Source organism: Pseudoalteromonas sp. NSLLW218 (genome assembly GCF_015864775.1).
Classification (GTDB): Bacteria; Pseudomonadota; Gammaproteobacteria; order Enterobacterales; family Alteromonadaceae; genus Pseudoalteromonas.
In genome coordinates, this window is the sequence record NZ_JADYWO010000005.1 from 57,672 (window position 1) to 173,014 (window position 115,343).

Consider the following 115,343-nt stretch of genomic DNA (forward strand, 5'->3'; position numbering starts at 1 on the left):
AGGGTTTTCATTAGCTCGTCGAGCCCGCCCATAGCTTTAAGTTGGGCTTTTTCTTCATCGCTTAGGTTTTTTTCAAACTCTTTACGTAGCCAATCTTCAGGTAAGTTGTGCTGTTGCTTTAAACTTTCGAGTAAATCAAGGTCGGCAATACCGCTAAAGTAGTCACTAAAGGCTTTGTCGAAACGGTCAAAGTGCGTTTCGTCTTTTACCATTATGGTGCGCGCTAAATGGTAAAACGCGTCTACGTCGGCAAATATAACGCCTTTTTTTAAGGCGTTAATTAAATCGAGTAACTCACGCAGGCTTACCGGTAAGCGGTATTCACGCAGTTTGAAGAAAAATGCTATCAACATCTTAACGACGGCTCATAAACGCGAGTTTTTCGATTAGGCTTATGTCTTGCTCGTTTTTAAGCAGTGCGCCAAACATGGGCATTAAACCGCCTTTTTTAGCTTTGTCGTGCAGTGTTTTAGCGTCTATGTCTTCAGCCATTAAGAGCTTTAACCAGTCGAGTAATTCGCTGGTGGAAGGTTTCTTTTTAAGGCCGTTAGCTTCGCGCAGGTTAAAAAACACTTCGAGTGCTTGGCGTACTAAATCCTGTTTAACGTTAGGGTAGTGCACGTCAATAATTTGCTGCATTTCATCGCTGCTAGGAAAATCAATGTAATGAAAAAAGCAGCGGCGTAAAAATGCGTCCGGTAATTCTTTTTCATTATTTGATGTGATGATCACAATTGGGCGCTCTTTTGCGACAATACGCTCATTAGTTTCATAAACATGAAACTCCATTTTATCAAGCTCAAGCAGTAAGTCGTTTGGGAACTCGATATCAGCTTTGTCTATTTCATCAATTAATAGTACTGGGCGTTTACCGTTAAGCTCTGCATACGTAAATGCCTGCCACAGCTTACCTTTAACAATGTAGTTACTAATATTATGTACGCGCTCGTCACCTAATTGGCTGTCGCGCAGGCGCGAAACCGCATCGTACTCGTACAAGCCTTGCTGCGCTTTGGTGGTCGATTTTATATGCCACTGAATAAGCGTGGTGTCTAAACTTTTAGCAAGTTCTTCAGCCAGCATAGTTTTACCTGTGCCGGGTTCGCCTTTAATTAAAAGTGGTTTTTCGAGCATAATGGCAGCATTTACAGCTTGTTTAAGCGAGCTGCTAGCTATGTAATTATCGGTTGAATTAAATTGCACGAGTTAGCCTCTATCTGGTCAGAGCAGTATTGAATGTATTCATGATGCCATAGTTAATCTATTTCACCAATATAGGCAAAACGCGGTATTGTGTTGCCGTCTTTTTCTATTGTTTCGTTAAACATACTAAGTGGACGTGCCCAAATACCAAATTCACCGTAAAGAGCCTGATAAATAACAAGCTGTTCCTCGGTTTCGCTATGGGTGGCAACGTGAATAACTTTGTATTGCGGCCCTTTGTAGTGTTGGTATAAGCCTGGTTTGAGGGAAAGTGGTTTTATTGCTGTAGTCATGTTTTGATCTCTTGTATAATTTGGCTTTGCACTTTTAATGTTAACTAATTTGCCGACACTATGAACTATATTTCTTTAGATGATTACAAAAAGGCGTGGGTTTTTCGCCACAAAGATTTACCTGTATCTGATGAAGACGCAGCAAAAATAAAGCCTATGAGCGACGAGCGCGCAGCCGTACTTTGGACAACCATGGTAAGCCGTGAGTTTGATCACCCTGATTTTTTTGAAGACACCGATTGGTGTGGCCAAGAAAAAAGCTTTAGCCAAGAAGTAGATTGGCAAGATGCGTGGGAAAATGGGGATGCGCAACCTCCAGAAGCAATCTTAACGTTTTTAGATTGGGAAGCTAACACCACTGTTTATTTTTGTATGGCACGCGATAATATTATCGAAACAACATTTGATGTATTTAAACGCAATTGGCAAAACTTTATGTTTTTAGCTGATGGCAGTTTATTGATTGGTAAAAAGCGTAATACGGTTGTGCAATTTTTAGAATCAGGTAAAGCAAAATTAGGTGAAAAGCCAAGCGCTTAAATTAGTGCGCTGCGCTTAAAAAATATTCAATACTGTGTTATAAAACATTTACCTAAATATTTTTGAGTACAGCTTTTGGTCGCTAAAAATCAGTCACTTGGTGCTCAGCAGCAAGTTGAAATTTGGCAAACTGATGCACAAAAAGTGTTGTATGCACAATTGTGTAATGCGTTTTATCAGCGTGAGGTTCAGCGATTAGTTGCAGAGCCTAATGCCGATAAACTGCGCCGCCAGTTAAAAAGCCTACCTTATTATATTGAGCGAGCTGCAACGTTAGTTGCCAATGGTGACACGCCTTTTACGCTGGACGCACAAAATGGTACGTGGCTTGAAAAGCAAAAACCAACCCCACCCGATGTGAATGTTCATGCTAATGAACTTTTTTATCAAACGTATGCCAAAGTGGGGCTTATAGTGCCCGTTATATTAAATGGCTACGATCAGGTGCGTCTTAGAATAGACAGTATCGATCAGTTAGGCGAAAATAAGCTGCATTGTAACGAGCTTGGTTGGTTTGATTTTTTAGGAAATGGGCTAGAGCAGCAAAATGCTCAGTTAATAAAGCCAAGTAAAGTGAGTTTAACCGGGGCATGTTGTGGGCACCAGTGGCAATTTTCGAAGCGTTGCATGCCACGGGTTTTATCTCTACGCGAAATGCTTTTAGCGGGTAGTATTAATTGGCGCAATTTAAAGCGCCCCTTAGCGTATTAAAGCTAAGGTATTTGGAATTTAAAATAAGGAGTGTTAAATGCGTATTTTTCAAGTTGGCTTACTGTGCTTAGCACTGTTTGTACAATACAGATTATGGTTTGGTCATAATGGTTTACAAGACTACACACGGCTAAAAGGTGCTGTAGCGTCGCATCAAGTAACTAACGAAAAGCTCATTAAACGTAATAAAGTACTTAAAGCAGATATTGAAGACTTAAAGCTTGGCCAAGAAGGCATTGAAGAGCGTGCACGCAACGAATTGGGAATGATTAAACCGGACGAAACGTTTATTCGTGTTTTACCGGGCAAACAATATGACAAATAAACAGACTATTGCAGCAATTGTACCTGCAGCGGGTGTTGGCAGTAGAATGCAGCACGATGCGCCTAAGCAATATATACAATTAGCCGGTAAAACCATTTTAGAACACACCTTAGCTAAACTTTCCCAATTATCTCAATTACGTACTATTGTTGTAGCTCTTAGCGACAGCGACCCTTATTTTGATGAACTCCCACTGCTTGATAAGCGCATTGTGCGAGCTAGTGGCGGTAAAGAGCGAGCAGATTCTGTACTCAATAGTTTACTTTTTTTAGCGCCTAACCCGCCTACATGGGTATTGGTGCACGATGCTGCCCGTCCGCTAGTTAATATCAGTGATATAGAACGTTTGATTGATGAATGCGTAAGCGCTGATGAAGGCGGTATTTTAGCTAGCAAAGTAAAAGACACCATAAAACGTGGCCACGAGTACAGCGAACAAACTGTGCCACGAGACGACTTATGGCAAGCACTTACCCCACAGTTTTTTAAATATAATGAGCTTAAAAGTGCGCTTCAAAACGCATTAGCAAGTGGGGTAACTATTACCGATGAAGCCAGTGCAATTGAGTGGGCAGGTAAACCGGTAAAGCTTGTAGCAGGTCGCAGCGATAATATTAAAATAACCACGCCAGAGGATTTAGATTTGGCTGGGTTTTTACTACACAAACAACAAAACGAGAGTGCATTATGATACGAATTGGCCATGGTTTTGACGTACATAAATTTGGCGGCGAAGGCCCGTTAACTATTTGTGGTGAAAAAATTGATTACCCACAGGGCTTTTTAGCGCACTCAGATGGTGATGTTGCTATTCATGCATTATGCGATGCTATTTTAGGCTCGCTTGCAATGGGTGATATTGGTAAGCACTTTCCAGATACGGCAAGCGAGTATGAAAATATCGACAGCCGTATTTTACTTCGCCATGTGGTGGGCTTAGCTAAAGAGCAAGGTTATGTACTTGGTAATGGCGATGTGACTATTGTTGCACAGGCGCCAAAAATGCTGCCACATATTCAAGCTATGCGCGCTAATTTAGCTAGCGATTTAAATTGTGACCTTTCGCAAATTAACGTTAAAGCCACTACAACCGAAAAGCTAGGCTTTGAAGGGCGTAAAGAAGGTATATCAAGCCATGCTGTGGTTATTATGAGTAAAGAGCTTACGAGTACAAAAAACGCATGAGCGATTTAAATTATTTATACGGTGCACCGCTTTCTAAAGCAGACTTTAAAACAACTGCTGAAGACTTTATGGTTGATGAAGACCTAGGCATAGAATTTACTGGTAGTGGCGAACACGTGTGTTTGCAGGTGGTTAAAAAAGGCGAAAATACGCAATATGTTGCTAAGCTAATTGCGCAGCATGCGGGTGTTTCACCACGAGACGTAAGTTACGCTGGCATGAAAGATCGCCACGGTGTGTGCTCGCAGTGGTTTAGTGTGAAAGTACCGATTAAAAAGCCTATCGATTTTAGTGATTTAAATAGTGAGAGCATTTTTATTGTGTCGCAACAGCGCCACGACCGTAAATTACGTACGGGCTGCCACAAGGGTAATAAATTCACTATTACGCTTCGTAACGTGACTGAGCCGCTTGATATTTTATGCCGTATTAACGCTGTACGCGCAGGTGTACCTAACTATTTTGGCGAGCAGCGTTTTGGGCATGGCGGCCATAACTTAGTAATGGCTGAAAAAATGTTTGCCGGTGAGCGTATTCGCGATAAAAAACTGCGCGGTATTATTATTTCAGCAGCGCGTTCTCATGTATTTAATCAAATAGTAAATTTACGTGTAGCCGAACATGGTTTAGCTAAAACAATGCACCGTGAAGTATTTATGCTCAGCGGCAGTAATGCATTTTTTGAAGATGCAATTAACGACGAAAACATAGAGCGATTAGCCACTGGCGATATTATGATGTCGGCACCTATGGTGGGTAAAAGTGAAAAAGGCCTAACCGAGCAAGAAAAAGTATGGCTCGAACCATATCAAACATGGTGTGATGGCTTAGGTGAGTTAGGCCTTAAAAATGAGCGCAGGATGCTGCGTTTAATTCCGCAAAACTTAACGGTTGAGACCATAGATGAAACCAGTTTAAAACTGAGTTTTGGTTTGCCAAAAGGATGTTTTGCAACCGCATTATTACGCGAGCTGGTGGATTACACAGATGCAAGTCCACGAGAGCGCAAAGAAAAGGATAATGACATAAATGAAGATACTGTTAAGTAACGATGATGGCGTAAATGCCAAAGGTATTGCGGTTTTATATCAGGCGCTTATACAAATTGCAGATGTAACCCTTGTTGCACCTGATCGCAACTGTAGTGGTGCTAGTAATTCTTTAACATTAATGAACCCGCTACGCGCAACAACGCTTGAAAATGGTTTTATGTCGGTTAATGGCACACCTACAGATTGTGTACATTTAGGTGTAAATCAGTTAGTTGATGAAAAACCCGACCTTGTTGTTGCTGGTATTAACCATGGTGCCAATTTAGGCGACGATACGCTTTATTCAGGCACTGTTGCCGCTGCAACCGAAGGTCGCCACTTAGGCTTACCTGCAATTGCAGTATCGCTTTGCTCACATAAAGGTGAGCATTTTGAAACAGCCGCTGCTGTCACCGTAAATATTATTAAAGGCTTGGCTTCGCACCCGCTTCCAAAAGATCAAATAATAAATATAAATGTGCCAGATATTCCATTAAGTGAATTAAAAGGGGTGCAAGTAACACGTCTAGGCGCTCGTCATAAAGCCGAAACCATGACCAAACAAACCGATCCTTGGGGCCGTGATATTTACTGGTATGGATCGCTGGGCACAGAAAGCGATGCAGGTGAGGGGACCGACTTTTACGCAATCAATAACGGTTATGCCTCTGTTACGCCATTAAGTGTTGATATGACAGCTAAAGATAGCTTAAAAGCAGTAGGAGACTGGTTAGCCGATTTGGAGATTAATCGTGCTCGCTAATTATTCCCGCAGTGCAAAAGCGCTATCTGACTTACTAAAGCGTGAAGGTGTTGAAGATACACAAGTGCTTAGTGCTATAGCTGATGTTCCACGTCATGTGTTTATAGATGATGTGCTCAAACACAAAGCCTATGAAAATACAGCGCTACCGATTGGGCAAGGGCAAACTATTTCTCAGCCTTATATAGTAGCGCGTATGACTGAGTTACTTCGCTTAGCTGGTGTGCGTAATAAAGTGCTGGAAATTGGTACTGGCTCTGGATATCAAACTGCAATATTAGCCAAAACGTTTACAAAGGTTTATTCGGTAGAGCGTATTAAAACGCTTCAGTGGCAGGCAAAACGTCGATTGCAACAACTCGATTTATATAATGTAACCATGAAGCATGGTGATGGTTGGCAAGGCTGGCAATCACAAGCACCTTTTGATGGTATTATAGTGACTGCTGCGGCCTCCAAAGTTCCACAAGACTTACTTGCTCAGTTAGCCGATGGGGGCGTGTTATTAGCGCCCATTGGTGAGAGTGATCAAAAATTAGTAATGGTTATCCGCGAAGGCGATAATTATAAAGAGCATGTTATTGCTCCCGTTAGATTTGTGCCGTTAGTACCTGGCGATATTGAATAGGAATTCATTTTGAAGTTGTTTACCAAGTTATATGATATGGCCCTAGTGTGGGCAAAGCACCGCCATGCGGAACGTTATTTAGCTGCAATGAGCTTTGCAGAGTCAGTTTTTTTTCCAATCCCACCCGATGTAATGCTTGCACCTATGTCGCTTGCACAACCTAAAAAAGCATGGCGTTTTGCAAGTTTTGCCACAATAGCATCGGTTGTTGGTGGAGTCGTTGGTTACTTGCTTGGATTTTGGCTATTTGAACCCGTTGTTGAGCCATTGATTGCACAAATGCACTGGCAAGAAAAGTTTGATATCGCATTAAATTGGTTTAAAGATTACGGTGTTTGGGTTGTGTTTTTAGCTGGTTTTTCGCCTATACCATATAAAGTATTTACCATTGGCGCAGGTGTTTTACAAATGGCATTTTTGCCATTTTTACTCGCATCGGCTATTGGACGTGGTGCGCGATTCTTTTTAGTTTCAGCCTTAATGAAGTGGGGCGGGGCTAAAATGGAAGCAAAATTACGTCAATATATTGAAATACTTGGTTGGGGATTAGTGGTATTAATTGCGCTAGCGTACTTTTTATTGCGTTAAGCGTTAAAAATATCAATTGTCTAATTTGGGAGAAAAATACAATGAATAAACAGTTTTTACTGTATGTGACTATATTTGTTGGTGTTTTTCTCTCTGGTTGCTCTTCTCGCCATATTCCAGCGCCTGTTAGCAGCCTAAATAATAATGTTAATGATTTAGGTCACACCATTAACATAAATGGCGATATTTATAAGGTGCAAAAAGGTGATACGCTCTACTCTATAGCCTTTAGCGCCGGTCAAGATTTTATATTACTTGCAAAAAACAATTCAATTCCATCACCTTACACAATTTTTCCTGGGCAAAACATCTCCTTAATCTCCAAGCCCGAAAAAACAAAAAGGGATGAAAAATATACGAATTCGAGTAAAAAGTCTATAAAAAACACACAAAAAAATAACATAATATTAAAGAAAGAGCTTGATCCTCCAAAACAACGAGAGTATGTTCAGAAACAAGCCAGTAACAAAGTTAGTAATGCTAAACGTTTGTCGAGCAGTAAAGTTAAGTGGTTTTGGCCTGCAAAGGGTAAAATTACCAAACGCTTTTCTAATAAGGAAAACGGTTATAAAGGTTTACAGATTACTAATCGCAAAGGGGCTTCAGTCTTAGCCGCGGCACAAGGAACAGTGGTATACGCGGGTAACGCTCTTCGAGGATACGGTAGTTTAATCATATTGAAACATAATGATGATTACCTAAGTGCTTATGCACATAACTCGAAATTACTTGTTAAAGAAAAGCAGAAGGTTAAGGCAGGACAAAAAATAGCAGAAATTGGTAATTCAGAATCTCCGGTCACCGCGCTTCGTTTTGAAATTCGCTACCGAGGGCAATCTGTCAATCCTGCTAAATACCTACCTTAATTTTTAGGTATTGATAATTGCTCGGGAGAAGGCTTATGGCTAACGCAGCAAAACTTGACAAACATACTACGACTGATGAAAAATTCGATGACATCGATGCTGATGAAAGTACAACGCTACTAGAAAAAGTAGAAGACGATGAAATTTTTGCAAAAGAAGAAGTAACCAAAAACCTTGATGCAACCCAACTTTATTTAGGCGAAATTGGTTTTTCTCCTTTGCTTAGTGCTGAAGAAGAGGTGTTTTTTTCTCGTAAATCACTTCGAGGTTGTGAAGCCTCACGTAAACGTATGATTGAAAGTAACCTACGTTTAGTTGTTAAAATAGCACGCCGTTACAACAACCGTGGCCTTGCTCTACTCGATTTAATTGAAGAAGGTAACTTAGGCTTAATTCGCGCGGTTGAAAAATTTGACCCTGAACGTGGCTTTAGATTTTCTACTTACGCTACCTGGTGGATACGTCAAACAATTGAACGTGCCATTATGAATCAAACTCGCACCATTCGCTTGCCAATACATGTAGTTAAAGAGCTTAATGTTTACTTACGTACAGCACGTGAATTAACTCAAAAACTTGACCATGAACCAACAGCTGACGAAATTGCAGCGTGCCTAGACAGACCCGTTGAAGACGTAACTAAAATGCTACGTTTAAACGAGAGAATAGCATCGGTTGATATGCCGATTGGTGGTGAAAACGACAGTGTACTACTTGATATCATCCCAGATGAAAAAAGTGCAGGCCCTGAAGGCGAAGTACAAAACAATGATATTAATAAGCACATTGTAGATTGGCTAGGTGAATTGAACCCTAAACAACGCGAAGTGTTAGCACGTCGATTTGGATTACTTGGCTACGAGCCATCGACACTTGAAGATGTAGGTCGTGAAATTGGCTTAACACGTGAGCGTGTAAGACAAATTCAGGTAGAAGCATTACGTCGTTTGAAAGACATTTTGCAACAAGAAGGTTTAAGTACGGATAGCTTGTTTAATCAGTTTTCGTAATAGCTTAAACAATTTAAGAGACTATGTGTGTTAAAAAGCCGAAGAATTTATTCTTCGGCTTTTTTTATGCTTGTAAATTAGATGATATAAATTACAACAATGCTTTTAGTTTATATAATAAATCGTGCGCTTGGCGTGGCGATAGATTATCAGGGTCGATAGCGCTTAACTGCTCTTCCACTTCAGAAGGTGTACTTTGTGCAGCTTCGGTATTAAAAGTAAAGGCTTGTTGCTCTGTACTTGGTGCAGTAACGCTTTGATGATTTTCAAGTAACTTAAGTTTTTGCTTTGCTTGTGCTATTACAGCTTTTGGCACACCCGCAAGAGCAGCTACCTGTAAGCCAAAGCTCTTACTTGCTGCGCCATCAAGTACTGTATGCATAAAGGCGATTGTATCGTTATGTTCTATTGCATCAAGGTGCACGTTTACAAGACCTGTTGTTTGTTCAGCAAGTTCTGTTAACTCAAAGTAGTGAGTAGCAAATAATGTTTTAGCTGATATTTTTGACGCTAAATGATCGGCTGTTGCATACGCAAGCGAGAGCCCATCGTAGGTACTTGTACCGCGACCAATTTCATCCATTAACACTAAAGACTGCGCCGTGGCATTATTTAAAATAGTTGCTGTTTCGGTCATTTCTACCATGAAGGTTGAGCGACCTGATGCTAAATCATCGCTAGCACCAATACGTGTAAATATGCGATCGATATTGCCTATTTTAGCGCTGTCTGCAGGTACATAACTGCCAATGTGAGCCATTAATACAATAAGTGCTGTTTGGCGCATATAGGTTGATTTACCGCCCATGTTTGGACCCGTAATAATCAACATTTTACGTTGGCTGTTTAATTCAACAGGGTTGGCAATAAATGGTTCTTTCATTACTTGTTCAACAACAGGGTGACGACCTTGCTTAATGCTTATATTGTCGTTATCGCACAGTTCTGGTTTTGCATAATTGAGTGCAAGTGCACGTTCGGCCAAGTTATTTAACACGTCTAAATCGGCCAGTGCCGCTGCCATCATTTGAAGTTGCTCTATGTGTGGAGCAATAAATCTAAACAACTCTTCGTATAGTTGCTTTTCAAGCGCTAAGGCTTTTGATTGGCTACCAAGTACTTTATCTTCGTGCTCTTTAAGCTCAGGAATAATATAGCGTTCGTTATTTTTAAGTGTTTGACGACGAATGTAGTCGGCTGGCACTAAGTGAGCATTGGCGCGGCTTACTTCAATAAAAAAGCCATGTACGCGGTTATAACCAATTTTAAGCGTACTAATACCCGTGCGTTCGCGTTCACGCAACTCTAGTTGATCAAGTACGTCGGTTGCACCTTTACTTAAGTTACGCCATTCATCTAGTTCGCTGTTGTAACCAGGGGCAATAACACCACCGTCACGAATTAGTACCGGTGGGTTTTCTATCACTGCACGTTCTAATAACTCTTGTAAATCAGGGAGCTCAGGCGAGTGCTTGATAATACCCGCTATACGAGGATCGTTAGCATCACCTAACAAAGAATGCAGTGGTGCAAGTGCTTGTAATGCACTGCGCAGGCGAGTTAAATCGCGCGGGCGAGCTGTGCATAAAGCTAGGCGTGCAATAACACGCTCTACATCACCAATCTCTTTTAATGATTCGTGTAATTCACCGCACAGTTGTACATCTAAAATGGCACTGATTGCATTTAAGCGTGAATTTAGCTCGTCTTTATTACGTACAGGTGTATGAATACGGCGCTTAAGTAAACGAGAACCCATTGGCGTTGCTGTTTTATCAAGTACCTGGGCAAGTGTATTTTCAAACCCGCCTGATAAATTAACGGTAAGTTCTAAATTTTTACGGGTTGCGGCATCTAAAATAACAGCGTGTTCGTTGTGCTCAAGTGTAATTGCACGAATATGTGGCAGTGCAATACGTTGTGTATCTTTTACGTATTGCATTAAACAACCAGCAGCAACAAGTGCGCTGTGAGCTTTATCAACACCAAAGCCAACTAAATCTTTAGTACCAAACTGATCGCATAATAAGTGCTGAGCCGTATCTAAGTCGAACTCCCACTCTGGGCGACGACGAGCACCTTTTATATGCTCAATTAAATGGAAGTTTTCAAAGCTTTCGCTATATAGCAATTCTGCCGGAGCTAAGCGTTGAATAGTTGAGCTAAAAGCTTCATCGGTACTAACCTCTACAACGTTAAAGCGACCAGAGTTAATATCAAGGTACGCAATACCGTATAAACCTTTTTTACTTTGCCAAACGCTGGTAAGTAGGTTGTCTTGTCGTTCTTGTAAAAGCGCTTCGTCAGAAATAGTACCTGGCGTTACAATACGAACAACTTTACGATCGACAGGACCTTTACTAGTTGCAGGGTCACCCACTTGTTCACAAATAGCCACTGATTCGCCCATTTGAACTAGACGTGCTAGGTAGTTTTCTACTGCATGATAAGGTACGCCCGCCATAGGGATAGGATCGCCACCGGCTTTGCCGCGATGAGTTTGCGAAATATCGAGTAATTGAGCGGCGCGTTTAGCGTCATCAAAAAAGAGTTCGTAAAAGTCGCCCATACGATAAAACAATAAAATATCGCGATGCTCTGATTTTATTTTTAGATACTGCTGCATCATAGGGGTTTGTTGTTTTATAGTGTGTGGTGCATAAAGATCAAACGACATGTATTTACCCAAAGGCTGAATATGGAATTACATCAAGAGATTAAAACACTTGCTGCGCAATTAGGCGCTATTTTAACGGATAAATGCTTATGGATCACTAGTGCTGAGTCATGTACTGGTGGCGGAGTGAGTTATGCCCTTACAGATACCCCTGGAAGCTCTGCTTATATTGACCGTGCATTTGTCACTTACAGCAACCAAGCAAAGCAGGATTTGCTAAATGTAAGTGCCAGTACATTAACGCAATTTGGTGCTGTGAGCGAGCAAACCGTGCGCGAAATGGCATTAGGTGCAATTAAGGCTGCGAACGCCAATATAGCTATAGCTATATCGGGTATTGCAGGGCCCGGTGGTGCCACCGAAGATAAACCAGTTGGTTTAGTGTGGTTTGGTATACAAATTAACGACAAGCAACTTGCTTTAAAGCAAGTATTTACCGGTGATAGGGCTCAAGTTAGACTGCAAGCTATTGTATTTTCATTAAAAAGTGTAATTGATGAGATAAAATGAAAAAATTAACTTGATACTGTGATTTCATACAGTATACTTGGTTCCATTAGCTGGATTTGGAGAATAAAATGAACGATAACAAACAAAAGGCGTTGGACGCTGCACTATCACAAATTGAACGTCAATTTGGTAAAGGCTCAATTATGAAATTGGGTGATAACAAAGCGTTAAATATTGAATCTGTATCTACAGGTTCATTAGGCATCGATATTGCCTTAGGCATAGGTGGTTTACCTATGGGACGTATTGTTGAAGTGTATGGTCCTGAATCATCAGGTAAAACAACACTTACTTTACAAGTTATCGCAGAAGCTCAAAAAGAAGGCAAAACATGTGCCTTTATCGATGCTGAGCATGCTCTAGATCCAATTTATGCACAAAAGCTTGGTGTTAATATTGACGAGCTTTTTGTATCGCAGCCAGATACAGGTGAGCAAGCACTAGAAATTTGTGACATGTTAGTACGCTCAAGCGCGGTAGACGTTGTTATTATTGACTCGGTTGCTGCACTTACACCAAAAGCTGAAATTGAAGGCGACATGGGCGACTCGCACATGGGCTTACAAGCACGTTTAATGTCACAAGCATTACGTAAGCTTACTGGTAACATTAAACGCTCTAACACGTTATGTATTTTCATTAACCAAATCCGTATGAAAATTGGTGTTATGTTTGGTAACCCAGAAACAACAACGGGTGGTAATGCACTTAAGTTTTACGCATCGGTACGTATTGATATTCGTCGTATTGGTTCTGTAAAAGAAGGTGACGAGGTTGTTGGTAACGAAACTCGCGTTAAAATTGTTAAAAACAAAGTTGCTCCGCCGTTTAAACAAGCTGAATTTATCATCATGTATGGTGAAGGTATTTCTAAGCAAGGCGAGTTAATTGACTTAGGTGTTAAGCACAAAATTGTTGAAAAAGCAGGTGCTTGGTATAGCTACTGTGGCAACAAAGTTGGCCAAGGTAAATCTAACTCAATTAAGTTTTTGAAAGAAAATCCAGAAATTGCAGATGAGATTGAAGGCAAGTTACGCGAAATGCTTTTACTAAAAGCAACTATTGAACCAGAAGATGGTGAAGATAAGTTAGGCGATGACGCTGACCTTTAACAGCCTAAAAATGAGTTTTTAAGCTTGATTTGACCCGAGCTTTAAAAAGCGCTAATCAGTAATGATTAGTGCTTTTTTGTTTTTAAGCTTTTACTAAGTTGATAATAATTATACCAATCAGCTTAATTAAGTAATCTACTTTAAGAAAAGAAAACCTTGTTGATAACGAGAGGAAAACTTCGTTATTTAGTTGATATCGGCAATTTTTTCTGTACTGCTATGCATTAGTAAATTCGAAACTTTAACGCAATTAGCGTCAGGTTTAACCCTTCTAATTGATAAAGTATTATTGCGGGTTGGTATTACAGCCTTAAAAATAAAAACGACACATAGTATGTGTCGTTTTTTAAATTAATTAAAATGTTTTTAATTAATTTTATAGTTGCCAGTTAACTGATAGCGCGTAGTTACGAGGTGCACCATAGTAGCCTTGAGCCCAGTATAGGCTGTGCAAATATTTTTCACCAGTGGTGTTATTCACATTAAATGTAACGCCTACGTTTTCTGTAATTTTGTAAGTGGCCATTAAATCAAGTAACCCGTAGGCATCTTGATGGGTCGTCACACTTGCAATACCATTAGCATCGCTAACTTGTACTCGGCTAGTTGAATCCTGCCAGCGGTAATTTGCACCAAATGATAAACCATCAATTAAAGGTACTTGGTAAGTTGCTGCTATTTTAAGTTGGTTTTCTGGTGTGTAATCTTTTACTAAATCATCACCATCAATATTTAAATTACTAAAGCTAATACTTGCACTTAAATCATCTGTAAATTTACCGCTTAGCTCTACTTCAAAGCCATCACTATTAATTCCATCTGCGGCGTAGTAGCGAGTATCATCTGGTAATGAGTTAGGTATAGCAATAGCAAGGCCGTCTTGTTTTGCATCAAAATAAGCGAATGTCACAAATAGTTGATCGTCAAGAAGCTGCGCTTTAATCCCTATTTCACTACTTTTCCCTGTAATTGCCGGGAGTTGATTTGCATTTATATCAAGTTCTTTTTGCGGGACAAATGTTTCAGTGTAGCTAGCGTAAGCAGAGAAAGACTCGGTAAAGTCGTATACAGTACCAATGTAAGGTATTAGCTCTGAGTCATTGCGAGTTTGAGCAACACCGTACGCTGTACCTTTTGTTTCCCAATCCGTATAACGCGCGCCAGCAAGTATACTTAGTGGCTCACTTAATCTGATACGAGTTGATATATACGCCGACTTTTGCTCATTCGTTATATCGCTTCCATTTACGCCATCAGCAAGTGTTGCTTGTGGCATTACCCCATCCCACGTTTTAAGTGATGGCATTGCCGGAAAGCCATTGCCTGTGGTGTAATCGTAAAGAGACTGCTCGGTGTAATCCATTTTTGCTTGGCTAACACCAAATGCCAAGTCATGCTCTTGGCCAAATAAATCAAACTTCCCGCTCGCATACAAATCAAATAAGTCGTGCTTATCTTCGTAGTCATAACGGCTTGCATAACCGGTTAAGCCAAGCTCTGTTTCTCTATCTGGTGTACCGTATACGTAAAACAACTCTGAGTCTTGCTCGTTTTCGATGTGAGCATAGCGTGCTCTAGCCACCCATGTTGCTGATAAGTTTTGTTCAAGCGTTACATATACTTGCTCTGCACTGTTATTCCAGTATGACCAATCAGAAGCCGTGCTTGTTGACTCATCGTAGTCAGTTGGTGTGCCGTCAGTATAATAAAGAGGCAGCGCTCCCCAAAGCGGGCTGTCAGCATCTTTTTGCTGATTAACGTAGTTAACACTTAATAGTGTGCTGTCCGTTAATTTACCTTCGTAGGCTAAGTAAATAATTGTTTTATCTGTTTCGTAACGATCTAAGTATGAATCAGCTTTTTGTTTTGTAAATACAGCACGTACGGCGTGTTCTTCATTTATTGGCGTAGATACATCTAAATCTAATCGTTTTTTATTCCACGAACCATATGACACAGACGCATTAGCTTGTGTGTTATATGTTGGTTTCTTTAAAACCATATTTACAGTTGCAGAAGGATTACCCGCGCCGGTCATTAAGCCATTAGCGCCACGAACAATTTCTACACGGTCGTAAATTGAAGTATCAAGACTGCCTTGAATTGACCCTGAGCTTTGTGGAATACCTAAGCCATCAACTTGAAAGTTCGTAATTTCAAAACCACGAGCTTTAAAGTAAGTACGGTCGGTTTCTATTTGCTCTACTGTTACGCCTGGCGTGCTCTCAAGTACTGAGTTTATATCGTCTAATGAAAAGTCGTCCATGAGTGCGCGTGATACTACCGAGATTGACTGTGGTGTTTCTTTAATTGTTAAACCAAGTTTGGTAGCCGATTGTGCCTCTTCTGTTATGTAGTTTTTGTGATGCTGACCATATACCGCAATTTTTTCGAGAGGTTCATTTTTTACAGTTGCTTCATCAGCAAGTGCATAACCAGATAGGATTAAAGAAGTAGCAAAGGTTAGTTTAGATAAACGCAAAACTTGAGGGGACGACATAAGTTTTTCCAGTTAGTTCAAAAAGAAGTGCGTAACTTAATCTAAATGATATCGATTTGCAATTGAGTTGTGTGTTTTTTACCTATTATTATTCTATTTTGTTGGATTTTAGCGTCATATATAGAGATTATGGGTACGAATTGATGAATTATATAGAACTTAATATCGCTTATAAAAAAAGCGGCCAAGGCCGCTTTTTTTTAATTAGTTAGCTTTTTAGTTATTAAAAAGAGTATTTAACAGAGAACTGTAAACGATCTAAATCGCCATCTACGCCGCTTTCAGTTTCACGCTCAGCATGTTTTAGCTCAGCTCCAAATGTTAGGCGTTTAACAGGGGAATATAAAATGTTAGCGCTATAGCTTTGGCTTGATTCTGTCGGATCGCCAGAAATAGCTAATAGATCAGTGTTGTTATCAGCAGAGAAGAATGAGTATAAGAACGTTGAACGCCATTGGCTTGTCCACTTGTGCTGGTAAGCAACAAAACCAGAAGTCGAATCAATGGCATCTAGTTCATCGCCATTAAGTACTGCGCCGTGAGCAACGTTTAAGCCTACGTAACGGCCTAAGCCTTTACCTTGAGTAAGCATAAATTTTAGGTTGTCTTCACCAAGGTTTATTTTACCTGATGCGCTAATACCAAAAGATGTTTCATCTGCATCAACACTGCCTACTTTATAAGTTAGTTGGCGAGCAAGCGCTGCAACAACAATGTTACCCCAATCAGCTTTATGCGTGTAACGAGCTGTAAAGTCAGGTAATGATGCATCATCAGTTACTACCATACCGCTTGTAGTAGAAATTGTACTTTCTGGGTTTTCTAATGAGAAAGACCATGCGCCAGTGGTATATTTAATTTGCGATTGGCGAACAAATATAGTGCCTTCAGCTGGGCCTACAAAATCAAGCGTTTCAGCAAGGGCACCCACGTTTTGAAAGTTAGACCATGTTTGACCAAATAACCAACCGTCGTATGTCACAAACGCATGGCGAATACGTGGAGCATAAGAGTTTGATACACGTTCATTACCGCCAGCAGCTGAGGCTAAAAAATCAATCTCAATTTTAGTGTTAACGGTCTTGCCGTTATCCATAACAGTAGCTGTGCCAAAGTTAAAGCGTGACTCGCGAGCATGCATATCAAACACGGCATCTGAGCTGTTATCGTCGCCAACTGTAAGTGTACTTGGTACGTAAAAGTCACGACCTACGTTTGAGCCTGCAGGCGCACCCGCTGAATAATCACTCCACATAGAGTCGAGCTTAATGTATCCACCGTAAGTAAATTCGGTATCACCAATTTTTGCGGCAGTCGCTGCATAAGCAGTACTTGATAGTGCACATAGTACAGCGCTTGCTGCCAATGTTTTTAATGGGGTAAATTTCATTGTGGTGTCCTTTATAGGCTACTTGTTATTTGTTACTTTTTTTCATGTAAGGTTGTATTACTTGCTACGAGTATTACTTACGAATAAAAAGGGTTGTTAATTTGGCTTTCAATTCACTTTCTATTTTCATTCGTTAAATAAAGCATTTTAGTAAGTACAACAAAATATCTTTATTTAGAGTACGAGAACACTGTTGAATATGTGCAATATTTACTCAATTACCTATTGGTCTATAAGACTAAGGTTTGAGAACAGATTAGTTTGTATTCACTTACATTTAACGCGTTGTATTATTTATGTAAAAAAATTGAAAGCAGAAGGATTATAAACTACAAATGAGGAAATTGAAGGGGTGTACAACTAAGGTCTAATACTTAATGTAGCACTGCTGAGTAATCCTTGATAAAAGCTTAAGGCAAGTAATTTAAATGGAGACTAAGATGTCACAAAGTATCTATCCAGTTCCTGCGCATATTAAAGATGCGACTCTCATTGATAAAAATAAATATAATACGCTTTACAAGCAATCTATTGATGACCCAGAAAGTTTTTGGCGTGAGCATGGCAAACGTCTTGATTGGTCTACTCCTTATACCAAAGTTAAAAATACGTCTTTTGATAAAGGTCACATAAATATTAAATGGTATGAAGATGGCTACCTTAATGCTTCGTACAATTGTATTGACCGCCATCTAAAAACCAAAGCCGATAAGGTTGCGCTTATTTGGGAAGGTGATAGTCCATCTCAAAGCGAGAGTATTACTTATCAGCAGCTGCATGATGAAGTTGCTAAGTTTGCTAATGGCTTAAAAAAATTAGGTGTGCAAAAAGGTGACCGCGTAGCGATTTATATGCCTATGACGCCACAGGCTGTGTATGCAATGCAAGCTTGTGCACGTATTGGTGCTATTCATTCAGTTGTATTTGGTGGCTTTTCACCTTCAGCGATTGCCGATCGTATTAGAGATTCGGGTGCCAAGGTTGTTATTACATCAGATGAAGGGCGCAGAGCAGGTAATTGTGTACCACTAAAAGCAAACGTTGATGAAGCTGTTGCACAAGATACAGTGACTTCAATTGAACACGTTATAGTACATCAATTAACAGGCGGCGAAGTTGATTGGAATGAACATGACATTTGGTGGCATGACTTAGTTGCAGATTTACCAGCGCAGTGCGAGCCAGAGCCAATGAATGCTGAAGATCCATTGTTTATTTTGTATACGTCAGGTTCAACAGGTCAGCCGAAGGGTGTTGTGCATACCACAGGAGGCTACTTAGTTTACTCATCAATGACACATGAATACGTGTTTGATTTAAAAGAAGACGATGTGTATTGGTGTAGTGCCGATGTAGGCTGGATCACAGGACACAGCTACATTGCTTATGGACCACTGGTAAACGGTTGTACGCAAGTTTTATTTGAAGGTGTACCCACATACCCAACAGCCGGGCGTATGGGTGAAATTGTTGATAAACACGGCGTTACTATCTTATATACTGCGCCTACAGCAATTCGTGCATTAATGGCGAAAGGTGATGAGCCAATTGCTTCATCAAACCGTGATAGTTTACGTATTTTAGGTTCGGTAGGTGAGCCAATAAATCCAGAAGCATGGACGTGGTATTATGAGAGTATTGGTAAATCTAATTGTCCGATTGTTGATACGTGGTGGCAAACAGAAACCGGTGGCATTATGATCACGCCATTACCAGGTGCTACTGATACAAAACCTGGTTCTGCGACACATCCATTTTTTGGTATTGCGCCTGCATTATTTGATGCTGAGGGGAATAACCTTGAGGGTGCTGTGGACGGTAATTTAGTTATTTTAGATAGCTGGCCATCGCAAGCGCGAACTGTTTACAACGACCATGAACGTTTTGAACAAACTTATTTTAGCGCCTACCCAGGTGTTTACTTTACAGGTGACGGTTGTCGTCGTGATGAAGACGGGTATTACTGGATCACAGGACGTGTGGACGATGTACTTAACGTATCAGGCCATCGCCTTGGTACTGCCGAAATTGAAAGTGCTTTAGTTGCGCACGAAGCAGTAGCCGAAGCTGCAGTAGTGGGTTACCCGCATGATATTAAAGGCCAAGGTATTTATGTTTATATTACACCTAACGAAGGTGTAACAGTAAGCGATGAGTTAACCAAAGAGGTACGTAACTGGGTTCGTAAAGAGCTTAGCCCAATAGCATCACCAGATATGATTCAATGGTCACCGGGTTTACCTAAAACGCGCTCAGGCAAGATTATGCGTCGTATTTTACGTAAAATCGCTGCAAATGAGCACCAACAACTCGGTGATACGTCAACGCTTGCAGATCCATCTGTAGTTGATGAACTAATCGAGAACAGATTAAATCGTTAAATGTGCGTTAAAAACTTGATTACAAGTTGATTCTAAACGTAGTATATCGGCTGTCAGTAAGGGTTTTATACCTAACTGGCAGCCGAATTTATTAGGAGTGAACCATGAGTCAGTTTTTAATAGCGGACGATCATCCGTTATTTCGTGAAGCACTAAAGGGCGCACTGAGCGCAAAATTTGAAGGTTTAGAGGTTTTTGAATCATCCGATTTTGACAGCACACTGCAAGTGTTAAGCGAGCAAGAGGATCTTGATATATTACTGCTAGACCTTCACATGCCAGGTAATGGTGATTTATATGGTCTTATTCGTATTAGAGAAGAATACCCAAGCTTACCAATTGCCGTTGTTTCGGGTAGTGAAGACGCTAATATAGTTTCAAAAGTAATGGGTTACGGCGCTATGGGTTTTATTCCTAAATCGTCATCGTCTGATGATATTGCCAGTGCAATTAACCAAATACTTGAAGGCGATACATGGCTACCAAAAGAGCTAAAAAACAAAGTAGCTGAAATTGAAGGTGAAGACCGAGAAATAGCAGCGCAAGTTGCCTCATTAACACCTCAACAATACCGAGTACTGCAATATCTGCACGAAGGTTTACTTAATAAGCAAATTGCTTATGAACTGCACATATCAGAAGCGACAGTAAAAGCACACATTACAGCCATATTTAGAAAACTCGGCGTGTACAATCGTACCCAAGCCGTTTTAATTGCCGCTAAATTAAAACTCGAGCCAATAGAGCAGGCATAATTTACATTTAAAAAGTCACTTGCTTATTTATGAGCAAAAATATGCCAGCAACAATGCTGGCATATTTTTATGTGTAAAATAATTAATGCTAAGAAAACACTACGGTTTTATTACCATTAATAAATAACTTATGCTCTGAAGCAAGTTGCAGTGCTTTACAAAACACTGTTTTCTCAACATCTTTACCCATTTTAGCCATCATTTCGGCGGTATTGGCATGTGTAACGCTGGTTACATCCTGCAAAATAATAGGGCCTTCATCAAGCTCGTTGTTCACAAAGTGAGCGGTGGCACCAATAATCTTTACGCCGCGCTCAAATGCTTGATGATAAGGTTTAGCACCAATAAATGCTGGTAAAAATGAGTGATGAATATTAATTATTTTGCCTTCAAAGCGACCCACAAATTCAGGGCTCAAAATACGCATGTATTTGGCAAGGCCAATAATATCAGGGTTGTAGCTGGCAATTAAATCACCTACTTTCTGATCGTGCTCGCTGCGAGTGAGTCCTTCGTGCGATACAACATGAAACGGCACACCAAACCCTTTAGCTAGCGGCTCTAAATCAGCATAGTTAGCAATTACAGCTAATACTTCAATATTAAGAGTTTGTTCAAATTGCTTTAATAACATGCCACCTAAACAATGGGCTTCTTTAGTTGCCAGTAAAACTACTTTAGTTTTTGCGCCGCAATGCAGAGCAAGTTTAGCGCCTTGTGGTAGCAATGCACGCAGTTGGTCTAAAAAGTCGCTTTGTGGCTCACCTGTAAGCTCTGTACGCATGAAAAATCGCTGCGCGTCTTTATCTACAAACTCGTTGTTACGCGTAATGTTTAAATTGTTTTTATGACAAAGCCCTGTGATTTCAGCTATTAAGCCTACGTCGTCAGCACATTGGGTGGTTAATATATAGCTCATTGTCCTCATTCTTACCCCGTGATTAATACCTCATTATTTGTGTTTTGGCATATAAAGCAAGGGCTTTGTGGACTAATCCAATATTAATCATGTTGTTGAGTATAAAAGAGGTAATAAAGTTAAAAAGTATTGAATAGAGGTTAAAAAAATGCCACCTAATTTAACAAGGTGGCATTAATACTACTTATCCAGAGTTTAGGTTAATTAACCCTTAGGTTCAGGAGATAAGTTTTCTTCTTGTCTTAAATACCCAGCAGCTTCTTCGTCATCTTTCGCTATCGCTTGCTGAGTAGGTATCGCGCGCGTTTGTTGGTTTAATTGATGTATTTGTGACGCATTACCTAAATCACGCTCACTGGTGATTGAGGCGATAGATTCACGGTCTTTCAAGAACGCGATAACGTCTTTTTTGATTGCTTGTAATTGACCTTCGTCTTTATGCATTTCCATAATATGGCGAGGATGTTCAAGGTTTTTCATGCCTGTTGCTGCAAACGTAGTAGAAACAACACGAGAAACAATAATCCAAGGCGTTATGCTACTGCGTACTAACGTATTTTCTGAGCGGGTACTATCGTGAATACCCGTACCAGTTGATATTTTAGACTCAGTAAATGTGCCTTCACATTTAAAATATACCAATAGTGATTCAAACTGCATTTCAGCAAAGAACAAATGAGCTGTGTTTGTTAGTAATTGCGCAAATGCTTTAATAAGTATACCTATTAGCAATAAGTGAAAGCTTGTCATTAATAGTTCACTAAATTGAACAACATGTTGGTTATTAAATGCTTGTTTAAAGCTACTAATATTTGCCGCGTCAACGTAATGATAAATATTGATAAACGAATACGCTAAAAATACAGTAAACGCCAACGCTACAATGTAAAGTAAGTTACCGCTCACTAAAGAAATTAGCCTTGCTAACGAGAAGTTTTTACCTAAATCCATTGAGTGCAATTTAGGCTGAATTTCTTGGATCATTTCACCTTTAAAACCGCCTTTACCTTCAATTTGTTCTTGAAGTTTAGGGTCTAATTCTCTGTAAACTCTGTTAGGTACCTCTTTATAACGACGATTAGCCATTACTAAGTTATCAAGGTTTATAAAAATTTCGTCAGGATGAACAGACTCTTGCCAGTTTTCACGTAGTTCTGATACTTCAGCCGAAGGTGTAACTGCATTTAAACGCGCTTTAATCATAATAAAAGCAATTGCGCAGCTCAGAGTAGCTAATACAATAATCGCAACTAAGTACATGCCAGCATGAAGACTAGGTAGTTGCTCAATCCAGCCATCTATTTCTTGTTTGCTAATGTGTTGTTCTTTCATCAGCCATGACATAGAAAGACCAATAGCGATTGGTAGAATAAAAGATAAAGAAATAATTTTAGCGAGTGCACCGGTACCAAGTGCTTCAATATTTTTTTCAGCGTTTCTAGAAATAGGTTTACCCGTAGAGCGCCACGAAAAAAGCACGTAGAACATTAATATGGCACTATAAACAGGAAATGCTAATTCGCCTGCTTCACCGGTAAAACCCGATAAAGATACAAATGCTACAAGGCCATAAGCAATAAGTGCAACAAGGGTACTTACCCATGAGCCAAATAAGCGCTGAGCAACATTACGAATAGGATAAGGTAGGAATAATAACTTAGGGATTAAACTGTGTAGTAAACGCGATAAAAAACCATTAGGCTCTTTAAATGTACTATTTTTACGACCAACCAACATTTCTTCTAGTGATTGCGCTGTATAGGCTACTTCTTTTTGTTCTTCTTGAGCGGTTGATGCTTGTGATTTGCTGTAGTTATAAGCAAGTGAAGTAGGGTGGTTTCTGCCTACAAAATACTTAAGAGTTGCATAAATACCACTTGAAAGTGAGCGAATGCCGAATGCTAAAATAAGCATGCCAAACACCATTAAAATCCATCCAGCAGTTGTATCTTCTTTCACTGAGCCCGCAGCAATAACAAGTAAACTAATACCCGCTATAGACTCAATGAGTCCTCTTAGCGCTGTTACTTTACCTTCCAGTTTGAAGGGGTTTTTTAGTCCAAGATCAATCGATCCATAATCAAAAGCCATTGAATTCTCCATTTAAACAGCACCCCAATTACGGGGGACAAAAGTGTAATTAATCTGAACTTAGGATAATAAATCTATCTCAAGTAGTTATTTTTAGCGCGAAGTGCATTGAGTTTAATCGTAATAGACTTGTTGCTTGCGCGTAAGTGCGTCCTACTTTTACAAAAACCTAAATAGAATTATTAATATATATTAAGTATTTATAGTTGTTGTTAGTTTTTTATTATATATCAATAATCTTGTTCAGTTTAAGGTTATTTTAAAGTGATACATTTTATATTTCGACGCATGCTTAAATATAACTGGAGGGTAAATGAAACTAATTTATGTAGACGATAATTTGCCAGGGATCACTCGTAAACTTAAACACAAAAGTTGGCTTTACTTCGATCCAATAGGAAAGCAAATAAAAGAGCAAAATGTGATTGATCGTTTAAATGGATTGGCATTTCCGCCTGCCTATAAAAACGCCTGGTTTTGCCCAGAAGAAAATGGGCATATTTTAGCGACAGGGTTTGATAGTAAAGGGCGAAAACAATACCGCTATCATCCTGAATTTAGAGCGCAACAAGAGGCTAAAAAATACCAAGCATGTGGAGTATTTGGTAATAAACTTCCTTTGTTAAGAGCACGTTTAGAAACAGACTTACAAGGTGATGAGCTTAATATTGAACGTACTTTAGCGGCAGTTGTAAGGCTTATGGATTTAGGTGCGCTGAGGGTAGGTAACGAACGTAACGTAAAGCAAAATAAAAGTTTTGGTGCTACAACATTACGCACACGCCATGCAAAACTCACGGGTAAAAACATTCAGCTAAAGTATCGTGCTAAATCAGGCAAGGAGCGTGAAGTAAATATAACCGATAGGGTGCTTAGCCATGTAATAAAAGACTTACAAGATTTACCCGGCCAGCATTTGTTTCAGTATATAAATGAGGGTGAGCGCACTAATGTTACATCAAGTGAAATAAATCAATACATTCAGCAAATAATGGGTGAGGAGTTTAGTGCAAAACACTTTAGAACCTGGCGAGCAAGCGTAATTGCATTTAAACAATTAGCTAAAGCGAAAGGAGCACTTACTTTAAAAAATATGCTTGATAGTGTCTCCCAGCAACTGGGTAATACTCCAGCTATAGCACGTAAATCTTATGTGCATCCCGATTTAATTACGCTGTGCAAAGAAGATGAAGATACTCAAACTGCGTGGAGAGAGTCGCTTTCATTACCACGAAAAACGAAGTACTTGAGTCGTTATGAACGTGGTTTTTTAGCTTTTTTAAAAGATTAATTGCCATAGCAACTTTACACACTTAAGCATATTAATTACATATTCACTAATCTAATTTATTAAAGTTCAAAAAACGAGTTTTTAAAAAGTCATTAAATTTCAAACGTTTACTGTTGAAATTTAATTTGGCATTACCGTTGCACCTCCAGTGTACTACTTAGTGGTAAGTACAAAAGCATTTATCAACGATACTTAGCGAGGAGGTACACAGTGAAGGGGTCATTTTCAAATCAAGCGTTTACTAAAGCAAAGCGTTTTACTTTAAAAACTGCATTGTTTATTAGCATGAGCGGCTTATGCTCAGCACCTGCTCTCGCTGCTAATGAGCTTGAGAGTGTAGTGCTCGCTAACTCTTCACTAACTACTTACAACTCACAAAAGTACATGCAAGTTGATGACAGCTACTACTTTGATCAATATTCAGCGCAGTTAATTGAACGTACAGAAAAGGCCATTAATTGGTATCAAGAAATTGTTAATAAAGGAGGCTTTACTCACTTATATAACGATGAATTGCTTGAACTAGGCAGCAATAATAAAGAGGTAAACTTACTTGCACAGCGTTTATACCAAGAGCGTGACTTAAAAAATAATGTGTGTGACGAGTCTATATGTACGTTTGATAAAGATATAGAACAAGCCGTTAAGCAATTTCAAAGCCGCCATGGTTTAACAGTGGATGGCCGAGTGGGTAAGCGCACTTTTGCTTCACTTAATGTGCCCGCAAAGCAAAAACTCGATAAATTAAAACTTAACTTTTATAGAATAACTAACTTTGCAGGCGCAAGTGACGAGCAATATGTCTATGTAAATATTCCTGAATACAGCTTACGGTTTGTAAAAGCGGGTGATGTAAAATTAAAAAATAACGTAATTGTAGGTAAACCAAGTTGGGAAACGCCTGCATTTAGCGACGAAATAGAAAAGTTTGTAGTTAACCCTGAATGGCGTATACCCACCTCAATCGCTACTAAAGAAATTGCTCCAAAGGTAGCCGAGGATCCTGACTACCTTGTAAAAAATAATATTGAAATTAGAAAAAACAGCTACCTAGACTCACAAACTGTTAATCCTAGCAATATTGATTGGGATTCTATTAAGCCATATCAATTTGATCACTTTTTAGTTAAACGTGCTGGTGAAGAAAACCCCCTAGGAGAGGTTAAGTATTTATTTCCTAACGCCGAAGCAATTTACGTTCACGATACACCAGCAAAGCAGCGCTTTAGCCAATCAAATCGTGCTTTATCGCATGGCTGTATAAGAATAGAGCAACCATTTTCGTTAGCGCGTGAAATTATTAAGCACGAAGGAGAGGCACAAACACTCAATCATATAGACAACGCACGTACTCAAAACAGTACTCAAACGTTTCATTTAGATGAGCCTCTTCCTATTCATTTAGTTTATTGGACTGCATGGGTTGATGAAAATAAGCTGGTTAACTTTAGAGATGACATTTATCAACGCGATAATAAAGCATTATTAAAAAATGATGAACAATCGGTGATTGCCGCTTTGTTAAAAAATAAATAATGAGAGGGTTTATGCAATTTATTCATTATATTTCTATCGCCGTATTCACACTTATATTTAGCAATAATGTATTTGCTGCAGCGTCTACAAAAGCTGCGCATCAGGTGGTTGATATAAAAAATAAAGCTAACTTTGAAGATGCAGAATTTAGCTTGAAAATTAACGATATAGTTATGCCATACTCAGTGTTTTCGGTATTTGTAATGCCCCAAGAGCAGGTTGAGTTTGAAGTGCTTTTTGCGCAATCAAAAAAAGCCTACAATTTAATTAATACTCAAGGAAAGTCCGAGCTTACAGACACTAACCGCTGGCAATGGCAAGCACCCAAAGAGCCTGGTTTAACAACGGTAATTATTGAGTCGCCCGATAAAAAACAGCGTATGAAAATTAACGTTTTTGTAAAAGTACCCGCAGACCACGTTGAAGGAGGAAAGCTCAAGTATTATCACATTGGCCACTACCCTAAGCCTTCACAGATTAAAGACACTGCACATTACATAGTGCCTGATGGCTTTGTTGAGGTAACGCCTGAAAATGAAAACGTAAAAATTTCACCTCACTTTTCACTAAAAGAGTTTGTTAGTAAGCAGCGAAGTAAGCACCCAAAGTATTTATTTTTACAAAACAAGTTGCTACTTAAACTAGAAAAAATACGCAAAGAGCTCATTTTAGAAAACATACCTGTCAGTAATATGGTGGTTATGAGCGGTTACCGAACTCCGTACTACAATAAATCAATTGGCAATGTAAAACTTAGCCGACACGTATTTGGTGATGCTGCCGATATATTTATAGATAACGATGGCAACTACCGCATGGATGACATAAATAATGACGGTAACTATTCAATTGGTGACGCTAAAGCTATGGCTGATATAGTGGAGTCGTTAGCTAGACGTGAATCATTTAAAGGTTTGTTAGGTGGTTTAGGTATTTATGGGCCTAAGTCGCACAGGGGCGCATTTATACATGTTGATACGAGAGGTTTTAAAGCGCGTTGGGTGAGTAAGTAGTTACATCAGCTTAACTATTTTTAGTTACACAGGGATTATGCAAGTGCAGACTAATGGATAGTGTTGAGCTTCACTTTATTTAAAAGTATTGAGCACTTGCTAGTGGTCAATACTTTCTCTTTTTGCGATGAGTTTTATCACACGTTGCTCTTTCATTGTTGCACTACTTTCTTCCAGTAATATATCGCTAAAGCTTGGGTCATATAGCCTAGGCCTACTGAAATTACGTAGCACGGACGCGACCCACGTAGAAGATGCATTGGAAGAATTATCTTCTGTCGCTTTAGCCTCAGCATTTTTCAAAAGCTGATCACCCTGATCGCACGCTCTGGGTACGTGTAATCATCAATTGTCATCCAAGCTTCATGTAGCTCTTGCAGTGAATAATTTAAATAGTCTACTTCCATATTATTCTCCGTTAGTCATAAAAGAGCTCTACGCGTGTACCTTTTGGTAAATAATGTGTTTTCTATTGAGTTTTAAATAGTCTATTGCAGCATAAACGTTTCATACTCTAAATCTTCAAATTGCTTTGAAAGCCAGAACAACCCTACTACCGAGGTAATAATGGTTGCTAATGCAAAGCCATATCCATAGAACTGCGGCCCAAAAGCTATTGATAGCAAAGTTAAAACCACATTTATTACCAAAAATAGTCCAGCTAAAAATAGGACTGTTGAGCGTTTATCTAAATAAAACAAAATATTCAAAATAGACAAAAATATAACTTGTACACCTACACCAACTACATCAATAAATAACAGCGTTTTGTAGTTTGGATCAATACCAATAAAGGTAAGTATTTGCTCACCCCATAATAATAAGCAGGCAACGGTAATACCCTGAATTTTAAATATATCGTATAAACCAGCACGCGCAGTTTGGATCATACTGTCTTTTAATATGTAGATCTCTTCAAGAGATGAGCCACCACGAATAGCGGTGTAAAAACGGTCGTACTCTTCTACAAAGTCGGTTTCCATTTTTACTAAAAATACTGCCATACCAGGAATAATAGATAAATAGGCCAAAAATATAGGTAAGTCATAAATTGGGCTGGCTCTTAACGTGCCAATAATTTGGATTGATGTGCTTGGAGAATACCAAAAAATGATTTTATCAGCCCACACGCCAATATTGTAGAACAGACCACAAAAGAACAGGCTGTAATACACTTTTTTATTGCTTAAAAAGTCAAAGCTTATAAGTTTTTCACCCGGGTAGCGGCGAATAATCATAAATAAAAAGCTAAAAAAGAGCAGTGCTTCGCCAGCGAAAAATGCAAAAAACAAGCCGTCTAACTGCCAGTCTCTTAATAAATATGCAAGCAGTACCATAAAGGCATAACCACTTAGCATGGTAATCAAAATCAACCGGTATTCTTTCATACCCGATAGAAAAATAGCGCCAAGCCACTGATTACATAAGCTTACAAAGGCACCTAAAATTATAATCTTAGTAACAACGGGTATAGGGAGCATAGGCCATACAGCCAAGCCCACCAATAATGCGGCTATTGTTGTTATAAGTTGCGCACCAAGTAAATTAGGGAGTACTTTTGCCTCTTCTTTTTGAAAAAACAAATCTGCAATAAATCGAGTTAATAATAACTGCAAGCCACCCGTTAAAATAAGTGAAGCTGCCATCATGTAGGTAACAAGCGTTAAAAACTGAATAATAAGTACTTTGGGTAATACAACGCCTAAACTTAAAATACCAATTAGCATTAACGCTACAATAGAGAGCAGCCAAGGACCTGAGCCTATTAAGCCCGCGTAGCCGTATGCTTCAAAAACTGAGAGCAGGGTATTTTTTTTGAGAATTTTTCGTATCTCAAAACCTATTCCGGCCATGCCATTGTATCCTTATAAAGTTTATCGTAACGGGCAAACATGTGGCTCTCGTCATAAAATTTTTGTACGCGGTCTAAACCACTTTTTTGATACTCAAGCCAAACTTGCTCATTTGTTAGCATGTTTGATATTTGTTGTGCTGTTTCGCTAGGTGAAGCAATTGAGACAACTTCACCGGCTTTACCTAATGCTTTATCTTCATCGGTTCCGCCTTCGATTATTTCGCGGCACGAGCCAACATCGCTAGCAAGTACAGGCACACCGGCCGCCATTGCTTCTAAAAGTACTAAAGGCTGCGCTTCGGAAATCGAGGTTAAAGCTACAATTCCGAGCTTAGGCAAAATTTTGGTAATATCTTGCATACCTAAAAACTTTACACTGCTTTGTAAATCAAGACTGCCTACAAGTAGTTCACACTCTTTGTAATATTGCGGATCTTCTTCATAAGGGCCGATGATCCAGCCTTCTACTTCAGGCAGCATCGATTGCGCTTCTTTAATCGCACGTATAAAGGTTTTAATATCTTTTATAGGCACTACACGTCCAATTAATCCAACAACTGGTGGTATCTGTTTTGGACGCTGCTTAAGCGCTTCAATAAAGCGCACTGTTTTAATTCCATTAGGTACAACAAATGCTTTTTCAGGCGCTGCACCATCCTTTATTTGGCGCTGCCTGTTACCGTCGTATAGCGAAATAACCTTATCTGCTTCTTGGTATGTTGTTCGGCCGATTTGCTCAAAAAAGCTGATCCACATACGGCGAATAAAGCCCATTTCGGTATTTAAGTTTTTACCTAGGCTTTGCTCAGACTCTTTGATCCAACTGGCTTGAATAAGATCTATTTTTCTCTCTTTGGTGTAAATACCATGCTCGGTCAACAAAAAGGGAGTATCGCTTATTACACTGGCACCAGATCCTAAAATACCAGCATACCCGGTAGATATTGAGTGAATAAGTTTAACTTTTGGAAGTCCGCGTGCAATTTCGGCTATTTTAAATAGCGGTTTATATAAATTGCGGTATGACCAAAAAAAGTCAATAAAAGAGGATTCATCACAAAAAGTTGAATAGTAATTGGTGAGTACTTGCCACGATGATTCACTATATAAAAAGTCGGCTTCGTTAATACCGTCTTTTTTAGCCAAAGTCTCAAATGCAAACTTTAATAAATCAGTTGGGATGGGCTCATCACAATCTCTAAAATAATTTTGTAGCTGCTGCCAAAAATCAAAGAGTTCTTTTTTATATTTAACGCCATGCTTGGCTTTTATTTCAGAAGTGTCATTTTCCACTAAATAATGTACATGCAGCTTGGTAACATTTTTAGGCAAAGTATATTGAATCTCGCCATAATGCTCTGGTGCTCCACCTATAAAAACAAGCTCAAAGTTATAATGAGGTAACCCTTCAATTATTTGATGAACCCAGCTAGATACGCCACCACGTACATAAGGGTAAGTGCCTTCTAAAAGCAGTAAAATGTCTGCATTTTTATTACTCATGCCAATACTCCTGCAAATGACGTAATTCACTGCCCTTAGGTTGTTCTGGGAGTTCTTTTAAGTAGCGTTTACAGTCGTCAAACTTGTTCATACAAAAGGCAACTTCGGCTTTATAAGGCAACACATGGCGCCTTGCCATACCAAACTCAGTTGCTTTAAGTAGATACTCATGGGCTATTTCGTATTTGTCTAAGGCTAAAGATATACGCCCTAAAAATATAAAAGTTGCGGGTGTTTTTACGTGCTCAATACTTTGCAATGCAAGTGCTTCTGCTTTTTCTAAAACGTATTTACGCAGTGCGCCTTGGGCTAAGCCTAAATAGCTCAGTTCCCAATAAAGTTCGGCTAGCTGTTTTTGTAAATGACTCAATTTTGGCTGCTTAGTTGTAACTGCTATTTCTTGCTGATACAAACTGATTTTTTCGTTAAGTTTGGTTTCTTTACCATCAAGGGTTGAGTAGGCGAGTAGTCGAATATCATCTTCTAAATCTTTAAGTGCTAGCTTTAAAATAGGAATAGCTTGTGAGTCACTCATGTGACGAGCCGCCATTACAGCACTTAAACGCTTGTTTGGCTCATTAGCGTGCTTCAAAATTGCTTTAAGTCCGCCAATTGAATAGGTTGGATTTGCTGATATTGCTCTGGCTTCAAAAGGAAGCTCAGGTATTTTATGCTCCTCTATTTCTATCTCGTCATTCTTGAGAGGTTTACAAAGAGCAAATGTAAGTGCTAATACAACACCTATAATTCCAAGTACAGGTAATGTAAACAATAATAAAAGCATGAGTAGCAAAGAGCTATAAGGAGTCGTTTTGTATTTTTTAGGTATAAAAACATAACTAACAATAGCAAAAAAGATGCTAGCAATAGCATGCAGTAGTATAGCTAAAAACCAATTAGGTGTTTCCAGTACTTCTATTAGTGCAAAGTACTGACAAATACACCCTAATATAGCCGCTACAATAATTATAATCATGAAAGTGAAACCAATCTCTTTATGTCATCTGAGCTTATAGGTAGTGCAAGTTGCTGCTCAATAACAATATCGAGCTCAGCTAAAGTGCTACCAGTGCGCTCTTTACACCAAGTGTTCATTCGGGCGATAAAACCTGCTTTTTCAAGTTCATCAGCTAATGGCATCAATAGCAGTAATATCTGATTTTTATCATCATATAAATAAATGTCTAAACCACGACGGGCTTCACTTAAATAACTCATAAGTTGAGTCGATTTATCAGTAATATTGTTGGCTTTGATTTTTAGTAGTTGCGATGGAATGTTGTATCGTTTTGCTTCTTTATTTGCGCGCTTAACTTGGCGAATAAAGTATGGAGACTCTTCATACGTCATTACTGGGTTTGTTATTTCATGGCGCAGTAGGTCGCCTATATGCCCAGCCATTACAGCAAGTAATGTTAGAGTTGTATTTTTAAGCGCAAAAAATTGTATTCTTTCAACCAAAATAGCGCCGTAAATAGTATTGTTTACGTCGATAAGTGGGATTGCCATATGGTATTTACTTATACCTGATGCCATTTTTGCGTCTTTTACTGATACTAATTCTTTTTCTTCAATCATCGCTAATATAAGAGGATCGTTTTCAGCTATTTGACTCATTTTGCCAATAGAGGCAAGTGATGGCTCTAAAACAGTGTCATTTTCAACTTTATATAAACCCGCTCTTTCTAATAAACCATATTCAACGAACAGGTCGATTATTTTTTGCGCTGCGCTATCAAGTCTTCTTTCTTTTAATAGCCCGATAGAGGTTCTTACTGCTTGTAGCGATTCACGCAAACTTAACGTATGGCCAGCTAACATTTGCTCTATTCTATCGTGAGATGAATTAATTAAGTGATACTGACGAGTAAATGTTTCAAGGCGGTCGGTTACGTACTCAAGCTGAATACTTTGTTGTTGATTAGTGCGCTCCCACACATCCCTAAATTCACCTGTGATCATAATTACAATAATGTAGCCAATCATGGCGTTAATATTGAAGTCGCTTTGTGGTGATAAAATATTTGCTTGAAGTAAAAAAAGTTGGCCAACAAGCAAACATAAAATACTAATAAAGCCTTTTGAAAAGCCATAACGTAGAGAAACTAAAAGTGGGCCAAGTACAGGCCACGAAAACCCTCCCTCAGTCCAAAATGGGTCCTCTGCGTTAAATAATACAGGCAGCCCTAAAGCAAGCGCGGTAAATATAAATACCTCAGCCCATATTTGTAGCTCAGGAACGTCTCTTGGTCTAAGGAAATGTGTTTTCACTCACTAACCTCTATATAAGAAATTAAATCGGCAATCACATCTTGTGCTGTTGCTGCAATGCTATCGCGGCCCCAACCACTTTTAGCAATAGTACCGGTCCAAATCGGTGTTGTTTGTCCATTTACAGTGAGTGATAATGTAAGTGCAACAACGGGTTCGCCATCAAGGCCAGCTTTGTAGCGCCACTCTTCAATACTGCCTGTTAATACATAGTCAGCTTGTTGAGTGTTTAACCACTGCATAGCATTGTCTAAGCGGTATTGATCGTCCAGTGGTGGAAGCTCTTTGGTGTTAACGCGAGGTGCGCGTATAAGAGTGGGTAATTTATTTTGTTGCCAAATACTGGCTAAAATATCTTCAGCACGCTCACCTGCAAGCGGTGTTTGAGCATGATTAACAAGTGGCATTAATGCCACTGTTTTTAAAGGGCTAAGCTCTACATCATCAGCAACTCTGCTGGTGGTACATGCTGATAATAGTAATACCAAACACGGTATAATTAAACGAAACATACTCTCTCCTAACATTAAAAATGTACGTAATAACCTAATTGTAATTGTGTATCTGAGTTACCCACTTTATTACTACTTTGGTAACCCAGCTGTAATTTAAATAAATCATCGCCTAGTACAGACCAACCTGCGCCACTCGAAACAGATACATCTACTGTATCGTTAAGTGTTTGATAGCCAGTACTTATATCGAATAGCCATGAAGGGTTTGCGCCTAAATAAGGCGGCTCTAACGAACCCGTTGAGGCAAATGAGGTACCTAGTGCAAAGCGCCTAAATGGTTGAAGGTCAACTCTCAGAGGTCTTGTGTCTGTATTTATTAATGCATTTACACGTTCAAAGTCTTGCCATTGTGCACTAAAATAAGCGTTCCAAATTGGGCGATCTTTTAAAATGCTGTACTGGTAACGTGCATTATATTCTTGGCCATTAATGAGTGAGCTGCCATCGTCTCTTCGAGAAAAAGACATCGCTGCTGCTGATAGTTGTACGTTTTGTCTACCATCAATGTTGTAGTTAACATAAGCCGTGGCTTTATCTAGTTGAGCATAACTAAGTAGCGCTTCTGATTGGCGGTTTTCAACATTATATTCAAGCTTTAAACCTATCTGTGTACGTGAATCCCATTGATAACGAGAGTCTAAGCTAAGACCTTGGCGGCTAACTAAGCTGCCTTGGTGAGAATCTATTTTTGCATCAAAATACCAACGACCAAATGTCATTTTATCTTCTATCGCAAACAGTAATCCGTTGTTATCAAGATTTTGCTGATTACTTAAACTTAATTTCCATTGCCCATTAGCATAAGGAAAATAAACGTTTACATCGTACTGGCTACTGTTTAAACCAGCCTCTGGCGATAGGTTAATTTCAAGCGCCCTAAAGTAGGATGCACGTGCATTTCTAAGTAAGCTCAATTGTGATTCGTCAAGCTCACCAGTCAGTTCTTCATACCAACGCTGCATTGTTGCGTATGGCTGCTTTAGATAGAGTAGGGCGTTTAGTTCATCTAATTTGCTTAGTGAGCCTTCTGCTAATAGTTGTTTCGCTTTATTAAATTCGCCGTTGGTCATATAAAGTTGTAGTTTTTGCCATGGCTCTAATTTTTGTGCAGCCCTGCGCGCTAACCACCAGTTTGTTTGGGGCTCACCAATAGTGTCGGGGGCAAGTTCTTCCATTGTGTTTAATTGCATTAAATGAGGAACAGCCATCGCGCCCGCCCAGCGGAACATTAAGCCTCTGTATGCATATTTATCTTTAGGTAAGTGTTGCAGTAAATAGTGATTAAGTTCAGCAGCATTTGCATAATAACCAAGTTGCTTCATTACATCGGCTAAGTTAACCAGTGTTGTTAAATCGCTTGGATCTGCAATGGCTAATTTACGCAAATAAAAGTAAGCACTGTTATATGACTTTTCGTGAATAGATAAGCTTGCTAATAGCTGGGTCCACGCATAGGAAGGGTCGCTTTGAGAATAGTGAGCTAAAATGCGGCTGATCATCACGGTGTCGTGCATTTGCAGCGCTAACCAACCTTGTGCCAGCACAACATCAGAGTCATATTCACTTAATTTAGCGGCGCGGTTTAAAGTTGTATAAGCTGAATTTAAATCACTTTGGTTTTGATACCAATTTGAAAGAATTAACCAAGCAGGGTAGAGAGCTTTATTGTAGCGCTGCTTATCAAGTTCAGCATGAATGCGTGCAACTGATTTAGCATCATTTACTTGTGTGCTTAATAATGCAATTTGAATCAATTGACGGTCAGTTTGCGACTCACTTTTCCATAAATAATCAAGAAGCTCCTGAGGCCGACCTTCAAAGCGCAGTTGTTGGTAGTGCAGCATGTCGCCTACGCTCAAAGGACTTATTTTTTGTAACTTCTCTAATGCATATAGCTCATGAGCTTTGTCCTTAACTCGCATTGCCATGTCAACATTGGCGCTCCAAAACTCATCGTCAGAACTTTCATGTTTGTTTTTTAGTACTTGCAGAGCTGTAGAAAAGTCATCATCTAGCCAAAATGCGCGAGCAATCCAAAGTAAATCTTCTTCATTTTTAGGCCCTTTATATGTAGGCCACAAAGCTCTTAATGCTTTTAAATTACCAGTATCGTGAAGTACTTTTGCTTTCCAATATTGTGATAATGCACTTTTACCATTTATTTGCTCAAAGCGTTCAATATTATTTAACTCTTGCTTTGTGTTACCAATAAATTCGTTAGCTTGCATCCAATTAGCAAAACCATTGCCTTTCAGACTTCTGTTTTGCGCCTTGTATTCGTATATATCATTAGCATCTTGGTATAAATATAAAGCGGTGGCATCGTTAATACTGTCGGTAAGCATCGCAGGAGTTACTGCTTTGTTAGACATTAGCCATTTAAATTCTCGAAGAGCTTCTTTAGGCTTGTTTTGCCAGCGCTTTATCTTCCAATTTAATAAATGTAGCTCTTTGTCACCTGGGCTCTGTAGTAATAACTTTGCGAGTAATTGCTCTGCCCCTTTTGCATTTGCATTTGCTAAACGCAGGTGCATCGCTTGTGTTAAGTACTTGGTGTTATTTGGCTCAGCTTTTAATAAACTTTCAATGGCTTGAGCTGCATCTTCCGTATTGCCTGCTAAGTTAGCCAAATAAAGTGTGCGTTTAATATTGGCTTGGTCGCCATAGGTTTTCCACCATGCATAAGCTTGTGCCGGGTGATTTGCACCAAGTGCAGTTTCAATCGCTTTAGCTGCAATATCAGCATTTATATTTGTTTTATAAATAGCGAATGCTTTGTCTGGTTCGCCTGCGCTTAACCAGTAATCGGCTGCAAGGAGAGGCTGTTTATTTTTTTGATAGTACTGAGCAACTTTTGCATTTAACCCAACTGCTTTTGCAATAGTTAATATTTGTTCGTTCCAGTTTTTATGAGCACCAATTTTTAAAGATAGCTCTTCAAAGCGGTCGTCAACTTTAGCACCGCTTGCTAGCCATAATGAGTAGAGCAGCTTTATTTCAAGTGTTGCTTTGCGCTCACCTCTAGGTAGCTTTTCAAGCTCGTTAGTAGCTTGTGAATACTCACTAAGCCCTATATGTAGCTCAACTAATTTTGCGCGTAGCTTTTCGTTGTCGGGCTCTGTATTGAGCGCTGCATTAAGGTAAGACTTCTCAAAGGTATAGTCTTGTGAAAGTGCATCATCTTCAAAAAATAAGGTATGTGGAAATAATGCATAAAGTGCAAAACAACTTACGGCTAATATCGCTAATATTGTTTTTACTGAAATTAACTGAGGGCGCTTTGTAGTATTCATTATAGTGCGGCTCCGTCGCAGTTAAGGTAACCATAAAAATCACCTGCAGGTATTTTGAAATGTGTTAATTTACCTCGGTTAATACCTTTAAAGCGCTCACCCAAACCAGATACAAACTCACAAGAGCGTGCATTCATTAAATCAAGCGAAGCAGGTACCCATGCTTTAAAACTAACAGGCCCGTTAACTTGCCAGCTATTAATAACAACATTTGCAGACGCTAAATAAGGTTTTTTACTATTTTGGTTATGATCAAAGCTAAGGCGAGCTATGTTATTTATAATATGTATGTAGTCACCTTTTTCAGTTACACCAGATACACCTTCACTTTGAGCTATGTTTGGCACATCAAAATCGGTAGGTATTCGCAAAGTATGAATGTACTTTGAGCTAAATAACCATTCATTATTACTGTTTTTTGCAAGTGCAGAAAAGTAAAAATCCTTTGCTACTTTTGCATAATGGCTTAAATGCACTGGTGTATTTGGTCTTGCTAAAACATAATCTATGTTGTGTTTAAGAGCGTCTAGTCCCGCAAGAACTTCACCTGAATAAAAGTGATAATAAATAGTGTAAGGTTTTAACCTATATGGCTTTTCTGTAATTTCGAAAGTTTCAGTTAAGCGTCTAAAGCCATAATAAGGGCCATGCCATAAGTTAGTGTAAACATTTTCATTTAATATGGGGGCATAAATTTGATACAGCAAATCTCTTTCAGGGCGGCCAATAGGTGATATATGTGTAAGGCTAGGGTTATCGGAATTTACATCAGTGTTGCCACCGTTGACATTTAACACACCTGCGTCACGAGCAAGTTCAAGCGCTTTAGGACCAGGTGTTGCATCGCCTGACCATAACATCATCACTGTTTTTTTATTTTTAGGTGTGAGTTTTTCATCAATATATTTTATCGAATCTGTAATTTCTTTTTTAAGGCTGATGGTGTTGTAGCCAGGTACATCTAGATGAAAACCGTAATCAGTGTCGTCTTCATCTATTTTTTTTCGCCCAGATAGAGCAGTCCAAAAATAGGGGTGGCTATAGGTGTGTGAAGCAACTTCTACGTAAGGCAGCTTAAAAATACTACGCGCAATGTCTTCGAGTTTGGCACTTTGTTTAGAGTGAATACCGCCTTCTTCAATGTCAGCTTGGATCACTGAGGACGTTAACGGTAGTTTGTAGTGTTTAATTATTTCATCTCGAATTACTTCTGCTGAATAAGGCCTACCCGCATAGTGGGCAACACTTGTAAATCCATCTCCATCTATATGCAGCGTAAGCATTCGCCTGCCGCTTTCGGTGGTTGTATCTGGCACTAATATAGGTGGTAGTTCCATAGCCTGAGTTAGTAGTGTACGTGGATCAATAACCCATTTGCTGCCTTCCATCGGAAATGTATCAATTAGCCAAGGAGCAACCACGACTGCGCCATATTTAGTTTTAGCCGCTTGTACAATTATCGTGTTATCAGCTGATTTTATTGTAATTAAAGGAGTCGCTTCAGTTGCTAATTTTAGTAAATATGGTTTAACGATAGGGGGAGGTGTTGTGGATTCTCCTTTGAGCCAAGGTGCAAAGCTATCTTGTTTATATGGACCTTCAGGTAGTGTGTTTAACGACTCAATACCCATGCTAAATAGTAATTTAGTAGACTGTGGTAACTCGCCTAAAATAAGTTCTGGCACAACACCTAAATTAGCTTCAAGCCAATTGGTAAGTGTTGGGGTGTAAAATGCATCGCTTGAGGTCCACGAAATAATACCGGCATGTAAGCTAGGGTCAACCAAAGGTAAGTCGCGTTTTGCCATATCTATGTAGTCAGGTATGTACCCCAAATACTCAATCATGGTCGCAAGCTTTAAGTGTACGGTAGTGTATATGAGTGGCTTTACGTTACTGTTATAAGGGATTAAAATGCGCCTAGGGATCGGCGTAATTGATGATGTGCCCCACGTTTGCAAGTGACCGTCGGTTACCCACGGATTGAAACCTGCGTCTATAATATTTTGTGCCATAGTAAGGCGATTACCGGGCTTTGCATAATCAATAACTTGGACGTTGAGGCCTAAACTTTGTGCTTTTTTTAATTGTGCGCTTAGCCAATTTTGGTCGTTTTTGTTAGTCAGTGTATAGCTATTGTCGTTAGGGTTGAAGTGGCTATACAAACCCTCAGCAACTAAGTCGTTGGCTAAATTAGCTAGTTTAGGCAATAGCTCAAAGCCCCGGTTGAGGATAAGGTGCTTATCAAAAGTCTCAGATAGTGAGCTTATTATGGTGACTAACCCAGCTTGTTGATCGGGTTTACTGTGTGTAGCATCTAATAGCTGATAGCTATCTAAGGTATCTAAAAATAAGCCGCTAAAGCCGCGTGCTTTTAATGCCGCAGCGCTACTTTTAATATGTTGTTGCCAATGTGCTGATGCTAAATCGGCAATATGGCTATTCCAGTTAGGGTTAACTGCGAGTGAAGACTTACTTTCAATAAACGACTCACCAACACTTAAATAAGCATAGACAGCAATATTACGCTGTTTAAACCAATTAAGTTCGTGCTCAGTGACTAATTCGGGCTGGACTACAACGCGAGAATAAAAGGTCATTTCGGCTAATGGCATCGGCGCTGAGTAGTAAAAAGCGATACTATTATTTACAGGAGCTGAAAATGCATGAGCAGACACTAAAAGTGCAAGGTATAAAATATATTTCATTAATAATTCATTTTTATTAGATTATAACTGTGACTCAAAGTGATGCGTTCCGATTTTTCTAGTTGTTTGGTATTAGTAATATAGGGTTATTATATGTTAATGGAAGTTTAATATCTATATATTCATTATTTATATGAACCTAAAATCAATACTAACATGAGTCATGGGTTAACTCATTACATAGATGGTGACTAATCGTCTTAGTACGCTATAAAATTAAGTTTGGATCAATGCAGCTGCTAGAACTTTAAATCTCTAATGAAAGAGTGGCAAATTATATATTAATTAATACGAAGGTCTCAGTGTTTTTAGTGTCCAAATACCTTCCTTGTGACTATAATATCAGCTAATTGAGCATGGTATGAGTTTACTCCCACCAATTTTTTTATTTACTATGCTTTTAAACCCAATAAAACAATGTAAACAGCCGTAATTTAATTTTTGGCTATTGTCGCTATATATGCATTTATATACCCCGGAGAAATAATGAGTAATTTAAGCTTGAAAAACAAACTGTTGTTATTAGCTATATTGCCCTTAATGCTACTTTTGATTAGCTTGATGCTGAGCTCTTATTATTTAGAGAATAAAAATCAGCAACAAAACTTTGATTCATTTCAAACTAAACTAATAAGTGACAAACAAACGTTGCTAAGCACCGAGGTGGAAATTGCCAGTAAAATTGTGCGCTATCAAATAGCAAATGGCTCTGAGCAAGATGCTAAAAACGCTTTAAGAGACTTAACGTTTGGTCAAGGCGGTTACTTTTTTATATACGACACAAATGGCGTTAGTGTTTTTCATGCATTATTAGGTGATGCTATTGAAGGGCAAAATAAAATAGGAATGACTGACCCTAACGGTAAAAAAATCATAGTGGGTTTACTAGAACAGGCTCGAAATGGCGGCGGCGCTTTTAACTATCATTTTCAAAAACCAAATACCACAGGCTTAGTTGAAAAGATGGGCTACGCAGCAATGATCCCAGGAACAAACTGGATGATTGGTACTGGCGCATATATGGATGATATAGACGCTGAACTACTTAAATACCAAACGGCAATGCAAGAGCACATGAATGATAAGGTAATGACCTTGTTGCTAATTGCTTTGTTTTGGGTTGTGTTAACAATTATATGTGCGTTAGTTGCTGCAAATACAATGGTAAAACCAATACAACGCATGGCGCAAAGCCTTGACGACATTGCAAAGGGTGAGGGCGATTTAACCAAACGTTTAGATATTGATACTAACGATGAAATAGGCCAACTTGGCGAAGCATTTAATATGTTTGTAAGTAAGCTTCACGGTATAATTGCCAATGTGGTTGATGTAACACACGATGTAAAAACAGCCTCTAGTGATATAAATACACAAACACGATTAATTGAAGACAAGCTACTTAATCACAATCATGAAACAGACCTAGTTGCGACGGCTATTACCGAAATGTCAGCTACTTCTCATGAGGTGGCTCAAAATACGAATCAAGTGGCAGAGTCAACCCAAACGGCAACGCAAGAAGTTGCTAAAGCTCAAGAGTGTGTTGATATTTCGCTCAGTGAGGTGTCCAATCTAATGGGCGAGATAAACCTAGCCGCTGAACAAGTTGATTCACTCAGTGATCAATCTAAAAAGATTAATAGTGTACTAAGCGTAATTGGTGGAATTGCCGAGCAAACAAACTTACTTGCACTAAATGCTGCGATAGAAGCTGCACGAGCAGGTGAGCAAGGCCGAGGATTTGCTGTTGTTGCCGATGAAGTAAGAAGCCTAGCAAGTCGTACTCAAGTTAGCACACTAGAGATTAGTGAGATGTTAAGTGAGTTACATAATTTAGTATCAGATGCCGTAGCTGCAATGCAAGCAAGCCAAAGTAGTTGTAATCGCTCGGTTGAATCGTCTCGTGCTATTTCAGAAAGTTTAGGTGCGGTAACAACCTCAGTTAGATCAATTAACGACATGAGTACGCAAATTGCAACGGCAGCCCTGGAGCAAAGTAGTGTTACAGAAGAAATAAATCGTAATGTATTTGCCATTCAAGAAATAGTTAATGAGTTAACTATTTCAAGTAAAACCACGTCTACTGTTGGTCAGCATTTAGCGGCGCGTGGTGAAAACTTGGGCCAGCTTGTTGGCCAGTTTAAAATTTAGCAAAATTTTAAACTATATAAAATAAAGCCGCTGATTGCGGCTTTATTTTTGTGGCTTAGTTTTAGCTGCTTAGTTTTTATAAAAATTATTGAATTTTTTGTATGCGTTAAGGTCTATCAGCATGCAAATATACCTATACAGTGGAATAACCATGCAAAACATGCCATCAATTAAACGTTGTACTCGCGAAGAGTTAGCGCCAGAGCAAGACTTGGGGCGTCTAGTGTCTTTTTTACGCTCGCGATTAGCCATTCATGTTGATGCCAAGTTACTTCCTATGGACTTAACTTCAGCGCAATATATTGTGGTAGTACTACTTGCGAGAGAGTCGGTTAATACGCTTGCAGGACTTTGCGAGTATATGGTTTATGATCGTGGTGCTATGAGCCGTTTACTAAACCGACTTGAAGAAAAAGGACTCATTATTAAAACGCAATGCGAGCTTGATAAGCGCTCAACTATTTTGTGTTTAAGTGAAAAGGGTAAAGCTCTTTGTCCAGAAATAATGCCTGTAGTGAACGAAGTCTATGCGCAAGCATTAAATGGTTTTTCAGAGCCAGAAAAAAATCAAATAATCGACTTACTATTCAAAGCTATAAATAATCTAGATATATTACCCGAAATTCCCCCACACAAATAGATTATCAATAAAATAGCGATACTGTTTCAACAGAAAGTTAGCGTGCTAATTAGTTGATCTGATTGTGCGTAGAATCTAACTTTGATAATATAGTTGCCTAGGCAATTAAAGTTATCATCTTGTTAGGTTTGTTATGATTGAAAATAATTTGTTAGTACAATTACAGCAGCAATATCCAGAACATACTTTTATGCAACATCACTTAAGTGTTGTCCATAAGGGGCGTTTTGCTAACGCGATTGTGTATCAATATAAAGATAATGAATTTGATTTAATTGTTAAAGACTTTAGCCAAAGCCCGTGGTTTATCCGCAAAACATTTGCACGACTATCTGTAAATCAAGAGTATAAAGGATTGAGCCGTTTAGCTGAGCTTGATGCCGTCGCTAACCGCTTTTGTAGATTATCGCCGATAGCCGTAGCTTATAACTATATTGAAGGCACGCCACTGCGCGTTTTAATTCATGAAAACAAAAAGCTACCAGTAAGCTTTTTTAGTGAGCTTGAGCGTCAAGTAGCGAAAATGCATCGTAAAGGCATCGTGCATTTAGACTTGCGTAATATGGGTAACATTTTATGTGGCGCAGACGGTAAACCTTATTTTATTGATTTTCAGTCCACTATTAGCTTTTCACGTTTTCCGCGCTGGTTGCAACGCTTTATGCGAGGGTCTGACATGTCAGGTGTATATAAAGCATGGAATAAATTGGGCGAGCAACCTCTGCCTCAAAAAAAGCAAGACTATTTAGAGCGCTTTAATCACGTGCGTAAACGCTGGATTTTTAAAGGTTACCCAATACAGCGTGGCTATGCGTGGGGCGCTGCACTTATCACTCAATTTGTAGATTCTGATTTAGTACGAAATATTACCGATAGACTTTAATTTAAAGCACAAACCGTAATTTAAAAACACCTAATTCATTGTGTGATTTTGCCCATATTAGCCTGGCTAATATGGGATTTTTTTTATTATAAGTAATCCCTTTGGTTTGCTTACTTGTCGTTTAATCTCTTAAAAACAATTCCTTTTACTGTTTTTTTAATTTTTTAAAATAAATATTAGTACTGCATTTAGTTTGCCCATACAATGCGCAAAAATAGCATGCGCATGCTTAATAAGTTCACGTTTTTTCTGCAATTTTTTATTGTTCAAGTAAACTGTGAGTAATGTACGCTTTTAAATTTAAGGTTTTAAGATGATTGAGTATCCGGTAGACCAGCTTCCACAACTCATAAATGATTTATTGCAATGCGATACAACAGAACGTAAAAATAAATTATTAGCAGATGCGCAGTTGACGCTTTCTACAGAGCACCTGTCATTACTTTTTGAGGCGATACCAAAAGAACAGCGACTTGAAATTTGGCAATTACTTGACGAAGACACGCAACACGAAATTTTTGTTAATTTAAGTGAAGACAGTTGTCTGTGGTTACTGCAAACACTAGAAGATACTGAGGCTTTTAAGCTTCTTGATGAAGTGAATGTAGAAGAGTTATTGGAACTTGAAGAAGTTATACCAGAGCGATTTGTTGAGTATGCAAAAAGGCAACTCGATGAAGCGCAAACCAAACAATATGATTTAGCGCAGCAATACCCGCCAGAACAACTTGGTCACTGGTTAGGTTTTGACTTTTTAAAAGTATCAGAGAAGCTAACCGCCGGTGGCGCTAAAAAATTGCTACATAAAGGTTTACCGCAATACAGTGAAGTTATTTATTTAGTAAGCCGTAAGGGCAGCTTAATAGGTGAGGTTGCGGTAAATGATTTAATAAAAGCCAGCGACACCGATAACTTAATGACATTGGCAAATCATGACTTTTCATCGCTCCATGCTGATGATGATTTATATGAAGCAGCAGAAGTGGTGATCCACAGTGAAAAAATGGCATTGCCAGTGGTTAACGCAGATAATAAATTACTCGGGCGATTAACCATTGCCTCAGCGTATGAATTACGCCAAGAAATTGCTGATGAAGCAGCCGCTAAAGCGGGTGGTTTACGTGAAGACGAAGACCTGTTCGCAAGTGTTCGAAAAAGTGCTAAAAACCGTGGTATATGGTTAGGTATTAACTTAGCTACTGCCTTTTTAGCGTCTTGGTTCATCGGTTTATTTGGCGCAACTATAGAGCAGGTTGTAGCACTAGCTGTATTAATGCCAGTTGTTGCTTCTATGGGGGGTATTGCAGGTAGTCAAACATTAACCGTTATTGTGCGTGGTTTAGCGCTTGGACAGGTTACAGACTCAAACCGTAATGCGTTACTAAAAAAAGAGCTACGTGTTGGCGCTGTAAATGGCTTGGTATGGGCGTTTGTAATAGGTCTGCTTACATTCTTATGGTTTAACGATTTAATGCTCAGCATTACAATAACGGTAGCCATTTTATTGAATTTAGTCGCGGCGTCACTAGCAGGTGTTGTTATTCCGTCTATTTTAGACAAAATGAAAATTGATCCTGCGTTATCTGGCTCGGTAATTTTAACTACTGTTACTGATATTGTTGGGTTTGTTACCTTTTTAGGTTTAGGCAGTTTACTGCTTTTATAAGCCTTATACCAATTCGCTTAATTAAGCGGATTGGTATTACTTACAGGAAAATACAATGACCTTTGAAGTCATGATTTGGTGTGCAATTGCTTTGTGTATTTCACAATCGGCAATATTTTCGGGCTTAAACTTAGCGTTTTTTTCGCTAAGCAGACTCCAGCTCGAAATGGAAAGCACAAAAGGGAACGAAGCTGCCATAAAAGTGATGGCACTTCGAAACGACTCTAACTTTTTATTATCGACTATTTTATGGGGTAACGTAGGTATAAACGTACTGCTTACGCTACTTTCTGATTCTGTTTTAATGGGCGCTAGTTCGTTTTTATTCTCAACTATCGCGATTACTATTATTGGTGAAATTACGCCGCAAGCTTATTTTTCGCGTAATGCACTTAAAATGGCGAGCCTACTTTCACCACTCATTAAGTTTTATCAAATTCTGTTTTATATAGTTGCTAAGCCAACTGCTTTAATTCTCGATGCATGGCTAGGTAAAGAAGGGATTACGTACTTTGCTGAAAGTGAGCTCAGAGGTATTATTCGCAAACACATAGAAGCGGAAGAGGCTGATGTTCAGCACGTTGAGGGAATTGGCGCACTTAACTTTTTTAGTTTAGATGAAATAAGCGTAACCAAAGAAGGGGAGATAATTGACCCAGACTCTATTATTTCTTTGCCGACTAAGCTTGATTTACCTATTTTCCCAGACCTTACATTAACGACTGATAATGAGTTTTTACGAAAACTACATAAGTCAGGTTATAACTGGGTGATCATTACCAATGAAGACGGTTGGCCTTTATTAGTGGTAGATGCTGACGGCTTTTTACGTTCAGCCTTGTTTGAACCAGAGTCGTTCGACCCTTATCATTATTGTCATAGACCTATTATTGTAGCTGATGAAGCGATGCGCCTGAGTGAAGTTATTTTAAAAATACGGGCTAGTCATTCTTTAGATAAATCGTTTGATGGGGCCATTGATCACGACGTGGTGTTAGTATGGAGTGATGTGAAGCGCATTATTACCGGCGCTGATATATTTGGTCGGTTACTCAAAGGTATGAGTGCACCAAAACTCGAACTGCATGAAAATACAGAGAATAAAAAGCCGCTATAAAGCGGCTTTTTTGTACTCAATAGAAAGGAGGGTTATGCCCAACCTTCGTAGCGCTTACGACGCGACAACACTATCGTTAATATAATACCTAAAAACAGGCCTAAAAACGCAATAGCACCACCGTAAGTAAGTAGCTGGCGTTTCTCTTTTGAACTCGCTGCTTCTTTTTGAGTGCGCTCTTGTTCTAGCGTTGTTTTAAGCTTAGTAATTTGGGCCGATAACTGCAGGTTTTGATCAGTTAAAGTTTGGTTTTGCTCTTGTAGCTGCGGAAGTTCTATTTGAGCTTGGCGCAGGTTTTCTTGCATAGTGCTCATTTCGCTACTTAGTGTTTTGTACTGTTGGTGTAAGCCTGCCGTTTTGGTAACAAACTTAGTTTCTATCCAACCTTCACGGTCTTTATCATCTTTAATTTTTATAAAGCCGTTTTCTTCAGCAGATAACAAGGTTAATTTTGTTCCAGCATCTACAGAGCCGAGTAGTCGATAATTCTTACTCGCACCAGAGCGCATAAAAGTATATAAATTATCGATAATATAAGCGGTGTTTGCATTAGTTGAATTTGCAGGCTTCGCTTCTTCTGCATAACTCATAAATGTGGTGGCTGTTAAAAGTAGCCCTAATAAACAATGTTTTAGCATTTATCTACCTTGTTGATCTAACTGCGTCCATTATGAACGTGATTTTATTTCACATAAGTAGCTAGATAGTATGGATTATATAGCTCAATAGCAAGACTGATATTGTAACTCGCCCCTGATATGACAAGAGAAATAAGACTAAAAAATTTGCATTGTTAGTGTGCTTTGTTTATTTTGAGCACTTATTTATTTTAAAGGTAATCCGCAAACCGAATGGATACTGAGATAGAACTGAAATTTTTGGTATCAGATGCCGTTATTCCACTGATCCCCTCGTTAATTACTCAATTTGCAAAAACGGTGAAGAATAAACCGTCACGCAGCTTACAAAATGCATACTACGACACGCCAAGTCGAGAGCTAAGAGCGCTTGATATAGGCTTTAGAACGCGTTGTTCTGATAGCGAATGCGAGCAAACTATAAAGCTTGCAGGTGAAGTTGTAGGTGGTTTACACCAACGTCCAGAGTACAATTTACCAATTGAATCAAGCCGCCCTAATTTAATGGCGTTTGATGCTGATATTTGGCCTCATGGCATGCAAATAAGCGCCATTTCAAAAAACTTGTATCCAATATTTAGTACTAACTTTATTCGTCGTACTTGGTTAATTGAAACCGAAAGTGGCGCTAAAATTGAAGTTGTACTCGATAAAGGTGAAATTGCGGCTTCGGGTAAAATTGAAATTATTAGCGAGCTTGAAATTGAGCTTGTTGAGGGCAGTCGTAATGAGTTGTTTGCGTTTGCAGATGTACTGGTTAGCCAAAACTGTATCCGTTTAGGATTATACTCTAAGGCTGCGCGTGGTTATCGCCTTGCTGATGAAAAACCTTTAACACCAAGCAAATCTATTGGCTTTGTTCAATTACCAAAGTCGACTACCCAAGAACGTGCTTTAGTTGAAGCCATGAATTTTGGCATTCGCTTTGTGCAAAAGCACGAGCAATGCTATTTCGATAAGCCAAGTTTAAAAACGCTTAAACGCGTAACTGATGGCATTAGCCTAATACGCCATACTTTTTGGTTGTATGACGATATAGTATCCAAAGAAAGTACAGAGCATTTACGTACAGAGCTTAAATGGTTATTAAGTGAATTAGCGTGGGTAGAAAACGCAATTCAATTAAAAACGTACACGTCTAAACGCCATGCTTTTTATAAAAAAATTAATGCTGCTCCAGCACTTACTCAAGTCATTGGTGATTTAAAAGAGTTACAGCCAAGCATTGACGATATAAATGCACTGTTTCATAGTGCGCGTTATAATCGTTTATTACTGTCGTTAACTACGTGGTTAATTGATAAACAGTGGCGTAAAGATTGGGGGCAAATAGAGCTTCAAGCGGCTGAGCAAAACGTGTCGTCCATTGCGAGTAGGCTTTTTAATAAAGACTGGAAAAACCTGCACGAATTACTCCCTAAAGAACAAACACTCGATGTCGCTTCGTATTTAAACCTACGCACTCAACTTGAAAATAGTTTACTGAGCGGTAACTGCTTAGGATCGTTATTTGATAAAGAAGAACGCCTAGAGTTTAGATTGCCTTGGCTTGATATTTCTCATGGTATTTATGAGTTAAGTACGCTTGAATATTTAAAGCAGCTATGTGCAGGGCAAGAAGACGAACAGCTTGCTAAAATCCAATCATGGCTTGAACAAAAGTCTGAATATTTGGTGAGTGCCATGGAGCAAAGTCGCCTTGCTTCATTTGACATAGAACCTTACTGGCAAAAATAAATGATGCGCTTTTGTAATAAAATTCAGTTACAAAAGTGCTTATCCGTTATTTTTTAACACTTACGCTGAGCCAACATGGCATTTGTATAAAAACAAAAATGGCGTAAGTGTGTATTATCAAAGCCACAGTGATAATATTTTTGAAGTAAAAGCGCAGATGAACGAAATACCAACCAGCTTTGCCTCATGGATCAATCCCTACTTGGCTAAGCAACAAAGCCTGCCTAAAAAGTACTTACAACATCTTTATTAATTTACATCATATGCTCACACATAAAAATACACTCCAAAACTACCTGTAATCAAAGCCGGTCAGTGCTAAATATCGAATATATAATAATTTTATGGTGTGTTGAGTAGTCTTTAACTACGCTTAAACAATAATGACACGCTATTATTTGGAGAATTGATGAAGTATTTAGTGGCTATATTATGTTTGATGCACAGCTCACTCTTATTGGCTCAAGAATATACCTTTGGTGTAGTGCCGCAATATGAGCCGCAAAAGCTAAATGCTATTTGGCAACCTTTGTTAAAGCAAGTAAGTAAGCAAACAGGGGTAACAATAAAGCTAATTACAGTTGAATCTATTCCGGTATTTGAAAAAGCCTTTGCTGAAGGCGAGTACGACTTTGCGTACATGAACCCTTGGCATAGTGTTGTAGCGTACGAAAAACAGGGATATTTGCCACTAATAAAAGATGCAGGGCGAAAGCTGCAAGGTATTTTGCTCGTAAATAAAAATAGTAATATTGATAATTTAAGCCAGCTAGATGGCGCCGAAATAGCATTCCCTGCCCCTAATGCATTAGGGGCATCATTATTAATGAGAGCTGATTTAGCACTGTTATACGGGCTTACAATAAAGCCTGTATATGTTCAAACTCACCCATCGGTATATTTAAATGTAGCACTGCATTCAACAATGGCGGGTGGTGGTGTAATGGGCACATTTAAACAGCAACCAGAAAGCTTACAAAGTAAGCTTAAAATTCTTTATAAAACGCGTGAAATTAGTCGCCATCCAATTGTAGCCCACCCTAGGGTTGATCCTGCAATACAGTTAAAAGTGCAACAAACTATTTTAGATATTGGGCAAAGCCCAGAGCATAAACATTTACTTGCAGGTATCCCAATTATTAAACCTAGTATTGCAACTTTAGCAGAGTATCAGCAGTTGACTCAGTGGGGCTTGCGCTCATTTTATGTTGAAAATTAGAGGGTTTCGTAGTCTAAGGGCACAAAGCTTTATTGTTGTATTGCTTTGCGGCTTGCTTATGGCCTGTCTTTTTATGTTTTACGCCTTACCTGAGCAAGCGCGTTGGGTAAACGATGGGCTTTCAAAGGCTGCTCAGCGTTCTTTAGCGCAGTTATCGACCTCTATAACGACTCCGTTGTTAACTAGGCAGTATGCAGAGCTGTATGAAGAAATAGACAGCCAACTACAAACTCGCCCTAATTGGAAAAGTATTAAAATTGTTGATGTGGATTCAAATAACCAATTATACCCGCTTGAAAACTGGGTTGGAGCAAATGAAAATGGTGACATGCTGTTATCTCAGCAGGTGGTGTTTTTAGATAAACCGCTGGCTAATATTAGCTTGGTTGTTAATTTTACGAATGAAATAAACGAATCTTCAAAACTTCATTACACCCTAATATATATACAATTTATTATTTTAGTTATCGTTTTTATAGGTTTAGCTTGGCTGGTGGATTACAGGGTTACGTCGCCTTTGAGGACGTTAAAACAGGGGTTTTCACGTTTAGCCAAAGGTGACTTTGATTGCCATATAGATAAGCAACAACAAAATGAAGTAGGCAGCGTAATAAGTGCATTTAATAACATGGTTGATGAGGTTGCTAATAACCATCAAAAATTAAATGTATTACGAATTCAGGCTGAGTCAGCAAGTAAAGCAAAGTCAGATTTTATGGCCAGTATGAGCCACGAATTAAGAACCCCGTTAAATGCAATTTTAGGCTTAGCCCAATTGTATGGATATGATGAAAGTGCTAATAAAATACAAAAAGAAAACGCGAAAAGCATTTATCAAGCTGGAGAACATTTACTATTACTCATAGACGATGTACTTGATTTGACCGCTATTGAGTCGGGTAATATGCAGTTTAGTTTTTCTTATGTGCCTATTAAAAGCATATTAGAGGAGTCAGTAGAACTCGTCACTGAGCTTGTTAAAGGGCACTCAATAACACTGCAAACCCAGGGTTTAGAGTCCTTAGAAGGGTTGAGAGTTTATATTGACCAGCGCCGCTTTAAACAAGTGATGTTTAACTTGCTTTCAAATGCGATTAAATACAACAAACCAAATGGCAGCATTAATATAAATTGCCGAGTGTTAAGTAATAAACAATGCGAAATAGATGTAACAGACACCGGATGTGGATTTGCTCCAGATGATATTTCTCGCTTATTTAAACCTTTTGACCGTTTAGGAGCTGAAACCAGTAAAGTAAATGGCACGGGTATTGGTTTAGTGATAACTAAGCAACTGGTAGAGCGTATGCAGGGTTCTTTAAGCGCGCAAAGTGAGCAGCACAAAGGTTCTTGTTTTACACTAAACTTTAACAGCTTTGATGAAGCTGACTTGCCAGCACAAGAGCAATCTCCTCAAATAACACTGCAAAGCTTAGATACAGTCACTCTTCCTACGCTTGAGGTTTTAGTTGCAGAAGATCAGGTTACAAATCAGCAAGTATTAAAACAGCAATTAACCATGCTTGGAGTGTGTTCTACTTTTGTAAGTAATGGCGAACAAGCTTGGGAAACTCTGCAAAATAAACACTTTGATATTTTACTAACCGATATTCAAATGCCTTTACTCGATGGGTTAGGGTTAGCTAAAAAAATACGCGAAAACACCCGTTTTGATAAACTAATTATAATTGCAATTACTGCTAATATTACCAAAAACAATATAGATAATTGTTACAGTTGTGGAATGAATGGCTTTTTAACCAAACCCATTGAGCTTGTTAAGTTAAAGTCGCTGTTAATGGAACACTCTCAAACAATGGTTAGTACATGTTCCGAAAAGCCAGATACTGAAAGTATAGCTTCAGATAGTTTTGATCAACTCGATATTACGCTGCTAAAAGCAATGCTTGGTGATGATCCTACTGTGCACTGCATGGTGTTTAATGCGTTTTTACAAACGGCAGGGGAGCAAATTAAATTAGCTAATGCGTATGCTAAGAGTAAAAATTATGTTGATTTGGCTTTTCAGGCCCATGCCTTAAAGTCGTCTTCAAAGTCGGTTGGGGCTATTAAACTGGCTGAGATATGCCAGCAGATCGAAACGTATGCAGAAAATGAATCTATTGATAACAATGAAATGCAAAGCCTCGAGTTCTGCTTTAACGATGTAGTAACGCAACTTAAAAGCTATTGTTTACGATATGAAAAACGCACATAAAAAATGGCTCACAAAGAGCCATTTTATGTTTTAAATATTTTAGTATTTAGCCGCTTCCCCTTCCTTAGGTAAAGCGTCTTGTATAAAGTCACGTAAATCGTTGTTAGAGCTTTCTAAGTCAGCGTGGCGAAGGTACATCATATGCCCACTTCTGTAGCCTTTAAAGCTCAAACGGTCTTTCATTTTACCGCTTGGGTCTAATTGCCATAACGTATATTTAGCGTCAAAGTAATTGGTTGCACCATCAAAGTATCCTGATTGAATCATCACGTTTAAGTAAGGGTTTTGCGCCATAGCTAAACGTAGATTTTCGCCCGTATTATTACCGGTTCTATCCCATGGGTGAACATTACCAAATAAATTATATTTTACATCCGTTTTATAGTTTAGCTCTTCACGCAAGTAGTGATTAATTGCAGGAGTGAAAGAGTGTAACCAAGAGGTAAGTTCAGCCCAGTAGTCTGGGGATTCACCCGCGTCTCTTTTATCCATTCCTAAATAACGAGAATCTAAGCGCCCCACAGTTTGACCGCGATCACGCAGTAGCTCTTTCCAGAAAAATTGAGTTGGAACATCTAAGTTATTTTGTTCAACAAATTTTTCTGATAAGCCAGCGTAGTGCGCCATTTTTGTAATAATTCGACGTTTTTCTTCAGCATTAATAAAGCCCCCCTTAGCAAGCGCTGGGATTAACTCGTTTACAGTAAACTCTTCAACTTCAGGTAATAACTCGTCTAGGTCTTTAGCTTGTAAATCGGCTTTAAGTGCTTTGTGATACCAAGCAGTGGCTGCAAAGTAAGGTAAGCGGTTAGCGGCTTTAATCGGACCATCGCGTTTAATACCAATATCGGTAGGGGATACTAGTACAACACCGTTTATGTACATCCATTGACTATTTTGAAGCTCATGAGCAAGACCTGACACGCGTGTTGTACCGTAGCTTTCACCTATTAAAAACTTAGGTGAGCGCCAGCGCTCAGCTCTATTTACAAAGGTATTTAACCACTCAGCAAGGTATTTAATATCGGCATTAACACCAAAAAACATTTCTTTTTGTTGGGCTTTAGAAGGAAGTTCGCCTTTTTCGTTTTCAAGTACGCGAGAATAGCCTGTATTTACAGGGTTTACATAAACAATATCGGCAATATCAAGAACAGAATATGGGTTGTCTTTTACCCCGTATGGTTGAATTGGATAGCCTTCATCATCAATTTTTAATACACGAGGCCCAGTATAAGCAAGGTGCATCCATACCGAAGCCGAACCTGGCCCGCCATTAAATGAAATAAGTAACGGGCGGGTTGTTCTGTCGTCAACTTTGTCGCGGGTGTAGTAGGTGTATTGCAGTGTAGCAACCGCTTCGCCTTTATCATCCCATACAGGTTGTGTACCTGTAGCAACAGTGTAGTTAAAACGTTGACCGTTGATTTTAGCTTTATGTTGAGTAACAACTTTGCTGTCTACATCAATACGACGTTGGTTATCGGCAAGTGTGCTTGTACTGATTATTAATGCAATAACGGTTATCGGTAAACTGATAATACGACTAAGCTTCATTAGGTGTCCTTATTATTGTTGATACACCATTAAAGACATTAATGAGCTAAATAACAAAAGTATTGAGACTAGTGGCCGATAATACTAGTTAAGTAAGTGATTAATACACTTGTAGATGCGTATTAATCACTTCTATAGTTATTTTGGGTTGGGTTTCTTTATTTAGTTAATTACAAAATTCAGGTATATTGCGGGCCTGCTTGTATTGATTTTATATACAAGCTATCACCAAAAAATCTAATGGATTACGCTTTCAAGCACATAAGTGCACTCTACACCGGATGTTTATTGATAAATGCTATTACGGTAATAGCATTGTATTTTTTGTTTTGTTACAAAATTAATTAAAGGTAAAGAGAAGCTTTATGCAAAGAGTATTAGTGGTTGAAGACAGTAAAGTCGTGCAGCAGGTACTTCGCCACTTAACGGCACAATACCTCGATGTAGCTGTCGATTTTGCTTGGTCTTTAGCTGAATGCGCGACTTATGTAGAAAAGTACGATTATACGCTTGCGTTAGTTGATTTAACTTTGCCAGATGCTCCGCACGGTGAAGTAGCAAAATATACTTTATCTAAAAAAATTCCTACCGTTGTTTTAACCTCAAAAATAGATGAGTACAAGCGCCAACAAATGCTTGAATTGGGTGTGGTTGATTATGTCATTAAAGATAACCGCGATTCTTACCATTACGCCGTTAAACTCGTTGCGCAATTACTAAGAAACCAGGGGTGTAAGGCATTAATAGCAGATGACTCATTACTAAGTCGCTCGTTAATGAAGCAAATGCTTGAAAAGCAATTGTTTGATGTAACAGATGCCCATGACGGTCAGCAAGCACTCGAAATATTAAAAGCTAATCCTGATATAAAGCTACTAATGACTGATTACGCTATGCCCTCTATGGATGGCTTTGAGCTGGTTAAAGCTGTGCGTAATTTTAGAGGCCGAGACGATTTAGCAATTATTGGTTTATCGGGCGCTGGGAAACATGGGTTATCCGCGCGATTTATTAAATACGGCGCTAATGACTTTTTAACAAAGCCATTTATGAATGAGGAGTTTCATTGTCGTGTACTTCAAACAATGGAGCAGCTGTCGTTAATTTCAGATATTAAGGAAAGTGCACATAGGGATCATTTAACAGGGCTTCATAACCGACGCTATTTTTATCAATATGCAGAAAAGCTTCTTAAAGGTAAAAATCAGAAAAATACTCTTGCATTGCTTGATATCGATTTTTTCAAAAATATTAATGATACGTTCGGCCATGAAGGCGGCGACCAGGCCTTAAAGCAGGTTGGTTCTTTAATACGATCTACATTTTCCAACTTTACGGTTGCACGCGTTGGCGGAGAAGAGTTTGCCATAATATTACCTGAAATAGAGTTAGAACGCGGTCGCGAATACTTTGAAGCATTCAGGAAAAAGATGGCTAGTTACGATTTTTCTATTAGCGATAAATCGATTAAAATTACCACGAGTATAGGCTTAGCTGACTTTCAAGACACTAGTTTAACGCAGGCAATGCGTGTTGCTGACAAAGCATTATATCAAGCTAAAAGCCAAGGCAGAAACTGTGTGGTATAACCTTTCTTAATAAAGCTAGGTACGCGATAAATATATAGAGATATACCACGCACCAATGTAGCTGACTTGTTAAATTAACGCACCTAATTGGTGCGTTTTTTTTGATCTTGAGTTTGTGTTTTGTATTAACTTGTTGTTTTTAAAAATATAAAAATAGTGGCACAAAGGTTGGATTGTTTAACCCAATAAGATAACAATAAAGAGTCCGAGGGGGCCGCTATGAAAATGATTAGTGCAATCATAAAACCATTTAAATTAGATGACGTGCGTGAAGCACTCGCTGATTTAGGAATTGAGGGGATGACAGTAGTTGATGTTAAAGGTTTTGGACGTCAACGAGGTCATACTGAGTTATATCGTGGTGCAGAATACCAAGTAGATTTTATTCCTAAGATCAAACTTGAAATTGCAACGCGTACTGAAAATTGTCAACGCGTTGTTGAAGCAATTACTAAAATTGCATCAACAGGTAAAATTGGCGACGGTAAAATTTTCGTGTACGACTTAGATCAAATTGTTCGTATCCGTACTGGCGAACTTGACGAAGAAGCAATTTAAGGGGGTCTCATGGAAAATACAATAATAGAACTAAAGTTTTCACTCGATACCTTCTATTTTTTAATATCAGGTATATTAGTAATGTGGATGGCAGCAGGTTTTGCCATGTTAGAGGCGGGCTTAGTTCGCTCTAAAAACACAGCTGAAATTTTAACTAAAAATGTCGCGCTATATTCAATTGCATGTACGATGTTTTTATTAGTTGGCTACAACATTATGTATGTAGACAATGCCGAAGGTGGTTTCATTCCTTCAATAGGCGCTTTAATTGGTACGCAAGCTGCCGATGCTGACCATTCTTTAGAATCTGACTTTTTCTTCCAAGTAGTATTTGTTGCAACCGCTATGTCGATTGTATCGGGTGCTGTTGCTGAGCGTATGAAACTGTGGGCTTTCCTAGGTTTTGCTGTAGTACTAACTGGTTTTATCTACCCTATTGAAGGTTACTGGACATGGGGTGGTGGTTTCTTATCTGAAATGGGCTTTGTTGATTTTGCAGGTTCTGCAATTGTACATGGCGCAGGCGCAGCAGCTGCATTAGCAGGTGTGTTAATTCTAGGTGCTCGTAAAGGTAAATACGGTAAGAACGGTGAAATATACCCGATTCCAGGTTCAAACTTACCACTTGCTACACTAGGTACATTTATTTTATGGATGGGTTGGTTTGGCTTTAACGGTGGTTCTCAATTACTACTTTCTGATAAAGAAAACGCAACTGCAGTAGGCCAAATATTACTTAATACTAATGCTGCCGCTGCAATGGGTGCTATTGCAGCACTGTTTGTGTGCAAAGTACTTTGGGGTAAATCAGATTTAACCATGGTATTAAATGGTGCGTTAGCTGGCTTAGTTGTTATTACAGCAGACCCTTTATCACCATCACCATTAATGGCATGTCTACTTGGTCTACTTGGTGGTGCACTTGTTATATTTAGTATCATAGCACTTGATAAAGTTAAGATTGACGATCCAGTGGGCGCTATCTCTGTTCACGGTACGTGTGGCGCATTAGGTATTATGTTAGTACCGCTAACAAATGGCGACGCAAGCTTTGTTAATCAATTAATTGGTCTAGTATGTATTCTTGCCTTTGTATTTGTAGCATCATTTATTGTTTGGACTGTGCTTAACAAAACAATGGGTATACGAGTAACCGAAGAAGAAGAACTAAACGGTATGGATCAACACGATTGTGGTATTGAAGCCTACCCAGAGTTTGTTTCTGTTCGAAATAGCTAATAGTTTATTTAAATAATAGTGTGTTTACACAAAGCCCTACTTCGGTAGGGCTTTTTTTGTTTCAGGGAGGGTTAACTTTTCGGATGTTAGGGTATGCCCAATATGCTAAGCTCACACTCGTGAATAACCCTTGGAATAAATTACACTTAAATGGCCGACAATAAAAAAACACCTACCAGTAAACCTGCAACTAAACGTGCAAGTAAATCGTCAAGCACGACAAAAAAAAGCACTTCAAAGGGCAGTAAAAAAACAGTGAAAGCTACTGTTAAACGCTCTTTTATGAGAAAAACATGGTCAGTGTTTTGGAAATTAAGCTTGGCTGTTTTTATTGCAATGGCAATGTACTTCATTTATTTAGATTCAAAAATAACACGTCAATTTGAAGGGAATAAATGGCAGCTTCCTGCGCAAGTGTATGCTCGTTCTATGGCGTTTTATCCGGGGCAATTTTTATCAAGTGAAGAGGTTGTGTTTGAACTTGAGCGTTTAAATTATTCATCTGTTAATAGACTAAGCCGAACAGGGCAATTTGTTAAAACAGCAGATAGCATTAAGATTTATCGTCGTGATTTTGAATTTTATGATGGGCTTGAAGAATCACATATTATTGAACTTCGCTTTGCAGGACAAAAAGTTGCGACTATTAAAGATAAGTTTGGCAGACGTTTAAACACCGCTCGTTTAGAGCCTGTACAAATAGCACGTATTGGTAATGACTCTAAACAAGATAGAGAATTTGTACCACTAGATAAGTTTCCAGCAATGCTAAAAGATACGCTATTGGTGGTTGAAGACCGTGATTTTTACGAACATCATGGTGTATCGGTGTTTTCTATTTTACGCGCGCTTTATTCTAATATTAAAGCGGGGCGCACCGTTCAAGGTGGCAGCACGCTTACTCAGCAATTAGCTAAAAATATTTACCTAACACGCGAGCGTTCTTTAGTACGAAAAATAAATGAGGCCTTTATTGCGCTTATTTTAGATTATCGCTATTCAAAAGATCAGATATTAGAAGCTTACTTAAATGAAGTATACCTAGGTCAGTCATATAACCAAGGTGTGCATGGAATGGGGCTTGCTGCTGATTTTTACTTTTCAAAGCCGGTAGACGAGCTTGAGTACGATCAAATTGCTTTGCTGGTGGCAATGGTTAAAGGTCCATCTTATTACAACCCACGTCGCTATAAAGAGCGTACAATGGAGCGCCGAGACTTAGTGCTTCGCCTTATGGTTGAAAACAAGCTACTTAGTACAAAAGAGTACCGTGCATCGCTTAACCGCCCAATTGATATTGCGCCTATGAAAGCCAGCTTACAAAAATCATACCCTGGGTATTTAGAGCTAGTAAACAGGGAGCTAAATAAATTACTGCCAGATCAGCACACACTTGATGCAGGCGTAAGAGTATTTACTTATTTTGATTTGCAAAAGCAAACTGCAATGGAAGAGTCTGTTGAAAAAAGCTTACCGTACCTAGAAAATCGCCCTAGAACCGAAAATCTAGAAGCGGCCATGATCTCTGTAAATGTAGAAAAGGGCGGTGTATCCGCACTTGTTGCAGGGCGCGATGTTCGTTACTCAGGGTTTAATCGTGTTTTAGATACAAAGCGTAATATCGGCTCGCTGGTAAAACCAGCTGTGTATTTAACCGCCTTGCAATTACCACATTATAATTTAGCTACTTTGCTTGATGACTCGCCAGTACAGGTTACAAATGAGCAGGGAAAAGTGTGGCAACCAGAGAACTTTGATCATCAATACCGTGGTGCAATCCCTCTTTATAAAGCATTTAGTAACAGTATTAATATTCCAGCGGTTAATTTAGGCCTCGATGTAGGTGTTGATAAGGTAGTAAATACATTAAAAGGTTTAGGTGCAACAGGGGCAATAGACGATTACCCATCGTTGCTTTTAGGAGCTGTTGAAATGTCGAGCTTTGAAGTTGCTCAGCTTTATACAACAATTGCTGCAGATGGCGAATATAAAAAGCTCACTGCAATTTCGGCATTAACTGACTCAGTTGGTAAAGTGCTTTATAAACATACAGTAAATGCAGAGCCTCGTTTTGATAAATCTGCAATGTATATGACTAAATATGCAATGAAACGCGTAACGAAAGACGGTACAGCTAAACGATTGAATTTACACTTTCCGTCAATTCAACTAGCTGGTAAAACAGGAACTAGTAACGATTTACGTGATAGTTGGTTTGCAGGCTTTGATCAAAATACAGTGACTGTTGCGTGGCTTGGCCGAGACGACAACAAAAGCACGGGTTTAACAGGCAGCGTAGGCGCATTAGAAGCGTATATTCGTTACTTAAAGCCGCTTAACCCACAAGCAATAGCTGATACTCGTCCACCTTCAATACGCTGGGCATTTGTAAATGAGCAAACGGGTAAGCAGGCACCACCAGGTTGTGGCAAGGTGATTCAGCTACCGCTTAGAGCGAGTGAGTTTGAGCCAAGACCACAATGTATTCGTTAATTTGAGATTACTTTAAACAACAAAGCCGCTTATTTAGCGGCTTTGTTGTTTAAAGTATAGTTAGCGTAATTATACCAATCCGTAATAATACTTAATCAATTTGAGGGGTTAAATCTGACGTTAACTACGTTAAAAATTTCTGATATAGAACAACTAAATAACGAAATTTTTGCCTTGTTATCGACACGATTTTCTTCCCTCAAAATAGATCACTTAATTAAGCGAATTGGTATTAAGATTTAAAAAACTGCATTGATTTGGTTAAATCATTAGATAAGCGACTTAGCTGCTGTGCATCTTGCAGCGTTGATTGGGCCGATGTTAGCGTTTGATCTGCTAAATTACTCACCTCTTGCGAATCATTCAATGCTTGTGTTGTCGCATTTGACTGCTGTTTAACACGCTCTGCAATAACTTCGCCCTGATGTTTAATATCGCCCATACTTTGCTCTGCGCTTTGCAATACATCATTAGTTTGATTGGCTGCTTTTACTGATTGCTCCATTTTTTCAACACTTGAGCGCATTTTTTGTTGAGTGTCGTCAGATGCTTGTTGTAAGGAGCTAATAATTTGGTGAATTTCTTGAGTTTGTGTTTGTGTACGCTGAGCAAGAGTTCTTACTTCATCAGCTACAACGGCAAAGCCTCGGCCATGCTCGCCAGCTCGTGCAGCTTCAATAGCGGCATTGAGTGCAAGCAAGTTTGTTTGATCGGCTATTTCACTAATGCCTTTACTAACTTTGCTAATTTCTTGGCTATCTTGCGCTAGCTTATCGAGTGCTTGTTGGCTCTCTGCAAATTCAATTTGTAGATCTTGCATATATTTAGCAAGCTCCATTGTATTGTCTGAACCTTGTTTTACATGTGCAGCAGCATCTTGCGCGGTAAGCGTTGCTTGATGGGCTGACTCTTCAACTGCAAGTGCGTTTTGAGCCATTTCGCTTAGTGCATTATAAATGGCATTTACTCGAGTTTGCTGTTTTGAAACATCATTGCTTGTTTGGCTACTCGCATGCGATAGCGATTTAGTTGCGCCGCATAGCTCTTCTGTACTTGCTTTAACATCAAATAATAAGTGTGAAAATGCATTAAGTAATGCGTTGTAGCGCGATGCAATAATACCCATTTCATCATTGGTGCTTGAATCAATCGTTGCATTTAAGTCGCCATTCGCGGCTCTATTCGCCGCATCAGCAAAGCGATTAATGGTATCAACAACCGCAAAATAAAAACCAATCATTAAATAAAATGCAAATAACAAACTAATCAATGAAGCGGCTAAAACAAGATTTCGAGTCCACTGTTGAGTTTGCAGTTTTGCTTCAATAAGGCTCTCAAGCGTTGGAATGCTCTTACTAACAAGTTGATTAATACTGCTGTGAACATTGTTTGTTAGCTTATTAAATTCTGCTTGAGTTAATAAAATATCGTCAGGCTCAAGTAGTTTTTCATCTATTGCTTTTTTAAATGCACCAACAGCACTGTGTAAATTAGTTAACGAAGGCATGAGCGCTTTATTTACTGATTTATCTGCATTGGTGGCTACATTGAGTATTTTATCGAGTTGTTTTTCGTACAAAGGAAGTGATTTACTAAAATTTGAAAGCGCTATAAAGGTATCGGGCGTAAAACGATTACTTACCAAAACAGTGTTTGCGCTTTGCGCTGTCGAGTTTATTTGCATTATAAGTGCAGGAATCGGCGTGACTAAAGAGCGGTTTACATAAGCACTGGCTAACTGGCTATCTAATGCTAGGTTTGACTGAATAGAAACAAGTTCGAGTACTTCATTTTCTTGATCGTCTTTTATATCAAAACCGAGTGAGCGAGCTATTTTTATATTTTGATTTGCTTCCCCCTGCGTTTGATTTGAAAGTATTGACCTGTAGCCTTTTAAGCCTTGTTGCTGCATTTTTGAAACAGCGATACTTTCACTTAATAATGAGACTAAAAAAAACAAACTAAGTGCAAGAGGAACGAGTAAAATTCCAAACATTAAGCTGATTTTAGTTTTGTATTTTAAATTTGCCATTAGCTGGATAGCGGGAAAAGAAAATTGGCGTAATCCTGACATAAGGCTCTCTTTTATTTTTGTAATTAGGGTAAAGGTGAATAGACCTTGTTATGCTTAATTATCATTCATTTATAGTACTTTACAAATAAAAAAAGCCCTTTCGGGCTTTTTTCAATCTTTAGTCTTAATTACATACTGTAAAAACAAGCGCTTATAAAATATAAAAAGTAATTTTAACTTAAAGTTTAGCAAACGAGCGTTCTGCTGCCGCTATTGTGTCTTTTACTTCTTGTTCAGTATGCGCAGCACATACAAAACCAGCCTCAAATGCTGATGGAGCAAGGTACACGCCTTCTTCAAGCATAAGGTGGAAAAAACGTTTGAAGCGCTCTAGGTCGCATTCAGTCGCTTGTTTGTATGTCGTTACTTTTTCAGCATCAGTAAAAAAGAATCCATACATGCCGCCAGCATAATTAGTTGTTAATGCAATGCCTGCTTTTTTAGCGCCAGCTTCAAAGCCTTCACAAATTGCTTTTGAAATAGCTTCTAACTTATCGTGTAGACCTGGCTCACATAATAGCTCAAGTGATTTTAAACCTGCAGCCATCGCAATAGGGTTGCCAGAAAGAGTACCCGCTTGGTAAACAGGGCCCACAGGCGCAATGTAATCCATTATTTCAGTTTTACCACCAAATGCGCCAACAGGCATGCCGCCGCCAATGACCTTACCTAAACACGTAAGGTCTGGTTTAATATTGTAATAAGCTTGTGCGCCGCCAAGTGCAACACGAAAGCCCGTCATTACTTCATCAAAAATAAGTACTGATTTATATTCGTCACACTCATCACGCAAACCTTCTAAAAAGCCTGGCACTGGTGGAATACAGTTCATGTTACCGGCTACTGGTTCTACAATAATACAGGCAATTTCGTCTGCGTATTTTGCAAAAATGGCTTTTACTTCATCTAGGTTATTAAACGATACCGTAAGTGTATGCTTAGCAAAGTCTTCAGGAATACCAGGAGAATTAGGCACACCCATTGTTAATGCACCAGAGCCTGCTTTAACTAATAACGAGTCAGCGTGACCGTGGTAACAACCTTCAAATTTTAATATTTTATCGCGGCCGGTAAAGCCACGTGCTAAACGAATTGCACTCATCGTTGCTTCAGTGCCTGAGCTAACCATGCGTACTTTTTCGATTGATGGAACCAGCTCTTTTACTTTTTCAGCCATTAATATTTCGGCTTCAGTTGGCGCGCCATAGCTAAGGCCATTTTCTACTGCTTCGTGTACGGCTTGTTTAATTGCAGGGTGGTTATGACCCATGATCATAGGTCCCCAAGAGCCAACATAATCAATATAACGATTACCGTCGGCATCAAATGTAAACGCGCCTTCTGCTTTTGTAATAAATAGCGGCGTACCGCCCACACCATTAAAAGCACGAACTGGCGAGTTTACGCCACCTGGAATAGAGGCTTGAGCGCGTTCAAATAAGTCTTGGCTAATTGTCATGAAAAATCCTATAAATTGTCACTTAAAGAGGGTTTAGCTGTCGCGTTTGCGGCTAAACCAAGGTACGTCCACTTCATACTTATCGACTTTATTTTCTACGCCGAGTGTTAAAGCAAACAGTGCCATACGAATTAATACGCCATTTTGTACTTGGCGGAATATTGCTAAATTGTCGTTACTGTTTAAGTCGTTATCAAGCTCGTTGGCTTCTAAGCGACTATCACGTGGTAACGGATGCATTAATACAGAGTTAGGTTTGCAATGAGCGCTGTAAATAGATTGGCTAATTCTAAAACCGCCACGATATTTATTTGCTTCTTCTTGTGAAGGAAAACGCTCTTCTTGAATACGTGTTTGGTAAACAATATCGGCTGCTAAATTACCTTCCATCTTGTTTACTAGCTCAATTTTGTGTCCTGCATTTTCTACTGCATCTAAAATGCTCGTTGGCATTTGTAGGCCATCAGGTGCGACCATCGAAAACTTTACGTTTTTATAATGGCACAATAGTTTTGATAGAGAATGCACTGTGCGACCATATTTTAAATCACCCACAAGCGCTATATGCATGCCATCAATATTTTGATCAAAACGCTGTAATTCACGCTCAATGGTTAATAAATCAAGTAATGCCTGGGTCGGGTGCTCATTTGGGCCGTCGCCGCCATTAATAACCGGCACAGTACAGCCATCAGCAAATTCACTTACTGAGCCTGCGTCAGGATGGCGCATAGCAACAGCATCGGCGTAAGCTGAAATAACGCGCGCGGTATCGTAAAGAGACTCACCTTTAGCAAGCGCTGAGCTTTGCATACCTGTAGTTTCACGTACGCCACCGCCTAGTAAGTTAAAGGCGGTACCAAAGCTAACTCGTGTACGAGTGCTTGGTTCAAAAAACAAATTAGCTAAAATAGCGCCTTTAAGCACCGTTGTTTGCTTTTGCTTTTTAGCATAAGGCTCCATTTTTTTAGCTACTGCAAAAATACGTTCAATGCAGTCTCTGTCTAGCTGATTTACAGACAGTATATGTTCGCCTTGGAAACTTAACATGGGGTAATTCCTAATCAATCAAATGGGCGCGATAATCCATAAATGGAGCACGCAATCGCGCGTGTTATAGCAAGTATTGTAAATTGCAGCGCAGTTTAACATGCGCTACAAAGCTTATAAATTAGGTTTTATTACCGCAAGTGCCACTATGATGAGCAGCGCAATAACAGGGAGCTCATTAAAAATACGGTAGAAGCGGTCTGTTTTAGTGTTTCGGTCATGTTTAAAGTTACTCAATAACTTAAAACAGTAGCCGTGGTATACGTATAAAATAATTACCAGTACAAGTTTGTAATGTAACCACATACTGTATCTAAACCAATCACGACCATATTCAACAATGGTTAATACACCAAATACAGCCGTTAAAACAGCAAATGGGGTTACGAAATAAAGTAGTCTGCGCTCCATAACTTTAAGCATAGAGTTGCATGATCTTTCTTCGCTCATTGCGTGATATACAAATAATCGTGGTAAGTAAAAAATACCGGCAAACCACGCAATCATGAAAAATATGTGGAGTGTTTTATAAATCAATAATGCGCTCATAATAATCCTTATTGCTTAAAGTAAGCTGTTACGAATGGTTAAAATATGATGAATTTGATCCCAGCGTAATAGCCCCATAATTTGTTGATTATCTAAAAGGTTATAAACATAAAGTGCGCCACTTCTTTTATCTTTTAGTATATCGAATGCATCGGCTAAGGTGGCTTGGCTGCTGATGCCCTGTAAGCTAATGTAATTTATATTTATTGCTTCGTCAGACATTAGCGTTAAATCGTATTCAGCGAGGCGATAGCCATTTTCTTCGTCAAAAACAATCAAGGGTGTTTGACTATCCATCGCATCAAGCGTGTTCTTTATTTGTTCTTTATCGTCTGAATAAAGCAATTTAAAGTCTTCATCCATATCATCCATTATTCCCACTTTTTGCAGTGCTTCTGTTGCAGGGGACACATGGTACGGCAAACCTTGAAAATCTAATTGCTGTAAAAATATGGAGCGATTTCCAAAAAATTGTAATGCAGTTACATAGGCAGTGGTTATTACTATCATCGCAGGAACAATTATTTCAGGTGATGATGTAAGCTCCATTACTGTTGTTAATGCAGCAAGTGGTGCATGCAGTGTAGCCGCTAATAACCCAGCCATACCCAAAACACCATATGTACCCGCAATATCAGTACCCGGGCTAATGTATTGGGCAAAAAAGGCCATTAATGTCCCAATTAATACGCCAAGCCCAATTACCGGACCAATTAAGCCACCGGGAATACCCAAACCAATAGCAAACAATGTGGCAAGTAGTTTAGCGATTAAAATGGTGGTAAGTAGCTTTACGTTATCAGGGGATTCAACCGCGATAGTAATTGCACTCATACCAGAGCCCATAGCATGAGGAACCGCGTAAGCTATTAAGCTGGCAATACAGCCTGCGATTAGTAAACGAGGAAACATACTTAAAGGTTTAAATGTTTTAATAATTAGCATTAAGTTTTGATTAAAGCTAAATGCTATAGCGCCCAGCGCCATACCGCATAATATTAAATAAGGGTAATGCCAGCCGCTCAATGGCGCTATGGTAATGAGGGCAAGCTCAGAGCCTTCACCAAAAACAAACTGTGTAGCTAATGCACCAGTAACAGCGGCAAGCATGATTGGCACAAATATGTGTACTTTATATTCTCGAAGTACCACTTCCATCACAAAAATAACAGCTGCAAGGGGGGTATTAAATGAAGCCGCTATACCTGCGGCAACACCACAACCACTTAAAGTACGCATGGCGTTATGCGGTAAATGTAGCTTATCTGCTAAAATACTCGCACCTGTTGCGCCCATATGAACGGAAGGCCCTTCTCGACCGACCGAAAAACCGCTAATGAGTGCAAGTGCGCCACCAACAAATTGATTAACCGTATTGTATAAAGGCATTTGCCCATAATGGCGTTTAATACGATGAATAACAAAAGGAATGCCTAAACGGTAATGTTTAAACCCAGTAAAAGCAGCAAACGTGGCTATTAGTAATGCAGCAATTAAAGGCATGAGTACACGTTCAAGTGTAGGTAGAGTAGTAAAGTCGTCAGGGGTTTCTAAAAATAAACTTTGGAAAAATAAAATAGTTAAGCGAAATAAAATAATAAAAAAAGCAGCAATTAGTCCGGCAACTACGCCCAGTAAGCATAATTGTACAGATGTTTTAGGTTTTGCCAGTCGACGTCTGAGTTGCTCAAGCCACATGCATTATTTCCTCGCCGCATTTTTCAGCAGCATTTTAGCAAAAGAGTTTAGCTAAGTCGTTGTGATTTTGAAATTTTTGTAATTTATATTAACAATTTGCAGTAAAGATTAAGACCTATTATTTATAACTAAAATTTTTAACGAACTTTTAGTTTACAAGGGTCGCTTTTAGTTTGCTTAAGTATTATTTTAGTGAGCTAACGTTTAGCCACTTTTTTACTTATTTATAGGTATAACTTAGAGTAAAGAGTTGTTTTACTATACTTGATTAAAACACTCGGGTATTAGATAATCACGCCATTGCGATATTGAGGGTTTTAGAATGTCTGAAGAATTACCAATTAAGTTCAGCGATGCAGCTGCTGTTCGCGTTAAACAGTTAATCGACGAAGAAGAAAATCCAGATTTAAAACTGCGTGTTTACGTAACAGGTGGTGGTTGTTCGGGTTTTCAATATGGTTTTACTTTTGATGAAAAAGCGAATCCTGGCGATTTAGAAATTGTAAAAAATGGTGTAACACTCGTTATCGATCCAATGAGCATTCAATATTTGGTTGACGGTGAAGTTGATTACACAGAAGGATTAGAAGGCGCACGCTTTTTTGTATCTAATCCTAATGCAACAACAACCTGTGGTTGTGGTGCAAGCTTTAGCGTTTAACAGCTAAATGCTAAATAGAGTAAAGCCGCTTTTGCGGCTTTTTTAATGCCTACAAATCGGTTGGGGCGTATTCGGTTATTTGCATTATCAATACAAAAAAGCCAAGTACAAAAGCAGAAAACGCTAAAATGTATATGAAGCCTTTTTTGCCTTGCTTAATTGGTACGCCGTTATGGTGCAAAAAAAAGTACCAACTCAGGCACAATACGATAGGTAATAAAAAAAGAAGTCTGAACATTATTCGGCCTTTTTGGTGCTAATTATTGCTTAATCATAAACATATGACGATAAATTGGAACAAAATTGTTATAAATATTCCTTTAAATATTTTATAACTAAAAATAATTTATTAATATTTTTTGAGTACTTAGGTCAGTATTCAGCGTTTATAAATATTCACTCGTGTTCATATTTGTACCGAGTATGTAATTAGTTATTTAACCAAAGTGTTAATAGTATATAATGTATCCAAGAATGAGACGGGCAAAATTTCATTCTCAATAAAAATAAATCTTTACCATATTATTAGCGTAGTGCTTTTAGCTATATTGGTGGAGTGAGTAGCAACACATGCTTTGTTAAGCAATAGCTTGCTATTGAATGTAAGTATGACTACTTACTTGCCTACAGCTATTGATAGAGACTACTGCTTTAATAGGTACGTCAAATCATCTAGTAGGAGATGTAAAATGATGGGCAAAACAGTTTCTTCTGAAGAAAATGCAAAGCTAACAAAGTGGCTTAAAAGTAAACGCCACGAAAAGGGTCATACAATGCGAAGCCTAGCACAAGTGCTTGGAACGCCTCATTCGTTTATCGGCAAGATTGAAAATCAAGAACGTCGTTTAGATGTAATTGAGTTTGTTCGTTATTGTACAGCTCTTGAAGTTGATCCACATGAAGCACTTAGCTTGCTAAAAGTAGATTAACTCAAAAATTGCTTAGTACACTTAAGGGGCACTTATAGTGCTAAGCAATATGTTAATGCAGGGATGCATTAAATATTTTGATGATAATTTCTCTCAAGCTCATACAACTTATGCCTAATCAGATATAAAAATATCAGTGAAGGTAAAACCATTAAGGCTGTTAAAACAAAAAACAGTGACCAATTCCCCATTAACCAATCATCAATGACGACACCACTGTAGCTCGAAAGTAATGTTCGTCCTAAATTTCCTAATGATGCCAGTAATGCATAGTGCGTTGCACTAAATGCTCTATCGCATAACATCGATATAAAGGCGACCATAGCCACTAACGACCATGCTTGCGTAAACCCATCAATAACAATAGCAAAGGCATATAGCCTTAAATCAGGGCCAACTAAAGCGATCCACGAAAAGGCTAAGTTTGAAGCAGCCATTGCAATGCCACTTATAAATAAACCTCTAACAATGCCATATTTTTGATTAAATAAACTACCAACAAAGGTAAATATGATTGTAAGCACCGCCGTACCTACCTTTGAGAATGTTGCTATGTCGCTATTACTAAAACCAATTTCTTTATAAAACACAATCGACATACGCCCTAAAAACGCTTCGCCTATCTTAAATAAGAAAATAAACGCAAGTAATGCCAATGCTGTTTTAACGCCGTTTTTAGTAAAAAAAGCTCTAAAGGGGTCAATAACGGTTACTGCAAGCCAGGCAACCGTTTTGGTAAGTGGCGTTTGTTTTGCTGATGAGAGCTTTTCAAGGTACACACGTTCAAGTTCGGCATGTACTGCTTCGCGGTTAGATTCAGGCTCTTTTGCAAACAGTGCTCCACTCATTAGCAGCAGCATTACAGCAGCTAAAAAGTAATAAATTTGTGGCCAGTCGAGCGAGGGGATATCGGCCATATAAAACGGAATGGCACCTAAAAGCGCATAACCTGTCCACCAACCAGACGTTGCCATAGCTGCAGCTGCTGTTACTTTGTGCGATTCTTTTTCGCTTAGTGTATCTATTCTAAATGCATCAATTGCAATGTCTTGTGTCGCAGAAGCAATGGCGATTAATAAACAAATTGCAGCAACAATTGCCAGATTAGCTTTTAAATCAAGGCCAGCTAGTAGCAGGGTGCCAATAAAAATAAAGCTTTGGCAAAATAGTATCCAACTGCGGCGTTGGCCTAGCCATTTATATAAAACAGGGAGTTTTGTACGGTCAATGATTGGCGACCATAAAAAGTTGATACTGTAGGCGCCAAATACAATGCCAAATAGGCCAATCATACTGCGGCTTAGCCCTTCATCCTTTAACCAAGCCGACATAACAGAGCCAATTAGTACCCACGGAAAACCGCTACTCATACCAAATATAAAAATATGGATTAAGCGTTTGTCTTTAAAGTAAGAAAAATATTCGCTAATAGAGAGTGATTTGCTCATAGGGCCTTCATTGGCTTAGATGCAGAGCAGCTAAGCTGCTCTTAAAAAATTACAGTGGGACTTGCTCAAGCATTTTTATGTTTAAAATAACCACTGGTTTTACAGGTACAAAATCGTAACCAATTTTTTCATTAAAGCCCGTTTCTACAGCCATAATTTTGTCTAGTGTTTCGTAGCCTTCCATCACATTACCAAAAACAGCAAAACCCCAATCTTTACCTGGGTTTAAGTGATCGTTGTTATCCATATTAAAAAAGAACTGACGAGTACCAGAGTGAGGCTCACGGTCCTGATACGCCATAGCAATGCTATACATATCGTTTTTCATACCGTTACCGCTTTCATTAAAAATAGGGTCATTTTCGTGTAGGCCGTCGTAATCTTTATCGTAGCCACCACCTTGAATAACAAAGTCGCGCTCGTTTTCTACATCACGTTCAATACGGTGAAAAACACTACCTTGATAGCTTTTATCTGACACGTAAGTTAAAAAGTTATTGACTGTGATAGGGGCTCTTGAACGATCAAGTTCAACCACTATGCTACCCATAGTCGTTACAATTTCGACGCGTGGAAAAATATTATCCTTTTGCACAAAGCGGCCTTCTTGGGCTGCTAAGCTACTTACACTAAAGAATAGGCCTAAGCAGATTAAAAAAAGTCGTTTCATAGTTAACCTTCTAAAAATTCTATTAATTCAGGGTCAGATACAATGCGGGTAATAATTTGCTCAGTCAACTTATTGAGCTGACCTTCTATTTTTGCTCGCTCGTGACTAAATGGCCCTTCTAAATTAGCACTACCTCTATACACTTTACTAAAGTTACTTGAGGCGCGAATAACTCGCACGCCAAGTTCTATATGGGCTTCACTGGTATGGCTCACTAATTTTTCGGTTACTACCGCTTGTAGTGCATGAACATCTACTTCAAAGCGTACACTTGCCAAATTAGAAATACTGGCGCCATTGCGGCTAAGTGCACTATCTAAAACACTTTTAATAGAGCTAGTAATACCTTGGCTTGCAAAGGTTTTAGTTTTGTCTGACCCAATAAGTTTAAGTGTTGATGTATCACCTCGTAAATCAATTACACTAGTACTTAAGCTACTATTTATAGAGCTTATTTGGCCGCTTTTATAAACAGGGTTAAGTATTACTTGGCTAGGCTGATTTGCACAGCCACCAAGTATTAGTAATACACAACACCCAAGTATAATGTTTGTTAATTTCATTTATAGCATTCCACTATTTTTAGTTGCACTTAGAACGACAAACTTTTTGTTTGACCCTAACAACTTACAGTTTCCGAACATGCGGTTCAATTTATCATGATAATCTAAATGACGATTACCAATAATGCGCAGTTCGCCGCCTTCTTTTAAAGTATCTTTTGCTTGCTTGAACATCTGCCAAGCAATGTGATCGGTAACAGCTTGAGCTTGGTGAAATGGAGGATTACATAGCACCATATCCACACTGTCTCTTTCAAAGCCTGTTAAACAGTCGTTTTCGATGAACTCACAGTTATCAAACTTATCGCCTAGGTTAATCTCTACATTTAACCGAGCCGACTCCACAGCCATGTAAGACTCATCAACAAAGGTAACTGATGCATTAGGGCAGCGAGCCAGCGTCATTAATCCAACAACGCCGTTACCACAGCCTAAATCAATAATGCTTTTAGCTTTTGGTGTTTCTGGTAAGTAGTTAAAAAAGAAGCGCGCACCAATATCTAACGAATCACGCGAAAACACATTTGCATGATTTGTTATATTAAACTCAGTACCTTCAAGTTCCCATGTTGTAGGGAAGTCTGCTGCTTTATATCCGCCTTTAGCATTGCTTAATATTAGACGTGATTTTTTAACTGCTAGGCTTGTTGTTGTTTCACCAATAAATTGCTCAAATGATTTTATTGTTGAATTATGAATTTCTTTTGTTTTACCTGCGGCAATTACTGGTGTACCAGGTGCAAGTACTTCACTAAGTTCACTTAATTGGAACTGTAAAAAACCCACATTACGAGGGATTTTAATAAGTACTAAATCTACATCCTCTGGTAATGCCGACAAACTATCTACTTGCGTAAACTCTGCTGTAGGCAGCTTGTTTTCTTGTAAGTTATAAGCCGCAGCTTGGTGGCTAATATAAGAATCATTAACTGAACAAACCGTTAACTTATTAAAATAACAAGCAAGTGCACCAAAGCTATCGTTTAAAATAAGCAATGAGCGACAATCAGGGTGATGTTCGTTAACATAATTGATAAGGTACTCATCTGCCGAATCCCACGCTTGTAAGCTGCGGTTTTTTTGATCCAATGGAAAGCGTTCAAGAGTAAAGGTTTTATCGCCTAGCTGGGCTTGCGTCGTCATAATGGTTCGTTGATCAGTAATCTAATGTAGGTAAATTCTAACATGCAACGGCAAAACGCCAACCCCCAACAGTTACCAAATGGCTTTTCTTATCAAAGTAGGACACTTAGTGCGCAAAAAAGCCTCGATCTATTTTATTATTTGCAAAAAAACCTACGTTGGCAGCAACCCAATGTAACCGTTTACGGCAAAACGGGGCCTATTCCACGACTGCAATGTTTCATGAGTGATTTAAATATTGAATACGGGTATTCAAGTAGTAAGCAAATAGTAGAACCATGGGATGAATTGTTACTTAATATGCGAAAGCGTTTAGAATCACATTTAAACCAGCCTCTGAACTCATTGCTCGTTAATTATTACCGAGATGGTAATGATACGATGGGATGGCATAGCGATGATGAAATAGAGCTTGGTGATAAACCAACAATTGTGTGTGTATCTTTAGGGGCTGATAGGGTTTTAAAGTTAAAGCACAAGGCAAGCAATAAAGTAACTGACTTAAAATTACAAAGTGGCAGCTGCTTAATAATGAATGGGCATAGCCAACGAGACTACCAACATGCAATACCTAAGCAAACAACACTTGCGCATCCGCGAATAAGTTTAACTTACCGATTTATTAAACACATTAAGCAAAAGCAATTTAGTTAGGCAACCGCTGCGTTAAATTGTTATAGTAAGTGTATAAATTAGCTAATTAAAACGGTCTTTTTATGTCAATGCAGCAGCAGATCCAAGAAAAAATAAGCAACGCCATTGCGTGTAAACATTTAAACGTAATCAATGAAAGTCATATGCACAGTGCTGGCACTGAATCACACTTTAAAGTAGTAGTTGTTAGCGAAGGTTTTGCGGGTAAGCGTTTATTACAACGCCATCGCGAAATTAATGAAATTTTAAAAGATGAGTTAGCAAATCATATTCATGCACTCGCTATTCATACATATACACCAGATGAGTATACAGAGCAGGGCGGCGAAGCGCCTGATTCACCTAATTGTATGGGTGGCTCTAAAATTAGCTAAGTAATGTTTTAGAGCATTTGATGAGTGTTTAACTGATCAGATCAGTGTTTTTAGTATTAGCCTTTAAACTAGCGCTAATTTTTATTGTAAAAGATATAGGATGATCAATGGTCATTAAGCCTAAAATTCGTGGATTTATCTGCACAAACGCACACCCAGCTGGTTGTGCAGAGCATGTTCAAGAACAAATTAACTATGTAAAACAACAAGGCGCATTAAAAAGTGCACCAAAAAATGTATTAGTTATTGGCGCATCAACAGGCTACGGCTTGGCATCGCGCATTACTGCTGCGTTTGGTGGTGGTGCTAAAACATTAGGTATTTTCTTTGAAAAAGAAGGTACCGATCGTAAAACAGGTTCTGCCGGTTGGTACAATACGGCTGCTTTTCAAGAAGCTGCAGACGAAGCTGGTCTTTGGTCTAAAAATATTAATGGCGATGCGTTTTCTAACGAAATCAAGCAAAAAGCAATCGATACTATCAAAGCCGATTTAGGTAAAATAGACTGCATTATTTACAGCCTTGCATCGCCTCGTCGTACTGATCCAAACACTGGTGAAGTGTTTTCTTCTACCCTTAAACCAATTGGCAGTGCCGTTACTACTAAAAACCTAAATACATCAAAGCGCGAAATTGATGAAATTACGGTAGAAGCAGCAAACCAAGACGATATCGACAACACTATTAAAGTAATGGGTGGTGAAGATTGGGAAATGTGGATTGACGCTTTAAAAGAAGCCGATGTACTTGCTGATAACTTTAAAACGACTGCTTATACTTATATTGGTAAAGAACTAACATGGCCAATATACGGACACGCTACTATTGGTAAAGCTAAAGAAGATTTAGACCGTGCAACGGCTGCTATTAAAGAATCAACAAAAGATTTAAATGGTGAGGCGTATGTTTCATCACTTAATGCAGTAGTGACACAAGCAAGTTCTGCTATTCCTATTATGCCGTTATATATTTCTGCTTTATTTAAAGTTATGAAAGCAGATGGCACATATGAAGGCACCATTGAGCAAATTCACGCATTATTTAGTGAAAACCTATATGGTGAATCACCTCGCTTTGACGACGGTGGGCATTTATTCCAAAACTATAAAGAGCTAGAAGACGATGTGCAAGCACGCGTTCAAGCTGTATGGGATAGTGTTGATACAAGCAGTATTGATGAGCTAACAGACTATGTTGGTTACCATAATGAGTTTTTACGCTTATTTGGTTTTGGTATAGACGGTGTTGACTACGATCAAGACATAGATTCAGTTAAGCCAATTGCTAATATGATTGACTAACAGAATTTAGATATAAAAAGCCGCAATAGCGGCTTTTTTTGTATTATGCTATTTGTTTAATTTACGATGAAATCAGGAATGATAATTGCTTAGGCTACCACTTTGGTCTACCTTGATTTTTATTTAAATCACTTAACAAAACTAAATAAGTGTTTCTGTCGTATAATTTTCATAAATACACTCGCATAGTCATCTAAAATGATGTTAAAATCTCGACAATATGTGATGAGTTTTACTACGTTGCTTGTTTGATATTTCTAGCAAGCTGCTCTTTTGTACCTTGATATAACTTGGAATAACTCAAATGGCGACGTGGTTGATACGATTTTTCAGTTTCTTTCCTTTAATGTAATGCAAGTGCGTATGATCAATATAAAAAAAGGTCTGGATTTACCCTTAGAGGGCGCGCCACAGCAAGTTATACATGACGGTTCTGCTGTCAAACGTGTAGCTGTGCTTGGCGAAGAGTTTATCGGTATGCGTCCAACCATGCATGTTCGTGTGGATGACCAAGTCAAAAAAGGCCAGGTACTTTTTGAAGATAAAAAGAACCCAGGCGTCCTATTTACTGCTCCAGCTTCTGGCACAGTAAAAGAAATAAATCGTGGTGCTAAACGTGTGCTGCAATCTGTTGTTATTGAAGTAGCAGGCAGTGAGCAAATCACCTTTGACTCTTTCAAAGCAGACGAGCTTGCGAGCTTAGAGCGTGAAAAAGCCAAAGAAGTACTTATCCAGTCTGGTCAATGGACAGCACTTCGTGTTCGCCCATTCAGTAAAGTAGCGGCTGTGGATGCAAATCCTAGTTCTATTTTTGTGACCGCAACTGACACAAACCCATTAGCTGCAGATCCTGCAGTGATAATTGCCGAAAATGCGCAAGCATTTGAAGCGGGTCTTGCTGTTATTTCGCGTTTGACCGATGGCAAAGTATTTGTGTGTAAAAAAGCAGGTAGCCAAGTTCCTAGCTCATCTATAGCTCAAGTAGAAGTACATGAGTTTGGTGGTGTGCATCCGGCTGGCCTCGTTGGCACTCATATCCATCATCTTGATGCAGTTTCTGTTAGCAAACAAGTTTGGCATATTGGTTACCAAGACGTTATTGCGTATGGTCACTTATTCCTTACTGGTGAAATTTACACAAATCGTGTTATTTCGCTTGCAGGTCCTCGCGTTAAAAACCCACGTTTAGTGAAAACACAATTAGGTGCTTCATTGGATGATTTAGTAGCTGGTGAGCTAGAAGACGGAGATAACCGCGTTATTTCTGGTTCTGTTTTATCGGGTTCTATTTCAAACGGTGTTCATGCATTCTTAGGTCGTTACCACGTTCAAGTATCGGTTTTACTTGAAGGTCGCGAAAAAGAATTGTTTGGCTGGATTGCACCAGGTAGTGATAAATTCTCTGTAACGCGTACATTCCTTTCTCACCTTGCGCCGAGTCGTTTATTTAAAATGACAACGTCAACAGGTGGTTCAAAACGTGCCATGGTTCCAATTGGTAGCTACGAGCGCGTAATGCCGTTAGATATTTTGCCTACTCTATTGTTACGTGACTTAATTGCACGCGATTTAGACAGTGCAATTTCATTAGGCGCGCTTGAACTTGATGAAGAAGATTTAGCGTTATGTACCTTCGTTTGTCCTGGCAAATACGAGTATGGTTCTATCCTACGCGATTGCTTAACTACGATCGAGAAGGAAGGCTAGAGAGATGGGTTTAAAAAAATATCTAGAAGATATCGAGCCGAATTTTGAAGCCGGTGGTAAATATGAAAAGTTTTATGCACTGTATGAAGCAGCTGCAACTATTTTTTATACACCAGGCTACGTAAATAAAGGCGCGACACACGTACGCGATAACATCGACCTAAAACGCATGATGATTTTAGTGTGGATGGCGACGTTCCCAGCTATGTTTTTTGGTATGTTCAATATCGGTCATCAGGCCGCAGGTGCTTTAGCACAAGGCTTTGAACTAGCAAACACATGGCAAGTTGGTTTGTTCCAGTTATTCGGTGGTGAATTAACCGCTGATGCAGGCTGGGGCGCTAAAATGTTCTATGGAGCATGTTTCTTCCTACCTATCTACGCGGTAACGTTTGCAGTGGGTGGCTTTTGGGAAGTAATATTTGCTTCTGTGCGTAAGCATGAAATTAACGAAGGTTTCTTCGTTACTTCAGTTTTATTTGCACTTATTCTGCCTGCAACAATTCCTTTATGGCAAGTTGCGTTAGGTATTACGTTTGGTGTAGTAATCGCTAAAGAAATCTTTGGTGGTACTGGCCGTAACTTCTTAAACCCTGCTTTAGCCGGCCGTGCGTTTTTATTCTTCGCATACCCAGCTCAAATCTCAGGTGACACAGTATGGACAGCAGTAGATTCTTTCTCTGGTGCAACTATGCTAGGCCAAGCATTTGCTGGCACACTTGATTTTGCAAACATGGAATTATGGTGGAATGCGTTTTACGGTTTCATTCAAGGTTCTGTAGGTGAAACATCTACACTTGCATTGTTAGTAGGTGGTTTATTCTTAATTTATGTTCGCATCGCTTCTTGGCGCATTGTACTAGGTGTATTCCTAGGTATGGTAGCGACTGCATTTTTGTTAAATGCTGTAGGCTCAGAAACTAACCCTGTATTTGCAATGCCTTGGTATTGGCATTTAGTACTTGGTGGCTTTGCGTTTGGTATGTTCTTTATGGCTACTGACCCTGTATCAGCTGCATTTACTGACAAAGGTAAATTAGCATATGGTCTATTAATTGGCTTTATGGTGGTTATGATACGTGTTGTGAATCCTGCTTTCCCAGAAGGTATGATGCTAGCAATCTTATTTGCTAACTTATTCGCTCCACTGTTCGATCACTTTGTAGTGCAGGCTAATATTAAGCGGAGGTTGGCACGTAATGTCTAGTAATAACGAATCAATCGGCAAAACGTTAACAGTTGTTGTCGCACTATGTTTAGTGTGCGCAATCATTGTATCGTTTGCTTCTGTACAGCTTCGTCCTTTACAGCAAGCTAATAAAGAAAAAGATATTCAAAGCAATATCTTGGCTGCTGCGGGTATCGATAAAGTTGAAAATGTTTTAGAAACATTTGATGCAAAAATCGAAGCGCGCGTTGTAAATATGACTACAGGTGAGTTTGTAGATACAGACCCAACAATTTTCGACTTTGAAAAAAGCAAATATGATGCAGCGCTAAGTGTTTCTCTTAAAGAGAAAGGCGTTAAGGATATTGCTGGTATTCAACGTGTGACTAAAGAGTCGCCGGTGTATATCTCTAAGAAAGAAGATGGCTCAGTTGATGCAATCATTCTTCCTATCCAAGGCTACGGCTTATGGGGCTTAATGTACGGTTTTATCTCGCTTGAAAGCGATGGTGAAACAGTTAAGGGCATTATCTTTTACAAGCATAATGAAACCCCTGGCTTAGGTGGCGAAATCCAAAATCCACAATGGACTGCTACATGGGAAGGTAAAGAGCTTCCAATTCAAATTGTTAAAGGTACTGCGGGCAATGATGAGCATAAGATCGATGGTCTTTCAGGTGCTACATTAACGTCTAACGGTGTTGATCATGCAGTTGATTTTTGGACTGGCGAAAATGGCTTTGGCCCTTTCCTTGCGAAAGTACGTAAAGGAGCATTGAAATAATGGCTGATACTAAAGAAATGAAGGCGGTCCTATTTGGTCCGGTTTTAGCTAACAACCCAATCGCACTACAAGTACTTGGTATTTGTTCGGCGCTAGCGGTAACGTCTAGCTTAAAAAATGCATTAATCATGTCAATCGCATTGACACTAGTAACAGCATTTTCGAGCTTCTTTATCTCGCTTATTCGTAACCAGATCCCATCATCTGTACGTATCATCGTACAAATGACAATTATTGCATCATTGGTAATCGTTGTTGACCAAGTATTACAGGCTTTCTCTTACGCTACGGCAAAAGAGCTTTCTGTATTCGTTGGTCTAATCATTACTAACTGTATTGTAATGGGTCGTGCTGAAGCATACGCGATGAAGTCGCCACCAATTATGTCTTTCCTTGACGGTATTGGTAATGGCTTAGGTTACTCTGTAGTACTGCTTACTGTTGGTTTCATTCGTGAGCTATTCGGTAAGGGTTCACTATTCGGTGTTGATATTATCCCATTAGTACAAGATGGCGGTTGGTATCAGCCAATGGGTCTATTGATCTTACCACCGAGTGCATTCTTCATCATTGGTTTATTCATATGGGTACTTCGTACTTATAAGAAAGACCAAGTAGAAGCTAAAGCGTAAGGGGCAAATAGTGGAACATTATATTAGTTTATTTGTAAAAGCCGTTTTTATTGAGAACTTAGCGTTGTCATTCTTCTTAGGCATGTGTACTTTTTTAGCAGTATCTAAAAAAGTAACTACATCAATTGGCCTAGGTATAGCGGTTATAGTTGTATTGGGTATTTCGGTACCTGTTAACAACTTGGTTTATCATGCGGTACTTGCACCAGGTTCACTTACTTGGTTAGGTTACCCAGATGCGGATCTTAGCTTTTTACGTTTCTTAACTTTCATTGGTGTTATTGCAGCACTTGTGCAAATTCTTGAAATGGCATTAGATAAGTTTTTCCCTGCACTATACAACGCGTTAGGTATCTTCTTACCACTTATCACAGTTAACTGTGCAATATTTGGTGCGGTATCATTCATGGTTGAGCGTAACTATAACTTCGGCGAGTCTGTAGTTTATGGTATTGGCGCTGGTGTTGGTTGGGCGCTTGCAATTACATTACTTGCAGGTATCCGTGAGAAACTGAAGTATTCAGACGTGCCAGACGGCTTACGTGGTTTAGGTATTACCTTTATCACTGTTGGTTTAATGGGACTTGGCTTTATGTCATTCTCTGGTATTTCACTGTAAAGGTAGCGAGGATAAATCATGGATTATCAGATTTTCTTAGGCGTTGGTGTTTTCATCGCTATCGTTGTACTACTAGTTTTAGTGATCATTGGTGCTAAATCTCAGTTAGTTGCAAGCGGCGACATCATCATCGGTATTAATGGCGACAAAGATAAAGCCATTACTACATCAGCAGGTAATAAGCTTTTAAGTGCATTATCTGAGTCAGGTATTTTCGTATCATCTGCATGTGGTGGCGGTGGCTCTTGTGGTCAGTGTCGTGTTCACATTAAAGAAGGTGGCGGCGATATCCTGCCAACTGAACTTGATCACATTTCTAAAGGTGAAGCCCGTGAAGGCTGTCGTTTAGCGTGTCAGGTAAATGTTAAAAACGACATGGAAATTGAACTTGAAGAGTCAATTTTCGGTGTTAAAAAATGGGATTGTGAAGTTATCTCTAACGATAACAAAGCAACGTTCATTAAAGAACTTAAACTGCAAATCCCTGGTGATGAGTCAGTGCCTTTCCGTGCGGGTGGTTACATCCAAATTGAAGCGCCACCTCATCATGTTAAATATGCAGATTTTGATGTTCCTGAAGAATATCGTGGCGATTGGAACCATTTTGGTTTCTTCGATCTGGAGTCAAAAGTAGACGAAGAAACAATTCGTGCATACTCAATGGCTAACTACCCAGAAGAAGAAGGCATCATTATGCTTAACGTGCGTATTGCTGCTCCGCCTCCAAGAAACCTAAGCTTGCCATGTGGTAAAATGTCTTCGTACATTTGGTCACTTACAAAAGGCGACAAGGTAACTATTTCAGGTCCATTTGGTGAGTTCTTTGCTAAAGACACAGATGCTGAAATGATCTTTGTTGGCGGTGGTGCTGGTATGGCGCCAATGCGTTCACATATCTTTGACCAACTTAAACGTTTGAACTCTAAACGTAAGATGAGCTTTTGGTATGGTGCACGTTCTGAACGTGAAATGTTCTACGTAGAAGATTTTGACGGCCTAGCCGCTGAAAATCCTAATTTCGTATGGCATACAGCACTTTCAGATCCACAACCTGAAGATAACTGGGAAGGCTATACTGGCTTTATCCATAACGTGTTATTTGAGAACTATCTTAAAGATCACGAAGCGCCGGAAGATTGTGAGTACTACATGTGTGGTCCTCCAATGATGAATGCGGCAGTTATTACTATGCTTAAAGATTTAGGTGTTGAAGACGAAAATATCTTACTAGATGACTTCGGTGGCTAACACTAATACCAAAACAGTTTAGTTTTGGTTAAAATACCAGCCTCGTAGCACTTGTGTTACGAGGCTTTTTTTATTCTTTAATTTTATCAATCTATTAAGTAGAGCTGTTATGAATCGAGTAAGTACTTCACAAGGCATAATGGCCTTTTTACTAATCACACTGACCTTATTACTGTCTGGGTGTGGTGAAAAACCAGAGTCGAAAGAAACCTTTTTAGAAGGTAAGACTATGGGCACCACTTATCATATTAAATATTACGATGAGCAGGGCCAGCTATCTGCCTCACAGTTACAGCTGCAAATAGATGCTGTTTTAAAAGATGTGAATCAGTCTATGTCTACTTATATAGAAGACTCTGAAATAAATACATTTAACAGATTACCAGCAAATCAAGTTATGCCAATTAGCGAAGATTTTAGGGCCGTTATCAGTGAGTCCATCCGCTTAGGTGAGTCAACTAAAACACTCGATGTCACTATGGGGCCTTTAATTGATTTATGGGGCTTTGGTCCTGATAAAAAACCAACAAATCGCCCTAGTGATGAAGAGCTTGCGAGTATGGTCGAAAAAATAGGTATTGATAAACTTATTTTAAATAAGCAAGGCTTGGCTAAAACAGTTAATGGACTAGAGCTTTCTTTTTCGGCAACGGCTAAAGGCTATGGTATTGATAAAGTAGCGCAGTTATTAGAAAGCCACAGTATTACCAATTACATGGTTGAGATTGGTGGAGAGCTGCGTATAGCAGGTGAAAAGCCAAATAATCAGGATTGGAAAATTGCGATAGAGCAACCAGATGCAGCGCCAGGTGAGCGTAAAGTACATCGTGTTTTATCGCCAGGTACAAATGGTATTGCTACGTCGGGTGATTACCGTATTTTTTATAAAATGGATGGCGAGATCTATACTCATTTAATTGATCCCGTAACCGGCATGCCTATTAAGCACGACTTAGTGTCAGTAACAGTGCTTCATCCAAGCGCTATGACAGCAGATGGCTTAGCAACTGCACTTACTGTGATGGGTATGGAGAAAGCGCAAGCCTATGCTCAGCAGCACGATTTACCAGTGTACTTAATAGGTAAATCAAAAGATGGTTTAGTTACTTACTCAAGCCCTGCATTCAAACCTTATTTGTAGTATGGCGCTGGCTTGTTTATTTTCACGTTATTTGGGTATATAATAGCAGTTGCTCAAAAATGTTTGAGTTTAATTAATTGCTGATCAATAGGGGCTAAGCAATGTCACTTTTTCTTCTTACTTTTGGCTTACTAATTTTGATAGTTTCGGCTATGGCCGTTGGTATGATCGTGCAAAAAAAATCTATGGCGAGTAGCTGTGGTGGTTTAGGCTCGGTCGGTATTGATAAAGCCTGTGATTGCGATGATCCATGTGATAAACGCAAAAACCGTTTAGCAAAAGAGCAAGCTTGGAAAGAAAATCAAATTATTTAAGCCCGTCTTAAATATTAAAAAGCGCTTTATAGCGCTTTTTTTGTGCCTGTAAAACTCATCAACTCCTTGGCTTCCAAAGCAATCCAATCTTAATGTATTAGACGAAAGTATATAGTTTAGTTTTTTTCACCTATTAGGTTTATTTTTCTCGTTTGTCAAATTGGAGCTAACACTCTAAAGTTTAACCATAGGCACAGAGCAAGGCTCTAGTCATAAGCTTGAGGCAAAGTTGGCCTCGCTTAAAAGAATCTTTATATTGTGTGTGAAGATGTTGTCAGTGTGAAAGGCAACTCAAATTCGGTGGTGACTGTATTTGAGTTGTTTTTATTTCCCTACAATGCCACGTAATGTAAACCAAGAATCTTTATATTGTGTGTGAAGATGTTGTCAGTGTGAAAGGCAACTCAAATTCGGTGGTGACTGTATTTGAGTTGTTTTTATTTCCCTACAATGCCACGTAATGTAAACCAAGAATCTTTATATTGTGTGTGAAGATGTTGTCAGTGTGAAAGGCAACTCAAATTCGGTGGTGACTGTATTTGAGTTGTTTTTATTTCCCTACAATGCCACGCAGTGTAAACAAAAAATCTTTATATTGTGTGTGAAGATGTTGTCAGTGTGAAAGGCAACTCAAATTCGGTGGTGACTGCATTTGAGTTGTTTTTATTTCCTTACAATGCCACGCAGTGTAAACAAAAAATCTTTATATTGTGTGTGAAGATGTTGTCAGTGTGAAAGGCAGCTCAAATCCGGTGGTGACTGTATTTGAGTTGTTTTTATTCCTTACAATGCCACGCAGTGTAAACCAAAAATCTTTATATTGTGTGTGAAGATGTTGTCAGTGTGAAAGGCGGCTCAAGTTCGGTGGTGACTGAATTTGGGCTGTTTTTATTTGTGCCACACAATTATTACTCCCTCCTAAAAAGCTATAATTCTATTAAATATTTCTATTTAAATCGTTTTTTATTAGATCTAATCGATTGTTTTTTATCTTGTTATTTTTTATTAACAAAATAGCTTCGAAAGCTTAACTCAAATTAATTGATTTTTAGTTGAACAGAAAATTCTCTTTGTTATACTCACATTCGAACTTTCAGTAAGTTTTGAAAGTTTGATTGATACGGATCAATTTTCACAAGGTGAATTTGTGCTAACCGGATTTGATCGTATTCAGCACCTGATTTTTGGGCTTACAGCAGCAATGTTTTTTAAATTTTTCCATTGCTATGTATTAATTTTAATTTTGTTATTAGTCATTTTAGTAGGTTAATGTCTTTGAACACACTTTCTTTACATCATGCAAATGCTGCTCTCGCCCCAAGCGAGCAGGTTACGTGTGAGCGCTTGAATAAAGCGAGTAAAGGCGTGTGTGTCGCTATAACATTGTTAGTGTTTAATACTGTCATGCTGCTAAGTGGTGCACTAGAGGATGCCTTCAAGCTTGAAGCATTATTGAGTGATGGGTTTATTGTAGAGCCCCTGTTACTTACTATTGCTGGATTTTTAGCTCATCCAATCATTTCAAGTCAGTTACTTATTGGCCTTTGTTGGTTATTGTTCCATATTTTTCCAGCGCGTCGTGCTGGAATTATCCTCCGTAAAGCAGCCTTTGCTTTAAGCGAGGCTAAAATTCTTCAGCCAGTGCAAGTTGCACATGGTTGTCGTGCTCCACCTAGCTTTACAGGTTGTCTGTAAGGTTACACCTTGTTGCTGGTTTTAATTATTTGTTCTTGCTGTAAATAATTAAAGTTAGCTTAAACAAAGTAACTCGTATTTTTAAATACACTCAGCCAACCAAAACTCACCCAAGTTAATTTTTATTACGTTATATAAATGCGTTTAGAAAGCTGGGTTTGTTGCTAGGTAATTTTTGCATCCACTTGCAACTTTTCAGTCCCTTATTTTTATAATTTAATTCTAGTTAACTTGGGTTTTTATCGAAAAATCGTTGTTTTATTTTTTATTTAAAGCAGCAAACTGAAACTCCAGGTTTGTAGGATACTCCCTTGTTAATTCGTAACCTTTGTAATATTGCTTTAGCTAGTACAGTACTGGCATTGTCAGGCTGTAAAGGCGGGATACTCGATCCAAAAGGGCAAATAGGCATTGATGAAAAAAATTTAATCATCATCGCAACCGTGCTTATGTTGCTTGTAGTCGTTCCCGTTATTGTGATGACTTTGTATTTCGCATGGAAATATAGAGACACGCAAACTCATGAAATTTATGCTCCAAAATGGGCTCATTCAAATAAAATTGAAGCCGCAGTTTGGGCAGTCCCTGTTGTTATTGTAATCATTTTAGGTGTTATTACTTGGGTGTCTACTCAAGAGCTTGACCCATACAAACCAATTGAAGGTAAAGGTAAACATCTTACTGTTGAAGTGGTTTCATTAAACTGGAAGTGGCTATTTATATATCCTGAGCAAGGTATTGCTACGGTGAACGAACTAGTTTTTCCGGCAAATGTACCTGTCGAATATAAAATCACTTCAGAGAGCACAATGAACTCGTTTTTCATTCCGCAATTGGGTAGTCAAATATACTCAATGGCCGGTATGGAAACCAAGCTTCACTTAATTGCTAATGAGCCCGGCACGTTTAAAGGCTTTTCGGCAAATTACAGTGGTGCTGGTTTTACTGGTATGAAATTCAATGCCATTGCTACCCCTACTCAAGAAGACTTTGATAAGTGGGTTAGTAACATTAAAACAAATGCTAATAACCTAACTCATGCAAATTATGTTGAGCTTGCAAAAGCGAGCGAAAATAACCCTGTTGCTTATTACGGTAAAGTTGATGACGGCTTATTCCATACCATCGTTATGAAATACATGCAGGCACATGGTGATATGAACAAAAAACATCATGCAATGGGCGAACATGGGCAAATGAGTAAAAAACATCATGAAATGGATGAGCATTCAATGCCTTCATCTCACAGCCAAGGCGAGGAATAATAATGTCGTTATTAGGTAATCTTTCTCTCGACGCAATTCCGTTTCATGAGCCAATTCTTGTGTTCACGATGTCGGTTATTGCGATAGCTGGGCTTATTATTGCTGGGCTTATTACAAAGTATAAAAAGTGGGGCGTGCTTTGGCGCGACTGGATCACGTCTGTTGATCATAAACGCTTAGGCGTAATGTATATTCTTTTAGCACTAATAATGCTGTTTCGTGGCTTTTCTGATGCAATAATGATGCGTGCGCAGTTGGCACTTGCTACCAGTGGTGCGCCAGGTTACTTACCCCCTGAGCACTACGACCAAATATTTACTGCCCACGGCGTAATTATGATCATATTTATGGCAATGCCATTTATGATTGGCTTAATGAACATTGTATTACCACTTCAAATTGGTGCTCGCGATGTTGCATTCCCATTTTTAAATAACTTAAGCTTTTGGTTTACAGCCAGCGGTGCCATTTTAATTAATATGTCGCTAGTGTTTGGTGAGTTTGCTAAAACAGGTTGGGTGGCTTATCCGCCGCTTTCGGAGTTGACCTTTAGCCCTGGGGTGGGGGTAGATTATTATATTTGGGCCTTGCAAATATCCGGGCTCGGTACACTTCTAACAGCAGTAAACTTTTTAGCGACCGTGTTTAAAATGCGTGCACCAGGTATGACCCTAATGAAAATGCCTATTTTTACATGGGCATGTACATGGGCAAACATCTTAATTGCTGCATCATTCCCAATCTTAACTGCAGTACTTGCAATGCTAACGCTTGACCGTTATCTCGACTTTCACTTCTTTACCAATGCAGCGGGCGGTAACGCCATGATGTACATCAACCTGTTTTGGGCATGGGGTCACCCTGAGGTATACATATTAGTATTACCAGCGTTTGGTATTTTCTCTGAAATTATTTCGACCTTTGCAGGTAAGCGTCTATTTGGTTACAAATCGATGGTTTACGCCAGCGGTGCAATCTCAATTTTAGGCTTTATTGTTTGGCTACATCACTTCTTTACGATGGGGTCGAGTGCTAACGTTAACGCTTTCTTTGGGGTAATGACCATGGTTATTGCCGTACCAACTGGGGTTAAGTTGTTTAACTGGTTATTTACCATTTACCGAGGTCGTTTACGTATTAGTGTACCCGTACTTTGGACTCTTGGTTTTATGGTTACCTTTACCGTAGGCGGTATGACTGGTGTATTACTTGCTATTCCAGGTGCGGATTACGTACTGCATAACAGCTTATTTTTAATTGCACATTTCCATAACACAATTATTGGTGGTGCTGTATTTGGTTATCTTGCCGGTTTTGTATTTTGGTTCCCTAAAGCAATGGGCTTTAAACTTAACGAAAAATGGGGCAAAGCATCATTTTGGTGTTGGATTATTGGTTTCTTCGTAGCATTTATGCCGCTGTACGTACTTGGTTTCTTAGGTATGACACGTCGCTTAAACCACACTAATAATCCAGATTGGAACATATGGTTATACATTGCTGCAGGCGGCGCTGTAATTATTATGTTCGGTATTATTAGCCAAGTTATTCAACTATATGTGAGCTTTAGAGACCGCGAAGCGCTTGACGATACAACAGGTGATCCGTGGAACGGCCACACACTTGAGTGGGCTACAAGTTCTCCGCCACAAATTTATAACTTTGCAACTATTCCACACATTGATGACATTGATGCATGGACCGAAGCGAAAGAAAAAGGCCAAGCTTATCAAACAAAAGCAAGCTACAGCCCAATTCATATGCCTAAGAATACCTCCGCAGGTGTACTTATGGCAGCCAGCCTAACCGCTTTTTGTTTTGCAATGATTTGGCACATTTGGTGGTTAGCTGTTGTAGGGCTAGTGGGCGGAATTGCCATATTTATCAAGCGTTGTTACACCAGCGATGTTGACTACTACATACAACCTGATGAAATTGCACGTATTGAAGCTGCATATAATTCAAGTGGGAATAAGGAGCTAAAAGCGTGAGTACACTTTCAGCAAATTTAGAATCAGCAAGTTTAGACTCTGTATCACACGATGACCATGCCTACGCGCATGATCATCACGACACATCTGGCGATACGATATTTGGCTTTTGGTTATATCTAATGACCGATTGCCTATTGTTTGCCTCGTTTTTTGCCACTTACGCTGTTTTATTTATGAACACAGCAGGTGGTGTATCGGGTAAAGATATTTTTGAACTCGACTTTGTAGCAGTAGAAACTGCTGCACTACTTATTAGTAGTATTACCTTTGGCTTTGCCATGATTGCCGCTCAAGGGCAAAAAAAGGCACTAACACTGACTTGGTTATTTGTTACGTTTTGTTTAGGTGCTGTGTTTATTGGTATGGAAGTATACGAATTTCATCATCTAATTGTGCACGGTAATGGCCCACAACAAAGTGCCTTTTTAACATCGTTTTTCTCATTAGTTGGCCTACATGGTTTACATGTAACAGCCGGTCTAATTTGGATGACCATAATGATGATTGAAGTTGCTAAACGTGGTCTAGGTAAAGCAACCGTAACGCGTTTAAGTTGCTTGAGCCTATTTTGGCACTTCTTAGACATTGTCTGGATTTGTGTATTTACCGTTGTTTATTTGATGGGAGCAATGTAATGAGCCACAGCGAAACGCATGCGTTAAAGCAAACGCAAAGTGATCATCATGATGAATCTCATGGCAGTGTTAAAACTTACTTAATTGGCTTTGTGCTATCGGTAATTTTAACTGTTATACCGTTTTACATGGTAATGGAAGGTGACTTCTCAAAAGTAACAACGCTTTGGAGCATTGTTACTTTAGCAATCGTACAAATTTGGGTGCATTTAAAATACTTTTTACACCTTAATTTTACGACCGAAAATGGCCGTGCAAGTACTTTCTCATTCCTATTCAGTGCCCTGATCATCGTAATGGTGGTTGGGTTATCTGTTTGGATCATTTATGAATCTAACGCAATGATGATGTACTAGGAGTTTAAGATGTTTCGTCGTTATTTATCAGTGACTAAGCCGGGTATTATTATGGGCAATTTAATCAGCGTAGCGGGTGGGTTTTTACTTGCCTCGCGCGGTGATATAGATCCATGGTTAATGATTGCCACATTAATTGGCTTGTCGCTAGTGGTTGCATCGGGTTGTGCTATCAATAATGTAATTGATAGAGACATAGATGTAGCCATGGCTCGTACTCGTACGCGAGTAACAGTAACAGGCGAAATGTCGGCCTTTGCTGCACTTAGCCACGGTATTTTATTGGGCGTTATTGGCTTTGGTTTACTTATCGCCTATACCACTCAAGCCGCGGTATTTTTTGCAGCCTTTGGCTACGTAATTTATGTAGGGGTTTATAGTCTCTACATGAAACGTAACTCAGTATATGGCACTTTTGTAGGCAGCCTTTCTGGCGCTGTACCGCCAGTAGTAGGTTACTGCGCCGTAACAGGGCAGTTCGATATGGGCGCATTAATACTGCTAGTTATGTTTAGCTTGTGGCAAATGCCGCACTCTTACGCTATCGCTATTTTTCGCTTTAAAGATTACCAAGCTGCAGGTATTCCTGTATTACCAGTAGCTCAAGGTATTGATAAAGCAAAGCGCCATATCGTACTTTACATCGCTGTATACGCATTAGTTGTGATGTTATTGCCAATTACTGGCTACACAGGTGCTGCTTTTATGGCTGTTGCTTGTATTACCAGCTTTTGGTGGTTGTTAATGGCGCTGCGCGGTTATCGTCGTAATATTGATATGAGCAGTTGGGCACGTAAAGTGTTCGCATTTTCAATTATCAATATTACAGCGTTAAGTATTGCTATGGCTGTTGATTATCACAGCGTTGCTCCACAGCTATTAACGCTTACCTAATTTAAAAATTTTTAACTATTCCAAAGTTAATCCAAAGGCTCGAAAGAGCCTTTTTTTATGCCTAAATATTAAAGTAATTGAACATTTTTATTCTCGCTCTTTTACTTTTTAAAATCATCCGCATTGTAATAAAGTGGTTTAAGCGTACCGCAATTAATAAATTTATAGGTAAGCTCATTTTCAGGTGGGACACGTTTAGATGTGCGAAACTTTTGCATACAGGCGTTAACTAAATCGACAAAAATAAGATGGTTATAGCTCGGCGCTTTTTGAATTTTATGAATATAAATACGCTCAGTGCCGTTTAGTGTGATCATGTCGTAGTCTTGCCACTGTGATGATTCACTCAACTCTTTAAGCTCTCTAGCATACAATTGCTTACTCAAGAGCAACTCTTTTTTTGAATAAATTAAACTGCCACCTTGTTGATAATCACCCTCGTAAATATCGGCAGTAATTGTAATTTCCTCACCACGCATTAAATGCTGAATATTAAACGCTTGTGGCTTTACGGTGATTAGTTCTGCATTTCTAACAAAGCCCAAAAATGCAACATCGGGGTTCCCTATTTTATAAACTACTTGCACATCATTGGGTAAATTATAGGTGGGTAAATTCATTGCAATAATAGACGAGCCTTGATTAACCAAAGCCATAGGATGCTCAGCATTGTAAGCGGGGTCTACCGGTGGAAGTTCTGCTTTTTCTTCTTCAGCTGCGGCAAAGCCACTTAAAGTGATTAGTAATAAAGTAAGTAGTAGGCGCATTATAATCTCAATTAATTTATGAGCTTAAATTGTAGTATAAAAATATATATTACATTGAGCTAATTACACTTAATATTCAAATGTTAGGCGTAATGTAAAAGGCTCAAATGAGCCTTTTACAATTGAGGGTAATCACAATTAAATAAACGTTACTTAATTGCTTTTTTCACTTCTCGCCAATCTATTATTTTAAAGTTTTGTGGTTGCTGCGGTAGTCGGTTATAACCATCTTGTACAACTAAAATACCTTCAGGATAACCCGGGAGCGCTTTCGATGTTACGGTTAACCCATCAGTTTCTGATGCGCCATCAATACCGTTAACCAAGTCACTTACTATATTAAACTTACCTGCAAACTCTAAACTGGGTGTTTTAACATCCTGAATATTATTACTTATTTTATACAGCACGTAGCTATCATCGCCTTGGCTAGAAACAACTAAGTAACGTGCGTTTGTGCCGTGGTAAATTTCCATACCCTCAACATCATCAACAAGTTGCTCATTTATGCCTTGTAGCATAACCGGTGTATTATCAGTTGTAGGCTCAGCGCCTATATACCAAATACCGGCGTCTTCCTCACCTGCAAAAAGTTCACCACGCGCATCATCTGCACTACAGCCTTCTGGTTGGCTAGGTAGATTAAATTCTCGAACTAATTTACCTGTTACTTTATCGCCACTTTCGTCGAGCTTATATTGCTGATAAAGACCTGACTTATCATTAACAAATACATAATTCCCTGTTGCTGATGAATACATACACATGCCATATATTTCGCTGAGATTGGTTGCAATATCATTAAGGTGTTTTACCTCGTTATTATCAACTGTTAAAACACTTATGCTGTTATTTGTCCGATTACTCGCGGTTATTAAAGTATTCGTACTATTTTTAATACTAGGGTGTTGGCGAACATCTACATTATTTAAGCGACCAATCTCAATTGATTGTTCAAGCCAGCCTTGTAAGTTGTAAACCATTAAGCCTCGACGTTTATCTGTGCCTAAAATTAAGCTTTTTGCAGGGTTACTTGAGTTTACCCAAATAGCGGGATCATCTGCGGCATCACCAAATGCTTGTACAGGCGTTGTTTGTGCACTGGCATGTATATGTGTCAATTTTTTAACAGTGTTTTTACCCGCATTTTTAACTGGTGTTGCTGGTATTGTACTTTGTGTATATGCGCCTGTTTCATCGTTATATAACACCGCAATAGCCTTATTGTTTGCGGTGTATTTAACCGCAACAGACTCTAAAGCTAAATTGCCATTTAGTTGCCAATTATTAATGCTTTTAGTAACAGGGTTATAGGCATAAATTGTATTATCATGTGTACTTGTAAACCACAGCGTGCCGTCGGTTGATGTAAAAAGAGCGCCTATTTCGCTATTTAGTGAGCCAAAAGGAGCAACGAGTGCTATTGGTTTTTTATCAGCTTGCGACTCTGCATTGGCATTTATAGACCAAATACCCACTTCACCTTCACTTACAAAAAGTGTGTTGCTTTGCTCGCTCACAGCGCACCCTGCAGCTTCGCTTACTCCTGCAAATTCACGCATGCTTACATTTGTTGTTTCATTATTACTTGTGTCGTAAATAACAGTTTCGGTAATCAAACCTCGTACATCAGGCACAAATGCCGACACAGTATTATTGTTTTTATTATTAAATAAACACACCGTATCGGGCTGAGCTTGTGGTGGGCTAATACGAGTTAACTCTTTTAAATTCCAGCTGTTATTGGCTTGCTGTAATTTAAAAATAACGACATTATCTTGGTCATTATCAATGGTCGCTAATAAATAAGTGGAGTTATTAAGTGCACTTATAGAAAGCGCCTCAAAACTACCTTTAGCAATGTTTTTACTCTGCTGGTTTTGGCTGTTTACCATTACCAAGCCTTGGCTTTCGCTTGCTAGTAGCCAGTTGTTGTCATTAATCCATACGGCTTGCGAGCCTTGCATATTCTCGCTTGGGCCAAAGGCATTGCTCTCGATAGACTCAAATGCTTTTTTAGTTGATATGTTATAGCTACAAGCACTTAAGGTGCTTATTAGCAGGCTTGTAAGCACTAAACCTTTTGCTTTATTTAATTTAAAATTCATTATAATTCCTTTGCTGATCAGAGCGTTTTGAGTAACGTATCGAAAGTCACTTCATTGTTACCACGCAAACACCATGACTTAAAATGCGTAACGCAGCATTAATTGATAAACCGGACCCGCTTCTTCAGATTCAATTTCGTACTCATCAAAGCTACGATCGAACTGATCTGATACGGTATCAAACTTATTAAAGGTTTCGTCTTTACTTGCATCAAGCAGGTTTGAGCCCACTAAACGCAGCGTTACGTTTTCCCAGCGTTTTTCTATAAACACTTCAAAATCGGCACTGTAAGATGTTGTTACTTCTTCACCTACAATACGCCCATAAGCATCACCTTGCTTACGGTAAGTTGCACCAAATGCAGCTTTGAGATCGGGTAAGTCTTGAATAAACCCAACGTTATAAACGTAGTCTGATTGATCGTTAAATTTTCGAGACCCAAAAAAGTCGGTTACTTCACTATCAAGCCATGAGTAATTTAAAAATACTCCAGTATTAGGCATGCTAAATGCGCCAAGCGGAGTAGATAAATCAAGCTCAACTCCTTTTACGTTACCGTCGCCTGTGTTGCGAGGCTGCAATACAAATGTACCTTCACCTTCAGAGCCTTCTTGTCCTGTATTTGCTATTTCTATTAGGTCGTTTACTTTGCGGTAAAATAAATTAATGCCTACAACGCCACTTTTACCTAAGCGGTATTCGTAGCCTAAATCCATACCCCAAGCTGATTCTGGTTTTAATTCTGGGTTACCTAATTGGTCGTTATCGCCAAGTTCTTTTTCGATAAGTGCTGGTGTTAAAAAATCAAACTCGGGGCGTCGTAAACTACGCGCAACAGAGGCGCTAACGCGTCCATTCTCACTTACGTTATAACGAAAATGTGCTGAAGGTAGAACAAAGTCGTAATTGTTATCTTCGATTATACCAATCGTTTTATCATTAATTTTTGAATCAGTAGACTCCCAGCGAACGCCCAATTCCCAGGCAAATAAATCATCTTGGTGTTTAATAAGGGCAAACACATCAAAGCGGTCTTCCTCTAGCGTGTTTACGCCACCAACAACAGGTTCAAATTCACTGGTAAATACAGCCAAAGATAAAGGTGTTCCCGCATATTGATCCCAGCTTGTAAGTGCTAATTCAAGCTCGTCTTCGGCTTCAAAAATATTGCTATCGCGCTTTTTATTTTGTAAAAATGCACCAAACTGAATTTCTTTGCTGTCACCCCAAGGTTGGCTATGTTGCCACTGCAGGGTCCATTCCTTATCGTCTATGTCACTTTGAGCTTGTTCTTCTTCAAATATCATTGGCAGCTCTGACGTATCAAGCTCTACCTCTTGCTCGTATACCGACTCGTCAAATTTGGCGATACCAAACTTTAATTTACTTGTGCCGTTTAGCAGTGGAAATTCATAGGCGGTATTGATGTTGTAATTAGTTTGGTCAATATACTTAACATTGGCATTATCGGTTTCTAGGTTTCCGCCATTTACAATATCATTGCTGGTTGCAGTGGTATCGTCGTATTCAAACGAACGTTCATCTTCAGTGCGCTCTGTATCAACCCACATAGCGCTAATATTAAACTGACTATCGTTATCAAAAACAATTTCGTAACTGGCGTTTAGTGATGTGTCGTCGCCATCGCGAGTGTCAGATTGGTCTTCGCGGTTATCAAACTCTTCGGTTTGAAAATTTACATTGTTTTCTGGGCTATCGCCGTAGCGCAGGCTCGTTTTTTGTTTTGGGTTATATCGGCCTTGTAAATTTGCACCAAGTAATAAACGACCCCCCGCAAATTCAGTACCGTACACAGCAGCCAAGCTTTCTTTAAACTCGCCATCATCATAAAGCAAGCCACCAGCGCGTAAGTAACCACCATCTAAGCTGTAACCATCGCGCAGTACAATATTTAATGTGCCCGCTATCGCGTCGGCTGAACGATTGGCACTTGATGAGCGAATAATTTCAACGCGTTCAATTAATTCAGCCGGAATTCGGTCAACAAAAAATGAACGGTCGGCACCTGCGCCAGGTACTTCTTCACCGTTTATAAGTACCTTTGTATAAGCAGGGCTCAAGCCCCGCATACGTGCACCGTCAGATTCAAGTACATCCGATAAAAATGTAACACTAGGTACACGCTTTAATGCATCGCCCGCAGTTAATGGCTCAAAACGCTGAAAGTACTCTTGTGAGTATTCTAAGGTTGGCGCGAGTTCGTCAGAGCGATTTCTATAACCAATTTCACCATATACAACAATTTTATCAGAAACTTCTATATCTTTTTTCGTGGTTTCTTTTGCATCATCTTCTGCATAAGCCGTTAAGTTACATAAAGCTAATGCGGCTACCAGTGCTTTTATTTTAAAGTGTTTCATTGTATTTGCTCTTGGTTATTACAGGGTTGTTTCTTGGTATGGCGAGCAAGCTAAAGATAATTGATTACGTAAATGTGACAGGGTTTAGTTTAAATACATGTATTTAGAGGTACTTGAGCAATATGTAGAGCGTATTGAGCTTTTATCACTCCCTGTAAAGGCTGGTGTTATCTACTGTGCAGGGCTGTTTTTAAGGTATGTATCATCTAGTTGTCACATAGCTGAGCTAATATGACCCTGCTAACACAAGCTTGTATGAACTAACTTTAAAGCTCATTTATAAACGAGATACTGCACATGCGATTTAACCCTTTTATCAGCCACCGATTATTAATAAACGCTATTATTGCGATGTTTTTTAGCGCTGTGTTTTTAAGTAGTTATTTAGGAGTATTAAAAACTTACGCCAGTATTCAGTGGCTCGATATTATGGGAGAGGGCGGTATTGTATTAATGACACTTGTATGGATTATCGCGTTATTAATTTCAAGACCACCGAGTAAAGTAACCACTTACTTAGTGATAGGAGTAGGGCTGTTTATGTTCTCGGCAACGCTCGATTTACTTGATGAATGGCTAATGCACCCTGCGCACCAATGGCTGAGTTGGATTGAATCTCTGCCCGCTCCGTTAGGCATGTTATTAACAAGTATAGGTTTGTATTATTGGCATCAAGAGCAGTACGTATTAAATCGTCAGCTACGCCGCCGTGAAGCGCATTTACGTGAGCACGATAAGGTGTGTTCAATAACGGGTCTTTATAAGGCGCAGTATCTAGATTCAGCAATTAATGAGCAATCAATTAACACACAGCCGTTTTGGTTAGGAGCTATTGATATACGCGACTTTTCTCATTTTAATAGTGAGTTTGGCTTTAGTGAAGGCGACCGGTTACTACGTGAAATTAGCGAGTTATTATTAATGAACTGCCGACTAAGTGATGTAGTGTGCCGCTACGCAGGAGACTGCTTTATGGTATTAATGCCAGCCACTACAGAGCAGCAAGCTAAAGAGCTGATGGCGCAAATTAAAGGGGCGCTAAAACACTGTGCATTTAAAGTTGAAGCATCTAAAAAAGCAAAATTTCAATATGTCACTACCGCCTTAATACAAGGTAATAAGCATAGCAGTACAAGTAAACTAACAAGCCAACTGCATAGTCAATTACAACAAAAAAAGCATCAACAAAAAGTAGTGCACCGTGCATACGTTTGTTAGCCAAGACGATAAATATTTAAGCGCTCAAGGGCTTATTACGTCAGCTGTAGAGCTTGCTCAAAGCCGAGATATAAATTTACATAAACTGCTACGCGGTACCGGTATTTTTGAACAAGACTTACTTAATTTTCAACATGCATTTAGTGTGTCTCAGCAGGTGCGTTTATTAGCTCAATTTAAGTTATTGATGAAAAGTACTGACAGTGGTTTTTTACTCGGTAGTCAACTTATTAACGACACTCGAGCTGAAGCTCAGGCATTAATATATAGCGATAATTTAGCTCAAGTATTAAAGCAATTATCACTTTTAAGAATGCAATTAGCGCCTTTATTATTTAGCCAAACGTATATTAAAAACGATAACGTTTATATTTATATTCAGCCAGCACATGGGCTTGATGAAAGCCTTTACCGCTATGTGCTAGAGATATATAGCACTGCATTTTATAGTTTACTTAAACGAGTGAGCGAAAGTTACCCGTATTGTCAGTTCGACTTTGCTTTTAAACGCCCTAGGCATATTCAAGAATACGAACAAAATTTAGGGCTAAAGGTAAGTTTTGATAAGCCATGTACTCGCTGGGTATTAAATAAAGCCATGTTAAGAGCTAAAAACCCGCATGCGAGTCAATTACGATTCATGCAAGCGCAGTCGCAGCTAGATAATAAAAACGTAGTTAGCATGACTTTTATTGAAGCCGCTTGTAGATACTTATACTCTCACCCAAGTGCTAATTTAGAGTGTACAGCAAAGCACTTTGCTATGAGCTCAGCTACATTTAAGCGCAGGCTCAAACTTAATGGAGTACGCTTTTCTGCGTTAATAGATGAGCAAAATAAGCACAAAGCTATTTACCTACTTACTCTGTGCGCTAAACATAACGAACAGGTCGCTGAGCATTTAGCTTTTTACGATATACCTAACTTTCGGCGAGCCTTTAAGCGCTGGACAGGTCTAACACCTAATCAATTAAAAGCGCAATAAGTTACTCAGTTGCCATATCGATGGAGTGCAACAAAGTTCGTGCCTTTAAATGTAGGTTTGGATCTTCTGGGTTTGACGTATTAGTCAGCCAAATTACATTGCCTTCTTTATTTACAAATAATGTAGTAGGTGTGCCTCGTATACCTAATTGCTGTGCTATTGCATCGGCTTTTACGGCTGTTTTAAAAGTATAACCTCTGCTAGAAAGTGCTTTAGCAGGAGCAGCATCGTCATCTTCTTTAAAGCTCACGGCAATAACTTTTAAGCCCATATCATCAATTTTTTGAAGTGCTGGCTGTAGCTTTTTACAGTACGGACACCACGTTGCCCAAAAGTGTAAAACGTAAGGTTGACCTAATAAATCTTGAGTATTGAGAGCAGAACCATCAGCCATTTGTAAATTTAATGTAGGTAGCTTAGGGTATGTTTCTTGCGTGCTTTCTTCTTGCGAATAGCTTGTAAAGCTTATAAAAATTAGTGCGATGGCAATAAATAGTTGTTTCATAATATGTTCGTTCTTATTTTACATATTAAATAAGAACGAGAATTTAACATTTTTATTTCAAACTAAAAGCCAGCAGCTTGCTCAACAACAATAGCGTGGCGTTTAGCGAGGCGAAGGTGGTCTTTATCGTAGCCACCACCTATTACTGTGGCAACGGGCGTGTTGTGCTCAAGGCAGCGTTTAAGCACTAAGTGGTCGCGTTTGATTATTCCATCCCAACTGATATCTAATTTACCCAAGCCATCACCTTGCCAAATATCAACGCCTGCATCGTAAAGTACCAAGCTTGGGTTTAGCTCTTTTAGTAAATAACTCAAGGTTTCGTCAACTATGGCAAGGTATTCGTCGTCTTTCATGTTGTCGGCTAAACCAATATCTAAATCGCTAGCGGACTTTCTAAAGGGGAAGTTTTTTTCACAATGGATAGAACAAGTATAAGCGTATGCTTGATGCTCTAACATTGCGGCTGTGCCATCACCTTGGTGCACGTCTAAATCAAAAATAAGTACGTTAGTTACTTCACCCGATTCAATTAAAGTTTGCGTAGTAAAGGCTAAATCGTTAACCATGCAGTAGCCTGAGCCAAAATCGGTATGCGCATGGTGTGTACCACCAGCTAAGTGGCACGCTATACCATGTTTAAGTGCTAAACGAGCTGTTTGCAGCGTACCTTGAGGTGCTGTAAAGGTACGTGCCATAAGCTCTTTTGACCAAGGTAGGCCAATGCGGCGCATTGCTTTTTCATCTAGGCGGTTATTCCACAAGTCATGTATATAGTTTTCGCAGTGTATTAGCTCAAGCGGCTCTGGCGTACCGAGAATTGGTTCTACCAGGTTACTGCCGATTAAACCAAGCTCTGCAACATGCTGATATAAATGTGCAAACTTACTCATTGCAAAACGATGCTTTGGATCAAAATTAAACGAGTAGTTAGGGTGATATACCAAAGGTAAATGTGGATTTAAAGTCATGTTTGCACAAGTTAAAAAGTTTGCACTATGGTAATCAACTAATCCAAATGAGTCTATTCTTGTGTGTCGTGAATCAACATGGCGAGTTCGCGATGTAATAGTTCGTCATCAGCTAAGTTTAGCTCTATTAAACGCTTTAAATAGGTAATGCTATCTATATCAATATGATGGCATTTTAAACCAATATGATCGGCTTCAATGTGGCAAATTACCACTTCCATTTTAATTTCTATATCGCTTTGAGGAAGCGAAAAATGCAAAGCAGCTTGGCTATTTTGGTTGCCAATAAAAGCATCACAATTTGTAATCAATGCGCCATGTAACGATACATCAAGTAATTTACATGGATACTTGTGGTCATCAAAACATAACAAAGCGGTAGTCGAAAATAACACACGAGAAAACTGACGACGATTTTGCATAACCCAATTTAGCCTTACTGTTTTTATAATAAATTAAGCATAGCGGGTAATTCTCTACATGCTAGCAATATATGCTCCTGTAATGCTGGTGGCATAAAAAAGCCCCGCATAAATGCAGGGCTTAAGAATTTATCTAAAATCAGCTATTAACCGATTTTTTTGTACTTAATACGTTTAGGTTCAGTTGCTGCTGCGCCAAGTGTCTTTTTAAGCCACTCTTCGTATTCAGTATAGTTACCATCAAAGAAGTTAATTTGACCTTCGTCGCGGTAATCTAAAATGTGCGTAGCAATACGGTCAAGGAACCAACGGTCATGCGAGATACACATTACACAACCAGGGAACTCTAAAATAGCGTTCTCTAGTGCACGTAGTGTTTCAACGTCCAAGTCATTAGTTGGCTCATCGAGTAGTAACACATTGCCGCCAGCTTTTAATAACTTAGCAAGGTGTAAACGGTTACGTTCACCACCTGATAGGTCTTTAACAAACTTTTGCTGATCGTTACCTTTAAAGTTAAAGCGACTTACATACGCTCGGCTTGGGAACTCAAAGTTACCAATTTTTAGTACGTCTTGGCCGTCTGATATTTCTTGGAAAACAGTTTTGCTTTCGTCCATACCATCGCGGAACTGATCAACTGTCGCAAGGTGTACAGTTTCGCCAACGGTGATGCTACCGCTGTCTTGCTCTTGCTCACCGCTTATCATTTTAAATAACGTTGATTTACCCGCGCCATTCGCACCGATAATGCCCACAATGGCACCTTTTGGCATGCTAAAGCTTAAATCGTCAATTAAAACGCGATCGCCAAAACTCTTACGAAGGTTAGTTACTTCAAGCACTTGATCCCCTAAACGCGGGCCAGGTGGAATAAACATCTCGTTAGTTTCGTTACGTTTTTGGTAATCAGACTGCTGCATTTCAGTAAACTGAGCCATACGTGCTTTTGACTTAGCTTGGCGACCTTTAGGGTTTGAACGAACCCATTCAAGTTCTTGCGCAATTGATTTTTGACGTGCTTTTTCAGATTTTTGTTCTTGCTGTAAGCGCGCATCTTTTTGTTCAAGCCAAGAAGAGTAGTTACCTTCCCATGGAATACCTTCACCACGGTCAAGCTCCAATATCCAGCCAGCTACATTATCAAGGAAGTAACGGTCATGCGTTACCGCCACAACAGTACCTTCGTAATCGTGTAAGAAGCGCTCTAACCATGCAACCGACTCAGCATCCAAGTGGTTAGTTGGTTCATCGAGAATAAGCATGTCTGGTTTTTCAAGCAATAATCGACATATAGCAACGCGACGACGCTCACCACCTGAAAGGTGCTCAATTTTAGCATCCCATTCTGGCAGGCGAAGTGCATCAGCAGCACGTTCTAAAACGTTATCAATGTTGTGGCCATCGTGCGCTTGAATAACAGCTTCAAGCTCGCCTTGCTCTTTTGCAAGTGCGTCAAAGTCAGCGTCTTCCATGGCGTATTCGTTATACACTTCGTCAAGACGTTTAAGTGCGTGTTTAACTTCGCCAACAGCTTCTTCAACAATTTCACGAACTGTTTTACTTTCGTCTAAAACAGGCTCTTGCGGTAAATAACCAATTTTTGTACCAGGCTGAGGATGTGCATCACCTTCAAAATCTTGGTCAACACCGGCCATAATACGTAGTAACGTAGATTTACCAGAACCGTTTAAACCAAGCACACCAATTTTAGCGCCAGGGAAAAAGTGTAACGAAATATCTTTTAAGATAGTGCGCTTAGGTGGCACAACCTTAGATACTCGACTCATCGAGAATATAAATTTATCAGGTAAAACCATGGAGGAAAGCCTTCAAATAATAATAAAAATTTCAATGTTGTATTGTAGTTGTTGAGGGGTTAAACAGTCAACGAATGCTGTATAGAACAATACGCTTACCTAAGCGGTACTTTGTTTTGATTGCTCGTTTAAACACTATTATTACAGGATTTCTATTGTGTAAAATTCTGTAATCTATTGTTTTATATTGTTCAAATACATTCCATTTTTAACAAAAGTGGTACAGAATATTTACAAGCTGCAAAGTATAAGTAAATTATATAGGCAGGCCACACTTAGTTTGTTGTTAGACATCATATTATTAATATTACAAAGGTTTAAAGGAATGAACATGAAAATAGTTACAAAGTTAGGGGCATTACTTTTAGGTTTATACTCATTTTCGAGCGAAGCAGACATACTCCACGTAAATGGTTATTACCAAGGAGTAGGGATAGGGTCTACGCAAATTGATGTATACGAGAGTGATAGCATACAGTTTACAACGCTTTACGGCCGGTTTGGGTATCAGTTTTCGCGATACTTTGCATTAGAAGGGCGTATAGGTTTTGGGTTAAATGATGAGTCAACTCCTCTAAACGGAATTGTTTACACTCAGAACCCACAGGACGGTTCGCTTAGCTCAGAATTCATTAAGAGCGAAATCGATTCAAGCCTTGATTTGCAAACAAGTATATTTGTAAAAGCTAATTATCCAATTTCATCTCGCGCTGATGTGTTTTTATTTGGTGGCTATGGTAGAAATAAATTAAGTTACAATGAAGGCGACTTAAAAAACCTGGCAGAATCAATAACTGGTACAGATACAAACTCTACGCTAATAACGGAGCAAAACTACGACGAAGGCGGCGTAACGTACGGAACTGGCGTTGACTTTAGGCTAACTCAACGCTGGCAATTAAGTGCAGAATATCAATATTTTGATGCAGACCAAGGCGATATTTACGCACTTAATTTATCTGTGATTTACCGTTTTTAACTGCATATGCGCTACTCGTTTTTAGTAGCGCTACTTCAAAATATTAAAACAGGTTATTTTATAATAAAGACGTTTTTCCTCATACATACCACCTCGGTAAATCCTAATTTAATAGAATGAATAAATTTCATTTAGACATCTATACATCTAGAGGTTGATATTTTTTACTTTCAGTTCATAATTAACCTTCGGTTTTTATGAGCAGGAGTAAAGTATGCCAATTACAGTAAAAGACGAGTTGCCGGCCATTGCACGTTTACGTCAAGAAAACGTATTTGTAATGCCAAAAACACGTGCAAAAACGCAAGAAATACGCCCAATGCGTTTGGCTATTTTAAACTTAATGCCTAATAAAGTAGAAACCGAAGTTCAGTTTATTCGCTTGCTTGCCAACTCGCCTTTGCAAGTGAACGTAGAGTTACTACGCCTCGACACTCACCGCAGTAGCAGTAATTCAGAAGAGCACCTTGATACCTTTTATCGTTATTTTTCAGAAGTAAAAGACAACAATTACGATGCGCTAATAGTAACTGGTGCGCCACTCGCCCATTTAGAATACGACGATGTAGCGTATTGGGATGAGCTAAAGGTCATTATTGATTGGGCCGAGCAGCACGTTACCTCTACGTTATTTTCGTGTTGGGCAGCACATGCAGCGCTATATCATCGCTACAATTTAAAGCGCGATTTAAAAGACGAAAAACTGTGTGGCGTATTTACCCACCAATGTTATTTTGATCACGGTGCACTGACTCGCGGATTCGACGACACCTTTTTGGTACCGCACTCACGTTATGGCCACATTGATATAAATAAAATAAACGCCTGCGATGAGCTAGTAGTACTGGCAGGTTCTGAGCGAGTAGGGGCTTACTTACTTAAAAATAAATCGGGTAGCCAAGTGTTTATAACTGGTCACCCTGAGTACGACGCCGACTCGCTAAAAGCAGAATACGAGCGCGATTGTAAAAAAAGTCCTAATGCACCAAAACCCGAAAATTACTTTCCAGATGACGATGCAACCAAACAACCTTCAAAAACGTGGCAAAGCCATGCTTTTTTACTTTTTTCGAACTGGTTAAATTACTACGTGTACCAAACCACACCGTATGATATTAATTTAGTTAGCCAAGATGTGAGGACTAACAACTATGCCGAATAACGCGCCTACAAATAATAAACACGCCGAAATAAGTGCAGCATTAAAAGAACGCATTTTAATTTTAGATGGTGCTATGGGCACAATGATCCAAGATCATAAGCTAGAAGAAGAAGACTATCGCGGCGAGCGTTTTAAAGACTGGCATGTATTAATTAAAGGCAATAACGATTTATTAAGCCTAACCAAGCCCGACTTAATCACTGATATTCATCGTGGTTTTTTATCAGCGGGCGCCGATATTATCGAAACCAACACGTTTAACTCGACCACTATTTCGATGGAAGATTACGATATGGCGAGCCTAAGCCGCGAAATAAACGTAGAGTCAGCTAAATTAGCACGCGCAATTTGCGATGAATTTACGGCTAAAACGCCAGAAAAACCGCGTTATGTAGCCGGTGTTTTAGGGCCGACATCGAAAACGTGCTCAATTTCGCCAGACGTAAACGATCCGGGTTATCGAAATGTCACCTTTGATAAGTTGGTTACTGCGTATGTGGAGTCTACCCTTGCATTAATGGAAGGCGGCGCCGATTTAATATTAATCGAAACTATATTCGACACCCTTAATGCAAAAGCCGCCTCGTTTGGCGTAGAAGAAGCTTTTGAGCAAGCAGGGCGCACATTGCCAGTTATGATTTCGGGGACTATTACCGACGCCTCAGGCCGTACGCTTTCAGGGCAAACAACCGAAGCATTTTATAATTCTATTCGCCATATTAAGCCTATTTCGATTGGTTTAAACTGCGCGCTTGGTCCTGATTTACTGCGTCAATACGTAGAAGAGTTGTCGCGCGTGTGCGAAACATTTACATCGGTACACCCTAATGCGGGCTTGCCTAATGAGTTTGGTGAATACGACTTAGAAGCGCCTGAAATGGCAACCGAGATTATTGACTGGGGTAAATCGGGCTTTATTAATATAGTAGGCGGATGCTGCGGTACAACACCTGCGCATATTCGCGCGTTTGCAAAAGGGCTTGAAGGCGTTAAGCCTCGCCAATTGCCAGAGCTTGAAGTACGCATGCGTTTATCGGGCCTTGAAGCCTGTAACTTAAATTAAGGAGCCAGCATGACACAGCAAATAGCAGTATTTACCAATGTTGGTGAGCGTACCAATGTAACTGGTTCGGCTATGTTTAAACGCCTAATCATGGAAGAAGATTTTGAAGCAGCGTTAACAGTTGCACGTGAACAAGTAGAAAACGGCGCACAGGTTATTGATATAAACATGGACGAAGCCATGTTGGATTCAAAAGCCGCCATGGTTAAGTTTTTAAACTTAATAGCCTCAGAGCCTGATATTTCACGCGTACCAATTATGGTCGACTCCTCAAAGTGGGAAGTAATAGAAGCCGGCTTAAAGTGTATTCAAGGCAAGGCAATTGTTAACTCAATATCGTTAAAAGAGGGCGAAGAGCCGTTTATTCGCCAAGCTAAAATAATAAAACGCTTTGGTGCAGCCGCTGTTGTAATGGCGTTTGATACCGACGGGCAAGCCGACACGGCAGACCGTAAGTTCGCAATATGTGCGCGCAGTTATAAAATATTGGTAGAAGACATTGGCTTTGCGCCAGAAGATATTATTTTCGACCCTAATATATTTGCCGTAGCCACCGGTATTGAAGAGCACGACAACTACGCCGTAGAATTTATTGAAGGTACACGCCGCATTAAGCAAAATTTGCCGCACTGTAAAGTGTCGGGCGGTGTATCAAATGTATCGTTTTCGTTTAGGGGTAATAACCCTGTACGTGAAGCTATTCACTCGGTGTTTTTATATCATGCCATTCAAGCTGGTATGGACATGGGTATTGTAAATGCGGGGCAACTCGCCGTTTACGATGATATACCAGAAGAGTTACGTAAAGCCGTTACAGACGTAATACTTAACACCGACTCTGGCGCAGGCGAGCGTTTAGTAGAGCTTGCACCAAAATACTCGGGTATGGCGCAAGCCGAGCGAGTAGAAGATTTAGAGTGGCGCACATGGCCTGTTGCAAAACGCCTTGAGCACGCGCTTGTTAAAGGTATTACTACCTTTATAGATGAAGATACCGAAGAATGCCGCGCTGAAGCAGCTAAACCTATTCACGTAATTGAAGGGCCGTTAATGGACGGTATGAACGTAGTAGGCGACTTATTTGGCGCAGGTAAAATGTTTTTACCACAAGTTGTTAAATCGGCGCGCGTAATGAAGCGAGCCGTAGCCTACCTAGACCCATACATTGAGCTTGAAAAAGAAGAAGGCTCAACTAACGGTAAAATAGTGATGGCGACCGTAAAAGGTGACGTACACGACATAGGTAAAAATATTGTGGGTGTTGTACTGCAATGTAATAACTATGAAGTAATCGACTTAGGTGTAATGGTACCGGCTGATAAAATACTACAAACCGCCATCGACGAAAAAGCCGATATTATTGGGTTGTCGGGCTTAATTACCCCATCGCTTGACGAAATGGTACACGTAGCAAAAGAAATGAAACGCCGTGGTTTTGAACTGCCGCTGTTAATTGGTGGCGCTACTACTTCTAAAGCGCATACCGCAGTAAAAATTGAGCCGCAATATGACAAAGGCGTTGTGTATGTAAATAACGCCAGTCGTGCGGTTGGTGTGGTTTCAAACTTATTATCAAAAGATATTAAACCTGACTTTTTAGCTAAAACTAAAGCTGAATATGTAAAAGTGCGCGAGCAGCAAGCGCGGAAAAAACCACGCTCTAAGCCGGTTACCATTGGGCGTGCCCGCGATAACGCTGCACAACTTGATTGGGACAACTACACGCCACCAGTGCCTAAAAAGCTGGGTGTGACTGAATTTAAAAACGTATCCATCGCGACTTTACGTAAATACATAGATTGGACGCCATACTTTATGACGTGGTCAATTGCCGGTAAATACCCGCGCATAATGGACGACGAAGTAGTAGGCGAGCAAGCGCAGAGCTTATTTAAAGACGCTAACGATATGTTAGATGACCTTGAAAAAGCAGGCAGTTTGCAACCACTTGGCGTAATTGGTTTATTCCCAGCAAACCGCGTTGGGGACGACATAAAAATATACACCGACGAAACACGCAAAGAAGTATTAACTACTTCGTGCCATTTACGTCAGCAAACCGAAAAAACCGACTTTGCTAACTACTGCCTAGCCGACTACATAGCACCCAAAGGCACACCAGACTATTTTGGCGCGTTTGCAGTAACGGGCGGTTTAGAAGAAGACGACTTAGCAAATGCGTTTGACGCACAGCAAGACGATTACAACAAAATAATGATTAAAGCGGTTGCCGACAGGCTCGCCGAAGCGTTTGCAGAATACTTACACGAAAAAGTACGTAAAGAGTATTGGGGTTTTGCACCAGACGAAAACCTAGCAAACGATGAGCTAATACGCGAAAACTACCAAGGTATTCGCCCAGCGCCAGGTTACCCTGCGTGTCCTGAGCACACCGAGAAAAAGAAAATTTGGCAGTTGCTCGACACCGAAAAGCGCATTGGCATGCAGCTAACTAGCTCGTATGCCATGTGGCCAGGTGCTGCTGTTTCAGGTTGGTACTTCTCACACCCCGAAGCAAAATACTACGCAGTAGCGGCGGTACAAAAAGACCAAGTTGAAGATTACGCTAAGCGAACTAATATGACGCTTGCAGAGGCTGAAAGATGGCTATCGCCTAACTTGGGGTATGATCCGGAGTAAATAGAGCTGGGAACAGCTATTAGTAAAAAACGAGCCAAGTTAGGCTCGTTTTTTTGTTTTAAAATTAGAGCTCTATGGTTACGAAAAGTTAATAAGATTTAACTTCGGTATTTCCGCTCCCTACCGAATTAACGCTTATATAGCTTCAATACTTCAGCCTTGTTTGAAATAATATGAAAATGAGCACCCTCAGCCATTTTTTTATTAACTTCTTTCACAAATGACTCGTTAACTAAGCTTGTGCTGTTTACAAATCTGTCTGACCACCCTATAAAATATGCTTTAGTAGGTGATAGAGGGTAAAAATACTCAGTTTCGTGTTTTAATGGTGATGTATCCATATCAAGTCTGGGATGGATGTTTACAACAGGCGCGTCAGCTGTAATAAATGGGATGCTAGTATTATTCTCTAAAATTGATTGATAGCAGTAACTTCTATTAATACACAAGCTTTTCCCTAGATTAGTGCCATAAAGAAAAGAAATAAACCACCAGCTTTCCTCCATTAGTTCAGCTATTTGAGGGTCGCAATTCTTAGCAAAAGATTTAATAAATGTTTCTTTAAAAGCTTTGGTTCTAGTTAATTGATGCCCTAAAAATAATAAAAAATCTGTCATTTGATCAATGTTCTTTAAGGTGTTTACATCTAAATTTCTAAGTTTATTTGAAACACTTAAGGCATCGCGTTCAAGTTGCGAGTGCCTATCTTCGATCGAGTTATTTTTAGCGGCATTAAATAATTTATCACCATATTCGCTTTCAATATCCAAAGACGTATAATATTTATACATTTTTTGTGTGTCTAAATAGCTTTTAAGGACTTTTTCATGGTGCTTTTTTAATTCCATATCATTACTCATAGCTATGAGTTTTTCAATTAGGTAAACGTGTTTTTCTGTTAATGTATTAACACGATAGAAATACTTTTCCATTGCCACACTTTTTATGCTGTCTAGAGCTACTCCTCCTTTTTTCTTTGTGTAATATATGTCTCGACCGTTTGTAGACCAATGCTTCATGTAATTGGCCCATATATAATGATGCTTTTGTTTCACTTCCAATTTCTTATTATTAAGCCAATCCATATATTGCTCGCTTTTATTCATTAAGTCGCATTTAGTAATGTCGAAAACTATTCCACATTAATGCAAATACATATTTAAATAGTGGTTAATTATATTTTAGATTAACATCAAACAACCAAATAATAGGTGGTAAAACTTAGGTAATTACCTGACTTGTTTAGGTCTACTAAACAATGGATAGCTATTTGGCGTAGGGCCTCCAAATAATAAAATCAAAGAACCTAAATCAATTTATCATTATGAATTTATTGGTTTTTATATTAAATATGTTCATCTATAACATCGGTAGGAATTATCCACTTTATAATTTTATCTCATAAATTTGTTGCATACATTTCTGATTACTTTAAATATAGGACTATAAATGAAATATCTAAACCACATCCTACTGTGCCTATCTCTACTTTTCACATCTAGCACATTTGCTCTTGAGCAAAAATATCACGAGTTCACTTCACCTGTTATTGCTGCATTTGAAGCTAATGACAAAGCCGCAATTGCAGCACTTGTTCGTTACCCGCTGAAACGACGATACCCGATACCTGACATTAAAAATGAAGCTGAGTTTATTAACCGCTTTGATGAAGTATTTAATGATGAGCTAGCGGCAGTTATTGCCAGTTCAAACATTAAAACTGATTGGGACAGTGTCGGTTGGCGTGGCATTATGCTAAATAACGGCGTTATGTGGGTAGATACCGAAGGTAAAATTATTGCAATAAATACACAAAATGCCAAAGAGCAGGCACTTGCTAAAAGCTTAATCGAACAAGGTAAGCAATCCTTGCACGCAAGTATTAATACTTTTGAAAAGCCAGTACTCGATTGGAAAACGTCTAGCTACCATATTCGAGTTGATGATTTAGGCGATCACAATTATCGGTATGCAGTGTGGGGTATTAATAAAAAACCAAGCGACAAGCCTGATATGGTTTTACTAAATGGCGATATTACATTTGAAGGTAGCGGTGGGAATCATCATTATACCTTTAAAAATGGTCGCTATAGTTATGTGCTACAAGTAACTATTATTGGCTGCGATACATCACCGCCAGGTTGGCTTGAAGTTTATAAAGACGATGAGAGGTTGTTGTCTGAAGATGTTATAAGCACTCAATAATCGCTTTTTATTAGTAAGTATGCGGCTAAAATTTTTATAAAAGTAGTTTTAGCTGCAAGTTAAATGTTATTACTTTATTTCTTCTATCTCTTTGTAAAACTTTGTTAATCGCCTCTTTATTTCCGGTTGGTACTCTATATAATGCCGTGTTAATGGAACGTTGCAGTTGTAGTGACGTGATTAAATAAAGAAATACAAAGGATTATGGAATTGATTAAACTATCTTGCCTTACGTTGCTCATGATGAGCGCGTATTCAGTGAATGCCAATACTCATGCACAACCTATAAAAAACACTCAAGAAAATACTTACGGTGATGCTGTTTTAATTAACGATCAAAAAATAAATTTTGATAAAGCTCATTTTGAAAGTTTATCTAAAAAACCTCAATTCGCGCCAATTATAAAAAATAATAGCCTTACTCAAACTGCCTCAGACGAGGAAAGCATAGAGCTTAGTAGTGTATTTCGTGAATTTTCGCTAGGTAACTCAACAGGCCGCAAAGGCTTGTACGTTGCACCTCTGTCGGGTGTGGGTAGTAAGCATATTATATCCGCCCAAGAGAGCAATTTTAATATTATAGAATATGTAAAAGGTGCGTATGAAGTAACTGGTCGCTACGACTTTGATGACTATATTGAAGATACCACGCTAATTAAAGATATAGTGGCAGATACATACTACTTATATGTTTTAGAAAATAACGCAGTACATAAAGTTAATTTAGTCACTCAAGAGATAGAGCTAAGTAAAGAGTTTTATTACCCAAGAGCAGCAGATAAGTTTGATATAAACAACGATGGGCAAGATGAGCTTTTTGTTTATCAAAGTAGTAAGCTTTTTGTACTTAACTCGCTCGATTTGTCTGAAATTGCGGTACTTGAAAACGTACCACAAAATTTTGTGACAGGCTCGTTTACTGAGGCTAATGCAAAAGAAGTTTTATTTAGTGATGGTGCGGTTTATAGATTCGAAAATTCAGAGCTTTTACTGCATAAACAACTTAGTGTGAGTCTTAATGGCGAGCATTTAATTGCTGTTGATATTAATAACGATGGCTTAGATGAAGTGATTAATGGGCAAAGTTGGTACAGCATAGAAATGCTAAGCCCAAGCACTGAAAGCATTTTATGGACAGCTCAAAGCGACTTAGATATTGATAAGGTAATAGTTGCAGACATTGATAACGATGGTACCGACGATTTAGTTTACGGCGATGGTCAGTGGGGAAGTTTATACGCGCTTTCACTCACAACAGGCGTTGAGTTTTGGAGTATTAATAATCCAGAGCATGGTGTGTCGGGCATTGTTGTAGATGACCTTAACGGTGATGGTAAGCAAAATATTGCTTGGGGCTCAGGTTATTCTTCGTCAGGTGAAGATGGTTTTTATATTCACAACACCGATGATAAATCGCAGCAGTGGGCTAAAGGCATTAAGTATTACTCAAATAAAGCGTTAGCACTTGCTGATATTAATAATAACGGAAGCTTAGATATACTTTATTCCGAGCGTGACAGTAACGCTTTGCATATTGTAGATACACAAACTAATGAAAAAATCCTTACAAACATAAACGTTAATAACGATTGGGATAATAACAATTTAGTTGCTACTGCTCAGCTGTTTGATGATGGTAAGAATTATATTATTGCTGGCAGCTCTGCTATATACGATGCGAATGTGCAGGTGTTTTCACCTGAAACGGGTGAAGAGCTATTTCAAACATATCTTGGCGACGGGGACTACATTAGTACCTTAACAACGTTTGATATTAATAATGATGGCAAGCTGGAAATAATAGTAGGTAATGGTGCTGAGCATACAGGGAGCGAAGGTACCTTTTTTAAAGTATTAAATGGGCAAACTGGAGAGTTATTAAAAACATCGCCTCGCTTAGGGTTTTATTGGGGTGGCATGAGTTCAATAGTAACGGGAAGCTTCCTTAATAACGAAAATATAGATGTGGTTAGTCTTGTTAGTGATTACCTCATCAGTTATGACTACTCTGAAAACACTATCTCTAAAGTTGCTTTAGAACAAAGCTTTAACGGTTTGGTTAATACTGTAATTAATGGAGAAGAAACTTTAGTTGCATCTACCTATAATGGCTCACTTTATAAAGTGGCTTTAAATGGGCAGACAACATTAATTAGTAAAGTGTGCCAAAACTCTTTAAATAACATTGTGTCTGTAAGAGCTGGGTTTGTGCAGTATTCGTGTTCAGATCAGTTTGGTGAATATAACCTAGATAACAATGTGGTTTCATACACTGTTGAGCGTAATAATAATGACAGTTGGTTAGCAACGTCTACGTATAATAATGTTGATTATACCTTGTTGGCGGGTCGGTCATTGGAGGTGTTTTCTAATCAAGTTACTGAGCCTTTAGCTAAGCCTGAAGCAGTAAGTTACTCCGAACATGTTTTATCAAGCATACAAATAGACTTACCTGTATCAGGTGATATTGATTATGTAGTTTTAAATAAGAGGCCAACTCTGGGTAGGGTCGAATTTACCGACAGACAGGCGGGTCTATTAACTTATATACCATCGGGCGCTGTAGGCATTGACGAGCTTAGTTACTACACAGTAAAAGATCGTTCCCGTTCAGCTTTATCAAGCTTGACGTTAAAGCTAAAAAATACAGCACCCACAGCAAATAATATGACACTGCAAACTCATTGGAATACACCGCTTAACTTTAACCTAGAAGGTGTGGATGAAGACGCTGAGCCATTAGTATTTCAAATTAAAAATTCGCCTGCTCATGGGCAAATTCAGTTGATGGACTCTGCTTTAGGTAGCGTGACCTTTTCACCAAGTGGTGACTCGGTTGAGCCAGTATCAGTTAGCTTTACAGTGAAGGATTCTTTAGTTGAATCTGAGCTTCATAATGTTGTTATTGAACTAACAAATACAGCCCCACAAGCTCAAAATGTAACATATAACACCTCTTACAAGAGTGAAGTGAATGGTCGCTTTTCAGCATTAGATAGCGACAATGATACACTTGAATTTGAAGTGGTAACTGAGCCAAACTCAGGAACTTTAACATTTGAGCCTGATACTGGATTGTTTAAACTAACTCCTACGAGCGAATCCGATCATGTAGTAACGTTTAGTTATGTAGCTAAAGATAAATTTGATAGTTCAGCAGTTCAAACCGTGACTATAAACGTTGAAGGTAAGCAAGCTGCTGCGGTAGCGACTCCTTCATCTGATTCAGGCTCTAGCTCTGGTGGCAGTATTTATTACTTACTTGCGCTGCTATCAGTGGTTTTATTTGGTAGACGCCGTTTTAATTAATAGTTAGAAGCTTATTTACACTATCTAAAACCGCCAAATGGCGGTTTTTTCTTATTAATAGTCTTTTTAAACTTTTATTTAGGGCCTGTTTATCTTTCGAGGTTTAACATGCGCTGCCCCAAGGGTTCTGCATAGGGGGAGCTTACAAACCTCCCACCGTGATTAAATTGCCTCTAGTTAGAACAAATTTTAATCCACAAAGTTCAGCAGAGCCTAGTCATAATACTAATAATCAGGCGTTAATAATTTCAATGTGGTTTAAACGTTCTAATAATTAGTATTTTTATAAAACAGATCTAAGTGGTAGGCTAAAAGTAGTAAGTATAAAATAGTAAGTAATTAAAAATAGTTCTCGCGCGACAAGGAACCCTCCTGTAAAGCGCTTTGCCAAGGAGTTTAGTATGATCACGCTTACCATTAATGGTAATAAACATGAGTTTTCTGGCGATCCGTCAACGCCAGTATTATGGTATCTCCGAGACGAATTGAATTTAACCGGCCCTAAATTTGGCTGTGGTATGGCTCAGTGCGGTGCGTGTACTGTGCATATTGATGGGGTAGCTCAGCGCTCGTGTGTATTACCTGTAGCGGCAGTAGCGGGTCTTTCAATTACTACGATTGAAGGGCTAAGTGAAGATGGCGACCATCCAGTGCAACAAGCATGGGTTGAGCATAAAGTACCGCAATGTGGTTTTTGCCAATGTGGCCAAATGATGCAAGCGGCGAGTTTATTAGCTGCCAATCCAAACCCAACCGATGATGAAATAGTAAGTAACATGTCGGGAAACATTTGCCGTTGTGGTACATATCCGCGCATTCATAAAGCAATTAAATCAGCCGCTAAAACTATTGCGGGCGTGCAGTATTTTGACCCAAATGAGCAAGGGGAAGAAGTATGAGCCAAGATAACAAATACTTTGATTTAAACCGCCGTCAATTTTTAAAAACCAGTGCAATAGGTGCGTTAGTACTCGGTACTTATTTTGTAGGCAGTGCGCCAAGAGCATTTGCGGGTGTGTTAGAACAGCCATCTGAGCTTGCAAAACGCGCAAACTTATTTATTGCACTGCGCCCAGACGGCATGGTTGAAATAACGTGTCATCGCTCTGAAATGGGTCAACAAATTCGCACCGCGATTGCACAAATAGTTGCCGATGAAATGGAAGCCGCGTGGGATAAGGTTATTGTTATTCAGGGGAAGGGCGACCCTAAATACGGCGATCAAAATACCGATGGCTCGCGCAGTATCCGCTACAACATGCAGCGCCTGCGTGAAATGGGCGCAAGTGTGCGTTACATGATGCAGCATGCTGCTGCTAAGTATTGGAAAGTTGAGCCACAAACCTGTACTGCTAATCAACACGTTGTTACACACAGCTCAGGTAAATCGCTTACTTATAAAGATTTAATCGACTTAGCGCTTACAATAACGCCACCAGAAGCTGACAAACTAACACTTAAAACACGCAAAGAATGGCGCTATATTAATACCGGCATGGCGCACATAGATTTAGCCGACTTAGTAACAGGCAAAGCTATATTTGCAGCCGATGTACGCGAACCACAAGCGCTGGTGGCTATAATTGAACGCCCGCCGGTAGTAGGTGGTGTGGTTGAATCGTTTGATGCCAGTGCTACAAAAGCGATAAACGGCGTTATAGATGTTATTGAAATACCTGCACCAAAAGGCGCACCGCAGTTTCAGCCAAAAGGTGGCATTGCGATTATAGCTAAAAACACATGGGCTGCATGGCAAGGGCGTAAAGCATTAAAAGTCGTGTGGGATGATGGCAAAAATGGCGATTACAATTCAAAAGAATTTAAAAAGTCATTATTAAAAACAGTACAAACTCCACAGGCAAACATACGTGATAAAGGCGATGCCATGGGCGTGTTGGCTAAATCGAGCAATAAATTGGTAGCTGATTATTACGCGCCGCACCTTGCTCAAGCCCCAATGGAGCCGCCTTGTGCAACAGCTCTGTACAACAAAGACAGTATTGATATATGGGCTGCTACGCAAAATCCACAAGCCGATATGAAAACAGTGGCTGCAATGCTTGGCATGGATGAGAGCAAAATTAATGTTCACGTTACTATGCTCGGCGGCGGCTTTGGGCGTAAGTCAAAACCTGACTTTTCAGCAGAAGCAGCTTATCTTTCAATGAAAGTAGGCAAACCTATTCGTGTGCAGTGGACGCGTGAAGACGACATACAACATGGCTTTTACCATGCTGTTTCGGCTCAGCATATTGAAGCATCGCTAGATAAAAATGGCGCAATAGAATCGTATTTGCACCGCACCGCATTTTCACCGATCACCTCTACCTTTTCGGAAGGGGCGACTACGCCAGGAAGCTTTGAACTGCGCTTAGGGTTTACCGATAACCCAATTAACACACCTAATATGAAGTTAGAAAACGGTGATGCGCAAGCCAAAGCACGAATTGGTTGGATGCGTTCTGTATCGAACATTTTTCATGCCTTTGCTATTCAGTCATTTATTGGCGAAGCAGCGCATAAAGCCGGTCGCGACCAAAAAGACTATTTACTAGACACTATAGGTCCGAGTCGTATTGTTGATGTAACTGAGCAAAATGCCACATACGATAATTACGGTGGTGATAAAGCGGTTTATCCTTTAGATATTGGCAGACTGCGCCATGTTATTGAAAAAGTAGCTGACATGAGTAAATGGGGTCGAGAACTTCCTAAAGGGCGAGGTTTAGGTATAGCAGCTCATAGAAGCTTTTTAACTTACGTAGCGACGGTAGTTGAAGTAGAAGTATCGGATGCCGGTGATTTAAAAGTAATTAAATCGTGGGTCGCCATTGACGCGGGTACGGTTGTAAACACCGACACCGTTAAAAACCAAACCCAAGGTGGCTCTATTTACGGTATTACAACTGCAATTAGCGATGGTATTACCTTTGATAAAGGCCGCGTACAGCAAAGTAACTTTCATGATTATCGCGTACCGCGTATGAGCGACTCACCTCTTGAGATTGACGTTGAAATTGTACAAAGTGATGCACCACCAGCAGGGGTAGGCGAGCCATCTACACCAGTTTATGCGCCAGCATTGTGTAACGCTATTTTTGCAGCGTGTGGAAAGCGCATTAGGCAGTTACCAATAGGTGATCAGTTAAAAGCGTAAATAACGTACTTTTATTTAAGCCGTTAAACAAAAAAACCGCCATTTGGCGGTTTTTTTAGAAGTTAGCGATTAGTGAGTTTTTTCAAACTCATCAACTTCACGCTCTGCTTCTTCTTTAGATTTACCATACTGCTGTTGGATTTTACCAACTAGCTCTGTACGGCTACCTTCAATTTTGTCTAAATCGTCGTTAGTAAGATCGCCCCATTTTTGTTGAGCCTTACCTTTAAGTTCGTTCCAATTACCTTTCATACGATCGCTGTTCATAAGTTTCTCCTTACTTAGATTTAATTAACGTTCAGTATAAAAGGAGCAAAGCGTGTACCAATAAGTTAAATTTTTATTTTTCATTTATAATCATATTGTTATGTTTTTATTGAGCAAGTAATGATTAATGCTGTGAGCACATCCTTAAAAAATATACAGAGCGGTCTGTAATTATTTCTGATTATGATGCCCTTTATAACCACATAGCTTTAGCGGCGCGTTTATTTTTGGTTTTTGCTACAATGCCTGCAAAGTAATTTAGGGTAAATAGCTGTGCTGCCGGTTCAAGACATATATCAACAACTCGTTACTACATTACAACGTAATCCTATTACGTTATTACAAGCACCGCCTGGTGCGGGTAAATCTACGTGGTTGCCGCTGCAACTTATGCGCGATGGGTATTTTAAACGTATTGTAATGCTAGAGCCTCGTCGTTTAGCTGCACGTAATATTGCCAGTTACCTAGCAAAGTGCCAAAACGAGAGTGTTGGGCAAAGTGTGGGCTTGCGGATTAGGGGCGAGAGTAAAGTAAGCGCTAATACGCGCCTCGAAATAGTCACCGAAGGCATGCTAACGCGCATGCTGCAACACGATCCCGAATTAAGCGATATAGATTTACTTATATTTGATGAATTTCATGAACGTTCAATTGCAGCCGATACCTCACTTGCCTTTGCGCTCGAGACCCAAAGTGCACTGCGTGAAGATTTAACCATCATGCTTATGTCGGCAACTCTTGATACCGAGCGTTACACTGCGTTTTTTGATTGCCCTGTAATTCAATCGAGCGGTCGCAGCTACCCAATAGACGAAGTATACATACCCATAAAAGATGAAAGCCGTTGGCTTGATGCAATTCCTACCATAATAAAACAAGCACTTAATGAGCAAACAGGCAGTGCGTTGGTATTTTTACCTGGGCAATTTGAGATACTACGCGTGCAGCAAGCACTTAGCGATTTACCCAGTAACTGCCAAGTTGCAACGTTATTTGGCGAGCAAGATAAAGCCAATCAGCAAGCTGCGATTGCTCCAGCACCAAATGGCATGCGCAAAGTAGTGCTTACCACCAATGTAGCCGAAACCAGTTTAACTATTGAAGGTATACGCATTGTAATTGACAGCGGCAAGCGCCGTGCAGCCACCTTTAATTTAAAAACAGGGGTTACTGAGCTCACAACACA

Annotated in this window: 97 protein-coding genes (2 of these 97 cut by a window edge); 61 read left to right on the forward strand and 36 right to left on the reverse strand. The window is 39.3% G+C overall.

All coding sequences use genetic code 11. The features are described 5' to 3' along the window. The 3 genes in view from I6E80_RS08780 to I6E80_RS08790 are tightly spaced (at most 53 nt apart) and all read right to left on the reverse strand, a layout consistent with a single transcriptional unit that may run on beyond the window. Window positions 1–353: the 5' end (the start) of a VWA domain-containing protein gene (locus tag I6E80_RS08780; protein ID WP_197185359.1), read on the reverse strand. It extends 835 nt beyond the left edge of the window; the window shows 353 of its 1,188 coding nt (coding positions 1–353); it begins with the start codon at window positions 351–353; its stop codon lies off the left edge, out of view. 1 nt (window position 354) lies between these two features. Further along, a complete protein-coding gene (locus I6E80_RS08785) occupies window positions 355–1,203 on the reverse strand; it encodes a MoxR family ATPase (RefSeq protein ID WP_024600605.1) in 849 nt (282 codons plus the stop codon). 53 nt (window positions 1,204–1,256) lie between these two features. After that, window positions 1,257–1,496, reverse strand: coding sequence for a DUF1653 domain-containing protein (locus I6E80_RS08790; protein ID WP_024596334.1), 240 nt, complete (start codon window positions 1,494–1,496; stop codon window positions 1,257–1,259). 60 nt (window positions 1,497–1,556) lie between these two features. Between I6E80_RS08790 and I6E80_RS08795 the strand changes: the two genes are divergently transcribed. The 11 genes from I6E80_RS08795 (at window position 1,557) to rpoS (ending at window position 9,143) form a co-directional block, all read left to right on the forward strand. Continuing rightward, window positions 1,557–2,036, forward strand: a complete 480-nt coding sequence (locus I6E80_RS08795; protein WP_024596335.1) for a DUF2947 domain-containing protein — start codon at window positions 1,557–1,559, stop codon at window positions 2,034–2,036. Between the two features lie 75 nt (window positions 2,037–2,111). Continuing rightward, window positions 2,112–2,747: a hypothetical protein gene (locus I6E80_RS08800; protein ID WP_197185360.1), complete on the forward strand. Its 636-nt coding sequence runs from the start codon at window positions 2,112–2,114 to the stop codon at window positions 2,745–2,747. Window positions 2,748–2,784: 37 nt separating this feature from the next. Next, window positions 2,785–3,072, forward strand: coding sequence for a cell division protein FtsB (gene ftsB / locus I6E80_RS08805; RefSeq protein ID WP_024596337.1), 288 nt, complete (start codon window positions 2,785–2,787; stop codon window positions 3,070–3,072). After that, window positions 3,062–3,763, forward strand: coding sequence for a 2-C-methyl-D-erythritol 4-phosphate cytidylyltransferase (ispD, locus tag I6E80_RS08810; protein ID WP_197185361.1), 702 nt, complete (start codon window positions 3,062–3,064; stop codon window positions 3,761–3,763). The genes ftsB and ispD overlap by 11 nt, the downstream gene beginning before the upstream one ends. Beyond that, on the forward strand, window positions 3,760–4,257 hold the full coding sequence (gene ispF / locus I6E80_RS08815) for a 2-C-methyl-D-erythritol 2,4-cyclodiphosphate synthase (protein WP_197185362.1): 498 nt from the start codon (window positions 3,760–3,762) through the stop codon (window positions 4,255–4,257). The genes ispD and ispF overlap by 4 nt, the downstream gene beginning before the upstream one ends. Further along, window positions 4,254–5,306 carry a tRNA pseudouridine(13) synthase TruD gene (gene truD, locus I6E80_RS08820; RefSeq protein ID WP_197185363.1) on the forward strand — a complete coding sequence of 351 codons (1,053 nt, stop codon included), beginning with the start codon at window positions 4,254–4,256 and terminating at the stop codon, window positions 5,304–5,306. Before ispF ends, truD begins: the two co-directional genes overlap by 4 nt. Continuing rightward, window positions 5,287–6,051: a 5'/3'-nucleotidase SurE gene (gene surE / locus I6E80_RS08825; protein WP_076925194.1), complete on the forward strand. Its 765-nt coding sequence runs from the start codon at window positions 5,287–5,289 to the stop codon at window positions 6,049–6,051. Before truD ends, surE begins: the two co-directional genes overlap by 20 nt. Continuing rightward, a complete protein-coding gene (locus I6E80_RS08830) occupies window positions 6,041–6,679 on the forward strand; it encodes a protein-L-isoaspartate(D-aspartate) O-methyltransferase (protein WP_165736244.1) in 639 nt (212 codons plus the stop codon). Before surE ends, I6E80_RS08830 begins: the two co-directional genes overlap by 11 nt. Before the next feature lie 9 nt (window positions 6,680–6,688). Then, the gene (locus I6E80_RS08835; protein WP_007584782.1) at window positions 6,689–7,267 is read left to right on the forward strand and encodes a YqaA family protein; all 579 of its coding nucleotides are present in this window, start codon (window positions 6,689–6,691) and stop codon (window positions 7,265–7,267) included. A gap of 41 nt (window positions 7,268–7,308) precedes the next feature. Next, the gene (locus tag I6E80_RS08840; protein ID WP_197185364.1) at window positions 7,309–8,133 is read left to right on the forward strand and encodes a peptidoglycan DD-metalloendopeptidase family protein; all 825 of its coding nucleotides are present in this window, start codon (window positions 7,309–7,311) and stop codon (window positions 8,131–8,133) included. A 35-nt stretch (window positions 8,134–8,168) separates the two neighbouring features. Further along, the gene (gene rpoS, locus I6E80_RS08845) at window positions 8,169–9,143 is read left to right on the forward strand and encodes an RNA polymerase sigma factor RpoS (RefSeq protein WP_076925191.1); all 975 of its coding nucleotides are present in this window, start codon (window positions 8,169–8,171) and stop codon (window positions 9,141–9,143) included. Window positions 9,144–9,234: 91 nt separating this feature from the next. Here the strand turns inward: rpoS and mutS are convergent, their stop codons facing one another. Continuing rightward, window positions 9,235–11,820 (reverse strand): DNA mismatch repair protein MutS, encoded by a 2,586-nt coding sequence (mutS, locus tag I6E80_RS08850; RefSeq protein ID WP_197185365.1) that lies wholly within the window; start codon window positions 11,818–11,820, stop codon window positions 9,235–9,237. A gap of 21 nt (window positions 11,821–11,841) precedes the next feature. On the opposite strand from mutS, the gene I6E80_RS08855 reads away from it, so the two are divergent. Both I6E80_RS08855 and recA read left to right on the forward strand, forming a co-directional pair. After that, a complete protein-coding gene (locus I6E80_RS08855) occupies window positions 11,842–12,330 on the forward strand; it encodes a nicotinamide-nucleotide amidohydrolase family protein (RefSeq protein ID WP_076925189.1) in 489 nt (162 codons plus the stop codon). 68 nt (window positions 12,331–12,398) lie between these two features. After that, window positions 12,399–13,442, forward strand: coding sequence for a recombinase RecA (gene recA, locus I6E80_RS08860; RefSeq protein WP_076925188.1), 1,044 nt, complete (start codon window positions 12,399–12,401; stop codon window positions 13,440–13,442). Window positions 13,443–13,818: 376 nt separating this feature from the next. Here recA and I6E80_RS08865 read toward each other — a convergent pair whose 3' ends face one another. Together I6E80_RS08865 and I6E80_RS08870 are read right to left on the reverse strand one after the other, a co-directional pair. After that, the gene (locus I6E80_RS08865; RefSeq protein ID WP_197185366.1) at window positions 13,819–15,942 is read right to left on the reverse strand and encodes a TonB-dependent siderophore receptor; all 2,124 of its coding nucleotides are present in this window, start codon (window positions 15,940–15,942) and stop codon (window positions 13,819–13,821) included. A gap of 223 nt (window positions 15,943–16,165) precedes the next feature. Then, complete coding sequence (locus tag I6E80_RS08870; protein ID WP_010554447.1) at window positions 16,166–17,332, reverse strand: DcaP family trimeric outer membrane transporter; 1,167 nt, start codon at window positions 17,330–17,332, stop codon at window positions 16,166–16,168. Between the two features lie 440 nt (window positions 17,333–17,772). Between I6E80_RS08870 and acs the strand changes: the two genes are divergently transcribed. Both acs and I6E80_RS08880 read left to right on the forward strand, forming a co-directional pair. Next, window positions 17,773–19,713: an acetate--CoA ligase gene (gene acs, locus I6E80_RS08875; protein WP_197185367.1), complete on the forward strand. Its 1,941-nt coding sequence runs from the start codon at window positions 17,773–17,775 to the stop codon at window positions 19,711–19,713. Between the two features lie 104 nt (window positions 19,714–19,817). Then, the gene (locus I6E80_RS08880) at window positions 19,818–20,468 is read left to right on the forward strand and encodes a response regulator transcription factor (protein WP_007584799.1); all 651 of its coding nucleotides are present in this window, start codon (window positions 19,818–19,820) and stop codon (window positions 20,466–20,468) included. A gap of 88 nt (window positions 20,469–20,556) precedes the next feature. On the opposite strand, the gene purU is transcribed toward I6E80_RS08880, so the two are convergent. Both purU and I6E80_RS08890 read right to left on the reverse strand, forming a co-directional pair. Beyond that, the gene (purU, locus tag I6E80_RS08885) at window positions 20,557–21,387 is read right to left on the reverse strand and encodes a formyltetrahydrofolate deformylase (protein WP_197185368.1); all 831 of its coding nucleotides are present in this window, start codon (window positions 21,385–21,387) and stop codon (window positions 20,557–20,559) included. Between the two features lie 204 nt (window positions 21,388–21,591). Next, the gene (locus I6E80_RS08890) at window positions 21,592–23,478 is read right to left on the reverse strand and encodes a hypothetical protein (protein ID WP_197185369.1); all 1,887 of its coding nucleotides are present in this window, start codon (window positions 23,476–23,478) and stop codon (window positions 21,592–21,594) included. Window positions 23,479–23,791: 313 nt separating this feature from the next. On the opposite strand from I6E80_RS08890, the gene I6E80_RS08895 reads away from it, so the two are divergent. From I6E80_RS08895 to I6E80_RS08905, 3 genes are all read left to right on the forward strand, one after another. Beyond that, a complete protein-coding gene (locus I6E80_RS08895) occupies window positions 23,792–24,769 on the forward strand; it encodes a DNA topoisomerase IB (protein WP_197185370.1) in 978 nt (325 codons plus the stop codon). Between the two features lie 210 nt (window positions 24,770–24,979). Then, window positions 24,980–26,305, forward strand: coding sequence for a L,D-transpeptidase family protein (locus tag I6E80_RS08900; protein WP_197185371.1), 1,326 nt, complete (start codon window positions 24,980–24,982; stop codon window positions 26,303–26,305). Window positions 26,306–26,316: 11 nt separating this feature from the next. Next, window positions 26,317–27,318, forward strand: coding sequence for a D-Ala-D-Ala carboxypeptidase family metallohydrolase (locus tag I6E80_RS08905; RefSeq protein WP_197185372.1), 1,002 nt, complete (start codon window positions 26,317–26,319; stop codon window positions 27,316–27,318). 488 nt (window positions 27,319–27,806) lie between these two features. On the opposite strand, the gene pelG is transcribed toward I6E80_RS08905, so the two are convergent. Genes pelG through I6E80_RS08940 form a run of 7 tightly spaced genes read right to left on the reverse strand, consistent with a single transcriptional unit; the run spans window position 27,807 to window position 39,463 of the window. Continuing rightward, window positions 27,807–29,171, reverse strand: coding sequence for an exopolysaccharide Pel transporter PelG (pelG, locus tag I6E80_RS08910; protein ID WP_076925178.1), 1,365 nt, complete (start codon window positions 29,169–29,171; stop codon window positions 27,807–27,809). Beyond that, window positions 29,159–30,676, reverse strand: a complete 1,518-nt coding sequence (gene pelF / locus I6E80_RS08915) for a GT4 family glycosyltransferase PelF (RefSeq protein WP_197185373.1) — start codon at window positions 30,674–30,676, stop codon at window positions 29,159–29,161. Before pelF ends, pelG begins: the two co-directional genes overlap by 13 nt. After that, window positions 30,669–31,652, reverse strand: coding sequence for a protein PelE (locus tag I6E80_RS08920; RefSeq protein WP_197185374.1), 984 nt, complete (start codon window positions 31,650–31,652; stop codon window positions 30,669–30,671). Before I6E80_RS08920 ends, pelF begins: the two co-directional genes overlap by 8 nt. Then, entirely contained in the window at window positions 31,649–32,947 is a 1,299-nt protein-coding gene (locus tag I6E80_RS08925; RefSeq protein ID WP_197185375.1) for a PelD GGDEF domain-containing protein, read from the reverse strand. The genes I6E80_RS08920 and I6E80_RS08925 overlap by 4 nt, the downstream gene beginning before the upstream one ends. Next, window positions 32,944–33,459, reverse strand: coding sequence for a protein PelC (locus tag I6E80_RS08930; RefSeq protein ID WP_170071993.1), 516 nt, complete (start codon window positions 33,457–33,459; stop codon window positions 32,944–32,946). Before I6E80_RS08930 ends, I6E80_RS08925 begins: the two co-directional genes overlap by 4 nt. Window positions 33,460–33,473: 14 nt before the next feature. Further along, window positions 33,474–36,755 (reverse strand): tetratricopeptide repeat protein, encoded by a 3,282-nt coding sequence (locus I6E80_RS08935; protein WP_197185376.1) that lies wholly within the window; start codon window positions 36,753–36,755, stop codon window positions 33,474–33,476. Further along, window positions 36,755–39,463 (reverse strand): endo alpha-1,4 polygalactosaminidase, encoded by a 2,709-nt coding sequence (locus I6E80_RS08940; RefSeq protein ID WP_197185377.1) that lies wholly within the window; start codon window positions 39,461–39,463, stop codon window positions 36,755–36,757. The genes I6E80_RS08935 and I6E80_RS08940 overlap by 1 nt, the downstream gene beginning before the upstream one ends. A 486-nt stretch (window positions 39,464–39,949) precedes the next feature. Here I6E80_RS08940 and I6E80_RS08945 point away from each other — a divergent pair, with 486 nt between their 5' ends. The 5 genes from I6E80_RS08945 to I6E80_RS08965 all read left to right on the forward strand — a co-directional run bounded on the left by I6E80_RS08945 (window position 39,950) and on the right by I6E80_RS08965 (window position 45,923). Next, on the forward strand, window positions 39,950–41,617 hold the full coding sequence (locus tag I6E80_RS08945; protein ID WP_197185378.1) for a methyl-accepting chemotaxis protein: 1,668 nt from the start codon (window positions 39,950–39,952) through the stop codon (window positions 41,615–41,617). Window positions 41,618–41,738: 121 nt separating this feature from the next. Further along, window positions 41,739–42,257 carry a MarR family winged helix-turn-helix transcriptional regulator gene (locus tag I6E80_RS08950; protein WP_231616762.1) on the forward strand — a complete coding sequence of 173 codons (519 nt, stop codon included), beginning with the start codon at window positions 41,739–41,741 and terminating at the stop codon, window positions 42,255–42,257. A 133-nt stretch (window positions 42,258–42,390) separates the two neighbouring features. After that, the gene (locus I6E80_RS08955) at window positions 42,391–43,140 is read left to right on the forward strand and encodes a serine/threonine protein kinase (protein ID WP_197185379.1); all 750 of its coding nucleotides are present in this window, start codon (window positions 42,391–42,393) and stop codon (window positions 43,138–43,140) included. 313 nt (window positions 43,141–43,453) lie between these two features. Further along, window positions 43,454–44,806 carry a magnesium transporter gene (locus tag I6E80_RS08960; RefSeq protein ID WP_170071999.1) on the forward strand — a complete coding sequence of 451 codons (1,353 nt, stop codon included), beginning with the start codon at window positions 43,454–43,456 and terminating at the stop codon, window positions 44,804–44,806. 55 nt (window positions 44,807–44,861) lie between these two features. After that, window positions 44,862–45,923: a DUF21 domain-containing protein gene (locus I6E80_RS08965; protein WP_076925166.1), complete on the forward strand. Its 1,062-nt coding sequence runs from the start codon at window positions 44,862–44,864 to the stop codon at window positions 45,921–45,923. 32 nt (window positions 45,924–45,955) lie between these two features. Here the strand turns inward: I6E80_RS08965 and I6E80_RS08970 are convergent, their stop codons facing one another. Continuing rightward, on the reverse strand, window positions 45,956–46,561 hold the full coding sequence (locus I6E80_RS08970; RefSeq protein ID WP_007584830.1) for a TIGR04211 family SH3 domain-containing protein: 606 nt from the start codon (window positions 46,559–46,561) through the stop codon (window positions 45,956–45,958). Between the two features lie 213 nt (window positions 46,562–46,774). On the opposite strand from I6E80_RS08970, the gene I6E80_RS08975 reads away from it, so the two are divergent. The 4 genes from I6E80_RS08975 to I6E80_RS08990 all read left to right on the forward strand — a co-directional run bounded on the left by I6E80_RS08975 (window position 46,775) and on the right by I6E80_RS08990 (window position 51,735). Continuing rightward, window positions 46,775–48,298, forward strand: coding sequence for a CYTH and CHAD domain-containing protein (locus tag I6E80_RS08975; RefSeq protein WP_007584831.1), 1,524 nt, complete (start codon window positions 46,775–46,777; stop codon window positions 48,296–48,298). A 109-nt stretch (window positions 48,299–48,407) separates the two neighbouring features. Further along, entirely contained in the window at window positions 48,408–48,551 is a 144-nt protein-coding gene (locus tag I6E80_RS20445) for a hypothetical protein (protein WP_231616763.1), read from the forward strand. Between the two features lie 156 nt (window positions 48,552–48,707). Next, window positions 48,708–49,517, forward strand: coding sequence for a phosphate/phosphite/phosphonate ABC transporter substrate-binding protein (locus I6E80_RS08985; protein WP_197185380.1), 810 nt, complete (start codon window positions 48,708–48,710; stop codon window positions 49,515–49,517). Beyond that, complete coding sequence (locus I6E80_RS08990; protein ID WP_197185381.1) at window positions 49,504–51,735, forward strand: ATP-binding protein; 2,232 nt, start codon at window positions 49,504–49,506, stop codon at window positions 51,733–51,735. The genes I6E80_RS08985 and I6E80_RS08990 overlap by 14 nt, the downstream gene beginning before the upstream one ends. Window positions 51,736–51,774: 39 nt before the next feature. Here I6E80_RS08990 and I6E80_RS08995 read toward each other — a convergent pair whose 3' ends face one another. Beyond that, a complete protein-coding gene (locus I6E80_RS08995) occupies window positions 51,775–53,292 on the reverse strand; it encodes a S10 family peptidase (RefSeq protein WP_197185382.1) in 1,518 nt (505 codons plus the stop codon). A gap of 365 nt (window positions 53,293–53,657) precedes the next feature. Between I6E80_RS08995 and I6E80_RS09000 the strand changes: the two genes are divergently transcribed. The 4 genes from I6E80_RS09000 (at window position 53,658) to mrcB (ending at window position 59,171) form a co-directional block, all read left to right on the forward strand. Then, complete coding sequence (locus tag I6E80_RS09000) at window positions 53,658–54,881, forward strand: response regulator (protein ID WP_024598298.1); 1,224 nt, start codon at window positions 53,658–53,660, stop codon at window positions 54,879–54,881. Window positions 54,882–55,100: 219 nt separating this feature from the next. Next, on the forward strand, window positions 55,101–55,439 hold the full coding sequence (locus I6E80_RS09005) for a P-II family nitrogen regulator (RefSeq protein ID WP_004587162.1): 339 nt from the start codon (window positions 55,101–55,103) through the stop codon (window positions 55,437–55,439). Window positions 55,440–55,448: 9 nt separating this feature from the next. Further along, the gene (locus tag I6E80_RS09010) at window positions 55,449–56,678 is read left to right on the forward strand and encodes an ammonium transporter (protein WP_024598297.1); all 1,230 of its coding nucleotides are present in this window, start codon (window positions 55,449–55,451) and stop codon (window positions 56,676–56,678) included. A gap of 150 nt (window positions 56,679–56,828) precedes the next feature. Next, a complete protein-coding gene (gene mrcB / locus I6E80_RS09015) occupies window positions 56,829–59,171 on the forward strand; it encodes a penicillin-binding protein 1B (protein WP_197185383.1) in 2,343 nt (780 codons plus the stop codon). Between the two features lie 232 nt (window positions 59,172–59,403). Here the strand turns inward: mrcB and I6E80_RS09020 are convergent, their stop codons facing one another. The 5 genes from I6E80_RS09020 to I6E80_RS09040 all read right to left on the reverse strand — a co-directional run bounded on the left by I6E80_RS09020 (window position 59,404) and on the right by I6E80_RS09040 (window position 66,001). Then, the gene (locus I6E80_RS09020) at window positions 59,404–61,245 is read right to left on the reverse strand and encodes a methyl-accepting chemotaxis protein (protein WP_197185384.1); all 1,842 of its coding nucleotides are present in this window, start codon (window positions 61,243–61,245) and stop codon (window positions 59,404–59,406) included. Between the two features lie 178 nt (window positions 61,246–61,423). Then, window positions 61,424–62,704, reverse strand: a complete 1,281-nt coding sequence (hemL, locus tag I6E80_RS09025) for a glutamate-1-semialdehyde 2,1-aminomutase (RefSeq protein ID WP_197185385.1) — start codon at window positions 62,702–62,704, stop codon at window positions 61,424–61,426. Window positions 62,705–62,737: 33 nt separating this feature from the next. Continuing rightward, window positions 62,738–63,754 (reverse strand): aspartate carbamoyltransferase, encoded by a 1,017-nt coding sequence (locus I6E80_RS09030; protein WP_076925159.1) that lies wholly within the window; start codon window positions 63,752–63,754, stop codon window positions 62,738–62,740. Window positions 63,755–63,868: 114 nt separating this feature from the next. After that, window positions 63,869–64,303: a CopD family protein gene (locus tag I6E80_RS09035; protein ID WP_197185386.1), complete on the reverse strand. Its 435-nt coding sequence runs from the start codon at window positions 64,301–64,303 to the stop codon at window positions 63,869–63,871. A 15-nt stretch (window positions 64,304–64,318) separates the two neighbouring features. Next, entirely contained in the window at window positions 64,319–66,001 is a 1,683-nt protein-coding gene (locus tag I6E80_RS09040; protein ID WP_076925158.1) for a chloride channel protein, read from the reverse strand. Window positions 66,002–66,323: 322 nt separating this feature from the next. Between I6E80_RS09040 and erpA the strand changes: the two genes are divergently transcribed. Continuing rightward, entirely contained in the window at window positions 66,324–66,662 is a 339-nt protein-coding gene (gene erpA / locus I6E80_RS09045; RefSeq protein ID WP_002958911.1) for an iron-sulfur cluster insertion protein ErpA, read from the forward strand. Window positions 66,663–66,711: 49 nt separating this feature from the next. On the opposite strand, the gene I6E80_RS09050 is transcribed toward erpA, so the two are convergent. Next, window positions 66,712–66,900, reverse strand: coding sequence for a hypothetical protein (locus I6E80_RS09050; RefSeq protein WP_024598292.1), 189 nt, complete (start codon window positions 66,898–66,900; stop codon window positions 66,712–66,714). A 451-nt stretch (window positions 66,901–67,351) separates the two neighbouring features. Here I6E80_RS09050 and I6E80_RS09055 point away from each other — a divergent pair, with 451 nt between their 5' ends. Continuing rightward, the gene (locus I6E80_RS09055) at window positions 67,352–67,591 is read left to right on the forward strand and encodes a helix-turn-helix domain-containing protein (protein ID WP_007584874.1); all 240 of its coding nucleotides are present in this window, start codon (window positions 67,352–67,354) and stop codon (window positions 67,589–67,591) included. Between the two features lie 68 nt (window positions 67,592–67,659). Here the strand turns inward: I6E80_RS09055 and I6E80_RS09060 are convergent, their stop codons facing one another. The 4 genes from I6E80_RS09060 to I6E80_RS09075 are packed head-to-tail and all read right to left on the reverse strand — an operon-like array spanning window position 67,660 to window position 71,415. Continuing rightward, window positions 67,660–69,039 carry an MFS transporter gene (locus I6E80_RS09060; protein ID WP_197185387.1) on the reverse strand — a complete coding sequence of 460 codons (1,380 nt, stop codon included), beginning with the start codon at window positions 69,037–69,039 and terminating at the stop codon, window positions 67,660–67,662. A gap of 49 nt (window positions 69,040–69,088) precedes the next feature. Next, a complete protein-coding gene (locus I6E80_RS09065; RefSeq protein ID WP_024598289.1) occupies window positions 69,089–69,709 on the reverse strand; it encodes a peptidylprolyl isomerase in 621 nt (206 codons plus the stop codon). Window positions 69,710–69,711: 2 nt separating this feature from the next. Beyond that, window positions 69,712–70,272 carry a YajG family lipoprotein gene (locus I6E80_RS09070; protein WP_170072010.1) on the reverse strand — a complete coding sequence of 187 codons (561 nt, stop codon included), beginning with the start codon at window positions 70,270–70,272 and terminating at the stop codon, window positions 69,712–69,714. Further along, a complete protein-coding gene (locus I6E80_RS09075) occupies window positions 70,273–71,415 on the reverse strand; it encodes a methyltransferase (protein ID WP_024598287.1) in 1,143 nt (380 codons plus the stop codon). It abuts the gene before it with no gap. A 42-nt stretch (window positions 71,416–71,457) separates the two neighbouring features. On the opposite strand from I6E80_RS09075, the gene I6E80_RS09080 reads away from it, so the two are divergent. The 17 genes from I6E80_RS09080 to cyoE all read left to right on the forward strand — a co-directional run bounded on the left by I6E80_RS09080 (window position 71,458) and on the right by cyoE (window position 88,196). Continuing rightward, window positions 71,458–72,069: an alpha-ketoglutarate-dependent dioxygenase AlkB gene (locus tag I6E80_RS09080; protein WP_197185388.1), complete on the forward strand. Its 612-nt coding sequence runs from the start codon at window positions 71,458–71,460 to the stop codon at window positions 72,067–72,069. Between the two features lie 62 nt (window positions 72,070–72,131). Next, window positions 72,132–72,443, forward strand: coding sequence for a BolA family transcriptional regulator (locus I6E80_RS09085; protein WP_024598285.1), 312 nt, complete (start codon window positions 72,132–72,134; stop codon window positions 72,441–72,443). Between the two features lie 107 nt (window positions 72,444–72,550). After that, window positions 72,551–73,744 (forward strand): enoyl-ACP reductase FabV, encoded by a 1,194-nt coding sequence (gene fabV, locus I6E80_RS09090; protein ID WP_024598284.1) that lies wholly within the window; start codon window positions 72,551–72,553, stop codon window positions 73,742–73,744. 363 nt (window positions 73,745–74,107) lie between these two features. Further along, window positions 74,108–75,451, forward strand: coding sequence for a Na(+)-translocating NADH-quinone reductase subunit A (locus I6E80_RS09095; RefSeq protein WP_010555190.1), 1,344 nt, complete (start codon window positions 74,108–74,110; stop codon window positions 75,449–75,451). 4 nt (window positions 75,452–75,455) lie between these two features. Continuing rightward, on the forward strand, window positions 75,456–76,658 hold the full coding sequence (locus tag I6E80_RS09100) for an NADH:ubiquinone reductase (Na(+)-transporting) subunit B (protein WP_010555189.1): 1,203 nt from the start codon (window positions 75,456–75,458) through the stop codon (window positions 76,656–76,658). After that, window positions 76,651–77,403: a Na(+)-translocating NADH-quinone reductase subunit C gene (locus I6E80_RS09105; RefSeq protein WP_076925154.1), complete on the forward strand. Its 753-nt coding sequence runs from the start codon at window positions 76,651–76,653 to the stop codon at window positions 77,401–77,403. The genes I6E80_RS09100 and I6E80_RS09105 overlap by 8 nt, the downstream gene beginning before the upstream one ends. Then, complete coding sequence (locus I6E80_RS09110) at window positions 77,403–78,035, forward strand: NADH:ubiquinone reductase (Na(+)-transporting) subunit D (RefSeq protein ID WP_007584891.1); 633 nt, start codon at window positions 77,403–77,405, stop codon at window positions 78,033–78,035. The genes I6E80_RS09105 and I6E80_RS09110 overlap by 1 nt, the downstream gene beginning before the upstream one ends. A 10-nt stretch (window positions 78,036–78,045) precedes the next feature. Next, on the forward strand, window positions 78,046–78,654 hold the full coding sequence (gene nqrE, locus I6E80_RS09115; RefSeq protein ID WP_002958896.1) for an NADH:ubiquinone reductase (Na(+)-transporting) subunit E: 609 nt from the start codon (window positions 78,046–78,048) through the stop codon (window positions 78,652–78,654). A gap of 18 nt (window positions 78,655–78,672) precedes the next feature. Then, entirely contained in the window at window positions 78,673–79,902 is a 1,230-nt protein-coding gene (gene nqrF / locus I6E80_RS09120) for an NADH:ubiquinone reductase (Na(+)-transporting) subunit F (protein WP_007584893.1), read from the forward strand. 109 nt (window positions 79,903–80,011) lie between these two features. Next, window positions 80,012–81,043, forward strand: coding sequence for an FAD:protein FMN transferase (locus tag I6E80_RS09125; protein WP_197185389.1), 1,032 nt, complete (start codon window positions 80,012–80,014; stop codon window positions 81,041–81,043). Window positions 81,044–81,144: 101 nt separating this feature from the next. Next, window positions 81,145–81,357: a (Na+)-NQR maturation NqrM gene (nqrM, locus tag I6E80_RS09130; RefSeq protein WP_007376137.1), complete on the forward strand. Its 213-nt coding sequence runs from the start codon at window positions 81,145–81,147 to the stop codon at window positions 81,355–81,357. Window positions 81,358–82,632: 1,275 nt separating this feature from the next. Continuing rightward, window positions 82,633–83,052, forward strand: a complete 420-nt coding sequence (locus I6E80_RS09135; RefSeq protein WP_197185475.1) for a hypothetical protein — start codon at window positions 82,633–82,635, stop codon at window positions 83,050–83,052. A 311-nt stretch (window positions 83,053–83,363) separates the two neighbouring features. Continuing rightward, window positions 83,364–84,317, forward strand: coding sequence for a ubiquinol oxidase subunit II (gene cyoA, locus I6E80_RS09140; protein ID WP_024598283.1), 954 nt, complete (start codon window positions 83,364–83,366; stop codon window positions 84,315–84,317). A gap of 2 nt (window positions 84,318–84,319) precedes the next feature. Further along, a complete protein-coding gene (gene cyoB / locus I6E80_RS09145) occupies window positions 84,320–86,308 on the forward strand; it encodes a cytochrome o ubiquinol oxidase subunit I (protein WP_197185390.1) in 1,989 nt (662 codons plus the stop codon). Then, entirely contained in the window at window positions 86,305–86,946 is a 642-nt protein-coding gene (cyoC, locus tag I6E80_RS09150; protein WP_024598282.1) for a cytochrome o ubiquinol oxidase subunit III, read from the forward strand. Before cyoB ends, cyoC begins: the two co-directional genes overlap by 4 nt. Next, window positions 86,946–87,302, forward strand: coding sequence for a cytochrome o ubiquinol oxidase subunit IV (cyoD, locus tag I6E80_RS09155; protein WP_024598281.1), 357 nt, complete (start codon window positions 86,946–86,948; stop codon window positions 87,300–87,302). The genes cyoC and cyoD overlap by 1 nt, the downstream gene beginning before the upstream one ends. A 9-nt stretch (window positions 87,303–87,311) precedes the next feature. Beyond that, complete coding sequence (gene cyoE / locus I6E80_RS09160; RefSeq protein WP_010555184.1) at window positions 87,312–88,196, forward strand: heme o synthase; 885 nt, start codon at window positions 87,312–87,314, stop codon at window positions 88,194–88,196. 101 nt (window positions 88,197–88,297) lie between these two features. Here cyoE and I6E80_RS09165 read toward each other — a convergent pair whose 3' ends face one another. From I6E80_RS09165 to I6E80_RS09175, 3 genes are all read right to left on the reverse strand, one after another. Then, complete coding sequence (locus tag I6E80_RS09165) at window positions 88,298–88,963, reverse strand: hypothetical protein (RefSeq protein WP_197185391.1); 666 nt, start codon at window positions 88,961–88,963, stop codon at window positions 88,298–88,300. 149 nt (window positions 88,964–89,112) lie between these two features. Then, the gene (locus I6E80_RS09170; RefSeq protein WP_197185392.1) at window positions 89,113–91,071 is read right to left on the reverse strand and encodes a phytase; all 1,959 of its coding nucleotides are present in this window, start codon (window positions 91,069–91,071) and stop codon (window positions 89,113–89,115) included. 78 nt (window positions 91,072–91,149) lie between these two features. Continuing rightward, the gene (locus tag I6E80_RS09175) at window positions 91,150–93,453 is read right to left on the reverse strand and encodes a TonB-dependent siderophore receptor (RefSeq protein ID WP_197185393.1); all 2,304 of its coding nucleotides are present in this window, start codon (window positions 93,451–93,453) and stop codon (window positions 91,150–91,152) included. Between the two features lie 297 nt (window positions 93,454–93,750). Here I6E80_RS09175 and I6E80_RS09180 point away from each other — a divergent pair, with 297 nt between their 5' ends. Continuing rightward, window positions 93,751–94,671, forward strand: a complete 921-nt coding sequence (locus I6E80_RS09180) for a GGDEF domain-containing protein (protein WP_076925143.1) — start codon at window positions 93,751–93,753, stop codon at window positions 94,669–94,671. After that, window positions 94,655–95,656, forward strand: a complete 1,002-nt coding sequence (locus I6E80_RS09185) for an AraC family transcriptional regulator (RefSeq protein ID WP_024598275.1) — start codon at window positions 94,655–94,657, stop codon at window positions 95,654–95,656. The genes I6E80_RS09180 and I6E80_RS09185 overlap by 17 nt, the downstream gene beginning before the upstream one ends. 1 nt (window position 95,657) lies before the next feature. Here I6E80_RS09185 and I6E80_RS09190 read toward each other — a convergent pair whose 3' ends face one another. From I6E80_RS09190 to ettA, 4 genes are all read right to left on the reverse strand, one after another. Further along, entirely contained in the window at window positions 95,658–96,161 is a 504-nt protein-coding gene (locus tag I6E80_RS09190) for a TlpA disulfide reductase family protein (protein ID WP_024598274.1), read from the reverse strand. Window positions 96,162–96,223: 62 nt separating this feature from the next. Further along, window positions 96,224–97,132 carry a histone deacetylase gene (locus I6E80_RS09195; protein ID WP_024598273.1) on the reverse strand — a complete coding sequence of 303 codons (909 nt, stop codon included), beginning with the start codon at window positions 97,130–97,132 and terminating at the stop codon, window positions 96,224–96,226. Window positions 97,133–97,185: 53 nt separating this feature from the next. Next, a complete protein-coding gene (locus I6E80_RS09200; protein ID WP_024598272.1) occupies window positions 97,186–97,554 on the reverse strand; it encodes a PilZ domain-containing protein in 369 nt (122 codons plus the stop codon). 146 nt (window positions 97,555–97,700) lie between these two features. Then, complete coding sequence (gene ettA / locus I6E80_RS09205) at window positions 97,701–99,374, reverse strand: energy-dependent translational throttle protein EttA (protein WP_024598271.1); 1,674 nt, start codon at window positions 99,372–99,374, stop codon at window positions 97,701–97,703. 331 nt (window positions 99,375–99,705) lie between these two features. On the opposite strand from ettA, the gene I6E80_RS09210 reads away from it, so the two are divergent. From I6E80_RS09210 to metH, 4 genes are all read left to right on the forward strand, one after another. Next, window positions 99,706–100,353 (forward strand): outer membrane beta-barrel protein, encoded by a 648-nt coding sequence (locus I6E80_RS09210; protein ID WP_076925140.1) that lies wholly within the window; start codon window positions 99,706–99,708, stop codon window positions 100,351–100,353. Between the two features lie 214 nt (window positions 100,354–100,567). After that, a complete protein-coding gene (metA, locus tag I6E80_RS09215) occupies window positions 100,568–101,515 on the forward strand; it encodes a homoserine O-succinyltransferase (protein WP_024598269.1) in 948 nt (315 codons plus the stop codon). Next, window positions 101,505–102,578: a homocysteine S-methyltransferase family protein gene (locus I6E80_RS09220; RefSeq protein ID WP_170072022.1), complete on the forward strand. Its 1,074-nt coding sequence runs from the start codon at window positions 101,505–101,507 to the stop codon at window positions 102,576–102,578. Before metA ends, I6E80_RS09220 begins: the two co-directional genes overlap by 11 nt. Window positions 102,579–102,587: 9 nt before the next feature. Beyond that, complete coding sequence (gene metH / locus I6E80_RS09225) at window positions 102,588–105,218, forward strand: methionine synthase (RefSeq protein WP_197185394.1); 2,631 nt, start codon at window positions 102,588–102,590, stop codon at window positions 105,216–105,218. Between the two features lie 128 nt (window positions 105,219–105,346). On the opposite strand, the gene I6E80_RS09230 is transcribed toward metH, so the two are convergent. After that, window positions 105,347–106,324: a DUF4238 domain-containing protein gene (locus I6E80_RS09230; RefSeq protein ID WP_197185395.1), complete on the reverse strand. Its 978-nt coding sequence runs from the start codon at window positions 106,322–106,324 to the stop codon at window positions 105,347–105,349. Window positions 106,325–106,667: 343 nt separating this feature from the next. On the opposite strand from I6E80_RS09230, the gene I6E80_RS09235 reads away from it, so the two are divergent. The 4 genes from I6E80_RS09235 to I6E80_RS09250 all read left to right on the forward strand — a co-directional run bounded on the left by I6E80_RS09235 (window position 106,668) and on the right by I6E80_RS09250 (window position 113,889). Then, on the forward strand, window positions 106,668–107,423 hold the full coding sequence (locus I6E80_RS09235; protein WP_197185396.1) for a hypothetical protein: 756 nt from the start codon (window positions 106,668–106,670) through the stop codon (window positions 107,421–107,423). Between the two features lie 210 nt (window positions 107,424–107,633). Further along, window positions 107,634–110,732, forward strand: a complete 3,099-nt coding sequence (locus tag I6E80_RS09240; protein ID WP_197185397.1) for a VCBS repeat-containing protein — start codon at window positions 107,634–107,636, stop codon at window positions 110,730–110,732. A gap of 401 nt (window positions 110,733–111,133) precedes the next feature. Beyond that, a complete protein-coding gene (locus tag I6E80_RS09245) occupies window positions 111,134–111,631 on the forward strand; it encodes a (2Fe-2S)-binding protein (protein WP_170072025.1) in 498 nt (165 codons plus the stop codon). Continuing rightward, window positions 111,628–113,889, forward strand: coding sequence for a xanthine dehydrogenase family protein molybdopterin-binding subunit (locus I6E80_RS09250; RefSeq protein WP_197185398.1), 2,262 nt, complete (start codon window positions 111,628–111,630; stop codon window positions 113,887–113,889). Before I6E80_RS09245 ends, I6E80_RS09250 begins: the two co-directional genes overlap by 4 nt. 69 nt (window positions 113,890–113,958) lie before the next feature. On the opposite strand, the gene I6E80_RS09255 is transcribed toward I6E80_RS09250, so the two are convergent. After that, a complete protein-coding gene (locus I6E80_RS09255; protein WP_008132353.1) occupies window positions 113,959–114,156 on the reverse strand; it encodes a CsbD family protein in 198 nt (65 codons plus the stop codon). A gap of 273 nt (window positions 114,157–114,429) precedes the next feature. Between I6E80_RS09255 and hrpB the strand changes: the two genes are divergently transcribed. After that, window positions 114,430–115,343, forward strand: partial view of an ATP-dependent helicase HrpB gene (gene hrpB / locus I6E80_RS09260; RefSeq protein WP_197185399.1) — the 5' portion only. It continues 1,513 nt past the right edge of the window; only the first 914 of its 2,427 coding nucleotides appear in the window; its start codon is at window positions 114,430–114,432; its stop codon lies beyond the right edge, outside the window.

Excerpts from the sequence above, each read along its gene's own strand:
- I6E80_RS08790 (WP_024596334.1), bottom strand. The coding sequence starts at position 1,496 with ATGACTACAGCAATAAAACCACTTTCCCTCAAACCAGGCTTATACCAA.
- I6E80_RS08795 (WP_024596335.1), top strand. The coding sequence starts at position 1,557 with ATGAACTATATTTCTTTAGATGATTACAAAAAGGCGTGGGTTTTTCGC.
- ftsB (WP_024596337.1), top strand. The coding sequence starts at position 2,785 with ATGCGTATTTTTCAAGTTGGCTTACTGTGCTTAGCACTGTTTGTACAA.
- ispD (WP_197185361.1), top strand. The coding sequence starts at position 3,062 with ATGACAAATAAACAGACTATTGCAGCAATTGTACCTGCAGCGGGTGTT.
- ispF (WP_197185362.1), top strand. The coding sequence starts at position 3,760 with ATGATACGAATTGGCCATGGTTTTGACGTACATAAATTTGGCGGCGAA.
- truD (WP_197185363.1), top strand. The coding sequence starts at position 4,254 with ATGAGCGATTTAAATTATTTATACGGTGCACCGCTTTCTAAAGCAGAC.
- surE (WP_076925194.1), top strand. The coding sequence starts at position 5,287 with ATGAAGATACTGTTAAGTAACGATGATGGCGTAAATGCCAAAGGTATT.
- I6E80_RS08840 (WP_197185364.1), top strand. The coding sequence starts at position 7,309 with ATGAATAAACAGTTTTTACTGTATGTGACTATATTTGTTGGTGTTTTT.
- rpoS (WP_076925191.1), top strand. The coding sequence starts at position 8,169 with ATGGCTAACGCAGCAAAACTTGACAAACATACTACGACTGATGAAAAA.
- mutS (WP_197185365.1), bottom strand. The coding sequence starts at position 11,820 with ATGTCGTTTGATCTTTATGCACCACACACTATAAAACAACAAACCCCT.
- I6E80_RS08855 (WP_076925189.1), top strand. The coding sequence starts at position 11,842 with ATGGAATTACATCAAGAGATTAAAACACTTGCTGCGCAATTAGGCGCT.
- recA (WP_076925188.1), top strand. The coding sequence starts at position 12,399 with ATGAACGATAACAAACAAAAGGCGTTGGACGCTGCACTATCACAAATT.
- I6E80_RS08865 (WP_197185366.1), bottom strand. The coding sequence starts at position 15,942 with ATGTCGTCCCCTCAAGTTTTGCGTTTATCTAAACTAACCTTTGCTACT.
- I6E80_RS08870 (WP_010554447.1), bottom strand. The coding sequence starts at position 17,332 with ATGAAATTTACCCCATTAAAAACATTGGCAGCAAGCGCTGTACTATGT.
- acs (WP_197185367.1), top strand. The coding sequence starts at position 17,773 with ATGTCACAAAGTATCTATCCAGTTCCTGCGCATATTAAAGATGCGACT.
- I6E80_RS08880 (WP_007584799.1), top strand. The coding sequence starts at position 19,818 with ATGAGTCAGTTTTTAATAGCGGACGATCATCCGTTATTTCGTGAAGCA.
- purU (WP_197185368.1), bottom strand. The coding sequence starts at position 21,387 with ATGAGCTATATATTAACCACCCAATGTGCTGACGACGTAGGCTTAATA.
- I6E80_RS08890 (WP_197185369.1), bottom strand. The coding sequence starts at position 23,478 with ATGGCTTTTGATTATGGATCGATTGATCTTGGACTAAAAAACCCCTTC.
- I6E80_RS08895 (WP_197185370.1), top strand. The coding sequence starts at position 23,792 with ATGAAACTAATTTATGTAGACGATAATTTGCCAGGGATCACTCGTAAA.
- I6E80_RS08905 (WP_197185372.1), top strand. The coding sequence starts at position 26,317 with ATGCAATTTATTCATTATATTTCTATCGCCGTATTCACACTTATATTT.
- pelG (WP_076925178.1), bottom strand. The coding sequence starts at position 29,171 with ATGGCCGGAATAGGTTTTGAGATACGAAAAATTCTCAAAAAAAATACC.
- pelF (WP_197185373.1), bottom strand. The coding sequence starts at position 30,676 with ATGAGTAATAAAAATGCAGACATTTTACTGCTTTTAGAAGGCACTTAC.
- I6E80_RS08920 (WP_197185374.1), bottom strand. The coding sequence starts at position 31,652 with ATGATTATAATTATTGTAGCGGCTATATTAGGGTGTATTTGTCAGTAC.
- I6E80_RS08930 (WP_170071993.1), bottom strand. The coding sequence starts at position 33,459 with ATGTTTCGTTTAATTATACCGTGTTTGGTATTACTATTATCAGCATGT.
- I6E80_RS08935 (WP_197185376.1), bottom strand. The coding sequence starts at position 36,755 with ATGAATACTACAAAGCGCCCTCAGTTAATTTCAGTAAAAACAATATTA.
- I6E80_RS08940 (WP_197185377.1), bottom strand. The coding sequence starts at position 39,463 with ATGAAATATATTTTATACCTTGCACTTTTAGTGTCTGCTCATGCATTT.
- I6E80_RS08945 (WP_197185378.1), top strand. The coding sequence starts at position 39,950 with ATGAGTAATTTAAGCTTGAAAAACAAACTGTTGTTATTAGCTATATTG.
- I6E80_RS08950 (WP_231616762.1), top strand. The coding sequence starts at position 41,739 with ATGCAAATATACCTATACAGTGGAATAACCATGCAAAACATGCCATCA.
- I6E80_RS08955 (WP_197185379.1), top strand. The coding sequence starts at position 42,391 with ATGATTGAAAATAATTTGTTAGTACAATTACAGCAGCAATATCCAGAA.
- I6E80_RS08960 (WP_170071999.1), top strand. The coding sequence starts at position 43,454 with ATGATTGAGTATCCGGTAGACCAGCTTCCACAACTCATAAATGATTTA.
- I6E80_RS08965 (WP_076925166.1), top strand. The coding sequence starts at position 44,862 with ATGACCTTTGAAGTCATGATTTGGTGTGCAATTGCTTTGTGTATTTCA.
- I6E80_RS08970 (WP_007584830.1), bottom strand. The coding sequence starts at position 46,561 with ATGCTAAAACATTGTTTATTAGGGCTACTTTTAACAGCCACCACATTT.
- I6E80_RS08975 (WP_007584831.1), top strand. The coding sequence starts at position 46,775 with ATGGATACTGAGATAGAACTGAAATTTTTGGTATCAGATGCCGTTATT.
- I6E80_RS08985 (WP_197185380.1), top strand. The coding sequence starts at position 48,708 with ATGAAGTATTTAGTGGCTATATTATGTTTGATGCACAGCTCACTCTTA.
- I6E80_RS08990 (WP_197185381.1), top strand. The coding sequence starts at position 49,504 with ATGTTGAAAATTAGAGGGTTTCGTAGTCTAAGGGCACAAAGCTTTATT.
- I6E80_RS08995 (WP_197185382.1), bottom strand. The coding sequence starts at position 53,292 with ATGAAGCTTAGTCGTATTATCAGTTTACCGATAACCGTTATTGCATTA.
- I6E80_RS09000 (WP_024598298.1), top strand. The coding sequence starts at position 53,658 with ATGCAAAGAGTATTAGTGGTTGAAGACAGTAAAGTCGTGCAGCAGGTA.
- I6E80_RS09005 (WP_004587162.1), top strand. The coding sequence starts at position 55,101 with ATGAAAATGATTAGTGCAATCATAAAACCATTTAAATTAGATGACGTG.
- I6E80_RS09010 (WP_024598297.1), top strand. The coding sequence starts at position 55,449 with ATGGAAAATACAATAATAGAACTAAAGTTTTCACTCGATACCTTCTAT.
- mrcB (WP_197185383.1), top strand. The coding sequence starts at position 56,829 with ATGGCCGACAATAAAAAAACACCTACCAGTAAACCTGCAACTAAACGT.
- I6E80_RS09020 (WP_197185384.1), bottom strand. The coding sequence starts at position 61,245 with ATGTCAGGATTACGCCAATTTTCTTTTCCCGCTATCCAGCTAATGGCA.
- hemL (WP_197185385.1), bottom strand. The coding sequence starts at position 62,704 with ATGACAATTAGCCAAGACTTATTTGAACGCGCTCAAGCCTCTATTCCA.
- I6E80_RS09030 (WP_076925159.1), bottom strand. The coding sequence starts at position 63,754 with ATGTTAAGTTTCCAAGGCGAACATATACTGTCTGTAAATCAGCTAGAC.
- I6E80_RS09035 (WP_197185386.1), bottom strand. The coding sequence starts at position 64,303 with ATGAGCGCATTATTGATTTATAAAACACTCCACATATTTTTCATGATT.
- I6E80_RS09040 (WP_076925158.1), bottom strand. The coding sequence starts at position 66,001 with ATGTGGCTTGAGCAACTCAGACGTCGACTGGCAAAACCTAAAACATCT.
- erpA (WP_002958911.1), top strand. The coding sequence starts at position 66,324 with ATGTCTGAAGAATTACCAATTAAGTTCAGCGATGCAGCTGCTGTTCGC.
- I6E80_RS09050 (WP_024598292.1), bottom strand. The coding sequence starts at position 66,900 with ATGTTCAGACTTCTTTTTTTATTACCTATCGTATTGTGCCTGAGTTGG.
- I6E80_RS09055 (WP_007584874.1), top strand. The coding sequence starts at position 67,352 with ATGATGGGCAAAACAGTTTCTTCTGAAGAAAATGCAAAGCTAACAAAG.
- I6E80_RS09060 (WP_197185387.1), bottom strand. The coding sequence starts at position 69,039 with ATGAGCAAATCACTCTCTATTAGCGAATATTTTTCTTACTTTAAAGAC.
- I6E80_RS09065 (WP_024598289.1), bottom strand. The coding sequence starts at position 69,709 with ATGAAACGACTTTTTTTAATCTGCTTAGGCCTATTCTTTAGTGTAAGT.
- I6E80_RS09070 (WP_170072010.1), bottom strand. The coding sequence starts at position 70,272 with ATGAAATTAACAAACATTATACTTGGGTGTTGTGTATTACTAATACTT.
- I6E80_RS09075 (WP_024598287.1), bottom strand. The coding sequence starts at position 71,415 with ATGACGACGCAAGCCCAGCTAGGCGATAAAACCTTTACTCTTGAACGC.
- I6E80_RS09080 (WP_197185388.1), top strand. The coding sequence starts at position 71,458 with ATGCAACGGCAAAACGCCAACCCCCAACAGTTACCAAATGGCTTTTCT.
- I6E80_RS09085 (WP_024598285.1), top strand. The coding sequence starts at position 72,132 with ATGTCAATGCAGCAGCAGATCCAAGAAAAAATAAGCAACGCCATTGCG.
- fabV (WP_024598284.1), top strand. The coding sequence starts at position 72,551 with ATGGTCATTAAGCCTAAAATTCGTGGATTTATCTGCACAAACGCACAC.
- I6E80_RS09095 (WP_010555190.1), top strand. The coding sequence starts at position 74,108 with ATGATCAATATAAAAAAAGGTCTGGATTTACCCTTAGAGGGCGCGCCA.
- I6E80_RS09100 (WP_010555189.1), top strand. The coding sequence starts at position 75,456 with ATGGGTTTAAAAAAATATCTAGAAGATATCGAGCCGAATTTTGAAGCC.
- I6E80_RS09105 (WP_076925154.1), top strand. The coding sequence starts at position 76,651 with ATGTCTAGTAATAACGAATCAATCGGCAAAACGTTAACAGTTGTTGTC.
- I6E80_RS09110 (WP_007584891.1), top strand. The coding sequence starts at position 77,403 with ATGGCTGATACTAAAGAAATGAAGGCGGTCCTATTTGGTCCGGTTTTA.
- nqrF (WP_007584893.1), top strand. The coding sequence starts at position 78,673 with ATGGATTATCAGATTTTCTTAGGCGTTGGTGTTTTCATCGCTATCGTT.
- I6E80_RS09125 (WP_197185389.1), top strand. The coding sequence starts at position 80,012 with ATGAATCGAGTAAGTACTTCACAAGGCATAATGGCCTTTTTACTAATC.
- nqrM (WP_007376137.1), top strand. The coding sequence starts at position 81,145 with ATGTCACTTTTTCTTCTTACTTTTGGCTTACTAATTTTGATAGTTTCG.
- cyoB (WP_197185390.1), top strand. The coding sequence starts at position 84,320 with ATGTCGTTATTAGGTAATCTTTCTCTCGACGCAATTCCGTTTCATGAG.
- cyoD (WP_024598281.1), top strand. The coding sequence starts at position 86,946 with ATGAGCCACAGCGAAACGCATGCGTTAAAGCAAACGCAAAGTGATCAT.
- cyoE (WP_010555184.1), top strand. The coding sequence starts at position 87,312 with ATGTTTCGTCGTTATTTATCAGTGACTAAGCCGGGTATTATTATGGGC.
- I6E80_RS09165 (WP_197185391.1), bottom strand. The coding sequence starts at position 88,963 with ATGCGCCTACTACTTACTTTATTACTAATCACTTTAAGTGGCTTTGCC.
- I6E80_RS09170 (WP_197185392.1), bottom strand. The coding sequence starts at position 91,071 with ATGAATTTTAAATTAAATAAAGCAAAAGGTTTAGTGCTTACAAGCCTG.
- I6E80_RS09175 (WP_197185393.1), bottom strand. The coding sequence starts at position 93,453 with ATGAAACACTTTAAAATAAAAGCACTGGTAGCCGCATTAGCTTTATGT.
- I6E80_RS09180 (WP_076925143.1), top strand. The coding sequence starts at position 93,751 with ATGCGATTTAACCCTTTTATCAGCCACCGATTATTAATAAACGCTATT.
- I6E80_RS09190 (WP_024598274.1), bottom strand. The coding sequence starts at position 96,161 with ATGAAACAACTATTTATTGCCATCGCACTAATTTTTATAAGCTTTACA.
- I6E80_RS09195 (WP_024598273.1), bottom strand. The coding sequence starts at position 97,132 with ATGACTTTAAATCCACATTTACCTTTGGTATATCACCCTAACTACTCG.
- I6E80_RS09200 (WP_024598272.1), bottom strand. The coding sequence starts at position 97,554 with ATGCAAAATCGTCGTCAGTTTTCTCGTGTGTTATTTTCGACTACCGCT.
- ettA (WP_024598271.1), bottom strand. The coding sequence starts at position 99,374 with ATGGTTTTACCTGATAAATTTATATTCTCGATGAGTCGAGTATCTAAG.
- I6E80_RS09210 (WP_076925140.1), top strand. The coding sequence starts at position 99,706 with ATGAAAATAGTTACAAAGTTAGGGGCATTACTTTTAGGTTTATACTCA.
- metA (WP_024598269.1), top strand. The coding sequence starts at position 100,568 with ATGCCAATTACAGTAAAAGACGAGTTGCCGGCCATTGCACGTTTACGT.
- I6E80_RS09220 (WP_170072022.1), top strand. The coding sequence starts at position 101,505 with ATGCCGAATAACGCGCCTACAAATAATAAACACGCCGAAATAAGTGCA.
- metH (WP_197185394.1), top strand. The coding sequence starts at position 102,588 with ATGACACAGCAAATAGCAGTATTTACCAATGTTGGTGAGCGTACCAAT.
- I6E80_RS09230 (WP_197185395.1), bottom strand. The coding sequence starts at position 106,324 with ATGAATAAAAGCGAGCAATATATGGATTGGCTTAATAATAAGAAATTG.
- I6E80_RS09235 (WP_197185396.1), top strand. The coding sequence starts at position 106,668 with ATGAAATATCTAAACCACATCCTACTGTGCCTATCTCTACTTTTCACA.
- I6E80_RS09245 (WP_170072025.1), top strand. The coding sequence starts at position 111,134 with ATGATCACGCTTACCATTAATGGTAATAAACATGAGTTTTCTGGCGAT.
- I6E80_RS09250 (WP_197185398.1), top strand. The coding sequence starts at position 111,628 with ATGAGCCAAGATAACAAATACTTTGATTTAAACCGCCGTCAATTTTTA.
- I6E80_RS09255 (WP_008132353.1), bottom strand. The coding sequence starts at position 114,156 with ATGAACAGCGATCGTATGAAAGGTAATTGGAACGAACTTAAAGGTAAG.